This window comes from Streptomyces sp. NPDC058284 (genome assembly GCF_042881135.1).
Taxonomy (GTDB): domain Bacteria; phylum Actinomycetota; class Actinomycetes; order Streptomycetales; family Streptomycetaceae; genus Streptomyces.
The window spans coordinates 57,672-173,014 of record NZ_JBHVYE010000013.1 but is presented as its reverse complement, the minus strand read 5'-3'; the positions used below and the strand labels follow the sequence as shown (position 1 = coordinate 173,014).

General features: G+C 71.1%; 83 protein-coding genes and 1 riboswitch (2 of these 84 cut by a window edge). Of the genes, 27 read left to right on the top strand and 56 right to left on the bottom strand.

The features are described 5' to 3' along the window. Positions 1 to 9, bottom strand: the 5' end (the start) of a protein-coding gene (locus ACFVYR_RS19905) for a sensor histidine kinase (RefSeq protein WP_384260104.1). It extends 1,239 nt beyond the left edge of the window; 9 of the gene's 1,248 nt are visible here — the first part of the coding sequence; its start codon is at positions 7 to 9; its stop codon lies beyond the left edge, outside the window. 6 nt (positions 10 to 15) lie between these two features. Next, positions 16 to 669, bottom strand: a complete 654-nt coding sequence (locus ACFVYR_RS19900; protein WP_055544891.1) for a response regulator transcription factor — start codon at positions 667 to 669, stop codon at positions 16 to 18. Positions 670 to 981: 312 nt separating this feature from the next. Here ACFVYR_RS19900 and ACFVYR_RS19895 point away from each other — a divergent pair, with 312 nt between their 5' ends. Next, positions 982 to 1,155, top strand: a complete 174-nt coding sequence (locus ACFVYR_RS19895) for a hypothetical protein (RefSeq protein WP_384260106.1) — start codon at positions 982 to 984, stop codon at positions 1,153 to 1,155. Positions 1,156 to 1,264: 109 nt separating this feature from the next. Here ACFVYR_RS19895 and ACFVYR_RS19890 read toward each other — a convergent pair whose 3' ends face one another. Further along, positions 1,265 to 2,071 carry an inositol monophosphatase family protein gene (locus ACFVYR_RS19890; protein WP_384260135.1) on the bottom strand — a complete coding sequence of 269 codons (807 nt, stop codon included), beginning with the start codon at positions 2,069 to 2,071 and terminating at the stop codon, positions 1,265 to 1,267. A 19-nt stretch (positions 2,072 to 2,090) separates the two neighbouring features. Then, positions 2,091 to 3,218, bottom strand: coding sequence for a ferrochelatase (locus ACFVYR_RS19885; protein ID WP_384260108.1), 1,128 nt, complete (start codon positions 3,216 to 3,218; stop codon positions 2,091 to 2,093). Positions 3,219 to 3,384: 166 nt separating this feature from the next. Here ACFVYR_RS19885 and ACFVYR_RS19880 point away from each other — a divergent pair, with 166 nt between their 5' ends. Then, complete coding sequence (locus ACFVYR_RS19880) at positions 3,385 to 4,629, top strand: MFS transporter (protein WP_384260111.1); 1,245 nt, start codon at positions 3,385 to 3,387, stop codon at positions 4,627 to 4,629. Further along, positions 4,583 to 5,908, top strand: coding sequence for a D-arabinono-1,4-lactone oxidase (locus ACFVYR_RS19875; protein WP_384260113.1), 1,326 nt, complete (start codon positions 4,583 to 4,585; stop codon positions 5,906 to 5,908). Before ACFVYR_RS19880 ends, ACFVYR_RS19875 begins: the two co-directional genes overlap by 47 nt. An 8-nt stretch (positions 5,909 to 5,916) precedes the next feature. Here ACFVYR_RS19875 and ACFVYR_RS19870 read toward each other — a convergent pair whose 3' ends face one another. Then, complete coding sequence (locus ACFVYR_RS19870; RefSeq protein ID WP_384260116.1) at positions 5,917 to 7,203, bottom strand: hypothetical protein; 1,287 nt, start codon at positions 7,201 to 7,203, stop codon at positions 5,917 to 5,919. A 473-nt stretch (positions 7,204 to 7,676) separates the two neighbouring features. On the opposite strand from ACFVYR_RS19870, the gene sepH reads away from it, so the two are divergent. Further along, a complete protein-coding gene (sepH, locus tag ACFVYR_RS19865) occupies positions 7,677 to 8,777 on the top strand; it encodes a septation protein SepH (protein WP_384260118.1) in 1,101 nt (366 codons plus the stop codon). 116 nt (positions 8,778 to 8,893) lie between these two features. Here the strand turns inward: sepH and ACFVYR_RS19860 are convergent, their stop codons facing one another. Continuing rightward, on the bottom strand, positions 8,894 to 9,721 hold the full coding sequence (locus tag ACFVYR_RS19860) for a sulfurtransferase (RefSeq protein WP_384260120.1): 828 nt from the start codon (positions 9,719 to 9,721) through the stop codon (positions 8,894 to 8,896). A gap of 443 nt (positions 9,722 to 10,164) precedes the next feature. Between ACFVYR_RS19860 and ACFVYR_RS19855 the strand changes: the two genes are divergently transcribed. After that, positions 10,165 to 10,890, top strand: a complete 726-nt coding sequence (locus tag ACFVYR_RS19855) for a VOC family protein (RefSeq protein ID WP_384260122.1) — start codon at positions 10,165 to 10,167, stop codon at positions 10,888 to 10,890. A gap of 80 nt (positions 10,891 to 10,970) precedes the next feature. Here the strand turns inward: ACFVYR_RS19855 and ACFVYR_RS19850 are convergent, their stop codons facing one another. The 4 genes from ACFVYR_RS19850 to ACFVYR_RS19835 all read right to left on the bottom strand — a co-directional run bounded on the left by ACFVYR_RS19850 (position 10,971) and on the right by ACFVYR_RS19835 (position 16,490). Further along, the gene (locus ACFVYR_RS19850) at positions 10,971 to 11,621 is read right to left on the bottom strand and encodes a thymidine kinase (RefSeq protein WP_384260124.1); all 651 of its coding nucleotides are present in this window, start codon (positions 11,619 to 11,621) and stop codon (positions 10,971 to 10,973) included. Positions 11,622 to 11,667: 46 nt separating this feature from the next. Further along, on the bottom strand, positions 11,668 to 12,855 hold the full coding sequence (locus ACFVYR_RS19845) for an alkaline phosphatase family protein (RefSeq protein WP_384260126.1): 1,188 nt from the start codon (positions 12,853 to 12,855) through the stop codon (positions 11,668 to 11,670). Then, a complete protein-coding gene (locus ACFVYR_RS19840; protein ID WP_362375845.1) occupies positions 12,855 to 13,442 on the bottom strand; it encodes a DUF5998 family protein in 588 nt (195 codons plus the stop codon). The genes ACFVYR_RS19845 and ACFVYR_RS19840 overlap by 1 nt, the downstream gene beginning before the upstream one ends. A gap of 117 nt (positions 13,443 to 13,559) precedes the next feature. Next, positions 13,560 to 16,490 carry a GNAT family N-acetyltransferase gene (locus ACFVYR_RS19835; protein WP_384260128.1) on the bottom strand — a complete coding sequence of 977 codons (2,931 nt, stop codon included), beginning with the start codon at positions 16,488 to 16,490 and terminating at the stop codon, positions 13,560 to 13,562. Between the two features lie 155 nt (positions 16,491 to 16,645). Between ACFVYR_RS19835 and ACFVYR_RS19830 the strand changes: the two genes are divergently transcribed. Continuing rightward, complete coding sequence (locus ACFVYR_RS19830) at positions 16,646 to 16,927, top strand: HPr family phosphocarrier protein (protein WP_138962230.1); 282 nt, start codon at positions 16,646 to 16,648, stop codon at positions 16,925 to 16,927. Positions 16,928 to 17,033: 106 nt separating this feature from the next. Here the strand turns inward: ACFVYR_RS19830 and ACFVYR_RS19825 are convergent, their stop codons facing one another. The 4 genes from ACFVYR_RS19825 to ACFVYR_RS19810 form a co-directional block, all read right to left on the bottom strand. Further along, the gene (locus ACFVYR_RS19825) at positions 17,034 to 17,726 is read right to left on the bottom strand and encodes a GntR family transcriptional regulator (protein WP_384257233.1); all 693 of its coding nucleotides are present in this window, start codon (positions 17,724 to 17,726) and stop codon (positions 17,034 to 17,036) included. Between the two features lie 239 nt (positions 17,727 to 17,965). Next, complete coding sequence (locus ACFVYR_RS19820) at positions 17,966 to 18,769, bottom strand: M23 family metallopeptidase (RefSeq protein WP_384257235.1); 804 nt, start codon at positions 18,767 to 18,769, stop codon at positions 17,966 to 17,968. 12 nt (positions 18,770 to 18,781) lie between these two features. After that, a riboswitch (cyclic di-AMP (ydaO/yuaA leader) is annotated at positions 18,782 to 18,944 on the bottom strand. Between the two features lie 250 nt (positions 18,945 to 19,194). Continuing rightward, positions 19,195 to 20,583, bottom strand: a complete 1,389-nt coding sequence (locus ACFVYR_RS19815; RefSeq protein WP_384257238.1) for a M16 family metallopeptidase — start codon at positions 20,581 to 20,583, stop codon at positions 19,195 to 19,197. Further along, positions 20,580 to 21,959, bottom strand: a complete 1,380-nt coding sequence (locus ACFVYR_RS19810; protein ID WP_384257240.1) for a M16 family metallopeptidase — start codon at positions 21,957 to 21,959, stop codon at positions 20,580 to 20,582. Before ACFVYR_RS19810 ends, ACFVYR_RS19815 begins: the two co-directional genes overlap by 4 nt. 223 nt (positions 21,960 to 22,182) lie before the next feature. Here ACFVYR_RS19810 and ACFVYR_RS19805 point away from each other — a divergent pair, with 223 nt between their 5' ends. Beyond that, the gene (locus ACFVYR_RS19805) at positions 22,183 to 24,636 is read left to right on the top strand and encodes a DNA topoisomerase (ATP-hydrolyzing) subunit A (protein ID WP_384257243.1); all 2,454 of its coding nucleotides are present in this window, start codon (positions 22,183 to 22,185) and stop codon (positions 24,634 to 24,636) included. A 16-nt stretch (positions 24,637 to 24,652) separates the two neighbouring features. On the opposite strand, the gene ACFVYR_RS19800 is transcribed toward ACFVYR_RS19805, so the two are convergent. Beyond that, positions 24,653 to 25,717 (bottom strand): CobW family GTP-binding protein, encoded by a 1,065-nt coding sequence (locus tag ACFVYR_RS19800; RefSeq protein ID WP_384257245.1) that lies wholly within the window; start codon positions 25,715 to 25,717, stop codon positions 24,653 to 24,655. 313 nt (positions 25,718 to 26,030) lie between these two features. On the opposite strand from ACFVYR_RS19800, the gene ACFVYR_RS19795 reads away from it, so the two are divergent. Then, complete coding sequence (locus ACFVYR_RS19795; protein WP_384257248.1) at positions 26,031 to 26,606, top strand: DUF6082 family protein; 576 nt, start codon at positions 26,031 to 26,033, stop codon at positions 26,604 to 26,606. Positions 26,607 to 26,698: 92 nt separating this feature from the next. Then, on the top strand, positions 26,699 to 26,935 hold the full coding sequence (locus tag ACFVYR_RS19790) for a hypothetical protein (RefSeq protein ID WP_384257250.1): 237 nt from the start codon (positions 26,699 to 26,701) through the stop codon (positions 26,933 to 26,935). Between the two features lie 82 nt (positions 26,936 to 27,017). On the opposite strand, the gene ACFVYR_RS19785 is transcribed toward ACFVYR_RS19790, so the two are convergent. Beyond that, the gene (locus ACFVYR_RS19785) at positions 27,018 to 28,202 is read right to left on the bottom strand and encodes a citrate synthase/methylcitrate synthase (protein WP_384257253.1); all 1,185 of its coding nucleotides are present in this window, start codon (positions 28,200 to 28,202) and stop codon (positions 27,018 to 27,020) included. A 120-nt stretch (positions 28,203 to 28,322) separates the two neighbouring features. Between ACFVYR_RS19785 and ACFVYR_RS19780 the strand changes: the two genes are divergently transcribed. From ACFVYR_RS19780 to ACFVYR_RS19765, 4 genes are all read left to right on the top strand, one after another. Then, entirely contained in the window at positions 28,323 to 29,579 is a 1,257-nt protein-coding gene (locus tag ACFVYR_RS19780) for a citrate synthase family protein (protein ID WP_384257255.1), read from the top strand. A gap of 71 nt (positions 29,580 to 29,650) precedes the next feature. Continuing rightward, on the top strand, positions 29,651 to 30,592 hold the full coding sequence (locus ACFVYR_RS19775) for a sucrase ferredoxin (protein ID WP_384257258.1): 942 nt from the start codon (positions 29,651 to 29,653) through the stop codon (positions 30,590 to 30,592). A gap of 206 nt (positions 30,593 to 30,798) precedes the next feature. Further along, on the top strand, positions 30,799 to 32,514 hold the full coding sequence (locus ACFVYR_RS19770) for an ATP-binding protein (RefSeq protein WP_384257261.1): 1,716 nt from the start codon (positions 30,799 to 30,801) through the stop codon (positions 32,512 to 32,514). Further along, complete coding sequence (locus ACFVYR_RS19765; protein ID WP_384257263.1) at positions 32,511 to 33,188, top strand: response regulator; 678 nt, start codon at positions 32,511 to 32,513, stop codon at positions 33,186 to 33,188. The genes ACFVYR_RS19770 and ACFVYR_RS19765 overlap by 4 nt, the downstream gene beginning before the upstream one ends. 93 nt (positions 33,189 to 33,281) lie before the next feature. Here the strand turns inward: ACFVYR_RS19765 and ACFVYR_RS19760 are convergent, their stop codons facing one another. The 6 genes from ACFVYR_RS19760 to ACFVYR_RS19735 form a co-directional block, all read right to left on the bottom strand. Then, positions 33,282 to 34,874, bottom strand: coding sequence for a cation acetate symporter (locus ACFVYR_RS19760; RefSeq protein ID WP_384257380.1), 1,593 nt, complete (start codon positions 34,872 to 34,874; stop codon positions 33,282 to 33,284). After that, positions 34,871 to 35,440 carry a DUF485 domain-containing protein gene (locus ACFVYR_RS19755; RefSeq protein ID WP_384257266.1) on the bottom strand — a complete coding sequence of 190 codons (570 nt, stop codon included), beginning with the start codon at positions 35,438 to 35,440 and terminating at the stop codon, positions 34,871 to 34,873. Before ACFVYR_RS19755 ends, ACFVYR_RS19760 begins: the two co-directional genes overlap by 4 nt. Positions 35,441 to 35,551: 111 nt before the next feature. Next, positions 35,552 to 36,289 (bottom strand): response regulator, encoded by a 738-nt coding sequence (locus ACFVYR_RS19750; RefSeq protein WP_384257269.1) that lies wholly within the window; start codon positions 36,287 to 36,289, stop codon positions 35,552 to 35,554. After that, positions 36,286 to 37,431, bottom strand: a complete 1,146-nt coding sequence (locus ACFVYR_RS19745) for a sensor histidine kinase (protein WP_384257272.1) — start codon at positions 37,429 to 37,431, stop codon at positions 36,286 to 36,288. The genes ACFVYR_RS19750 and ACFVYR_RS19745 overlap by 4 nt, the downstream gene beginning before the upstream one ends. Then, positions 37,428 to 37,937: a DUF1453 domain-containing protein gene (locus tag ACFVYR_RS19740; RefSeq protein WP_384257274.1), complete on the bottom strand. Its 510-nt coding sequence runs from the start codon at positions 37,935 to 37,937 to the stop codon at positions 37,428 to 37,430. The genes ACFVYR_RS19745 and ACFVYR_RS19740 overlap by 4 nt, the downstream gene beginning before the upstream one ends. Positions 37,938 to 38,173: 236 nt before the next feature. Continuing rightward, positions 38,174 to 40,297, bottom strand: a complete 2,124-nt coding sequence (locus tag ACFVYR_RS19735) for a type IIA DNA topoisomerase subunit B (RefSeq protein WP_384257276.1) — start codon at positions 40,295 to 40,297, stop codon at positions 38,174 to 38,176. A 440-nt stretch (positions 40,298 to 40,737) separates the two neighbouring features. Between ACFVYR_RS19735 and ACFVYR_RS19730 the strand changes: the two genes are divergently transcribed. Next, complete coding sequence (locus ACFVYR_RS19730; RefSeq protein WP_127911237.1) at positions 40,738 to 40,968, top strand: hypothetical protein; 231 nt, start codon at positions 40,738 to 40,740, stop codon at positions 40,966 to 40,968. A 182-nt stretch (positions 40,969 to 41,150) separates the two neighbouring features. Here the strand turns inward: ACFVYR_RS19730 and ACFVYR_RS19725 are convergent, their stop codons facing one another. From ACFVYR_RS19725 to ACFVYR_RS19695, 7 genes are all read right to left on the bottom strand, one after another. Continuing rightward, entirely contained in the window at positions 41,151 to 41,975 is an 825-nt protein-coding gene (locus tag ACFVYR_RS19725; protein ID WP_384257279.1) for a S1 family peptidase, read from the bottom strand. 142 nt (positions 41,976 to 42,117) lie between these two features. After that, the gene (locus ACFVYR_RS19720; protein WP_384257283.1) at positions 42,118 to 43,659 is read right to left on the bottom strand and encodes an RNA polymerase sigma factor; all 1,542 of its coding nucleotides are present in this window, start codon (positions 43,657 to 43,659) and stop codon (positions 42,118 to 42,120) included. A 467-nt stretch (positions 43,660 to 44,126) separates the two neighbouring features. Next, positions 44,127 to 45,014 (bottom strand): FadR/GntR family transcriptional regulator, encoded by an 888-nt coding sequence (locus ACFVYR_RS19715; protein ID WP_384257285.1) that lies wholly within the window; start codon positions 45,012 to 45,014, stop codon positions 44,127 to 44,129. Between the two features lie 162 nt (positions 45,015 to 45,176). Continuing rightward, positions 45,177 to 47,234 carry an ATP-binding cassette domain-containing protein gene (locus ACFVYR_RS19710; protein WP_384257287.1) on the bottom strand — a complete coding sequence of 686 codons (2,058 nt, stop codon included), beginning with the start codon at positions 47,232 to 47,234 and terminating at the stop codon, positions 45,177 to 45,179. Between the two features lie 232 nt (positions 47,235 to 47,466). Then, positions 47,467 to 48,228: an NUDIX domain-containing protein gene (locus ACFVYR_RS19705; RefSeq protein WP_384257290.1), complete on the bottom strand. Its 762-nt coding sequence runs from the start codon at positions 48,226 to 48,228 to the stop codon at positions 47,467 to 47,469. A 221-nt stretch (positions 48,229 to 48,449) separates the two neighbouring features. Further along, entirely contained in the window at positions 48,450 to 50,594 is a 2,145-nt protein-coding gene (locus tag ACFVYR_RS19700) for a glycogen debranching N-terminal domain-containing protein (protein WP_384257292.1), read from the bottom strand. Between the two features lie 459 nt (positions 50,595 to 51,053). Next, positions 51,054 to 52,505, bottom strand: a complete 1,452-nt coding sequence (locus tag ACFVYR_RS19695; protein WP_384257295.1) for a DUF4192 domain-containing protein — start codon at positions 52,503 to 52,505, stop codon at positions 51,054 to 51,056. 326 nt (positions 52,506 to 52,831) lie between these two features. Here ACFVYR_RS19695 and argC point away from each other — a divergent pair, with 326 nt between their 5' ends. The 3 genes from argC to argB are packed head-to-tail and all read left to right on the top strand — an operon-like array spanning position 52,832 to position 56,183. Next, positions 52,832 to 53,872, top strand: coding sequence for an N-acetyl-gamma-glutamyl-phosphate reductase (gene argC, locus ACFVYR_RS19690; protein ID WP_384257298.1), 1,041 nt, complete (start codon positions 52,832 to 52,834; stop codon positions 53,870 to 53,872). Then, positions 53,869 to 55,020 (top strand): bifunctional glutamate N-acetyltransferase/amino-acid acetyltransferase ArgJ, encoded by a 1,152-nt coding sequence (gene argJ / locus ACFVYR_RS19685; RefSeq protein ID WP_384257300.1) that lies wholly within the window; start codon positions 53,869 to 53,871, stop codon positions 55,018 to 55,020. Before argC ends, argJ begins: the two co-directional genes overlap by 4 nt. A gap of 17 nt (positions 55,021 to 55,037) precedes the next feature. After that, positions 55,038 to 56,183, top strand: coding sequence for an acetylglutamate kinase (gene argB / locus ACFVYR_RS19680; RefSeq protein ID WP_384257302.1), 1,146 nt, complete (start codon positions 55,038 to 55,040; stop codon positions 56,181 to 56,183). 477 nt (positions 56,184 to 56,660) lie between these two features. Here argB and ACFVYR_RS19675 read toward each other — a convergent pair whose 3' ends face one another. After that, positions 56,661 to 57,182 carry a GNAT family N-acetyltransferase gene (locus ACFVYR_RS19675; protein ID WP_384257305.1) on the bottom strand — a complete coding sequence of 174 codons (522 nt, stop codon included), beginning with the start codon at positions 57,180 to 57,182 and terminating at the stop codon, positions 56,661 to 56,663. A gap of 317 nt (positions 57,183 to 57,499) precedes the next feature. Between ACFVYR_RS19675 and helR the strand changes: the two genes are divergently transcribed. Next, positions 57,500 to 59,683 carry an RNA polymerase recycling motor ATPase HelR gene (gene helR, locus ACFVYR_RS19670; protein ID WP_384257307.1) on the top strand — a complete coding sequence of 728 codons (2,184 nt, stop codon included), beginning with the start codon at positions 57,500 to 57,502 and terminating at the stop codon, positions 59,681 to 59,683. 79 nt (positions 59,684 to 59,762) lie between these two features. Here helR and ACFVYR_RS19665 read toward each other — a convergent pair whose 3' ends face one another. Then, positions 59,763 to 59,975, bottom strand: coding sequence for an MbtH family protein (locus ACFVYR_RS19665; protein WP_384257309.1), 213 nt, complete (start codon positions 59,973 to 59,975; stop codon positions 59,763 to 59,765). A gap of 160 nt (positions 59,976 to 60,135) precedes the next feature. Here ACFVYR_RS19665 and ACFVYR_RS19660 point away from each other — a divergent pair, with 160 nt between their 5' ends. Further along, entirely contained in the window at positions 60,136 to 61,353 is a 1,218-nt protein-coding gene (locus tag ACFVYR_RS19660; protein WP_384257311.1) for an alpha/beta hydrolase-fold protein, read from the top strand. Between the two features lie 261 nt (positions 61,354 to 61,614). On the opposite strand, the gene ACFVYR_RS19655 is transcribed toward ACFVYR_RS19660, so the two are convergent. The 8 genes from ACFVYR_RS19655 to ACFVYR_RS19620 form a co-directional block, all read right to left on the bottom strand. Further along, positions 61,615 to 63,240 carry an ABC transporter ATP-binding protein gene (locus ACFVYR_RS19655; RefSeq protein ID WP_384257383.1) on the bottom strand — a complete coding sequence of 542 codons (1,626 nt, stop codon included), beginning with the start codon at positions 63,238 to 63,240 and terminating at the stop codon, positions 61,615 to 61,617. A 148-nt stretch (positions 63,241 to 63,388) separates the two neighbouring features. Then, the gene (locus ACFVYR_RS19650) at positions 63,389 to 74,341 is read right to left on the bottom strand and encodes an amino acid adenylation domain-containing protein (RefSeq protein WP_384257314.1); all 10,953 of its coding nucleotides are present in this window, start codon (positions 74,339 to 74,341) and stop codon (positions 63,389 to 63,391) included. Between the two features lie 56 nt (positions 74,342 to 74,397). Then, positions 74,398 to 76,200, bottom strand: a complete 1,803-nt coding sequence (locus ACFVYR_RS19645) for an ABC transporter ATP-binding protein (protein ID WP_384257316.1) — start codon at positions 76,198 to 76,200, stop codon at positions 74,398 to 74,400. Positions 76,201 to 76,276: 76 nt separating this feature from the next. Next, positions 76,277 to 77,326 carry an iron-siderophore ABC transporter substrate-binding protein gene (locus ACFVYR_RS19640; RefSeq protein WP_384257318.1) on the bottom strand — a complete coding sequence of 350 codons (1,050 nt, stop codon included), beginning with the start codon at positions 77,324 to 77,326 and terminating at the stop codon, positions 76,277 to 76,279. 159 nt (positions 77,327 to 77,485) lie between these two features. Beyond that, positions 77,486 to 78,325 carry an ABC transporter ATP-binding protein gene (locus ACFVYR_RS19635; protein WP_384257321.1) on the bottom strand — a complete coding sequence of 280 codons (840 nt, stop codon included), beginning with the start codon at positions 78,323 to 78,325 and terminating at the stop codon, positions 77,486 to 77,488. Positions 78,326 to 78,401: 76 nt separating this feature from the next. Next, a complete protein-coding gene (locus ACFVYR_RS19630) occupies positions 78,402 to 79,472 on the bottom strand; it encodes a FecCD family ABC transporter permease (RefSeq protein WP_384257323.1) in 1,071 nt (356 codons plus the stop codon). Continuing rightward, complete coding sequence (locus tag ACFVYR_RS19625; protein WP_384257326.1) at positions 79,469 to 80,527, bottom strand: FecCD family ABC transporter permease; 1,059 nt, start codon at positions 80,525 to 80,527, stop codon at positions 79,469 to 79,471. The genes ACFVYR_RS19630 and ACFVYR_RS19625 overlap by 4 nt, the downstream gene beginning before the upstream one ends. 72 nt (positions 80,528 to 80,599) lie before the next feature. Next, positions 80,600 to 81,955 (bottom strand): lysine N(6)-hydroxylase/L-ornithine N(5)-oxygenase family protein, encoded by a 1,356-nt coding sequence (locus ACFVYR_RS19620; protein ID WP_384257328.1) that lies wholly within the window; start codon positions 81,953 to 81,955, stop codon positions 80,600 to 80,602. A gap of 292 nt (positions 81,956 to 82,247) precedes the next feature. On the opposite strand from ACFVYR_RS19620, the gene ACFVYR_RS19615 reads away from it, so the two are divergent. Beyond that, positions 82,248 to 83,195 carry a methionyl-tRNA formyltransferase gene (locus tag ACFVYR_RS19615; protein WP_384257330.1) on the top strand — a complete coding sequence of 316 codons (948 nt, stop codon included), beginning with the start codon at positions 82,248 to 82,250 and terminating at the stop codon, positions 83,193 to 83,195. 57 nt (positions 83,196 to 83,252) lie between these two features. Here the strand turns inward: ACFVYR_RS19615 and ACFVYR_RS19610 are convergent, their stop codons facing one another. Further along, complete coding sequence (locus ACFVYR_RS19610) at positions 83,253 to 85,412, bottom strand: RecQ family ATP-dependent DNA helicase (protein WP_384257333.1); 2,160 nt, start codon at positions 85,410 to 85,412, stop codon at positions 83,253 to 83,255. A 284-nt stretch (positions 85,413 to 85,696) separates the two neighbouring features. On the opposite strand from ACFVYR_RS19610, the gene ACFVYR_RS19605 reads away from it, so the two are divergent. Then, complete coding sequence (locus ACFVYR_RS19605) at positions 85,697 to 86,335, top strand: hypothetical protein (RefSeq protein ID WP_384257335.1); 639 nt, start codon at positions 85,697 to 85,699, stop codon at positions 86,333 to 86,335. 364 nt (positions 86,336 to 86,699) lie between these two features. Here the strand turns inward: ACFVYR_RS19605 and ACFVYR_RS19600 are convergent, their stop codons facing one another. The 3 genes from ACFVYR_RS19600 to ACFVYR_RS19590 all read right to left on the bottom strand — a co-directional run bounded on the left by ACFVYR_RS19600 (position 86,700) and on the right by ACFVYR_RS19590 (position 89,069). Further along, positions 86,700 to 87,452, bottom strand: coding sequence for a hypothetical protein (locus tag ACFVYR_RS19600; protein WP_384257337.1), 753 nt, complete (start codon positions 87,450 to 87,452; stop codon positions 86,700 to 86,702). Positions 87,453 to 87,531: 79 nt separating this feature from the next. Then, positions 87,532 to 88,233, bottom strand: coding sequence for a ribonuclease HII (locus ACFVYR_RS19595; protein ID WP_384257339.1), 702 nt, complete (start codon positions 88,231 to 88,233; stop codon positions 87,532 to 87,534). A gap of 221 nt (positions 88,234 to 88,454) precedes the next feature. Then, positions 88,455 to 89,069 carry a TetR/AcrR family transcriptional regulator gene (locus tag ACFVYR_RS19590; protein WP_384257342.1) on the bottom strand — a complete coding sequence of 205 codons (615 nt, stop codon included), beginning with the start codon at positions 89,067 to 89,069 and terminating at the stop codon, positions 88,455 to 88,457. A 143-nt stretch (positions 89,070 to 89,212) separates the two neighbouring features. Here ACFVYR_RS19590 and ACFVYR_RS19585 point away from each other — a divergent pair, with 143 nt between their 5' ends. After that, the gene (locus ACFVYR_RS19585) at positions 89,213 to 90,772 is read left to right on the top strand and encodes an MFS transporter (RefSeq protein WP_384257345.1); all 1,560 of its coding nucleotides are present in this window, start codon (positions 89,213 to 89,215) and stop codon (positions 90,770 to 90,772) included. A 627-nt stretch (positions 90,773 to 91,399) separates the two neighbouring features. On the opposite strand, the gene ACFVYR_RS19580 is transcribed toward ACFVYR_RS19585, so the two are convergent. From ACFVYR_RS19580 to ACFVYR_RS19570, 3 genes are all read right to left on the bottom strand, one after another. Further along, entirely contained in the window at positions 91,400 to 92,437 is a 1,038-nt protein-coding gene (locus ACFVYR_RS19580; RefSeq protein ID WP_384257348.1) for an ADP-ribosylglycohydrolase family protein, read from the bottom strand. 125 nt (positions 92,438 to 92,562) lie between these two features. After that, on the bottom strand, positions 92,563 to 93,222 hold the full coding sequence (locus ACFVYR_RS19575; protein ID WP_384257351.1) for a histidine phosphatase family protein: 660 nt from the start codon (positions 93,220 to 93,222) through the stop codon (positions 92,563 to 92,565). Positions 93,223 to 93,256: 34 nt separating this feature from the next. Then, on the bottom strand, positions 93,257 to 94,816 hold the full coding sequence (locus tag ACFVYR_RS19570) for an ABC-F family ATP-binding cassette domain-containing protein (protein WP_384257385.1): 1,560 nt from the start codon (positions 94,814 to 94,816) through the stop codon (positions 93,257 to 93,259). 186 nt (positions 94,817 to 95,002) lie between these two features. Here ACFVYR_RS19570 and ACFVYR_RS19565 point away from each other — a divergent pair, with 186 nt between their 5' ends. Then, a complete protein-coding gene (locus ACFVYR_RS19565) occupies positions 95,003 to 95,782 on the top strand; it encodes a TetR-like C-terminal domain-containing protein (protein ID WP_384257353.1) in 780 nt (259 codons plus the stop codon). Between the two features lie 105 nt (positions 95,783 to 95,887). Here the strand turns inward: ACFVYR_RS19565 and ACFVYR_RS19560 are convergent, their stop codons facing one another. Together ACFVYR_RS19560 and ACFVYR_RS19555 are read right to left on the bottom strand one after the other, a co-directional pair. Then, on the bottom strand, positions 95,888 to 96,493 hold the full coding sequence (locus tag ACFVYR_RS19560) for a YdbC family protein (RefSeq protein WP_384257355.1): 606 nt from the start codon (positions 96,491 to 96,493) through the stop codon (positions 95,888 to 95,890). Between the two features lie 33 nt (positions 96,494 to 96,526). Beyond that, complete coding sequence (locus ACFVYR_RS19555; RefSeq protein WP_384257358.1) at positions 96,527 to 97,348, bottom strand: arylamine N-acetyltransferase; 822 nt, start codon at positions 97,346 to 97,348, stop codon at positions 96,527 to 96,529. A 120-nt stretch (positions 97,349 to 97,468) separates the two neighbouring features. Here ACFVYR_RS19555 and ACFVYR_RS19550 point away from each other — a divergent pair, with 120 nt between their 5' ends. Further along, on the top strand, positions 97,469 to 98,044 hold the full coding sequence (locus tag ACFVYR_RS19550) for a TerD family protein (RefSeq protein ID WP_384257360.1): 576 nt from the start codon (positions 97,469 to 97,471) through the stop codon (positions 98,042 to 98,044). 150 nt (positions 98,045 to 98,194) lie between these two features. Here ACFVYR_RS19550 and ACFVYR_RS19545 read toward each other — a convergent pair whose 3' ends face one another. Both ACFVYR_RS19545 and nrdR read right to left on the bottom strand, forming a co-directional pair. Beyond that, positions 98,195 to 101,092, bottom strand: coding sequence for a vitamin B12-dependent ribonucleotide reductase (locus ACFVYR_RS19545; RefSeq protein ID WP_384257363.1), 2,898 nt, complete (start codon positions 101,090 to 101,092; stop codon positions 98,195 to 98,197). A 134-nt stretch (positions 101,093 to 101,226) separates the two neighbouring features. Further along, positions 101,227 to 101,772, bottom strand: a complete 546-nt coding sequence (nrdR, locus tag ACFVYR_RS19540) for a transcriptional regulator NrdR (RefSeq protein ID WP_219689514.1) — start codon at positions 101,770 to 101,772, stop codon at positions 101,227 to 101,229. A gap of 482 nt (positions 101,773 to 102,254) precedes the next feature. Between nrdR and lexA the strand changes: the two genes are divergently transcribed. Beyond that, entirely contained in the window at positions 102,255 to 103,040 is a 786-nt protein-coding gene (gene lexA, locus ACFVYR_RS19535; protein WP_355804345.1) for a transcriptional repressor LexA, read from the top strand. Positions 103,041 to 103,273: 233 nt separating this feature from the next. On the opposite strand, the gene ACFVYR_RS19530 is transcribed toward lexA, so the two are convergent. The 5 genes from ACFVYR_RS19530 to ACFVYR_RS19510 all read right to left on the bottom strand — a co-directional run bounded on the left by ACFVYR_RS19530 (position 103,274) and on the right by ACFVYR_RS19510 (position 111,646). Beyond that, positions 103,274 to 105,244, bottom strand: coding sequence for an ATP-dependent DNA helicase (locus ACFVYR_RS19530; protein WP_384257366.1), 1,971 nt, complete (start codon positions 105,242 to 105,244; stop codon positions 103,274 to 103,276). Between the two features lie 40 nt (positions 105,245 to 105,284). Further along, positions 105,285 to 107,153, bottom strand: coding sequence for an IucA/IucC family protein (locus ACFVYR_RS19525; protein WP_384257368.1), 1,869 nt, complete (start codon positions 107,151 to 107,153; stop codon positions 105,285 to 105,287). Positions 107,154 to 107,211: 58 nt separating this feature from the next. Then, entirely contained in the window at positions 107,212 to 107,925 is a 714-nt protein-coding gene (locus ACFVYR_RS19520; protein ID WP_384257371.1) for a GNAT family N-acetyltransferase, read from the bottom strand. A gap of 36 nt (positions 107,926 to 107,961) precedes the next feature. Further along, on the bottom strand, positions 107,962 to 110,010 hold the full coding sequence (locus ACFVYR_RS19515) for an IucA/IucC family protein (RefSeq protein WP_384257373.1): 2,049 nt from the start codon (positions 110,008 to 110,010) through the stop codon (positions 107,962 to 107,964). 100 nt (positions 110,011 to 110,110) lie between these two features. Next, positions 110,111 to 111,646: a diaminobutyrate--2-oxoglutarate transaminase family protein gene (locus ACFVYR_RS19510; RefSeq protein WP_384257387.1), complete on the bottom strand. Its 1,536-nt coding sequence runs from the start codon at positions 111,644 to 111,646 to the stop codon at positions 110,111 to 110,113. A gap of 573 nt (positions 111,647 to 112,219) precedes the next feature. Here ACFVYR_RS19510 and ACFVYR_RS19505 point away from each other — a divergent pair. Together ACFVYR_RS19505 and ACFVYR_RS19500 are read left to right on the top strand one after the other, a co-directional pair. Further along, a complete protein-coding gene (locus tag ACFVYR_RS19505) occupies positions 112,220 to 113,452 on the top strand; it encodes a trypsin-like serine peptidase (protein ID WP_384257376.1) in 1,233 nt (410 codons plus the stop codon). A gap of 193 nt (positions 113,453 to 113,645) precedes the next feature. Beyond that, positions 113,646 to 114,857, top strand: a complete 1,212-nt coding sequence (locus tag ACFVYR_RS19500) for a trypsin-like serine peptidase (RefSeq protein WP_389612133.1) — start codon at positions 113,646 to 113,648, stop codon at positions 114,855 to 114,857. A 95-nt stretch (positions 114,858 to 114,952) separates the two neighbouring features. On the opposite strand, the gene hflX is transcribed toward ACFVYR_RS19500, so the two are convergent. Continuing rightward, positions 114,953 to 115,343: the 3' end of a GTPase HflX gene (gene hflX / locus ACFVYR_RS19495; protein ID WP_384260845.1), read on the bottom strand. It continues 1,100 nt past the right edge of the window; 391 of the gene's 1,491 nt are visible here — the last part of the coding sequence; its start codon lies beyond the right edge, outside the window; it ends in the stop codon at positions 114,953 to 114,955.

Below are 115,343 nucleotides of genomic sequence, written 5' to 3'. Positions count from 1 at the left end.
CGCGGCCACCGGGGGTCAGATCCGGTAGCCGGAGCCCGGCACCGTCACGATGACGGCGGGCTCGCCGAGCTTGCGGCGCAGGGTCATGACGGTCACCCGGACGACGTTCGTGAACGGGTCCGTGTTCTCGTCCCAGGCCTTCTCCAGGAGCTGTTCCGCGGAGACCACGGCGCCCTCGCTGCGCAGCAGCACTTCGAGGACGGCGAACTCCTTGGGGGCCAGCTGGATCTCCTTGCCGTCGCGGAAGACCTCGCGGCGGTTGGGGTCGAGCTTGATGCCGGCGCGCTCGAGGACGGGCGGCAGCGGCACACTGGTGCGCCGCCCGAGGGCACGCACGCGTGCCGTGAGCTCGCTGAACGCGAAGGGCTTGGGGAGATAGTCGTCGGCGCCGATCTCCAGGCCCTCGACGCGGTCGCTGACGTCGCCCGACGCGGTGAGCATCAGGACGCGGGTCGGCATGCCGAGCTCGACGATCTTGCGGCAGACGTCGTCGCCGTGCACGAGCGGGAGGTCCCGGTCGAGCACCACGACGTCGTAGTCGTTGACACCGATGCGCTCCAGGGCCGCCGCTCCGTCGTACACGACGTCGACGGCCATGGCCTCCCGGCGCAGTCCGGTGGCCACCGCATCGGCGAGCAGCTGCTCGTCCTCGACGACGAGTACGCGCACGTCGCTGTCCTTCCTCTGTGCCCCTGCGGGCAGGTCTGTCTGGGGTAGGCCTCCATCCTGCCCCTTTCGGCCATAAACCGGCTGTAAGACGGCCTGTCATCGGGGTCGGGGACGGGGAATGCGGGATTTTCTCCGCCGGTTGAGGTTTCTGCGTAAGGGAGCGAGGGGAGGACGGCCTTACACCCGCGATCACGCTTTGTATGTGGCACGCCACAAACTGCTTTCCGCAGAGCGGCTTGAGACGTGATCGCCCCTTCCTTGCCGGCACACCCCCGTGCCATCGACCCACGACCCAGCCGAGGGGGCGCAACCATGGACGCATTCACCGCAGGTCTCCTGCAGCGCATAAAGGCCACGGAGTCCGACCTCACGAAGGCCCGTGAGACGGGCGACGACTTCCTTGCCGAGGTCGAGCTGGCGGAGCTGGAAGACCTCCACCGCCTGGCCGCCGAACACGGTGTGCAGGTGGGCGCTCTCCAGGCCTGACAGACACCGAGCACGTAGGCGAAGGGCCCCGGCACCTGTGGGACGAGGTGCCGGGGCCCTTTCGCGCGCTCGGGTGTCCGCCGGGGAGCGCTCCGACGTCTGCCCCGTCTCAGTCGTGCCAGGCGCCGTGGTCCTCCAGGAGGCCCTGGAGCGTCTCGAAGAGGGCGGGCGGGGCCGCGACGGCCAGCTCGCCCGAGAGGGGCTCTCCGGGGCGGCCACCGGTCAGCGCGCCCGCCTCCCGCGCGATGAGGTCACCGGCCGCGTAGTCCCAGGGGTTGAGCCCGCGCTCGTAGTACGCGTCGAGGCGGCCGGCCGCGACGTCGCACAGGTCGATCGCGGCCGAGCCGCCGCGCCGGATGTCCCGCACCTTCGGGATCAGGTGCCGGGCGACCTCGGCCTGCCGGACGCGCCGCTCGGCGATGTACCCGAAGCCGGTGCCGACCAGGGCCTGGTCGAGGGAGGGGGCGGGGCGCACCCGCGCGGGCACGTCACCGATGTGGGCGCCCTCCCCGAGGACCGCGCGGTACGTCTCCGCGCGCATCGGGGCGTGCACGACGCCGACGAGGGTCTCGCCGTCCTTGCGGGCGGCGACGGAGACGCACCAGTCGGGGCGTCCGTAGAGGTAGTTGACGGTGCCGTCGATGGGGTCGATCACCCACTGGACGCCGCTGCTGCCCTCGGAGCTCGCGCCCTCCTCGCCGAGCACGCCGTCGGCCGGCCTGCGCTCGGCGAGGAAGTCGGTGATCAGCTTCTCGGAGGCGATGTCCATCTCGGTGACGACGTCGACGGCGCTGGACTTGGTGGCGGCCACGCCGAGGTCGTCGGGGCGGCCGTCGCGCAGGAAGGCCCCGGCGCGGTGCGCGGCCTCCAGGGCGACTTCGAGGAGTTCTGCCTTGAGGTCGGGCACGTCGGTCACAGCGCTCACTTCGGGGTCCTTACGCGTACGGGCTGTCGGCGCCCGCGGCGGCGGGCTTGGGGGCGCGGGCCGGGCAGCAGCCCACCGGGCACAGGTGGTGGCTCGCGCCGAGGGAGCCCAGCGCGCAGGGAGTGACGGCCACGCCGCTCTCCACCGCGGCCCGCTCGACGATCAGTTCCCTGATCGCCGCCGCGAACCGCGGGTCGGCGCCGACGGTCGCCGAGCGGCGCACCGGAAGACCGAGCTCCGCCGCCTTGGCCTCCGCCTCGGTGTCGAGGTCGTACAGGACCTCCATGTGGTCCGAGACGAAGCCGATGGGGACCATGACGACGGCGGGGGCACCGGCCGCGTGCCGCTCCTCCAGGTGGTCGCAGATGTCCGGCTCCAGCCACGGGATGTGCGGGGCGCCGCTGCGCGACTGGTAGACGAGCTCCCAGGGGTGCTCGACACCGGTCTCCTCGCGCACCGCGTCGGCGATGACCCGGGCCACGTCCAGGTGCTCCCTGACGTACGCACCGCCGTCGCCGTGCTCCTCGACGGGTCCTGAGGTGTCTGCGGCGGCGGTCGGGATGGAGTGCGTGGTGAAGGCGAGGTGCGCGCCGTCGCGGACGTCCGCGGAGAGTTCGGAGAGGGACTTCAGAACGCCGTCGATCATGGGCCGGACGAAGCCGGGGTGGTTGAAGTAGTGCCGGAGCTTGTCGATCCTCGGCGGTTCGAGTCCCTCGGCCGCCAGGACGGCGAGGGATTCCGCGAGGTTCTCGCGGTACTGGCGGCAGCCCGAGTACGAGGCGTACGCGCTGGTCGCGAGGGTCAGGATGCGGCGGCGGCCGTCCTTGATCATCTCGCGCAGGGTGTCGGTCAGATAGGGCGACCAGTTGCGGTTGCCCCAGTAGACCGGCAGGTCGAGGCCGTGCTCGGCGAAGTCCTTGCGCAGGGCGTCGAGCAGGGCGCGGTTCTGGTCGTTGATCGGGCTGACCCCGCCGAAGAGGAAGTAGTGCTGGCCCACCTCCTTGAGCCGCTCCGTCGGGATGCCGCGCCCGCGCGTCACGTTCTCCAGGAACGGGACGACGTCGTCCGGGCCTTCTGGGCCGCCGAACGAGAGCAACAGCAGGGCGTCATAGGGAGTCGAATCCAGCGCGTCGGACATGTATCCGATCCTGCCACCCGCCACTGACAGCCGGAAAACGGCCTCCGCCGATCGGAAAATCACGGTGCGCCGGGCCACCCAGGAGCCGTAAGCTGTATCGGCCACCTACACGCCTTACCCGGAGCCTCCGTCCCGCGGAAGCCGCCGGAGCCCCAGCGGAGTCCACGTGCCAAGCCCCTACCGCGCCATCTTCGCCGCCCCCGGCACCAAGGCCTTCTCCAGTGCCGGGTTCCTCGGCCGCATGCCGCTGTCGATGATGGGCATCGGCATCGTGACCATGGTCTCGCAGCTCACCGGGCGCTACGGCCTCGCGGGCGCCCTCTCGGCGACGGTCGCGCTGTCCGCCGCCGCGATCGGCCCGCAGATCTCCCGGCTCGTGGACCGGCACGGCCAGCGCCGCGTTCTGCGGCCCGCGACGCTGGTCTCCCTGGCCGCGGTCACCGGACTGCTGCTCTGCGCGAAGTTCGAGGCGCCCGACTGGACGCTGTTCCTCTTCGCCGCCCTGGTCGGCTGCGTGCCGAGCGTGGGCTCGATGATCCGGTCGCGCTGGGCGGTCCTGTACCGCGACACCCCGCAGCTGCACACCGCGTACTCCTTCGAGTCGGTGGTGGACGAGGTCTGCTTCATCTTCGGGCCGATCATCTCGATCGGCCTCTCCACGGCGTGGTTCCCGGAGGCCGGGCCGCTGCTCGCCGGGGTCTTCCTCGCCGTGGGCGTCTTCTGGCTGACGGCGCAGCGGGCCACCGAGCCGGTGCCGCACGCACGCGAGCACCACACCGGGGGCTCGGCGCTGCGCTCCGTCGGACTCCAGGTCCTCGTCGGCACCTTCGTCGCGACCGGCGCGATCTTCGGCGCCATCGACGTGGTCACCGTGGCGTACGCGGAGGACCAGGGCCACAAGTCCGCGGCCAGCCTGGTGCTCGCCGTCTACGCGCTCGGCTCCTGCCTGGCCGGCGCGGCCTTCGGGCTGCTGCACTTCAAGGGCGCACCGGCCCTCCGGTGGTTGCTGGGTGTCTGTGCGATGGCCGTGAGTATGATCCCGCTTCAACTGGTCGGGAACCTTCCGTTGCTGGCCGTGGCGTTGTTCGTAGCGGGCCTCTCCATCGCACCGACAATGATCACGACGATGGCCCTCGTCGAGCAGCACGTACCACGCGCGAAACTGACCGAGGGCATGACGTGGGTGAGCACCGGACTCGCGGTCGGGGTCGCGCTCGGCTCCTCCGCGGCCGGCTGGGTCATCGACGCCGCGGGACCGGACGCCGGGTACGCGGTGCCGGGGATCTCCGGGGCCGTCGCGGTCGCCGTCGGGTTCCTTGGGTATCGCCGGCTGAAGAGGCCGGTTCCGCAACGGGGAGGGACCCATGAGCACGGGCACGGGCAGCGGACGGAAAACAGCGACGTGGCGTAACTGGGCGGGCAACGTGACCGCGCGGCCGGTCCGGGAGGCCACCCCCGCCTCGGTCGGCGAACTGGCCGCGGCGGTGCGCCGGGCCAGGGAGGACGGCCTGCGGGTGAAGGCCGTCGGCACGGGCCACTCCTTCACGGCGGCCGCCGCGACCGACGGCCTCCTCATACGTCCCGGCCTGCTCACCGGCATCCGCTCCATCGACCGCGCGGCCGGCACCGTCACCGTGGAGGCCGGCACTCCGCTCAGGCGCCTGAACACGGCGCTCGCCCGTGAGGGCCTCTCGCTCACGAACATGGGCGACATCATGGAGCAGACCGTCTCCGGGGCCGTCAGCACCGGCACGCACGGCACCGGCCGCGACTCCGCCTCGATCGCCGCCCAGATCACCGGCCTCGAACTGGTCACCGCGGACGGCGCGGTCATGACCTGCTCCGCCGACGAGAACCCCGAGGTCTTCGCCGCGGCCAGGACCGGACTCGGCGCGCTCGGCGTCATCACCGCGATCACCTTCGCCGTGGAGCCGGTCTTCTTCCTCACCGCCCGCGAGGAGCCGATGAGCTTCGAGCAGGTCACCGACGAATTCGACGCCCTCTTCACCGAGAACGAACACTTCGAGTTCTACTGGTTCCCGCACACCGGCAACTGCAACACCAAGCGCAACAACCGCAGCCCCGGCCCGGCCGCCCCGCCCGGCAGGATCAGTGCCTTCGTGGACGACGAGTTGCTCTCCAACGGCCTCTTCCAGGTGGCCAATCTGATCGGCCGAGCCGTCCCCGCGGCGATCCCCGGCATCGCCAGGATCTCCAGCAGGGCGCTCTCCGCGCGGACGTACACGGACATCCCCTACAAGGTCTTCACCAGCCCGCGCCGCGTGCGCTTCATGGAGATGGAGTACGCGGTTCCGCGCGAGGCCCTCGTGGAGACCCTGCGCGAACTGAAGGCGATGGTGGACCGCTCGCCGCTGCGGATCAGCTTCCCCGTGGAGGTCCGTACGGCGCCCGCCGACGACATCACGCTCTCCACGGCGTCGGGCCGGGAGAGCGCGTACATCGCCGTCCACATGTACCGGGGCACGCCGTACCAGGCGTACTTCACGGCCGCCGAGCGCATCCTCACCGCGCACGAGGGGCGCCCGCACTGGGGCAAGATGCACACGCGCGACGCGGAGTACTTCGCCAAGGTGTACCCCCGCTTCGGCGAGTTCACGGCCCTGCGCGACCGCCTCGACCCGGACCGCCTGTTCGGCAACGACTACCTGCGGCGGGTCCTCGGCGCCTGACCCGCCCGCTACGGGGTGGGCGTTCCGCCCGGCTTGGCGCCGTCTCCGGGGCCGCTTCCGGTGTCGCCGGACGGAGTGGGCGTCGGGGTCGGCGGGGGCGTGGGGGTCGGGTCCGTCTTGGAACCGTCGTCCCCGGAGGAGCCGTTGTCCTGGTCCTTGTCGGGGTCGTTGCCCGTGCCCTTGCCCGGGTCGTCCTGCGATCCCGAGCCGTCGCCGGTGCCGTTGCCCGTGCCGTTGCCAGGCGTACGGCCGGTGCCGTCCGGGTCCTGCGTGGCGTCGCCGTCGCCCTGCCCCGAACCGTCACCCGTCCCGGGCGTGCCGTGCTCCGACGGCTGTACGGACGGCTCGTCGGCGGGCTCCGACGGCTTGTTCCGGGACGAGTTGTGTCCCGAGACGCCATTGCCGATCGTGGTGCCGTCGCCGCCGCTCAGGTCCTTTCCGGAGACCAGCTCGTACGTGGTGATCCCCGCCATGGAGACTCCGAAGACGACGGCCGCGGCGATCAACGGCCGCTTCCAGCTCCGGATCTGCGCGCGGTGGGTGGTGCCCTCGGTGAACTCGTCCGACGGGTGCGGGGGCGGGTGCGGGGGTTCGAAGGCCGTCGTCGGGGCCGGGTCCGGGCCCGGGGCCGGGTTCGCCGCGCGGAGCACGCGCGTGGCGTCGTCGCGCGCCTGCGCCCGCGTGGCGTCGACGGTCCCCAGCAGCTGGGTCTGCTCGGCGTCGGCGCCGGGTGCCGCGGAAGGCAGCACGGTCGTGGCGCCCTCGTCCCCCGCCGGGGGCGGCACCGTGGTGGGGTCCGTTCCGGCGGCGGGGAGCACCGTGGTGGGGTCGGCGTCCTCGGTGGTCGGCAGCGGCGGGGCCGGCAGCAGCCTGGTCTCCGCCGCGTCGGCGCCCGGGTCCGCAGGCTGCGGTCTGCCCCACGTCGTGGTCACGGGCCCGGTGGCACCTGTGGCCCCCGTGTAGGCATGCGCCCTGAACGTCTCGGGCACCTGCGTCGCGGCCCGCACGGGGACCTGCCGCGCCTTCGGCTTGGCCTGCACCGTGACGTCGCGGATCTGCTCGCCCGTACGCTTGAAGAAATGCTGGAAGACGGTGCCGCCGCAGGTCGCGATCGCGCTCACGACGCCGGCGCCGAGGATCGTCCCGTAGACGCCGAGGTTCGAGGCGAGCTTCGCCGCCACGACCGCGGCCATGGCGCTTCCGGCCACCTGCGGCAGGCTCAGATCGAGGCGTCGCTTCTCGCTCGACTCCTCCTGGTCCTTGGACTCCTTGCCGTAATCCGGCTTTTCACGCATCTCCGACCCTTGCCTACCTTTCTCGACCGACTACACGAGACAGGGACGTATGGGGGAAGTGTTTAGTTCCGCTTCGGGACATTCCGTGAAGTGCGCCACCCGCGCGCGGGTGGCGTGGGACGGGGGCGAGGAGGGGCGGGCACCAACTCCCGTCCTCCATGAGAACTTCGGCGGCGCGGCGGTCCACCCGCGTGGCCCGAATGGAGTACTGTTGCGAGCCCTGGGTCCGGTCTCCCGCCAGGGTGCCCGGGGCCTTCCAGAACCGCCGGGTGGGGGGCTCGCTGCACAGGGTGACGAACGTCGTCACTTAGCGTTGCGAAACGGTAACCGTGCCATAACGGCGATCCGGGGCCCATGCCCGACACGCCGGGCAACTCGGCAAGGTTGTGGCAGGCTGCACCCGGGCAGGCCACACTCGACTAGCGGAAGCAGCGACGCACGTGACGTCGGCAGGCACCACCCGGGAGGTCCCCATGCCCGAACTGCGTGTCGTGGCCGTCAGCAACGACGGCACACGGCTGGTGCTGAAAGCTGCGGACAGCACGGAGTACACGCTTCCGATCGATGAACGGCTGCGTGCGGCCGTCCGCGGTGACAGGCCCCGACTCGGACAGATCGAGATCGAGGTGGAGAGCCACCTCCGACCGCGCGACATCCAGGCGCGGATACGCGCAGGCGCCAGCGCGGAAGAAGTGGCGCAGTTCGCCGGGATCCCCGTCGACCGCGTCCGCCGCTTCGAGGGCCCCGTGCTCGCGGAGCGCGCCTTCATGGCCGAGCGCGCCAGGAAGACCCCCGTGCGCCGCCCCGGTGAGAACACCGGACCCCAGCTCGGCGAGGCCGTGCAGGAACGGCTGATGATGCGGGGCGTCGACAAGGACACCGTCCAGTGGGACTCCTGGCGCCGTGACGACGGCACGTGGGAGGTCCTGCTCGTCTACCGCGTCGCGACCGAACCGCACTCCGCGAGCTGGACGTACGACCCGCCCCGGCGGCTCGTCCAGGCCGTGGACGACGAGGCGCGTTCGCTGATCGGCGAGACGGACGACATCTCCGCGCCCGAGCCCAGCTTCCCGTTCGTGCCGCGCATCGCCCGGCTGCCCCGGGACCGTCCCGCGGACCGGCCGCTCGACCGTGCCCTGGAGCGTCAGCTGGACCGCCCGGGCATCCCCGCCCCCCCGGCCGATCCGCCGGAGGAGGGCGTCGGCGCGGGTGCCGCGGTCGCCGAGCAGGAGCGCGACTCGCTGACCAGCCTCCTGGAGGCGGTGCCCAGCTTCCGCGGTGACATGGTCGTACCCGAGCGCCCCTCGGCCGCGACCACCACGGAACTGCCGCCGCCCGCCCAGGAGGAGCCCGAGCAGGAGCCGGACGCCGAAGAGCCCCCCGCGGCGTCGGCGGGCGCCGGCGCGGCCTACGCGGACGTGCTCATGCCCCGCTCGGTGGCAAGCCACCGCGACCGCCTCGTCGGCACCACGGACCGTCAGGCCGAGGCCGACGGCGTGCGTCCGGGCCGCCGCGCGGCGGTGCCCAGTTGGGACGAGATCGTCTTCGGCACACGGCGCAAGAAGCAGGAATAGTTCTAGGGAATCGTCCTTCTACGGAGAGGGGGCCCACACCTTGGCCGGTGTGGGCCCCCTCTCCGTAGCAGACGGATAACGCCTCCCGCACTCCGGCGGCGGAGAACGCGGCGCCGCTACTGCGGGTCCGGTCCCGTCGCCACGGGCCGCGACGGGTCGGCCGACCACTGCGACCACGAACCGACGTACAGCGCGGCCGGAATCCCCGCCACCGCCAACGCGAGTACCTCGTGGGCGCCGGAGACCCCCGAGCCGCAGTAGACGCCGATCTCCGAAGTCCCGGACGCCCCCAGCGCCTTGAAGCGGTCGGCGAGCTCGGCGGCGGGCTTGAAGCGGCCGTCCTCCGCGACGTTCTCCGTGGTCGGCGCCGACACCGCGCCCGGGATGTGACCGGCCACGCTGTCGATCGGCTCCACCTCGCCGCGGTAGCGCTCGGCCGCGCGGGCGTCCAGGAGCAGGCCGGAGCGGGCGAGGGCCGCGGCGGAGTCCGCGTCCAGCAGATCCGTGCTGTTCGGGGCCGGTACGAAGGAGCCCTCGGCCGGTGCCAGGCCCGGGCCCTCCTCCAACGGCCCGGTCCACAGGCCGATGCCGCCGTCCAGGACGCGGACGGACGCGTGTCCCGTCCAGCGCAGCATCCACCACAGGCGCGCCGCCGCCCAGTTCTGGCCACCGTCGTACACGACGACTTCCCGGTCCTCCGAGACCCCCGCCGCCCGCATCACGGCGCCGAAACGATCGACATCGGGCAGAGGATGCCGACCCCCGGCGCCCGCGGTGCCCGCCAGGTCGGCGTCCAGATCGACGAAGACAGCCGACGGAATGTGCGCTTCCTCGTACGCGGAACGCATCGAGCCCTGGTGCTGCCAGCGGACGTCGAGCAGGACCGGCGGGTTCTGGCCCGCCAGCTCGCCCGCGAGTTGGGATGCGGAGATGATGGGATTCATGGGTCCATCCTTGCGTACGGGGTGGCCGCGGGGCCAAAGTGCGGTTACCCTGCCGCCGGATCTCGCCCGAACACGGGCTGTACGGAACCAAGCACGCCCTGTACGAAGGACGGGCACCGCACGGCGACCGCGCGCCCGCGGATGAGCACCCGGAATCGGGCATCTTCCGCGGGAAGCCGGACAGCGCGGCGCGGTCGAACCGCGCGGCGGGGCGGGCGGTGCGAGCATCTGCACGGGCGCGAGTTGCGCGGCGCACGTGCGCGCATTCGAGAGTGTTAGCTGACCGGCCGTCATGGACGGCCGAGGAGAGGGTGACGATGACCGAGGCGCGGGCGAATGGGGTCCTACCTGGCGAGGACTCGGCGCAGTCCTTGGGGAAGGCGCGGCGCAACAGCGCGGGGACCGGCCGACGAGGGCCCGGCACGCCCTGCTGGGTGAGTCTGATGACGCATGACCTGACCGCGACCCAGGAGTTCTACGGAGCGCTCTTCGGCTGGGAGTTCCGGCCGGGCCCCCAGCAGCTGGGGCCGTACGTGCGGGCGATGCTGGACGGCCGCGAGGTGGCGGGCATCGGGCGGCTGCCGACCGACCGTCACCTGCCCATCGCCTGGACGACCTACCTGGCGACGGACGACGCGGACGCGACGGCGGACGCGGTACGGCAATGCGGCGGCACGCTCGGGGTCGGCCCGATCGACGCGGGCGAGGCCGGGCGGCTGGCCATCGCGTCCGACCCGGCGGGCGCGGTGTTCGGCATCTGGCAGGCCGCGGCCCACCTGGGTACGGCGGTGCTCGGCAGGCCCGGCACACCGGTCTGGAACGAGTTGGTGACCCGGGAGACCGCCGGCGTCCTCAAGTTCTACCAGTCCGTCTTCGGCTGCACCGAAGAGGCCGTCGTCTCGGCCGACTCCGACCATGTGACACTGCGCGTCGACGGCCGCCCGGTGGCCTCCGTACACGGTCTCGGCCAGGCCCTGCCGCGCGATCGCGGCCCGCACTGGATGACGTACTTCGAGGTCGCCGACGTCGACGAGGCGGTCGACCGGGTGGGCGAGCTCGGCGGCCATGTCATCGAGCCGGCCAAGACCGGTGATCATGGCCGGACGGCAACGGTCGCGGACCCCGAGGGCGCGGTCTTCGCGCTGGTGCACTCGCCCGACGCGGACTGATCCCGAGGGCATCGGGTAGTTCCCGCCGGGGGCTTCGGCGGGAACTACCGCAGGAAATCCGGGGATATGACACAGGCTCTTTACGCGGAAGCGACTGGCAGCACGTCGGGAGACAGCGCCGCCGCACGCGCCGTCGCGCTCGTCAGCTGGTTGCGGTGGTGGCGGCGGCACAGGACCTCGTAGCCGACTTCCTCGGGTGACCGGTCGACGTCGCCCACTACGACCTGCTCGCCCTCGACCACCATCTGCCCGTCCACCGTCCTGGCGTTGTGCGTGGCCCGTGCTCCGCACCAGCACATCGCCTCGACCTGCAACGTCTCCAGGCGGTCCGCCAGTTCGATCAACCGCTGCGAACCGGGGAACAGCTTGGTGCGGAAGTCCGTGGTGATGCCGAACGCGAAGACGTCGAGGTCCAGATCGTCCACGACCCGCGCCAGCTGGTCGATCTGGTCCGGGGCCAGGAACTGTGCCTCGTCCGCGATCACGTAGTCGACCCGGCCGCCCCGCGACAGCTCTCCCACAACACGGCCGTACAGATCGAGACCGGGACGTGCCTCCACCGCGTCCGTCACCAGGCCGAGCCGCGAGGAGAGCTTGCCCTCCCCCGCACGGTCGTCACGGGCGAAGATCAGCCCCTGCAGCCCACGAGCGGAACGGTTGTGGACGATCTGCAAGGCCAAGGTCGACTTCCCGCAGTCCATCGTCCCGGAAAAGAACACCAGCTCGGACATGGGGAGTTGCGGACCTTTCAGGGGCGTACGGGGTGAGGAGAGTGGGTCAGGAGCGTACTTCGAGGAGCGGGACGAGCTGCTCGACGGGGGTCATGGAGCCGTGCATGCCCACGAGGGCGGACTCGTTGGGCTCGCGCTCCGAAGCGATGATCGCCGCGTCGTCGTGGGCGGCGGCGATCACGTCACCGAGGCGGTCGTACACACGTTGATCAATGTGTGGACCGAACCACCCCGCGGCGATCGCCTCGTCGCGGGAGGCCACCCAGAACTGCTCGCCGAGCACCTCGCGCCACACCGTCAGGACGTCGTTCTCGGCCCCCGGCACCGCGTAGACGTGCCGGGCACGGCCCTCTCCACCGAGGAGGGCGACTCCGGCGCGCAGCTCCCAGTCCTCGTCGAAGTCGATGCGGGACGCCTCGTCGAACGGGATGTCGATCATGCCGTGGTCCGCGGTGACGTACAGGGCGCTGCGCGGCGGCAGCTGTTCGGCGAGGCGCTGGGCCAGCCGGTCGACGTACATCAGCTGACCGCGCCAGGCGTCGGAGTCGACCCCGAAGCGGTGGCCCTTGCCGTCGACTTCCGCGTAGTACGTGTACACCAAGGAGCGGTCCCCGGCGGCCAGTTGCTGCGCGGCGAGGTCCATGCGGTCCTCTCCGGAGAGCCTGCCGCGGAAGGAGCCGCCGCTGAGGGCGACCTTGGTCAGCGGCGTGTGCTCGAACGTCGGGGACGAGACCTGCGCGGTGTGCACACCGGCGGCGTGCGCCTGCTGGAAGACGGTGGGGTACGGCTGCCAGGCGTGCGGATCGGTCCACGGGTTCCAGCGGAGCTGGTTCATCAGCGCGCCGGTGGCCGGGTCCCGGACGGTGTAGCCGGGCAGGCCGTGGGCGCCGGGGGGCAGTCCCGTGCCGACCGAGGCGAGCGAGCTCGCCGTGGTGGCGGGGAAGCCCGCGGTGAGAGGCCGGCCCGTGCCGCCCCGCGAGCTCTGCAGCAACGACGCCAGGAAGGGCGCCTCGTCCGGGTGGGCCCTGAGCTGCTCCCAGCCGAGGCCGTCAATCAGGAAGACGCAGTTCCGGTCGGCCGGCGCGAGCTCGGCGATGGTGGGCGTGAAGCCGTCGACGCCCTGGTGGGCGACGAGCGTGGGCAGCAGGTCGGCCAGCGATCCGGAGCCGTAGGCGGGCACAGGTGCGGTGTCGAGGGAGAGCGGTTGTACGTCGTCCCAGGAGGGCAGGGACATCAGCGAGCGGTGTCCGCGGTCGCCTCGGACAGCGCCTGGGCGAAGGCGAGGGTCTGCCGTACGGCGTCGGGGCCGTCGCCCGCCTCGCTGACGCGGAGGCTGAGGTCGTCGGCGGTGGAGCTGCCCGTGTACCCGTGATCGGCCTCGCAGTTGGGGTCGCCGCAGGCGGCGGGCTCCAGGTCGATGCGGGACACGGCGCCCCAGCCGATGGTCAGGACGACCTCGCGCGGCGGCGTCCCTGGCACGTACTTCTCGGGGTTGGCGACGACGCGGCTCACCACGACCGAGGAGATGCGGCCGATCTTGACCGACTCGGTGGAGGTCGTCGCGTACGGCGTCGGGGAGGTGCTGTCCGCCGCCTGCTCGTCGGTGTGGCTGACGATGAAGCGCGTGCCGGTCAGGACGAGGACGGTGACGTGCCTGCGCACTTCGTTGGCGTCGAACGTCGTCTCCTGGTGGACCAGGTACGACCCGATGGCCTCGCCGCCGATCGCGGCCTCCACCGCCTCGGCCACGAGGGCCGGGTAGTAGCCGCTGCGCTCGATCGCCGCGCGCAGCCCCTGGGTCGTCGTACCGGTCTTTGCCATGCCGTCCATCCTACGGCCCGGTGCGGGGCGCACGGTGCCCCGCGGGCGCCTCAGAGCCTGTCTTTGAACCCCTGCGCCCGCGCTTCGCGCGGACGACGGGGGTTCAAAGACAGGCTCTCAGTAGCCGGGAAGGGTGCGTGGGCCCAGGTCGTCGCGGGCCGGCGGGGGCGCGAGCCGGACGGAGGCGCCGAGCACGGAGAGGCCGCGCTGGGCGACGACGACGGGCTCCAGGGAGACGGCGACCACTTCGGGGTGGTCGTCGACGAGCCGGGAGACCCGCTGGAGCAGCTCTTCGAGGGCCGGGGTGTCGACGGGGGCCGAGCCGCGCCAGCCGAAGAGGAGCGGCGCGGTCCGGATGGATCTGACCAGGGAGACCGCCTCCCGGTCGGTGACCGGGATGAGCCGGTGCGCGGTGTCGCCGAGCAGCTCGGACGCGGCGCCCGCGAGGCCGAAGGAGAGCACCGCTCCGGCCGCCGGGTCGATGACCGCGCGTACGACCGTGTCGACACCGCGCGGCACCATGCCCTGCACCACGAGCCGCAGCTCGGCGGGCTTGCCGAAGAGGTCGGTCAGTTCCTGGTAGGCCCGGCGCAGTTGCTCCTCGTCGGCGAGGTCGAGGCGGACCCCGCCGAGGTCGGCGCGGTGGCGCAGGTGCGGGGCCGTGGTCTTCAGGGCCACCGGGTAGCCGATGGCCCGCGCGGCTTCGGCCGCCGCGTCGGGGCCGGGCGCGGGCAGCGCCTGCCGTACGCGGATGCCGTACCGCCCGAGCAGCTCGTGGGCGTCGTCGGGGGCGAGCGTGACACCGCGCGGGTCGCCGTCCTTGGCGAGCAGCTCCTCGATGCGCCCGGCGGCCCCGCTCTCGTCGATGTCGTCGTACTCGTGCACCCGGCCCGGCTCGGCCGCCTCGCGCCGCCACTGGGCGTACTTGACGGCCTCGGAGAGGGCGCGCACGGCGCGCTCGGCGGCGGGGTAGGCGGGGATGCGGTACTGGTCCGTGGGGTCGGCCGTGGCACCGGCGGGCGGAGCGGTGGGCGGCCCGGCCGTTCTGCCGCTTCCCGCCGAGCCCGACGCGCCCGCTGTGCCGCCCGCGGCGCCCCCTGTCCCGGCCGCGCCCGGCACGGGGACGGTCGCGTCGGGCCGGGTGCTGGTGGCGGCCGCCAGCGCCTCGGCGAGCCCGCCGAGCTCCACGTGGACCACGGCCACGGGTTTCGCGGGGCATCCCGCGGCCGCCGCCCGCAACTCCGTGGCCAGCGTCCCGGGGTCGGTGGCCGCCCCGTCCTCGCCCACCCAGGGGATCGCGTTGACGATCACCGCGTCGCAGCCGTCGTCCGACAGCGCCTCGGCGAGCGCGGCCCGGAAGTCGGCGGGGACGGCGCCGGTCGTGAGGTCGCGGGGCGGCAGTGGCCGCAGGCCGTCGGCGACACACGCGTCGTACGTGAGGAGGCCGAGCGACTCGGAGTTCCCGAGGATGCCCACGCGGGGCCCGGACGGCAGTGGCTGGTCCGCGAGGAGCAGCCCCGCGTCGACCATCTCGGTGACGGTGTCGACGCGGATGACGCCCGCCTGGCGCAGCAGCGCCGAGACCGTGGCGTGCGGCAGGCGGGTGGCCTGCACGGCGTGGCCGGTCGGCGCGATGCCGCTGTGCCGGGCGCCCTGGACGACGACGAGTGGCTTGGCGGTCGCCGAACGCCGTGCGAGGCGGGTGAACTTGCGCGGGTTGCCGATGGTCTCCAGGTACATCAGCGTGACGTCGGTGTCGGGGTCCTCGTACCAGTACTGGAGGAGGTCGTTGCCGGACACGTCCGCGCGGTTGCCGGAGCCGACGAACGTGGAGAGACCGGCGCCCCGCCGGTGCAGTCCGGAGAGCAGGGCGATGCCGATCGCGCCGGACTGGGTGAACAGACCGATGCGCCCGCGCGCGGGGGACTGCGGAGCGAGCGAGGCGTTGAGCCGTGTCTGCGGGGAGGTGTTGATCACGCCGAAGGCGTTCGGGCCGATGATCCGCATGCCGTACGACCGGGCCTGGCGGACCAGCTCGCGCTGGCGCTCGCGCCCCTCGGGGCCGCTCTCCCCGTACCCCGCCGAGAGCACCACGAGGCCCTGCACCCCGCGCTCACCGCACTCGGCGACGACCTGGGGGACCCGGTCGGCGGGCACGGCGATCACCGCCAGGTCCACCTGCTCCCCGATGTCGGCGACGGAGCGGTGCGCGGGCACTGCGTCGACAGCGGCGCCGGAGGTGCCATCAGCACCGGTCCCCTCCCCGACAGCACCGGTCCCCTCTCCGAACGCGCTGTTCACCGCGTACAGGCGCCCGGTGAAGCCGGATTCCTTGAGGTTGTGCAGGACGCTGCGGCCCACGCCGCCGGGGGCCCGGCCCACGCCGATCACCGCGACCGAGCCAGGCGTCAGGAGGCGCTGCACGGAGCGTCCCTCGGCGCGCTGTTCGCGGGCGCGCTGCACGGCGAGCGAGCGGTCCGTCGGCTCCAGGCCGAATTCCAGGCGGACGACGCCGTCCTCGAAGCTGCGCTTCTGCTGGTAGCCCGCGTCCGTGAACACCTTGATCATCTTGGTGTTGGCGGGCAGCACCTCGGCCGCGAACCGGCGGATGCCGCGCTCCCTGGCGACAGCCGCGATGTGTTCGAGGAGCGTGGAGGCGACGCCCCGGCCCTGGTGGGCGTCCTGCACGAGGAAGGCGACCTCGGCCTCGTCGGCGGGCGCGCTGGCGGCCATGCCGCGCTCGTCGATGCGGTCGTAGCGCACGGTGGCGATGAACTCGCCGCCCACCGTGGCCGCGAGCCCGACCCGGTCCACCTGGTCGTGGTGGGTGAAGCGGTGCACGTCCTTGGCGGAGAGGCGGGGGTAGGGCGCGAAGAAGCGGTAGTACTTCGACTCGTCGGACACCTGCTCGTAGAAGCTGATCAGACGGTCCGCGTCCTCGGCCGTGATGGGCCTGATCCGGGCGGTCCCCCCGTCGCGCAGCACCACATCGGCTTCCCAGTGGGAGGGGTAGTCGTGCCGATCCTGCTGATCCGACGCGGTCTGCATGGGGCCCAGGGTACGGGTCGCGCCGCCGTCGGGGCCGGGGCAGGCTAGGACGGGTCGAAGGCGGCCGGGAGCAGGACTTACGTCCGACAGAGCACCCGCGACGGCATGAGACACTGGTCTAGACAAGTGTGAGACACCTGGAAGGGCAGCAACACATGGCTGAGCGCCGCGTCAACGTCGGCTGGGCCGAGGGCCTTCACGCCCGACCCGCCTCCATCTTCGTCCGTGCGGCCACGGCCTCCGGCGTCCCCGTGACGATCGCCAAGGCCGACGGCAACCCGGTCAACGCCGCCTCGATGCTCGCGGTGCTCGGCCTGGGTGCCCAGGGTGGCGAGGAGATCGTGCTCGCCTCCGACGCCGAAGGCGCGGACGCCGCCCTCGACCGGCTGGCGAAGCTGGTCTCGGAGGGGCTCGAGGAGCTTCCGGAGACGGTCTAGGACACATTCCTGGAAAATGCGCCGATGGGGTCGCCCGGAATTCCGGGCGACCCCATCGGCGTTTACGCGTGATGGATTGACTCTTTCTTTATATACGGCGTCTCCGTTAATTCCGGAGGCTCACCGTGTTTACGGCATGTTGCGAATTCCTCACGCGCTCGGGTCCTGGCCGTCCCCCGTGACGCAGGCGGTGGGTGGCCGCCACCCGCGCGGCGTGCGCGGCGGTGAGCGCCCTGGCGCGCTCGGCGTCCCCGCGGGCGACCGCGTCCAGGATCTCGGCATGCTCGGACCAGGACTCGGCCGGCGCCGCCGGACGGTCGACGACGTACATCCAGGCGGTCTTCTGCCGGAGCTGGGTCAGCAGCGCGCTGAGGCCGGGGCTGCCGGACGCCTGGGCGAGCGTCTCGTGGAACCAGCCGCCCAGGGACCGCAGATCCTCCCCCTGACCACTCCCGGCGCGCTCGCGGCCCATCCTGACGAGACCGCGCAGGACCTTGAGGTGGGCGTCCGTGCGGCGCTGCGCGGCGCGTGCCGCGGCGAGCGGTTCGAGCAGCGTCCGGACCTCGAGGAGGTCCGCCGCCTCCTGCTCCGTGGGCTCCGCGACACAGGCGCCCGCATGTCTGCGGGTGACGACGAACCCCTCGGCCTCCAGGGTGCGCAGGGCCTCGCGGACCGGGACGCGCGAGACGCCGTAGCGGCGCGCGAGGAGGTCCTCGGTGAGCCGGCCGCCTCTTTCGTGGACACCGGCGACAATGTCGTTCCGAATGGCCGTGCATACCGAATGCGCGGGAACACGCATGACCGGACCTCCGCCTTCATCCCCGCGAAACGCGGTCGACCGACGCTCATTCAGTGACTCTATTGCAGAGCGTCGGAATTTCCGACGGCGGTCCGGAATTCGTGGATATCTTTTGGCCAAGGGCCCTGCGAGGAGAGTTCCGGGGGTCCGGGGATGCGGAGGGGCGCAAGGACGAAAGCCCCGGCTCGGGAGGAGCCGGGGCTTTCGTGGAGTGCTGCGGGAGCCGTGCAGTCCGTCGCTCAGACGTTGACGCCGTGCGAGCGGAGGTAGGCGATCGGGTCGATGTCCGAGCCGTACTCCGGGCCGGTGCGGGCCTCGAAGTGGAGGTGCGGGCCACTGGAGTTGCCGGTGGAGCCGGAGAGGCCGATCTGCTGGCCCGGGGTGACCGTCTGGCCGACGGTGACACCGAGGGACGACATGTGGCCGTACTGGGTGTACGTACCGTCGTTCATCTTGATGACCACGTTGTTGCCGTAGGCGCCGCCCCAGCCCGCCTCGACCACGGTGCCGGAGCCGACCGCGTGGACGGCGGTGCCGGACGCGGCATGGAAGTCGATGCCGGTGTGGCTGCCGGAGGACCACATGGCGCCGCCGGTCTGGTAACCCGTGGAGACGTACGAGCCCGCGATCGGGGCGACGTAGGTGTTCAGGCGCTTGCGCTCGGCCTCGCGGGCGGCGCGCTCCTTGGCCTTGCGCTCCTTCTCGGCCTTCGCCTTCGCCTCGGCCTCGGCCTTGCGCTTCTCCTCCGCGGCCTTCTTCTTGGCGGCCTCTTCGGCCTTCTGGGCGGCAGCGGCGTCGTCGGCGGCCTGGCGCTGCGCGGCGGCCTGCGCGTCGATGCTCTCGGCGAGCGAGTCGCCGACGGATATCGCCTGGGTGAGGCCGGTGTGCTCGACGGCCGCTTCGTCGGCGGCGGCCAGCGCGGGGGCGGCGAGGCCTCCGATGACACCGGTGGTGGTGAGCGCCGCGACACCGGCGACGTTCGCGGTGGTCCGCGTGAGGCGGCTCGGACGACGGTGCTTCCCGGTGGCACGGGTGAACGCCATGTGGCGGGTGATCCTTTCCTTCCCTCTCGCCTACCGGGTTAGCTGACGGGTTCGGAGCAGGAAGGTCTCCTACGGGTCCCTCACCTCGCGGCAAGGTGCCCGATTCACCCCAGGGGACATGTGGGTCCCCGGCTCCCCTGGCTCGCGCCGTACGGGGACTCGGCGATGACTGTCCGGTGCCGCGGATGCGGCGTGGTGCGCGACGAACAGCCGGACCGACGCTAAACGGGGCCTCTTTCAATCCACAAACAGAACGCGACTTTTGTAGCGCACGCCACACGGCAGACAGGCAACCACCATATGAATCCGGACATATGAGGACCCCGGCGGCCGAAACGGTCGCCGGGGTCCCGAAATGTCCTGACTGTCACTCAGTCCACGCGGGCCTCACTCGGCCCGGGACCTCGCTCGGCCTGGAACCACACTCAGCCCGTGACCACGCTCACGTCGCCGATCCCGAGGGCCCTGACGGGCTCCTCGATCATCGCGGCGTCCCCGACGAGGATCGTCACCAGGCGGTCCTCGGGGAAGGCGTTCACGACGGCCGCGGTGGCCTCCACGGTGCCGGTGTCGGCCAGCCGCCGGTACAGCTGCGCCTGGAAGTCGTCCGGCAGGTTCTGCTCGACCTGGTCGGCGAGCGTGGCCGCGACCGAGGCGGCCATCTCGTACTTGAGCGGGGCGACGCCCACCAGATTCTGCACGGCCACGTCGCGCTCGGCGTCGGTAAGGCCCTCGGCGGCGAGGGTGCGCAGCACCTTCCAGAGGTCCCCGAGCGCCGGCCCGGTGTTCGGGGTGTCCACGGAGCCGCTGATGGCGAGCATCGCGGCGCCCGTCCCGTCCGGCGCCGAACGCAGCACCTGGCTGAACGCCCGCACCCCGTAGGTGTACCCCTTCTCCTCGCGCAGCACCCGGTCGAGGCGGGAGGTGAGGGTGCCGCCGAGGCAGTACGTGCCGAGGACCTGGGCCGGCCAGACGCGGTCGTGCCGGTCGGCGCCGACGCGGCCGATCAGCAGCTGCGTCTGGACCGCTCCGGGGCGGTCCACGATGACGACGCGGCCGTGGTCGTCGGCGGTCACCTGCGGTACAGGGCGCGGCTCGCCCGCGGAGCCGGTCCAGGCGCCGACGGTGTCCTTGAGGACGGCGTCCAGGTCGATTCCGGTCAGGTCGCCGACCACGACGAGGGTGGCCGTGGCGGGCCTGACGTGCTTCTCGTAGAAGGCGCGCACCGCCGCCGAGTCGATGGCCGCGACCGTCTCCTCGCTGCCCTGGCGCGGCCGGGACATGCGCGAGGTCGGCGGGAACAGCTGCTTGGAGAGCTCCTTGGCGGCGCGGCGCGCCGGATTGGCGGCCTCGTGCGGGATCTCGTCCAGGCGGTTGCGTACGAGCCGTTCGATCTCGCCGTCCGCGAAGGCGGGGGCCCGCAGGGCGTCGGCGAGCAGGCCGAGCGCCTTGGGGAGCCTGGAGACCGGGACCTCGAGGGAGACCCGCACGCCCGGGTGGTCGGCGTGCGCGTCGAGCGTGGCGCCGCAGCGGTCGAGCTCGGCGGCGAACTCCTCGGCGGAGTGCTTGTCGGTGCCCTCGTTGAAGGCCCTCGCCATGATCGTGGCGACGCCGTCGAGGCCTTCGGGCTCGGCGTCGAGCGGCGCTTCGAGGTGGATCTCGACGGCGACGACCTGCTGGCCGGGGCGGTGGCACCGCAGCACGGTGAGGCCGTTGGGCAGCGTGCCGCGCCGGGGTGCCGGAAAGGCCCAGGGCTTGGCCGCGCCCGCCTTGGGCTGTGGGTGGAACTGCATCGTCGTCGCGGCCTCGGTCACTTCGCCGCCTCCTCTTCCTCGGCGTACTCCATGCCCTTTTCGCCCTCTTCGCCTTCTTCGCCGTCGTCGGCGACGGTCACGGGTTCGTAGACGAGCACCGCGCGGTTGTCCGGTCGCAGGCGCGCCGCGGCGACCTCCTGGACCTCTTCCGCGGTGACGTCGAGGACGCGCTGCACGGCGGTCAGGGCGAGCTGCGGGTCGCCGAACAGGACGGCGTACCGGCAGAGTTCGTCGGCGCGGCCCGCGACCGTACCGAGCCGGTCCAGCCACTCGCGCTCCAACTGCGCCTGGGCGCGCTCCATCTCCTCCGGAGTGGGGCCTTCCGCGGCGAGGCGGGCCAGCTCCTCGTCGACGGCGGCCTCGATGACGGGGACCTCCACGTCACCGGAGGTCTTCACGTCCAGCCAGCCGAGCGAGGGCGCCCCCGCGAGGCGCAGCAGACCGAATCCGGCGGCGACGGCGGTGCGGTCACGGCGCACGAGGCGGTTGTACAGCCGGGAGGACTCGCCGCTGCCGAGGACGGTGAGGGCGATGTCGGCCGCGTCGCACGCGCGCGTGCCGTCCTCGGGGAGGCGGTAGGCGGCCATCAGGGCGCGGGCCGGCACATCCTCCTCGACGACCTCACGCAGCTCCTTGCCGATGCGCTCGGGCAGGGCGCCGTCGCGCGGCGGCTGCTTGCCGTCGTGGCCCGGGATTGAGCCGAAGTACTTCTCGATCCAGGCGAGCGTCCGCTCCGGATCGATGTCGCCGACGACCGAGAGGACGGCGTTGTTCGGCGCGTAGTACGTGCGGAAGAACGCGCGCGCGTCCTCCAGGGTCGCCGCGTCGAGGTCGGCCATGGAGCCGATCGGCGTGTGGTGGTAGGGGTGGCCCTCCGGGTACGAGAGGGCGGTCAGCTTCTCGAAGGCCGTGCCGTACGGGACGTTGTCGTAGCGCTGGCGGCGCTCGTTCTTGACGACGTCGCGCTGGTTGTCCATCGACTCCTCATCGAGTGCCGAGAGCAGCGAGCCCATCCGGTCGGCCTCGAGCCACAGGGCCAGCTCCAGCTGGTGGGCGGGCATGGTCTCGAAGTAGTTGGTGCGCTCGAAGCTCGTCGTGCCGTTGAGCGACCCGCCCGCGCCCTGGACCAGCTCGAAGTGGCCGTTGTTGTGCACCTGCTTCGAGCCCTGGAACATCAGGTGCTCGAAGAGGTGGGCGAGGCCGGTAAGCCCCTTGACCTCGTGGCGGGAGCCGACGTCGTACCAGAGGCAGACCGCGGCGACCGGGGTCAGGTGGTCCTCGGAGAGCACCACGCGCAGGCCGTTGGCCAGCCGGTGCTCGGTCGCTGTCAGGCCGCCGGAGCCGGCCTCGGCTGTGGCCGTGTGACCCATGGGCATGTACGTCCCTTCGATCGCTGGATCATCGCTGGATCAGAACAATTGCTGCCAGTCCTGCCACTGTATGCAAGCGTGTCAGCACCTGACGAAGTTCCCGCTCCGCCCTCGGCGTAGTCACGTGTGACGCCCCCGGTGCACGGGTCGTGGTCTGCGATGTCAGTGGGACAGTCCACAATGGTCGGCGTCAGAACCCGCACATGTTGGTGAAGGAGCCGCAGCAGCGATGGCCCGCCGCAGCACGAAGACCCCGCCGCCCGACGACTCGTACGAGGAGAAGATCCTCGACATCGACGTCGTCGACGAGATGCAGGGCTCCTTCCTCGAGTACGCGTATTCGGTCATCTATTCCCGCGCCCTGCCGGACGCCCGCGACGGCATGAAGCCGGTGCACCGCAGGATCGTCTACCAGATGAACGAGATGGGCCTGCGCCCCGACCGCGGCTATGTGAAGTGCGCCCGCGTCGTCGGCGAGGTCATGGGTAAGTTGCACCCGCACGGCGACGCGTCGATCTACGACGCCCTGGTGCGCATGGCCCAGCCCTTCTCGATGCGCCTCCCCCTGGTGGACGGCCACGGCAACTTCGGCTCGCTCGGCAACGACGACCCGCCGGCCGCCATGCGGTACACCGAGTGCCGGATGGCCGACGCCACCTCCCTGATGACGGAGTCGATCGACGAGAACACCGTCGACTTCGAGCCGAACTACGACGGGCAGGAGAGGGAGCCGACCGCTCTCCCCGCGGCCTACCCGAACCTCCTGGTCAACGGCGCGTCCGGCATCGCGGTCGGCATGGCGACGAACATGCCGCCGCACAACCTCGGCGAGGTCATCGCCGCCGCCCGCCACCTGATCAAGCACCCCGGGGCCGACCTCGAGACCCTGATGAAGTACGTGCCGGGCCCCGACCTGCCCACGGGCGGCCGGATCGTCGGCCTGACCGGCATCAAGGACGCGTACGAATCGGGCCGCGGCTCCTTCAAGATCCGCGCCACGGTCTCCGTGGAGAACGTGACGGCGCGCCGCAAGGGCCTGGTCGTCACCGAACTGCCGTTCTCCGTAGGACCCGAAAAGGTCATCTCCAAGATCAAGGACCTGGTCGGCTCGAAGAAGCTCCAGGGCATCGCCGACGTCAAGGACCTCACCGACCGCGCGCACGGACTGCGCCTGGTCATCGAGGTCAAGAACGGCTTCGTCCCGGAGGCCGTCCTTGAGCAGCTCTACAAGCTGACGCCGATGGAGGAGTCCTTCGGCATCAACAACGTGGCGCTGGTCGACGGCCAGCCCCTCACCCTCGGCCTCAAGGAGCTCCTTGAGGTCTACCTCGACCACCGGTTCAACGTGGTGCGCCGCCGCAGCGAGTTCCGCCGCGGCAAGAAGCGCGACCGCCTGCACCTGGTCGAGGGCCTCCTGGTCGCCCTCCTGGACATCGACGAGGTCATCCGCCTCATCCGCTCCAGCGACAACTCCGCCCAGGCCAAGGAGCGCCTGATCGGGCGCTTCTCGCTGAGCGACATCCAGACGCAGTACATCCTGGACACCCCGCTTCGCCGCCTGACCAAGTTCGACCGCATCGAGCTGGAGACCGAGCGCGACAAGCTCAACGGCGAGATCGACGAGCTGACCGGCATCCTCGACTCCGACGCGGAGCTTCGCAAGCTGGTCTCCGCCGAACTGGCCGCCGTGGCCAAGAAGTTCGGCACCGACCGGCGCACGGTGCTCCTGGAGTCGACGGGTTCCCCGGCCGCCACGGTCTCGCTGCAGGTGGCGGACGACCCGTGCCGGGTGCTCCTGTCGTCGACGGGCCTGCTGGCCCGTACGGCCAACGGCGAGCCCCTCGCCGACGGCGACACCAAGCGCGTCAAGCACGACGTGATCGTCTCCGCGGTGCCCGCGACGGCGCGCGGCGAGGTGGGCGCGGTCACTTCCGGGGGGCGGTTGCTGCGCCTCTCCGTGGTGGACCTTCCCCAGCTGCCGGAGACGGCCGCCGCGCCCAACCTCTCGGGAGGGGCGCCCGTCTCCGAGCTGCTCTCCCTGGAGAAGGACGAGAAGCTGATCTGCCTGATGACGCTCGACGAGTCCTCGCCGGGTCTCGCGCTCGGCACCGAGCAGGGCGTCGTCAAGCGGGTGGTCCCCGACTATCCGTCGAACAAGGAGGAGTTGGAGGTCATCACCCTCAGGGAAGGTGACCGGATCGTCGGCGCGGCCGAGCTGCGCACCGGCGAGGAGGACCTGGTCTTCATCACGGACGACGCCCAGCTCCTGCGCTACCAGGCCTCGGTGGTGCGTCCCCAGGGGCGTCCCGCCGGAGGCATGACGGGCATCAAGCTCGCCGACGGTGTGAAGGTCATCTCCTTCTCGGCGGTGGATCCGGCGGTGGAGGCGGTCGTCTTCACGGTGGCTGGTTCGCGCGGCACCCTCGACGACTCGGTGCAGACGACGGCCAAGCTCACGCCGTTCGACCAGTACCCGCGCAAGGGGCGCGCCACCGGCGGTGTCCGCGTCCAGCGCTTCCTGAAGGGCGAGGACTGCCTGAGCTTCGCCTGGGCGGGCCCGACACCGCCGCACGCGGCCCAGCGGAACGGGGCCCCGGCCGAGCTGCCGGAGATCGACCCGCGCCGCGACGGTTCGGGCGTCTCGCTCGCGAAGCCGGTGGCCGCGGTGGCCGGGCCGGTGTGAGACGGGCCCTGGATCCCTAGGGTTCCTCGTCCGGCTCCTGGACGTAGCGCAGTACGCCCCACATGCCCCGCTCGTCGGCGTGTGGGGCGTACTCGCGACAGGCCTCGAGCTCCTTCTCCAGAGCCGGTACGTCGATGCCGGAGCCGATGAGCACCAGCTGGGTCAGGCGCGGCTCGTCCGGAGCCCACGGCTGCGGGTAGAAGCGCAGGAACCGCCCCACGGCGTGCACCTCGTACCGGTTCAGCGGGTCGGCGGCGCCGAAGTCGACGTACCCCTTGATGCGGTAGAGCCCTTCGGGCCTGCTGTCGAGCAGGGCCATCAGGGGGCGCGGCCCCAGGGGCGCCTCTGAGGTGAAGGAGAGGCTCTCGTAGCCGGAGTGCAGGTGGCCGTGGTGGGCTCGGTCGTCGGCGCCAGTGCCGCTGTCGGTGCCGGCGCCGTCCCGCAGGTCGTCGAAGGAGAGCTGCCCGACCCGCTCCCCCGCCGGCGCACGGTCGAAGAGCAGCTCCACGTCGACGCGGCCGTACGAGGCGGCGACGACGGCCGCACGCCCCGCGAGCCCGCGGACGGCGTCGAGGACGCGCTCACGCTCCGCGTCGGGCACCCGGTCGGCCTTGTTGACCACGACGAGGTCGGCGATGCCCAGATGCCGGTCCACCTCGGGATGGCGCTCCCTGGTGGCGTCGAACTCCGCGGCGTCGACGACCTCGACGAGCCCCCCGTACACGATGTGCGGGTTCTCGCTGGCGAGGACCATCTTCACCAGCTCCTGCGGCTCCGCGAGGCCGCTCGCCTCGATGACGATGACGTCGATCCGCGCGGCGGGTCCTGCGAGCCGCTCCAGGTACTCGTCGAGTTCACTCGCGTCCACGGCGCAGCACAGGCATCCGTTGCCCAGCGAGACGGTCGAGTCGCCGAGCTGCCCGGCGACCGCCATGGCGTCGATCTCGATCGAACCGAAGTCGTTGACGATCGCACCGATCCGGCTGCCGCCGCTGCGGTGCAGCAGATGGTTGAGCAGGGTCGTCTTGCCCGAACCCAGAAAACCGGCCAGGACGACGACCGGGATCTGCTGCTTGTTCAACGCTGACCTCTCGTGTCGACGCTGGTACGGGCGGCGGCGGAGCCCGTACGACGAAGGGACCGCCCCAGGATAGGCGGGCGTGGCCGGGCCGCGAAGTGAACGATTGTTAGCGGCGCTCGCGGGGCACACGTCAGGCACGGCGCCGGGATGTGCGACCCCTGCTTCCTTCCGTGCGCCTCCTCTCCGCCTCCCCGCCGATCAGAGCCGCTCGGCACCCTGGGAGACGGCAAGCGCACCGCCCACCGCTCGCCGGTCCGCTCCCCGTCGACCCGCATCCGACGACCGGCGGACGGTCGCCGATTCGGGGGTTGACATGGCCACACAGAAGATGTCGATACGGGGGGTGGGTCCGGCCGCGGTGGCGGGGCTCTCATTCGCCACAGGAACGTTCATGCTGCTCTGGTCCAAGGGGCGGCGTCATTCGGCCCACCTCGCGCGACGCGAGCGCCAGGCCGCCGAGCGTGAACGCGCGGCCCTGGCCCTCCAGCGGCGCAACGCGGCGCTCGCCGAACAGCACCGGCTCCACTTCGACCTGCTCTGCAAGGCGATGGGGGACACCGCGCTGGCCGCGGTCCTGGACACGTACGACGAGAGCGTGCCACCCGAGCGGCAGCGGCAGTTCCTCTTCGCCAACACGCTCTACATCAACGCGCTGCACGCCCATCGCATCGGCGCGACGACCCTTCAGGAGTTGTATGGACACCTTCGGGTGATGTGCCAGAACCCGATCTTCCGCGAATTCTGGGAGGCCACCCGGCACCATCGCGCGAGCCTGGATTACGCGTCCGACGAGGCCAAGGTGGGGCGCGTGGTGGACCGGCTGGCCGAGGAGCTGGACAACGCCGAGACGGAGCGGTGGTGGGTGGTGGGCGAACCTCCCACCGAGTAGGGCCAGTTGGATTACTTCAAGCCAACATCACCAGCATCGCCCGGTACGCTGGCCCCGTTTTCACCTCTCTGACCCCAAGGACCGGGATCGCATTGAAGATCGTGCGCCGCATCGGTGTGCCTCCGCGCGAGCGGGGCAGCCAGACGGGGCAGACCTGCCCCGACATTTTCGAACTCACCGACGGCAACTTCGCAGTGATCGGGACGGACAGGACCGACACGCTCGACAGCGAGCTGCCCGCCGATGCGGCACGAGCCGACTACGAACGCATCGTCGTGATCAGCAGGGAGACCCTGGTCCGCGCCAGGGTGGACATCCCGGAGGCGTGAGCCGGACGCAGGCGTCCGGCTCCTCCGTGGCGTGGAGGTTGCATGACCTCCACGCCGAAGGGTGCTGAAGAGCCGCGGTCGCCTAGCGCGCGACACCTGCCGTCGGCACCGGAGCCGGTGCGGGCGCCCCCACGTACCGCGCCGCCGGCCGAATGATCTTCGAATCCCTCGCCTGTTCCAGGATGTTGGCGCTCCAGCCGACCACGCGCGCGGACGCGAACGTCGGCGTGAACATCTCACGTGGCAGCCCGCAGAGCTCCATGACGACACCGGCGTAGAACTCCACGTTCGTGTGCAGCTCCCGTCCCGGCTTCAGCTCCGCCAGGATCGCCTCGACGCGCCGCTCGACCTCGACCGCGAACTCCACCATGCCGCCGCCGAATTCCTCGGCGATGCCTCGCAGCATGCGCGAGCGCGGGTCCTCGGTGCGGTAGACGGGGTGCCCGAAGCCCATGATGCGGTCGCCTGCGAGGACCCTCTCGCGGATCCAGCCGTCGATGCGGTCGGGGGTGCCGATCGCGTCGAGGGTGTCCAGGGCGCGGCTCGGCGCGCCGCCGTGCAGCGGGCCGGAGAGCGCACCGACCGCGCCGACCAGGCAGGCCGCCACGTCCGCGCCGGTCGATGCGATGACCCGGGCGGTGAACGTTGACGCGTTGAACCCGTGGTCAATGGTCGAGATCAAGTATTGCTCGATCGCCCGGGCGCGCGCGGGTTCGGGCTCCGAACCGGTGAGCATGTAGAGGTAGTTGGCGGCGTACGACAGGTCGTCGCGCGGTTCCACGGGATTGAGCCCCTGCCCGAGCCGGTACAGCGCGGTGAGCAGCGTCGGTACCACGGCGGACGCGGCCAGTGCGTCCGTGCGGCGCCGGTCGTCGTCGATGTCGTACACCGGTCGGAAGCCCTTCGACGCCCCGAACAGCGACAGTGCGGTGCGGAGCCCGGAGAGTGGACCCGACAGCACACCGGCGCGGGCGACGGCGGGCAGCGCCTCACGCACCTCGTCGGGCAGGTGACGCAGCGACGCGGTGTGCGCGGCGAACGCGGCGCCCTGCACGGCGTCCGGCAGCTCGCCGTGGAACATCAGGTGCCATACGTCCTCGAAGCTGCGCTTCTGCGCGAGCTCGACGGCGGAGTACTGGCGGTAGTGGTAGAAGCCCTCGTGTCCCCGGACGTCCCCGAGTGCGGTCTCGGTGACGACGACGCCCGCGAGTCCTCGTGGGACCTCTACGGGTTCGGCGGGGGTGGCAGTGGAGCCATTGATCGGCATGTTCTTCCTCGACTTCCTCCCTGGACTTGATTGGACTGTCCATGCTTGACTCAACTTCTGTCAATATTGATTGGATCAATATACTCATACAGTTGTCGCGATGGGGATACGGTGACGCCCATGACGGATCAAGGAACCACGCACGGAGACCGGCGACTGAGCACCAAGGAGGCCGCCGAGGCCCTCGGCGTGAAGCCCGAGACCGTGTACGCGTACGTGAGCCGGGGCCTGCTCAGCAGCCGTCGCGGCCCGGGAGCGCGGGGAAGCACGTTCGACGCCAAGGAGGTCGAGGCGCTGGCCCGCAGGAACAGGCGGGAGCCGGCCGCGCCGACCAGCGGCAACGAACTCTCCGTACGCACCCGCATCACGCTCATCGACAAGGACCGCTACTACTACCGCGGTGTCGACGCGACGGAGCTCGCCCTCAACCATTCCTACGAAGAGGTCGCCGAGTGGCTCTGGACCGGCGTCCTGCACCGCGGCACCGCTTTCACCGCCCCCAAGGAAACCGTCGCCGCGGCCCGTCGTGCGGTCAACGCACTGCCCCAGCACAGCGGTCCGACCGACCGGCTGCGCGTCGCGGCCGTCTCCGCCGCCGCCGCCGACCCGCTCCGGTTCGACCTCTCCGAAGAGGCGGTGATCGGCACCGGACGCACCTTGATCCCCACCCTCGTGGCCGCTCTCCCGCCGGTCCTGTCCGGTCACCGTGACGAAGGCCCCCTGGCCCGCCGCCTCTGGGCACGCCTGACCGGCACGAAGCCCGGCGAGGCCGCGTTGCACGCGCTGGACACGGCCCTCGCGCTGCTCGTCGACCATGATCTCGCCGCGTCGACGCTCGCCGTCCGGGTCGCCGCCTCGGCGCGCGCCCACCCCTACGCCGCGGTGTCGGCCGGGCTCGGCGTCCTGGAAGGCCCTCTGCACGGCGCGGCGAGCGGCCTGGCCCACCGCATGCTGCTCGACGTGCTCGATCGCGGCAGCGCGGCCCCCGTCGTCGCCGACGAGCTCCGCGCCGGGCGCCGCATTCCCGGGCTCGGCCACCGCCTCTACCCGGGCGAGGACCCGCGCGCGCAGGCGCTGTTCGCCCTCCTGGAGGCGCTGCCGAAGGCCCGGCCCGCCCTCGCCGCGGCCCGTGACGTGGTGGCCACCACCGCCCGCCACACCGATCTGCGGGCCAACGTCGACCTCGCGCTGGCCGTCCTCACGGTCTCCACGGGGATGCCGGCGGAGGCGGGCGAGACCGTCTTCGCGGTGGCGCGCACGGCGGGCTGGATCGCGCACGCCCTGGAGGAGTACGGCGAGCGCCCGCTGCGCATGCGCCCCAGCGGCCAGTACGTCGGCCTGCGTCCGCCCCAGCCGATGCCGTCCCCGGCATCCTGACTCGGGCCCAGGCTCTTCCGTCCCCGCCGAGGCGTGAATCAGCGGGGAGGCCGCGGGTTAGGCTCACCTGCGTGAGTACGTGCGCGACCGCCTCGCGGGACCTGGACGAGCCTCTCGCGGGCACCGCGGCCACCGCAAGGACATGGCTTCTGCTGGAGCAACCGGGCCCTTGGGGCGCCAAGGCGCTCAGGTCCAGCCATCTCGACCCGGAGGTCGGCCGCGCCCTGGAGTCGGCCGCCGAGGGAACCGGCGTACGCGTCGCCCTCATCCGCCGCCCCGGCCGCCACGCGGACCGGCACACGCCGACGAGGCAGCAGGTGTACGTCGGGCACACCGCCCCCGGTCGCACCTGGCTGCGCGGTGCGGCGACCGAGGACCCGCGCCGGCTCCTCGAACTCGACTTCGCGGCCCTGGGCGCCGGAGACCACGGCGACTTCGGCACCCCGCACACCGGCGCCCCGCTCGCGCTCGTCTGCACCAACGGCAAACGCGACCGCTGCTGCGCCCTGCTCGGCAGGCCCCTCGCCGCCCAGCTGGCCGCCTCGGGTGAGGAAGAGGTCTGGGAAATCACTCATCTGGGTGGCCATCGCTTCTCCCCCACGCTGCTCGTGCTGCCCCACGGATATGCGTACGGCCGGGCGCACGCGTCCGGCGTCAAGGAGATCCTCGCCGCGGCCCGCACAGGCCGCGTCGTCATCGAGGGCTGCCGGGGGAACTCCGCCTGGGAGCGCCCCGGACAGGCCGCCGAACTCGCGGTGCGCCGAGCGATCGGCGAGTACGCGACGGGAGCCCTGGACGTCGTCCGTACGGACGGCACGGGCCCGCACTGGGAGGTGACCGTCGCGCACACCGACGGCCGCCGGTGGCGGGTCGCCGTCACGCGGGGGGTCTCACTGCCGCCGCGCCCGGAGAGCTGCGGCGCGGCCATCGGGTCACCCGCGCGGATGGACGTCACGGCGGTGCGGGCGGTCCAGGAGGGGGCGGACGGGAGCCCGTCGCCGGACGCGCTCTAGGGCAGCCCCGCGCGCTGTACGGACATCCATAGCTGGGCGCTGCTTGGGCACGGGCCTCCGGTAGAGCCGGCTCCGGATGCGGGCACCGGCTCCGGCCGTTGCTCCGGAACCGTCCCCGGCCCCGCGCCGCGCCGCCCCGCCCTCCTACGAGATCCCCGCCACAGTGACTTCGAAGAAGCCCGTCGGCGGCCGTACCGTTCGTACCCATGAGCCCGACCTCCCCCGCGCGACGCCTCCGCCTCGGCCTGCCGCGGCGCGTGTTCTCGCAGGTGCTGCTGATGCAGCTGGCGATCGCCGCCGGGGTCGCGGTGCTCGCCACCGGCCTCTTCCTCGCGCCGCTCGGCGACCAGCTCGACGACCAGGCCATGCGCCGTGCGCTCGCCATCGCCCAGACGACGGCCGCTCAGCCGCGGATCGCCGAGGACCTGTCGGCCTCGCGACCCACGGCCGACGGGCCGGTCCAGGCGGCGGCCGAGCGGATCCGGCGGGCCAGCGGAGCCGAGTACGTCGTGATCATGAACAAGGAGGGTGTGCGCTGGTCCCACACGGACCCCGGCCAGATCGGCAAGGTCGTCTCGACTGACCCCAGCGATGCCATCGCGGGCCATGACGTCATGGAGATCGACAACGGCACCCTGGGCCGCTCGGCCCGCGGCAAGGTGGCGCTGCGGGGCGCGCATGGGGACATCGTCGGCGCGGTCTCCGTGGGCATCGAGTACGACAGTGTGCGGGCCCGGCTGGTGCACTCGATCCCCGGGCTGCTCGCCTACGCGGGCGGGGCTCTCGCCGTCGGCGCGCTCGCCGCGTACCTGATCTCCCGCAGGGTGCAGCGACAGACCCGCGACCTCGCCTTCTCGGACATCTCCGCCCTGCTCGCGGAGCGCGAGGCCATGCTGCACGGCATCCGTGAGGGGGTCGTCGCCCTCGACCGCGCGGGCCGCGTCCGGCTGCTCAACGACGAGGCGCAGCGGCTCCTCGGCCTCGGCACGGAGGTGATCGGCCGGCCGCTCGACGAGGCGCTCGGCCCGGGGCGTACGACCGACGTGCTCGCGGGGCGGGTGACCGGCACCGACCTGCTGACCGTGCGCGGGCAGCGCGTCCTGGTCGCCAACCGCATGCCGACCGACGACGGAGGCGCGGTCGCGACCCTGCGCGACCGCACGGAGCTCGAACAGCTCGGCCGCGAACTCGACTCCACCCGCGGCCTCATCGACGCCCTCCGCGCCCAGGACCACGAACACGCCAACCGCATGCACACGCTCCTCGGCCTGCTCGAACTGGAGATGTACGAGGAGGCGGCGGAGTTCGTCGGCGAGGTGGCGGGCGCCCACCGGGTGACCGCCGAGCAGATCACCGAGAAGATCCGTGATCCGCTGCTCGCCGCCCTGCTCGTCGGCAAGGCCACGGTCGCCGCGGAGCGGGGCGTCGCGCTCTCCGTGCCGCGCCACAGCGTGCTGCCCGACCGCCTCGTCGACCCGGGCGGCCTCGTCACGATCGTCGGCAACCTCGTGGACAACGCCCTCGACGCCGCCGCCGGCACCCGCCACGCGCGCGTGGAGGTCGATGTACGCGCCGACGGGCGAACCGTGGTCCTTCAGGTGCGCGATTCCGGTCCGGGAGTGCCCGCCGACCGGCGCGAGACGATCTTCACCGAGGGGTGGACCACCAAGGAGCCCCCGGCCCACGGCAAGCGCGGCATCGGCCTCGCCCTGGTCCGCAGGCTCGCCGAACGGCAGGGCGGCAGCGCGCGGGCCGGCGGAACGCCGGACGGGGGCGCGGAGTTCACCGTCGTCCTGCCGGAGGCACTCACAGAGCCCGGGCTCGCCCCCAAGGAGGATCCCGAACCCGTCACCCCGCAGGAGCACGACGGGCGGAGCCCCGAAGGAGCCACGATGACCAGCGCCCCGAAGGAACCGCGATGATCGACGTCCTCGTCGTGGACGACGACACCCGGGTCGCGGACGTCAACGCCGCCTATGTGGCGAAGGTCCCCGGCTTCCGCGTGGTGGCCAAGGCGCACGACGCCGCCGAGGCCCTGCGCCTCGTCGAGAACGTGCCCGTCGACCTGGTGCTGCTGGACCACTACCTCCCCGACGAGACCGGCCTCTCGGTCGTCCGCAGCTTGCGCGAGCGGGGCCACCAGGCCGACGTGATCATGGTGACCGCGGCGCGCGACGTCGCCACGGTGCAGGCGGCGATGCGGCACGGCGCGCTCCAGTACCTGGTCAAGCCGTTCTCCTACGCCGGCCTTCGCGCCAAGCTCGACGCGTACGCGACACTGCGCCGCACGCTGGACGGCGGGGGCGAGGCCGAGCAGGCCGAGGTCGACCGCATTTTCGGCGCACTCTCGGCGACTCCGGCCCCCGAACTGCCCAAAGGCCACTCCCCCACCACGGCGGAGCTGGTGCGCCGGGCGCTCATGGCCGCGGAAGGCCCGCTCTCGGCCCAGGAGTTGGCGGACCGCACCCGGCTGAGCCGGCAGACGGCACAGCGCTATCTGAAGCTCCTGGAACGCACGGGCCGGGTCAGGCTGAGCCTCAAGTACGGCGACACGGGCCGCCCCGAACACCGCTACGAGTGGGCGGCCAGTATCTGAGGGCCTGCGTCTCCCCGGTCGGCTCGGTGGGCGTCGTCCGGCCGGGAACACGACACAGGCGCCGAGCGTCCCGAGGTGCCCGACGGGCCGTCGTCACGCCGCCCCGGCGCCCGTGAGCGACCGCACCTCGGCCTCCGCGTGCTTGGCCTCGTCCGCTTCCTCGCACGAGGTCACCGTGCCGAGCCAGCCCGCGAGGAAGCCCAGCGGGATGGAGACGAGACCGGGGTTCTCCAGCGGGAAGTACTGGAAGTCCACCGTGGGGAACAGTGAGTGGGGACCGCCGGAGACGACGGGCGACAGCACCACCAGCGCGAGCGCGGGCAACAGCCCTCCGTACACCGACCACACCGCGCCCCGGGTGGTGAAGTTCCGCCAGAACAGGGAGTAGAGGAGCACCGGCAGATTGGCGGACGCGGCCACCGCGAAGGCGAGGCCGACCAGGAACGCGACGTTCAGATCGCGTGCCAGCAGGCCGAGGCCGATCGCGACCACGCCGATGCCGGCCGCGGAGATCCGGGCCACCGCCACCTCGCTGCGCGGCTCGGCGTTCCTGCGCCGCAAGGAGGCGTACAGGTCGTGGGCCACGGACGCCGAGGAGGCCAGCGTGATGCCGGCGACCACGGCGAGGATCGTGGCGAAGGCGATGGCGGCGACGATCGCGAAGAGAACCGTTCCGCCTGTGGAGTCCGCGCCGCCTCCCAGATCGAGCGCGAGAAGCGGAACCGCCGTGTTCCCCGCGGCGTTCGAACCGCGCACCGCATCGGGGCCGACAAGCGCGGCCGCACCGAAGCCGAGCACGATCGTCATCAGGTAGAAGCCGCCGATGAGCCCGATGGACCAGACGACCGAGCGACGGGCGGCCCGCGCGGTCGGTACGGTGTAGAAGCGGGACAGGATGTGCGGCAGCCCAGCGGTGCCGAGCACGAGCGCGAGACCGAGACTCATGAAGTCGAGCCGGGCGGTCCAGTCGCCTCCGTACTTCAGGCCGGGCGCGAGGAATCGGTCGCCGTGGCCACTGCGGTCCGCCGCGGTCCGCAGCAGTTGGTTGAAGTCGCCGTGGAAGTGCACCAGGACGAGCACGGTCAGCGCGACGGCCCCGCCCATCAGGAGGACCGCCTTGACGATCTGGATCCAGGTGGTGGCGCGCATGCCGCCCAGCGACACATAGATCACCATGAGCGCACCGACGCCGATCACTGTCCAGGACTGCGCCGCCCCGCTCGCCTTGCCCAGCAGCAGTGCCACCAGTGAGCCCGCCCCCACCATCTGCGCCACCAGGTAGAGAACTGAGACGGTCACCGAGGAGATGCCCGCCGCGATCCGCACCGGACGCTCCCTCATCCGCGCGGCGACGACATCACCCAGCGTGAACTTGCCGCAGTTGCGCACCAGTTCGGCCACCAGGAAGAGCACCACCAGCCACGCGACGAGAAACCCCACCGAGTAGAGCAGCCCGTCATAACCGAAGAGCGCGATCAGTCCGGAGATGCCGAGGAAGGAGGCAGCCGACATGTAGTCCCCGGCGATGGCGAAACCGTTCTCCATGGGGGAGAAGAGCCGTCCGCCCGCGTAGAACTCCTCCGCCGAACCATGCCGGTGGCGGCTCGCCCACGTGGTGATCGCCAGCGTGACGGCCACGAACACGCCGAACAGCAGCAGCGCGAGATCCTGGTGGTCACCCATCAGAGGTCCACCCCCCGCTCATGAGCCGAGCCCGGCTCCCGCGCCGCGTCCCGCTCCCGCTGCTCCCGCTCTCTCTTCTGCTCGTACACGACCCAGCGCAGATCGAGCGCCGCACGGTCCCGCCGCAACCGGGCATGCCGTGCGTACGCCCAGGTCAGCAGGAACGTCGTGAGGAACTGCCCGAGCCCCGCCAGCATCGCCACGTTCACGGCCCCCGTGACGGGGCGCGCCATCAGTCCCGGCGCCGTCGTCGCCGTCACCACATACGCGACGTACCAGGTGAAGAAGGCGGCCACGGCCGGGACGACGAACCTCCGGTACCGCCTGCGCACTTCCTGGAAAGCGTCGCTGCGCTGCACTTCCAGGTAGATGTCGGCCGCACTCCCGCTCGTACTCCGCTGCGGGACCGCGGCCCGGGGCGACACCACGGCGGCCGGCGCCCCGGTGCCGTCCAGTTCTCCCCACCCGGAGGCGAGCGCGTCGTACCAGGGGTCCCTCAGCTCGCCGGACCGGCCCCGGCCGGTATCGGCCCGGTCCGGCACCACATCGGGCCCGTCGTGCTTCTCCACCGAACTCTCCTTAGTCCGCAGCCCTGTCCGGCCGCGTGCCCAAGGATGGACAGAATGGGAAGATCTCCGGCTCCCCTCTCCGCGCTCTTCACCCCATTAGGTGAAGCCACGTCAGGTACCCGCTCTCCCTTCCGGCTTGGTGAGCCCGTGTCTGTAGGCGTAACGGACCGCCTGCGCACGGCCCTTGATGCCCGCCTTCGCGAAGAGATTGTTGATGTGGGTCTTCACCGTCGCGGTGGAGACGTGCAATGACCGGGCGATCTCGTGGTTCGTCATTCCCTCGGCGATCAGGACGAGAACTTCGGTCTCCCGCGTGGTGAGGCCGTCGGGCGGCTCAAGGACCGCAGCGGCCTCCGGCTCCGAAAGCCGTTCCAGAAGACGGCGTTGGATCTGCGGGGACAGCCCGGCGTCCCCCGAGAGGACGTCCTCCACGGCCCGGACGATCTGCTCCCCACCGGCGTCCTTGGTCAGATAGCCGCGCGCGCCCGCCTTGAGGGCCGGGAACAGCGAATCGTCGTCGGCGTAGGTGGTGAGCACGACGACCTGCGTGCCCGGATACTCGGCGCGGATACGCCGCGTGGCCTCCGCGCCGTCGCAGCGAGGCATGCGCAGGTCCATCAGGACCACGTCGGGAGAGAGTTCGGCGACGAGGCGGACAGCCTCCTCCCCGTCGGCGCCTGAGCCCACGACCTCGATGCCCGGCAGCAGCCCGAGCAGCATCACGATCCCCTCCCTCACCACCGTCTGGTCGTCGACCACGACCACCCGTGCGGGCGGCTTGCCTCCGTCCGCGGCAGGCCCGGTCGGGCTCTCGCCCGCGACCCCGGCAACACCTTCGTTCCCCGTCATCCCGGCACCCTCAGCGTCACCACGAAGCCCTCCTCACCCGGTCCAGCCTCAAGGGACCCGCCCAACAGCTCGGCCCGCTCACGCATCCCGAGCAGACCGTACCCGGCGCCGGAGGTGGCGAGTTCCCCCGGCGACTGCCCACCCGAGTCCCTCACCTGCAGGCTCACTTCACCCTCCGCGTACTGCAGGCAGACGTGGATCTTCGAGCCCGGCGCATGCTTGCGAATGTTCGTCAGGGCCTCCTGCGCCACTCTGCGTACCGCCTGGGACGCCTCGGCGGGCAGTGGGCGGCGCTCGCCCGTCACGGTGACCGACGCGTGGTCCGCGGTGACCAGCTCACGCAGGAAGTCCTCGACCGGAGTCAGCTCTCCGCGCAGCGCGGACAGCGACTGTCTGGTCTCGGCGAGTCCTTCCCTGGCCATGGACCGCGCCGCCACCACCCGGTCCAGGATCTGCTCCTTCGTCGCGTCCCGTTCGATCAGCAGCCGAGCCGCCTCCAGGTGGACGAGCTGCGCGGAGAGGCTGTGCGCCAGCACGTCGTGGATCTCGCGGGCGATGCGGGCCCTCTCGGCGAGCGCCGCCGACTCCGCCTCGGCGGTGCGCGCGGCCCGCTCCTGGGCGAGCAGCCGGTGGGCGCTGCCTCGCGCCTCGGCGTCCAGACGCAGGGTGTACCCGGCAAGGGAGAGGCCGACGACGGTGAGTGCCGTGATGAGCCAGCCGTCGCCGTTGTACGCGGCGTACCCGGTCATCGCCACGAACACGCAGGGCGCCGCCGCGGCCAGCGGCAGCCGCTCCAGGGCGGAGACGGCCGAAGCGCACCAGAGAACGAGGGAGAGCAACTGCCAGTCGGCGATCTCCGCCGCAAACGCGACGCCCATGAGGAGTGCCATGAGCGCCAGGGACGGCCACAGCCGATGGGCGTACGAGACGCGGAAGAACGCCCACCCAGCCCCGGTGACGGCCAGGACCAGGGCCACCCCGCCCACCAGACTCCAGCCGCGGTCCTCATGGAACGTGTTCCACAGCAGGCTGCCGATGATCACCACGCGCAGGAGCCTGACGAACCACAGTCGGGCCAGGCTCAGTCCTGCCCAGGCGAGCGCCTCCCGGGACGGCCATCTCGTCCAGCGGTCCGCACTCATACGGGTTCCTTCCGCATCGGCCGGTGTGCCGCGGCCGCTCCGTACATCGTGTGTCCAAAACCGGCGCGCAGCAGGAGCAGACCGCTGCGGACCAGCAGCGTGGCCGCGAGGGCCAGCATGAGGGTGGCACTCCCCTGGCGTACATGCAGCATCGAGCCGACGCCGAACAGCCCCGCCCGCAGTCCTATCCCCACGGCCCAGACCACGGCCGTGGCCTTGGTGCCCTTGCTCCACGGCGTCCCGTCCCGCTCGGTCCACACGTGCGAGGTCCGCGCCCAGCCGGCTCCCATGGCCAGCCCGACGAACAGCTCGGCGGCGAGCAGAGCCACGGACGCGGTGCGGTGCTGGGGATCGATCAGATCGGGCTCGCGCACGGCCATGAAGACCAGCACCGCCGGTATCAGCCACCAGCGCCGGTCGGTACCGATCTGCTGGGCCTTGAACTGGCGGACCACCACCAGCACGACGACGACGCAGATCACCAGCGCGTTGGTGAGCCCGGACATGTCTGCCTCCGTACGACGAACGGAACGAGGCCGATCCGAGAGGGATCGACGCCTTCGACGCTACGGACATCGCATGGTCGCGGGATCGGCGCAGGGGTTGAACGCGGGTGGAGCCGGGTGCTCCACCCGCGGGTGGAGCACCCGGCTCCCGCACTGCTCAACGTCCTCGCGACACGCTCTCGGCTGGCTCTCGGTGCGCTCGCGACGCGCTCTCGGCACCGACCGGCATGTTCGCGCTACGCGTCGATGCGTGAGCGGTCGAGTGTCGCGGCAGAGCTGGTGATGAACTCCTTGCGCGGGGCGACGTCATTACCCATCAGCAGATCGAAGACCTGTTCGGCGGAGTCCAGGTCGGAGATGTTGATGCGCCGCAGGGTCCGGTGGCGCGGGTCCATCGTCGTCTCGGCCAGCTGATCGGCGTCCATCTCGCCCAGACCCTTGTACCTCTGGATGGAGTCCTTGTACCGCACGTTCTTGCGCTGGAGCTCCAGGAGCGTCTCGCGCAGTTCCCGGTCGGAGTAGGTGTAGACGTACTTGTCCTGGCCCTTCTTGGGCTGGCTGAGCTCGATCCGGTGGAGCGGCGGGACGGCCGCGAACACCCGGCCCGCCTCCACCATCGGCCGCATGTACCGCTGGAACAGCGTCAGCAGCAGAATCCGGATGTGCGCCCCGTCCACGTCCGCGTCGACCAGCAGAATGATCTTCCCGTAGCGGGCGGCGTCGATGTCGAAGGTCCGGCCCGACCCCGCCCCTATGACCTGGATGATCGCCCCGCACTCGGCGTTCTTCAGCATGTCCGTCACGGACGCCTTCTGAACGTTGAGGATCTTTCCGCGGATCGGCAGCAGCGCCTGGAACTCGGAGTTCCGCGCCAGCTTCGCGGTACCGAGCGCGGAGTCGCCCTCGACGATGAAGAGCTCGCTGCGGTCCACGTCGTCGCTGCGGCAGTCCGCCAGCTTCGCCGGCAGCGACGAGGACTCCAGCGCCGTCTTACGGCGCTGGGCGTCCTTGTGCTGCCGGGCCGCGATGCGGGTGCGGGCCGCGGCGACGGCCTTGTCCATCACCGCGCGAGCCTGCGCCTTGGCGTCCCGCTTGGTGGACGTCAGGAACGCCTTGAGCTCCTTGGCGATGACGTTGGCGACGATGCGGTTGGCCGCCGAGGTGCCGAGGACCTCCTTGGTCTGGCCCTCGAACTGCGGCTCCGCGAGGCGGACCGTGACGACCGCCGTCAGGCCCTCCAGGGCGTCGTCCTTGACGATGTCGTCCTCGGCGACGCGCAGCACCTTCTGGGCGCGCATGACCTCGTTCATCGTCTTGGTGAGCGAGCGCTCGAAACCGCTCACATGGGTGCCGCCCTTGGGGGTGGCGATGATGTTGACGAAGGACCTGACCGTCGAGTCGTACCCGGTGCCCCAGCGCAGCGCCACATCGACCCCGAGCTCACGGGTGACCTCGGTGGGCGTCATCTGACCGTGCTCGTCAAGGACCGGCACCGTCTCCTTGAAGGAGCCCTGGCCGGAGAAGCGCAGCACGTCGCAGACCGCCTTGTCCCGCGCCAGGTACTCGCAGAACTCACTGATGCCGCCGTCGAAGCGGAAGGATTCCTCGCCCTTCGTGCCGCCCTCGCCCAGACCGAACTCGTCCCGCACCACGATCGTGAGACCGGGCACCAGGAACGCGGTCTGGCGCGCCCGCTGGTGGAGGTTCTCCAGCGAAAGTTTGGCGTCCTTCAGGAAGATCTGGCGGTCCGCCCAGTACCGCACGCGGGTACCGGAACGGGCCTTCGGGACCTTCTTGACCTTCCTCAGCTTGGCCGAGGGGTCGAAGGCGGCGTCGGGGCCCGGCTTGGCGAAGGCGCCTGGGACGCCCCGCCGGAAACTGATCGCATGAGTGTGCCCGCCACGGTCCACCTCGACGTCGAGGCGTGCGGAGAGCGCGTTCACCACGGAGGCGCCCACACCGTGCAGACCTCCGGAGGCCGCGTACGAGCCGCCGCCGAACTTGCCGCCAGCGTGCAGCTTGGTCATGACGACCTCGACCCCGGAGAGGCCGGTCTTGGGCTCGACGTCGACCGGGATGCCGCGGCCGTTGTCCCGGACCTCCACGGAGGCGTCGTCGTGAAGGATGACCTCGATGTGGTCGCAGTACCCACCCAGAGCTTCGTCGACGGCGTTGTCGATGATCTCCCAGAGGCAGTGCATGAGGCCGCGACTGTCCGTCGACCCGATGTACATGCCCGGACGCTTGCGGACGGCCTCGAGCCCCTCCAGGACGAGCAGGTGCCGCGCGGTGTAGTTGGAACCGTCCCGATCTGCTCCTGTCAGCAATGCTGTCGACGGCACGGACGTATCGGCGGTCACGCGGTTCGCTCCTCGCTGAATTTCAAGGGGGGTCCTTTGGGGTAAGGACGCGGCTTCGGTTACCGGTCAGAGGGTACCGAGGCCTGGTAGAGCCGTTGTCACGCCACCCTCGTCTCAACTCAGACTAGTCCACGCTCGCATGCATGTTCGATCCCTCGATGGAGTGAAGCGCACGTCACGTTCCCTTCCAGGCATGAACCATTTAGGCTCCGGGCACGTCCTCTTGAACAACCGGCAAGCCAGCCGGAGAGGATCCGACCTGACAGACAGCGCGAAACCGTAAGACACGTAAGAGACGCAATACGGCACATTCGCCGCCAACCGGCAACGGACAGCCTCCTCGGAAGAAATTTCGAGGAAAAGCCACGAGCGGGAACGTTTTCGGCCTGGTTGGATGTTGACCCTGGTACGACAGCTCGTCGAGCTAGAGAAGAGGCGACGTGACTACTGTTCTGACCCCCGCGAGCCCCCTGACGGCCGCTGATCGCTGCGACCGCTGCGGCGCCCAGGCATACCTGCGCGTCGTCCTGTTGAGCGGCGGTGAACTGCTCTTCTGCGCCCACCACGGTCGCAAGTTCGAGCCGGAACTCAAGAAGATCGCCGCTGAGATACAGGACGAGACGGAGCGTCTGACCGCCGTTCCCGAGAGCACCACCGAAGAGGAACGCTGACACCTCGCATCCACGACGAGCCAGCTCCGGCACACCAGGCCGGTGAACGGGCGGCCGCCCCAGCCGACAGGCAGGGACGGCCGCCCGCTCTCGTTGCGGCGTCACAGAGGCACTGACAGCCCCTCTGGGGCGCCCTGAGCCGCCCGGTGCGGCCCGGGCAGGGGGGCAGGGCGAGCGGCCCCTCAGCGGCCACGCATCACCTTGGCGGCTTCTGAGGCCCGCGTATAGACACCGGGGTCACCGGGGCGCCCGCAGCCGCTCCCCCAGGACACGAGCCCGATGAGCCGCCCGCGGGCGACCAGCGGCCCGCCGCTGTCCCCCTGGCAGGCGTCTCGCCCGCCTTCCATCACGCCGGCGCACACCATGGTCCGCGCGATGTACTTCCCCTCGGCACTGCCCGGATACGCCTTCTCACACACGGCATCGGCCAGGACCCCCACGTCCGCCGCGTGCAGCGTGCGGGCGTAGTCACCCGATCCCGTCGTGTCCCCCCAGCCGTACACGGCAGCGTCCGTGCCCGGCTGGTAGGCGGGGTCCCCCGCAGCCGCCACGGGGATCGTGTACTTCTCGGGCAGCGGCTCGGCCAGCGTCAGTACCGCCACGTCGCCTGAGTTCGTGTAGCTGTCGTACTCCGGGTCGACCCGGACGCTACGCACCGCGATCTCCGACCCCTCTTTCGTTCCGAGATCGCCACGGCCGGCGATCACCTTGAGGTCCGCCACCTTGTCGACGGCCACCCCGAGCACCGTCTCGCTCACGCAGTGGGCCGCCGTCAGGACCGTCGAGCGCCCTACGGCCGCGCCGCCGCAGTACTGCCCCGCACGCGCGTCGCCGAATCGGGCACGACTGGACAGCGCCACCGCCCATGGACTGTCGGACACGTTGACCGGGTGGCCGCCGACGACCACGCTGTCGGCCGCGACGGGCACCGGGGAAGCCAGCGGCAGGACGGCGCCGGCCGCCAGGGCCATCACCGCGGTCCACGCTCGGGCGAAGGGACGACGCATGCGAGCTCCTCACTCTGGGGTTGCGATCGCGTACCCAGAGTGATCCAGTATGGCTCACCGCGCACCCGCGCACGCGAAAGGCCCGAAGCCGCGTACTGCGGACTTCGGGCCTTTCGTGGAGTGCTCCCCCGACCGGCGGCGCCTAGTCGAGGTAGTCGCGCAGGACCTGCGAGCGCGACGGGTGGCGCAGCTTCGACATCGTCTTCGACTCGATCTGGCGGATGCGCTCACGCGTCACTCCGTAGACCTTGCCGATCTCGTCGAGGGTCTTGGGCTGGCCGTCCGTGAGGCCGAAGCGCATGGAGACCACGCCCGCCTCGCGCTCGGACAGGGTGTCAAGGACGGAGTGCAGCTGCTCCTGGAGGAGCGTGAAGCTGACCGCGTCGGCCGGCACGACCGCTTCGGAGTCCTCGATGAGGTCACCGAACTCGCTGTCGCCGTCCTCACCCAGAGGGGTGTGGAGGGAGATCGGCTCGCGGCCGTACTTCTGGACCTCGATGACCTTCTCCGGGGTCATGTCGAGTTCCTTGGCCAGCTCCTCCGGGGTGGGCTCACGGCCCAGGTCCTGGAGCATCTGGCGCTGGACACGGGCCAGCTTGTTGATGACCTCGACCATGTGCACCGGGATACGGATGGTGCGGGCCTGGTCGGCCATGGCGCGGGTGATCGCCTGCCGGATCCACCAGGTGGCGTACGTGGAGAACTTGTAGCCCTTGGTGTAGTCGAACTTCTCGACCGCGCGGATCAGACCGAGGTTGCCCTCCTGGATGAGGTCCAGGAAGAGCATGCCGCGGCCGGTGTAGCGCTTGGCCAGGGAGACCACGAGGCGGAGGTTGGCCTCCAGGAGGTGGTTCTTGGCGCGGCGGCCATCCTCGGCGATGATCTCCAGCTCGCGCTTGAGCTTCGGTGCGAGCTTGTCGGCGTTGGCCAGCTTGTCCTCGGCGAACAGGCCGGCCTCGATACGCTTGGCGAGCTCGACCTCCTGCTCCGCGTTGAGGAGCGGGACCTTGCCGATCTGCTTCAGGTAGTCCTTGACGGGGTCGGCGGTGGCGCCGGCCGCGGCGACCTGCTGGGCCGGTGCGTCGTCCTCGTCCTCGTCGGACAGCACGAAGCCCTGAGCGCCCTCCTCGGCCGGCTCGCCCTCACCGGGCTTGGCGGCGGGCGTCTCCTCGGTGGCCTCTTCGTCCAGGAGCTCGTCGGCGTCCTTCTTGGCGGCGGTCTTCTTGGCCGCCGTCTTCTTGACAGCGGTCTTCTTGGCGACGGCCTTCTTGGCCGTCGTCTTCTTGGCGGCGACCTTCTTCGCGGGTCCGTCCTCGGCGAGGCCGTCCGCGGTCGGCGCCTCAGTGGCGGCGGTGGCGGTGGGCTTCACCGTGGCGGCCTTGGCCGCGACCGTCCTGGTCGCGGTGCGCTTGGCCGGACTCTTCGCTGCGACGCTCTTGCGGGGGCGCTTGGGCTCCGCGGCACTGACCATCAGCGTCACACCCTCTTCCTCGAGGATCTGGTTGAGGCTGCGCAGAACGTTCTTCCACTGAGTGGCCGGAATCTGGTCAGCTTCGAAGGCACGACGCACGTCATCGCCGGCGATCTGCCCATCAGCCTTTCCCCGCTCGATGAGCGCCATGACAGAGACGGATTCGGCGATCTCCGGCGGGAGCGTACGGGATGTGCTGGCCGACACGAACAACCTCTCGGAACGTTGGAAAACGGCTTCCGGCCCCGTCCATTGTGGACCGGAGCCGACGACCGGCGGCAGGGGATTGGGCCGACGGCGCGGGCGGGGCCGGGGAGCTGCACAGCGCCGCGAACGACGTCTGTATTCCTTCCTCGGCTATCACCTCTTAGGTCATCGCGCTGTTCCTTGGAGCGTTACGCCCAATCTACGTGGCCCGAGTCACACCCCGTAAGTACTCAAAAGCTTCCATACACGGTCATACGCGACCTATAGACATGCACGAATGATCCCCCGATGCCCGGTGCGGAAACCCCCCACGAGCGTGTCGCCGGACCCCGCGGGCCCTGGAGAGCCCGTGGAGGTCCGGCGACACGAGGAGCGGCGACGGAGGCCGTCGACGGCGTAGGGATCGACGTACGCGATGACTCAGCACCGCCGCGAGGCGCGCGCACGACCGCGGCGTCGGCGTGGCCGCGCGGTCAGTGCTCGCGCGGGGCGGGCACGACGCGCTCCACCTCGGGGTGGACGGTGAGCAGCTGCCGCATGGCGGCCTCGGCGCCGGCTCCGTCGCCCGCCGCGAGGGCGTCGACGACCCGGGAGTGGTGCACCAGGGAGGCCTCGGTGGGGCGGTCACAGCCGGTGACCGGCCCGCCCGAAACCTGGAGGGCGGCCGAGACGATGCCGGAGAGGTGTTCAAGCATGCGGTTGCCCGCGATCTGGATGAGCAGCGAGTGGAACTCCGCGTCGGCGCGGGAGAAGGTGATCACGTCGCCCTGGGCCAGCGCGTGCCCCATGATCTCCACCATGTCGGCGAGCCGCTGCTGCACCTCCTCGCGGCCGTGCCCGGCGGCGAGGCGGGCGGCCAGCGGCTCGATCATCCAGCGCAGCTCACCGAGCTCGCGCCGCTGGTCATCGCGCTGTGGCCCGAAGGCCCGCCACTCGATGATGTCCGGATCGAGCAGATTCCAGTCACTGACGGGCCGCACGCGCGTGCCGACGTTGGGCCGGGCGCTGACCAGGCCCTTGGCCTCGAGCACGCGCAGGGACTCACGGACGACGGTGCGGGAGACCTCGAAGCGCTGGCCGATCTCCTCGGGAACGAGTGGGCGGTCGGCGCCGAGGTCACCGGAGACGATCATCTGGCCCAGCTGCTGGACGAGTTGGCCGTGCAGGCCGCGGCCGCGGTTCCCGGCGGAGCGCCGGCCCACCCGTCCCAGGTCCTGGTCGGGGCCGTCCCATACGGGCGCGCCGACGCGATCGCCGCCGGGCGTCTCGGCGTAGGGGTATCGGTCGAGGTCACCCGGGCCGGCGAGACCGGAGTCGGCGGAGCGGGCGGTGGTCATCATGGTGTGCGCAAGGGTACTCACGGATCAGTTGTCGGCTCTGCATCCAACTCCCTTGAGGTCTTTGGTGAAAAGCACACGAAAGGGTGATCGCCTACCTCGCCGCAATTGACGCCTTATCAGCAAGAAACGGACGCTGTCCGGGGAATTGCCTACAACCCAGTTCCGGAGGGCGGCGGGCGGTCGTCACCGGACCCTCGTACGCATCGCCGTGAGCAGATATGCGCAGAGCAGAGCGGCCAGGGACAACGTCAGCGCACCGCCCACAGGTTGAGCGATCATGCGTACTCCCGCCGCCAGATACCGCTCGGCACCGAACGGCCACTGCACCAGAGCGATGTCCCGCAGCCGCCCCGGGAGCCCCGCCGCCGATCGAACGGACGGCCCCTCAACGGCCTTCTGTACGAGCGGTACGACGACGATCGGCACCGCGAGCACGGCGGCGAGCCCGGCGGCGGTGGACCGGAAGACGCCTGCGGCCAGCACTCCGGCCCAGGCGCACCCCGTGACCAGGGCCGTCCAACTGGCGCCCAGCGACGGCCAGTCCACGGGAACTTTCGTGAGTTCTTCTCCGTATACAAGGTGGAGCAGCATGGCGTCGGAGACCACCGCGAGGGCGCCGAGGAGCAGCGCCGTGGCGGCCGCGACGAGCAGTTTGGCGCCGAGCAGCCCGAGGCGACGCGGCACTGTGCCCCGGTCCGCGGCGAGTGCGGGATGGCGGAACTCGTCACCGAAGGCGAGGGCTCCGAGGAGACCCGCCCCGAGAGCCGCGGGCGGTAGGGGGAGCTGGCCTGGCCAGGCGGCGAGGAGGCGCGACTGCGACGTATGGCCGGAGCGTGCCAGGAAGACGCAGATGACGGCGGAGGCGGCGAGGACGAGGGCCAGGGTGAGGTAGCCGGTGCCGACACCTGTCAGGCGGCGCAGTTCGTAGCGCAGGGGACGCAAGGGGCTTCGGCTGGGGCACACAGTGATGGGCGGCGGCAGGCCGGGCAGCGCACCCCGGGTTGCGGGTGGGCCCGAAGAGAGGGCGGCCGGGCGCGCGGCGGCGCCTTCGAGCGGCACGGTGTCGTGGGTTTCGAGCGGGGCCAGGGGGACGAGGTCGGCCATGGAGGCCGTCAGCTCCGGCTCTTCCGCCTCCTCTTCACCGAGGGCTTCGGCCGAGAGCGGGGCGGAGTCCCCGGCCGAGGCGGGGGCCGGGATCGAGGTCGGCGCAGAGTTCGGAGCCGCATTCGGAGTGGAAGCCGACGTCGAAGTCGGGGCCACGATGGCGAGGGGGGCGGAGGTGGAAGCACCGTCCGGTCGAGGTTTGGCCGACGCCTCGGACAAGGTCGCCGGAACCGGTGGCGCCACGGGCGCGGACTGGTTCAGCGGCCCCGCATCGCCGAGCTCGTCGGCGAGTTGGTGGACGAGGATGCCGTGCCGGTACGCGGTCTCGCCCACGTCGGCGCAGTTGCTGCCGTACACGGAGAGCCTGGTGCCGTCCTCCTTGACCACCTCGATGGAGTGGTGCCGCGCACGTGCCTCTTTGACGAGGAGAGCGGCGAGGCGTGCGGCGTGCGGGCTCCGGACGGCGACGCGGGGGCGGAGCCTGGTCCGCGCGAAGTCCGTGGCCTCCTGGTCGGCGACGAGTCGCCCCGCCTCCAGTGTGACGACGCGGTCGGCGGCGCGGGCGGCCTCCTTGGGGTCGTCGGTGGTGAACAGGACCGTGCCGCCCTGACTGGCGTGGGCGCGCATGATTCCGTGCAGCCAGGCGCCTTCCCGGGCCGAGAGGCCGTCCCCCGGCCCGTCGAGGAGGAGGGTGTGCGGGTCGGCGAGCAGCGCGCAGGCCAGTCCCAGGCGGCGGTCCATGCCGCGCGAGAGAGTGCCGAGGCGCTGGTCCCGCAGGCTGACGAGTCCGACGACCTCCAGGACGTCGTCGGCACGTTGGACGGGCACTCCTGCGGCCGCGCACAGCATGCGCAGATGGCCGCGGACCGAACGTGCCGGGTGCCCGGGAACATCGCCCAGGAGAGCGCCCACCTCACGGGCCGGGTGGGCGATGCGGTGCAGGGGGCGGCCTCTGAAGTACGTGATGCCGCGGCCCTGTTGAAGTTCGAGCATCAGCCGCAGCACCGTGGTCGTCTCGGTGGTGTCGGCGCCGAGCAGCGCCGTGACACGGCCGTTTCGCGCCTCGAAGGAGACGTCGTCCACGGCGGGCGGGAGCTCCTGGCGGGGGTTGCTGGTCAGTCCGATGGCCTGGATCATCGCTTCTCTCGCAGGATGTGCGACCGCGCGGCGGCCGGGACCCGTCCGCCGGATCGGGGACGGACGAGCCCCGTGGGTACTGCAGCAACATAACGCGACATTTACGGCTTTTCGGTCATGGCATGGCCGCGGCGGCCCGGCCCGGCCCGCCGATGTCCACCGAACACCACGGCCGGGCTGGCGCGGCAGGTGGCAGGGGGCAGTCGGCAGGGGGCGCGGCCGTGACAGGTCCTCAGACTTCGGGGCGCAGCATCGGCGGGTTGAGAAGCGTCGCGCCGCCCGCGCGGAAGAGCTGGGCGGGGCGACCGCCCTGCCGGGTGGTCGTCCCGCCGGTGGGCACGAGGAAGCCGGGGGTGCCCGTGACCTTGCGATGGAAGTTGCGTGGGTCGAGGACGACACCCCAGACGGCCTCGTAGACCCGTCGCAGCTCGCCGACGGTGAACTCCGGCGGGCAGAAGGCCGTCGCCAGCGAGGAGTACTCGATCTTGGAGCGGGCGCGCTCCACACCGTCCGCGAGGATCTGCGCGTGATCGAAGGCCAGCGGAGCCGCCTGCTCGCCCTCGCGGCCGTAGCCCCCTTGTTTGAGCAGGGCCTCGACCGGTGCCCAGCGCGCGCTGCGGGCGTCGCCGCCGGGCCGGGGCGCGGGCAGGTCGGGGGCGAGCGCGAGGTGGGCGACGCTGACGACGCGCATGCGCGGATCGCGCTTGGGGCCGCCGTACGTGGCGAGCTGTTCGAGGTGCGCTCCGTTGACCTGGGCCGGCGCGTCTGGCTCGTGGGCGCACAGGCCCGTTTCCTCGATCAGCTCACGCGCCGCCGCCGCCGAGAGGTCCTCGTCGACACGTACGAAACCTCCGGGAAGCGCCCAACGCCCCTGAAACGGCTGCTCACCACGCCGCACGGCCAGCGCGCAGAGCGCGTGACGGCGCACGGTCAGCACGACCAGGTCGACGGTGACTGCGAAAGGCGGGAAGGCCGACGGGTCGTAGGGCGACATGCCGCGATCATAGTCGTCTGCCTGACGATAAACACCTCCTTCGCCTATTGCTTCCGGTTCTCGGCTCAGCGGATTCCTGCCCGACACCGCACCAAAGCGATACCGCACCCAGAGGAGGGGCATGCCGGAGCCGACGTGAGCTGGCGGTGTCGGCTGTGGTCCGTGCGTGATGCGGCTGTGGCCGAGCGCCCTGTCCGCCCGTCCGTTGCTCGGGGCAGCCGTCACACACCCAGTTGCAGTCCGTCGGCCGCCTCCTCGACCATCGCGAGGCCTAGCCGACTCACGCGTACGGAGAACGGGGCCCCCGCGACGCTCAGCGCGCTCAGCCCCAGCTCTCCCAGCGGGGCGCTGCGGACCGGACTCAACTTCACCGTTCCGCTCGGCGCGTCGGGCCGGATTCCGGCGAGCGCCACGAGGACGTGCACCCCGGCGGCCGCGGCGGTGGCCGCGGGCCGGCAGGCGGCCGGATGCGGCAGCGGCGCTCCGCCCACCGTGCGCTGCTCCCCCGCGTACATCTCGGGCAGCCGGTGGTCGAAGAACTCGGCCGCGGACAACATGCCGCGCAGCAGCGAGCTCGCCTCCTTCTCATATCCCGCCGCCGCCAGTCCCGCGACGGCGACCGCCGTCTCCTGTACACGGACCGAACCGCCCCGGTGCCCGAAGGCGTTGTACGCGGTCTCCTTGGCGCCCAGGCTGCGCAGTCCCCAGCCCGAGTCCATGGCGGGCCCTCCGAGCAACCGGGCCAGCTGCTCGGTCCTGACCTTGTCGAGCAGGCCCGGGGCGAGCGTGCCCGACCCGAGCAGGCCGGTGTCCAAGAGGTGGGCCGCTCCACCGGTGAGGTGCGGAACGAGCCGTCCGTCCGGCAGGCGGGCGGCGGCAGGTCTGCCGCCCGCCCGGTCCTCCACCCAGAACTCCTCCCGGAACGCCGACCGCAGCCGTGCCGCCCACTGCCGAAGACCGGTGGCGTCCGCGCGGCCGTGTGCGTCGAGCAGGTCGGCCCCGAGCAGCGCGGCCCGGTGCGCATGGGCCTGGACCTCGCCGCGCGCGAGTCCTCCCGGGCGGGCGCCCCGGGGTGCGGAGCCGGTCTGGTGCGAGGGGCCGACCTGGCGCGCGGGGCCGGTCTGAGGTGCGCCCGGGTAGGTGTCGGGCAGGAACACTCCGTCGCCGACTGCGGCTCGCAGCCACCTCAGGCATCGCTCCGCCGCGGGCAGCAGTTCCTCGACTTCCTGTGCGGGGAGCCCCCAACGCCACGCTTCCGCGAGGAGCACCGGGAAGAGCAGGGTCGCTTCGGTCCCCGTACAGCCGGGCGGCAGGTGGGGGCCCGCGTCCCGCAACGGTCCCGGGATCATGCCCGAACGGTGTCCGGGGCCGGTGAGCTGGCTGCGGGCCAGGGTACGCAGCGTTCCCGCGGCGAGCCGCGTGCCCAAAGGCAGTGCCATCCGGGCGGCGGCCAGCGCCTCGGCCGGTGCGAGTCCGCAACGCCACGGGGCCCCCGCCGCCGGGTACACGTCGGTCGGGTGCTCGCTGTCGCGCAGCAGCAACGCCTGCAGATCCTCGACGGATCGGTCGAGGAGCGGCTGGACCCCGGGGTCGTCGCCGACCGCCCGGGCCCCGGCGAGGGACCGCGTCCCGCCGTACCCCGCCGCCCGGACCGGACCGGCACCGTCGGCTCGCACCCGCAGCTCCAGGCTCCGGGAGCCGCCCGGCGGCAGGTCCACCTCCCAGCGCAGCAGTCCCGCCGAGGCCATGGCGTCGTCGGGCGCGGGGTCGGCCGTGACCACGCAATGAGCCGTGGCCGAGGACCACCGCAGGCCGGAGTCGTACACGCTGGCGGCCAGTTCGGGGCCGACCCGGCCCGAAGCGACCGCGCCCACCTCGGCGAGGTCCGTGCCGAGCGAGACCTCGACGGGCAGCCGGAGAGGGCGCCCGGCCGCGCTGTGCAGGGTGATCCGCTCCGTACCGTCCGCGTGGCGGAGCCGTTCGACGGTGACCTCCGGGTCGGGGCCGCGGTCCGTCGGCAGGCGCAGCGTCGCGACGAACCGGGCGCTGTCCGAGGACAGCATGCGGGCCTGCACGGCGACCGGTTCGCGCCCCGCCACGCGCAGCTGACAGCGGGAGAGGGTCCGGCGTCCCGCACGGAAGAACCCCTCCAGCCCTCGGCCGGTCAACTGCCCCTGGTCCGTTGAGATCGCCAGGGCCGGCAGGGCGACGCAGATCAGCAGGGCGTGCGCGGGCGGGAGTTCGGCGGGGCGGCGCGGTACCGGAGCGGGGGCCCGGGCCGGGCCGCCGGGCAGGGGCGAGCGGGCCTGCACGGTCCGCTGGGGCCCCTCTCTGTCGGAGACGGAAGACGGAGCGGGAAGAGACATGAGGCAGCTTCTTCTGCGTTGTCTGCGCTACGGGAGGTCGGAGGAGGTACGGCGGCGCGACCCGGCTGCAGGTACCGCCACTCAGGTGAACGGGCCGACCCCGCTCCGGGTCACGCCCGCACGCCGGGAAGCCGCCCATGTGGCCCCTGTCGTGGCTCCAGATGGGGCCATGGGGGTGGGTGTGGGGGTGGTTATGGGTGTGGGGGTGGTTATGGGTGTGGGGGTGGCCGGGGCTACTTAAGACTTGATCGTGGCCTTGGTCGTGGGATCGGCCGTGGGCTTGGTCGTGCGTTTCGTCGTGGGATCGGTCATCGGCGTGATCGTGGACTTGGGCTTGGGCGTGGGCTTGGGCGTGGGCTTGGGCCGGGGTTCGACTCCGGCGGCGGCTGCGGTCTCTCAGGCGTGCCGCGCCCGCCCGCAGCCGCGGTGTCCATGCGCTCCACCACCGGGGCCGAGGACTCATCGGTCGTCCCGCGCACTGCGCCGGATGGTGCGGCGGCGGTTCCGCGGTCCCGTGCCCGGGCCGCCGGAGGTCCGCCCGCCTCCGAAGGTCTGGGGGCCTGCGGAAGCCCGGGGCCGACGAGCCTCGTCACCCGCCGTGCGCGACGACCGACGCCGGCGGCGCCGGGTGGCTCCGCCTTCCGACGCCTCGAGGGAGTCACACGCACCGGCATCTGGCGCCCCGGCGCCCTCGCGGGCGTCGCGCTCCCTTCGCAGGCAGCGGCGGATCGCCTCCGGATCCACCTCTTCGTTGCAGGCCTGGTGGAGGAGCAGGGCGAAGGCGTATCCGGAGTCGGCGCGCAGCGCCATGTCCAGGGCCTCCTGCCCTTCCGTGGGATCGCCGAGGGACCAGGCGACCCAGCCGGCCAGGGACAGCGGCGCCGCCGCGTGCTCCGCGTACGCGCCGACGCAGCGCCGGGCCAGGGACCTCCAGAGCCGCAGCGCGGGCGGTGCCTCGGCGCCCTCCATCCATTCGGCCGCGCGGTCGCGGGTCGTCCGGACCTGCAGCCCGAGGATCAGTGCGGCCGCTTCGTCGTGCGCGATCAACTCGTCGTCCCTGTTGTCCGCGTCGAGTGTGTCGGCTGCCGGGGGTGCGGCGGCCAGGCGGGCGATGATCCGACGGGCCAGATCCAGCGTCTCGGCCGCCACACCCTCCTGCCCCTGATCCTCATGGCCTTGCTCGGCGTCGCCCAGGGACTCGTCGCCCTGGACCACCTCGTCCAGCATCCTGGGGATGAGCGTGAGACCGGCCGCGTCGAGCGCGCGCTCCTGGTCGGCGGCCGCAGCGGTCTCCCAGGGAGTGAGGCGTCCCCTGATCTCGCCTTGCGTGAGATCCGCCCGTACCCCCATATAGGTCGCCGCGGCGGCCAGGACAGAAGTGCCGGGCCTGAGGAGGGGCATGCCTCCCGGCGGACAGCACCGGGTGTCCGGGCAGCAGTAGGTCCAGAGACGGTTTCCCGAGATGCACACGACTTCGAGCACCGGGACCTCCAGCCGGCCGCACGCGGTGCGCAGTACCTGGGCCAGTGGCCTCAGGCGCTCCCTCACCTGCTGCCCGGACTCCGCGCCAACGGGCTCCTGGCACAGGAACGCCACGACGCCGTCCGGCCGCTCCCCCCTCCTCTCACAGCCACCCACCAGGCATTGGGCCAGCTGCTCCGCGACGCACGGCCAGTCCTCCGCGCGCTCGGGAACTCCGAGGCGCACACGGCCGCCGAACCGTCCCTGGTCGCCGTGGAGAGCGATGAGCACGATGCTCTTCTCGGGCTTGAAGCCGAGCAAATACGGCAGGGCGTCGGCCAGTTCGGCCGGAGTGCGCAGAGTGACCACCGGCTCGTCGAACGAACTCCTTGGCCGGGTCGAGCCGTTGGGGTCGATCGGGTCGGCTGCTTCGCTGTGGTTCTTCGTCATGCGCCGACTCTCCCGCGGATCGCCGCACTCCGGTTGACCCTGTGGATAACCCCGGTCAGGGGCACGCCAAGGGTTATCCACAGCTGGAGGGCGGGGGTCGCCTTCCCGCCCCGCCGGGGCGCACAGTTGGGGTCTCGGCCACCCTCGCCGCGTCCAGCAGCCCTCACCCAGCTCCGTCAGCACCCAGCTCCGTCAGCCTCCACCGGCAATCGCCGCTTCCCACCGGTCTCCACCGGCCTCACACCGGATCGGCGACCCTCGATTAGGTTAGGCTAAGCTAAGTACAACTTCGCAGGTCGGAACCTCCACCACGAGAGACGGAGACCATGACAGTACGGGCCGCGGTGGCCGGAGCGAGTGGCTATGCCGGTGGGGAGATTCTCCGCCTGCTGCTTTCGCATCCGGAGGTCGAGATCGGCGCGGTGACCGCGCACAGCAGCGTGGGGCAGAGGCTCGGGGAGGTACAGCCGCACCTGACCGCCCTCGCGGACCGGACGCTGACAGAGACGTCGGTGGCGAGCCTGCGCGGCCATGACGTGGTGTTCCTCGCGCTGCCGCACGGCCAGTCCGCGCAACTGGCACGGCAGTTGGAGGACGACACGCTCGTCGTGGACTGCGGGGCGGATTTCCGGTTGCGTGGGGCGGCCGACTGGGAGCGTTTCTACGGCACTGCGCACGCCGGGACGTGGCCCTATGGGCTGCCCGAACTCCCGGGCGCGCGGGAAGAGTTGCGGGACGCGCGCCGCATCGCCGTACCGGGCTGTTACCCGACAGCCGTCACCCTGGCGCTGTACCCGGCCTTCCTGGCGCGGCTGGTGGAGCCGGAGGCCGTCGTCGTCGCGGCCAGCGGTGCGTCGGGAGCGGGCCGGGTGGCCAAGCCCCATCTGGTCGGCTCCGAGGTGATGGGGTCGATGGCACCGTACGGGGTCGGCGGCGGCCATCGGCACACACCGGAGCTGACGCAGAATCTCTCCCAGGTCGCCGGTGAGCGCGTGACCGTGTCGTTCACGCCGACCCTGGCCCCCATGCCCCGGGGCATCCTCGCCACCTGTTCGGCGCGCCTGCGCCCCGGTCCGACGGCCCGCACCGTGGAGGACGACGTACGCGCCGTGTACGAGACCGCCTACGCCGACGAACCGTTCGTACACCTGTTGCCGCCGGGTACGTGGCCGTCCACGGCCGCCGTGGTCGGGTCCAACGCCGTCCGTGTACAGGTGGCCGTGGACGCGGCCGCTCGCCGGCTCGTCTGCGTCAGTGCGATCGACAACCTGACCAAGGGCACCGCCGGTGGCGCGGTACAGAGCATGAACATCGCCCTCGGTCTGCCCGAGACGATGGGTCTGCCCATGAATGGAGTGGCTCCGTGAGTGTGACCGCGGCCCGGGGATTCCTCGCGAGCGGAGTGTCCGCGGGGATCAAGGAGTCCGGTGATCCCGACCTGGCGCTTGTGGTGAACCAGGGGCCTTCGAACGCGGCGGCCGCCGTGTTCACCTCGAACCGCGTACAGGCCGCGCCCGTGCGCTGGTCCCGGCGAACGGTGGCCGACGGCACGCTGTCCGCGGTCGTCCTCAACTCCGGCGGGGCCAACGCCTGTACCGGCCCCAAGGGCGAGGCCGACACCCGGACGACAGCCGAGTGCGCGGCGCGGGCGCTCGGCACCGAGACCGGCCGGGTCGCCGTGTGCTCCACCGGACTCATCGGCGTCCCGCTGCCCATGGACCGGGTGACGGCGGGCATCCACGCCGCCGCTGCACGGCTGTCGGACGACGGCGGCGAGGATGCGGCCGTGGCCATCAAGACCACCGACTCGGTGCACAAGACGGCTGTGTCGTCCGGGCCCGGCTGGACCGTGGGCGGGATGGCGAAGGGGGCGGGCATGCTCGCCCCCGGTCTCGCGACCATGCTGGTGGTGCTCACCACGGACGCCGACGTGAGCGCGCCCGAGCTCGACGCCACCCTGAGAGAAGCGGTGCGCACCACCTTCGACCGGGTCGACTCGGACGGTTGCATGTCCACCAACGACACCGTGCTGCTGCTCGCGTCGGGTGCTTCGGGGGTACGGCCGGACCCGGCCGCGTTCACGGAGGCCGTGCACGGAGTGTGCCTCGACCTGGCGCACCGGCTCATCGCGGACGCGGAGGGCGCTTCGAAGGAGATCGAGGTGCGGGTGATCGGTGCGGCATCGGAGCGGGATGCCGTGGAGGTGGGCCGGTCGGTGGCCCGGAACAACCTCCTCAAGTGCGCCCTGCACGGCGAGGATCCGAACTGGGGGCGAGTCCTGTCGGCGGTCGGCACGACCTCCGCCGCCTTCGACCCGGACCGCTTGGACGTGGCGATCAACGGCGTCCTGGTGTGCCGTGACGGGGCGGCCGGTGAGGACCGGGACAAGGTTGACCTGTCGAGGCGTCAGGTGGCGGTCATCGTGGATCTGCGCTCCGGAGAGGCCGCGGCGACGATCTGGACGAACGATCTCACCGCGGCGTACGTCCACGAGAACAGCGCCTACAGCTCGTGAACGGGGGGAGGGCAGAGATGCGAACGGTGGTCGGGGAGCTTGGAGACGGGCACGCGCGCGTGGACCTGGATACGGGAGCCGGGACGGGAGCCAGGGCCGGGGTGAAAGCGGACGAGGGCGGTGGCGCGGTCGCGGACCCGTCCACCGGGGCGTTCCTGCGCTCGGAGGAGGTGCCTGAGGGGCTCCGGGGAAGCGTGGTCGTCGTCAAGTTCGGTGGCCATGCCATGGTGGACGCGGGCCTGCAACGGACGTTTGCCCGGGACGTGGTGGAGCTGTGGCGAGCGGGCCTGCGCCCCGTCGTCGTACACGGAGGCGGCCCGCAGATCAGCGCGATGCTCGACCGCCTCGCCCTGGAGACCCGTTTCGAGGCGGGCCTGCGCGTGACCACTCCGGAGACCATGGAAGTGGTCCGCATGGTGCTGTCCGGCCGGGTCCAGCGGGAGTTGGTGGGCCACATCAACGCGCACGGGCCCTTCGCCGTCGGGATGACGGGCGAGGACGCGCACACGATGACGGCCGTGCGGCGGTCGGCCTGGGTGGACGGCAGGCCGGTGGACATCGGTCTCGTCGGCGAGGTCGTGGACGTGAACCCCACCATGGTGCGCACGCTTCTGGAGCAGGGGCACATACCGGTGGTCTCCCCCGTGGCCCGCGGCGAGGAAGGCGAGGTCTACAACGTCAACGCCGATCTCGCGGCGTCCGCCTTGGCCGTGGCCCTCGGCGCCGAACGCCTGGTGATGCTCACCGATGTGGCGGGCCTGTACGCGGACTGGCCGCACAGCACCGAGGTGATCGAGCACCTGACCGCCGACGCGCTGGACGCGATGCTGCCGGGTCTGGCGAGCGGGATGCTGCCGAAGATGGAGGGCTGTCTGCGGGCCGTACGCGGTGGGGTGGGCAAGGCACACGTGGTCGACGGACGCGTGCCGCATGCGGTGCTGCGAGGGCTCCTGGACGAGGTCGGTCCCGGCACGACGGTGGTCCCTTCCGAGAGCGAGCCCGGCGTCGCCGACAGTGTCGAGGGCCCGGCTACCCCCACGGCCGACCCGGACACCGACCCCGGCCCTGGTCCCGACCCCGACCCCGACCCCGAGGGCGCCGGACGCGACGCCACTCCTCTGGTTCCGGGCAGCCGCTCGGAGCACGACGCGTGCCCCGTCTGACGGGCACCCAAGGAACCGGAATCGCCGCCGCGCCTCCCGGCGTCTCGGTTTCGGAACATGGCTGATCGTTCATGACATGTTCTGGAAGCGGCAGCGCCTCCCCGGCGGGGGGAGGGGTGAGCAGCACTCGGGTGCCGGTTCGGTGCGGCAGGCGCCGACTCTGACCAGGACCCGACCCTGGGCCTGCCCCCGGCCCCGCCGTCGCCGTGGCAGCGGTCCTCGTCATCAGCACCGTCGTTCTCGCAGTGAACGCCAGCGGTGACGGTTCCAAGGACGAAGACAAAGACAAGGACAAGCACCGCTAGAGCGCCGGGCCCGTTCCGTCCTCGGCCCCGAACATCCCGTCGTCCGACCGGCCCGGTGAGAACGGTGGCAAGCCCAGTGGTCAGGGCGAACCCCATGGCAAGGAGACGCTCAACACAACGGAGACGCCGGGCGGGGGCAGCGGGAACGACCCCCGTTCCCCTCCCCCGCTCTTCACAGACCCAACGTCAGAATCCTCGCGTTGCGTCGCGGATCGAGTGAGGCCGCCCAGGAAGCGGGCGCCAGCCGCGTGGTCGTGGGCGCGAATCCGTACCGGAGGAACAGGTCGCCGCCTCCCGTAGTCGCCGTGAACAGCGCTTCGAGCGACTGGGCGTGTGCGACAGCCAGTACGGCGCGCAGGAGCCCGCCTCCCACGCCGCGGCCCTGCCGGTGCCCTGCCACGCAGAAGTTGTACAGAACGCCCACGGGCCCGCGGCCCTCCCCCGGCGCGGCCGGGTACACACGCAGACCGACGCAGCCGTCGAGCGGCGCACCGGGTGTGTCCGCCACGAGGAAGTCGGCGGCCTGGGCGGCGTACAGCGAGGCCGGGCGTTCCCGTAGCGCCCCCGAGCGTACGAACGGCCGGGAGAGGGCGGCGAGTGCGGCGGCGTCCTCCTTGCGTGCGGCGCGTACGTGGGGCGTACGCGTGGGGAGCGCGTGCGGCAGCGGGGCAGGGCGCGGCGTAGCCGTGATCAAGGCTTACCTTCCTCGGTTCCACGTCGAAGGACGGCTCGTCACGTCGCCGCGTCACTTCCCGACGACCAAGCAAAGTAAGGCTAGCCTTACCTAAATAGAGGCGTCCAGTCGGGGTCGACCCACGGGCAGCGAAGCGCCCCGACGCTGCTCGTTTTGGGAAGGGCGAGGAAAACGCCACGCACTCATCACGCGGCAACAAGAAAGGCAAGAGGGAAGTACTCACCTCTTGCCACTCTCAACTTATAGCGCACCGGGGGGCTTGCGGCAAGGCCCCGGTCCTGGCGCACAATCGCTGGCCTCGGATCGGAGATGATGACGTGAACCCCTTGGCCACCAGCGCTTTCCACCTTGCCGACAACCTCTCGCACAAGGCCGACCCGGCGCTGATCGCCGCGGACGACCGGCACTTCGCGGCCATCGCGGAGAGCCTCGACCAGACCATCGCCGAACTCTCCGGCCGTCTCGACGACTTGCGCAAGGCGCCGGGTGGCATCGGCCGGGAGGCGATGGACCGGGACTCGGAGATCCACCGGCTGAGCGGGCGCCTGCGCGCACTGCGCCGCTTCGGCCTCGACCTGTGTCTGGGGCGCGTGGTCGCCGCGGACGACACCGAGCCCCTGTACATCGGGCGGCTCGGCCTCACCGACAGCGAGGGCCGCCGGCTCCTCGTCGACTGGCGCTCACCCGCCGCCGAACCGTTCTTCGCGGCGACCCACGCCAACCCGATGGGACTTGTGAGCCGCCGCAGATACCGCTGGGGCGGCGGTCGGATCAGCGACTACTGGGACGAGGTGTTCACCGCCGAGGGCCTCGAACACCACGCCGCGCTGGACGACCAGTCCGCCTTCATCGCCAGCCTCGGCGGCAACCGGTCGGCCCGGATGCGCGACGTGCTCGGCACCATCCAGGCCGACCAGGACGCCATCATCCGCGCGGGCTCGCGCGGCGCGCTCGTCGTGGACGGCGGCCCGGGCACGGGCAAGACCGTCGTCGCCCTGCACCGTTCCGCCTACCTCCTCTACTCCGACCCGCGCCTCGGCCACCGTCGCGGCGGCGTGCTCTTCGTCGGGCCGCACGAGCCCTACCTCGGTTACGTCGCCGACGTCCTGCCCAGCCTCGGCGAGGAGGGTGTGCAGACCTGCACGCTGCGGGACCTCGTCACCGAGGGCGCAGAGGCGGCCACCGAGGCCGACCCGGACGTGGCCCGGCTGAAATCGTCGGCGCGGATGGTGGGGGCGATCGAGAAGGCCGTCAGGTTCTACGAGGAGCCGCCCACCGACGCTCTGTCGGTCACGACGGCCTGGTCCGAGGTCCGGGTGAGCGCCGACGACTGGGCCGAGGCCTTCCGGGCGCCGGGTCCTGGCACCCCGCACAACGAGGCGCGCGAGCAGATCTGGGAGGAGCTGGCGACGATCCTGATGGACAAGCAGGGCATGGACGAGGAGGAGGACGGCATCTCGGCGGACGCCTACCTGCGGTCGCTGCGCCAGGACCGGGAACTGGTCACCACCCTCAACCGGGCCTGGCCGCTCATCGAGGCCGTCGACCTGGTCTCCGACCTGTGGACGGTCCCCGCGTATCTGCGGATGTGCGCACCCTGGCTGGACCGCGACGACGTGGCGAAGTTGCAGCGCAAGGAGGCACCGCAGGCCTGGACCGTGTCCGACCTGCCGCTGCTCGACGCGGCGCGGCAGCGGCTCGGCGACCCGGAGGCGGCGCGGCTGGAGCGCCGCCGGGCCGCCGCGGTCGCCGCCGAGCGCGAGCGCATGGCTCTCGTGATCGACGACATCGTCTCGGCCGCCGACTTCAACTCGGCGGGTGACGACAGCGAGGGCGCGGTGCGGATGCTGCGCGGGAAGGACCTCCAGGACAGCCTGATCGACGAGAGCGCCCTGCCCACCGCCGATCCGGACCGGCTCGCGGGGCCGTTCGCGCACATCGTCGTGGACGAGGCGCAGGAACTGACCGACGCGGAGTGGCAGATGCTGCTGCTGCGCTGCCCGTCGCGGAGCTTCACCATCGTCGGGGACCGCGCCCAGGCGCGGCACGGGTTCGCCGAATCGTGGGAGGAACGCCTGCGGCGGGCCGGGCTGGACCGGGTCGAGCTGGCATCCCTGAGCATCAACTACCGTACGCCGGAAGAGGTGATGGCGGAGGCGGAGCCGGTGATCCGGGCCGCGCTGCCGGACGCCAACGTGCCGACGTCGATCCGCAGCAGCGGCATCCCCGTCGTCCACGGGACGGTGGCGGAGCTGGACTCGGTCGTCGGCGGCTGGCTCGACGAGCACGCCGAGGGGGTGGCCTGCGTCATCGGCGATCCGACGTTCCGGGCGACGTCCCGGGTCCGGTCGCTGACGCCGGAGCTGGCCAAGGGGATGGAGTTCGACCTGGTCGTCCTCGTCGACCCGGAGGCGTTCGGCGAGGGCATCGAGGGAGCGGTCGACCGCTATGTCGCGATGACCCGGGCGACTCAGCGGCTCATCATTCTCACGAGCCGCTGATGATTGCGTACGGGGTGGTGAGCGGTCCCGGGTACGCGGGGGGTCCCGGGTACGCGGACGGTCCCGGGTACGCGGGCAGTCAGCTGTCCATGGACTCCGCGAGGGACCTGGGGCGCAGGTCGGTCCAGTTGGTCTCGACGTACTCCAGGCAGGCGTCCCGGGTGTTCTCGGCGAAGGCGATCGTCCACCCTCCGGGGACCTCGGCGAAGGACGGCCAGAGCGAGTGCTGCCCCTCGTCGTTCACCAGGACCACGAAACGGCCTTCGGGGTCGTCGAAGGGGTTGGTGCTCATGGGTCAGTGCCTCCTGCGGCGCGACGAGCGCTGAACGCGGGCCGGAACAGGGCCTGTTCAGACGGCGGTACGGGATGGAAGGGGAAGCCTTGATTAGGTTAGGCTCCCCTAATTATTGGGAGCTTAGCCTGTCCCCCTTCCCTCTCACAAGGAGACGTTCATGCACACGGAGAACGCCTCGGGCGCCTTCGCCGGGTACGGCCTGTCCGGCGAGCCCGGCACCGAAGCGTTCTGGGCGGGGGTGGTCCGGGGGCCGGTGTCGGTGCCGGTGTCGGTACGTGCTGATGGCGGCGGTGACGGCTGGGTCACCCTTTTCCTGTGGCGCCGACGCGGCGAGGCGGCGGGTGACGGGTCGTCGGTGAGCGTCGGCTTCGAGAGCTGGTCCCCGCCGGTGCCGTTGCGCCGGTGGGGCGACACGGACTGCTGGTACGCCGAGGTGCGCATGCCCGCGCGGTTGCGGGTGACCTACCAGTTCCTCGTGGACGACGCGGCGTACGCCGATCCGCTCAACCCCGTGGGCGCGGGCGGCGACCGGTCCATCGCCGCCACGCCGGACGCGCCGGCCCAGCCGCACTGGCCGCTCGTCGGCGCGGACGACATCCTGCCTCTTCCGCGTACGCGGATCCGCTGGGCCAGTGAGCGGCTCGGCGGGCGGCGCACGGTGCGGGTGCATCCGGTGGGCGGGGGCGGGCCGGTGGTGCTGCTGCTCGACGGGGACGACTGGCTGTATCTGCACCCGGCCATGGACGCGTTCGACGCGGCGTTCGCCGCCGGTGAGATGCCTGCGGTCACGCTCGTCTTCCTCCCGGCCAAGGACCGGGAGGCCGAGTTCACGTGCGAGCGTGCGCTGTGGGAGGCGGTGCGCGATGAGTTGCTGCCGTTGGTCGCGGAGTGCGGTGTGCCTGCCGATCTCGACCGGCTGGTGGTCGCGGGGCAGAGCCTCGGTGGGCTGAGCGCGGTGTACGCGGCGCTGGAGTTCCCGGAGCTGGTGTCCCGCGTCGCCTGCCAGTCGCCGTCGTTCTGGTGGTCGCGGGATGCGGTGGGCTCGGCGGACCCGATGGGCGGGGCGGTCGGGGGGGCGGTTGCGGCGCGTCTTCGGGAGCGGGGGTCTGCCGACCTGTCCGGCACGTCCGACCTGTCCGGCACGTCCGCCCCGTCGGCCCCGTCCGGTCCAGCCGGGGTGCCCGACCTGTCCGGGCTGCGGATCGCGTTCGATGTCGGGGAGCACGAGGGGGCGATGCTGCCGCATTGCGAGGTGGTCGAGGGGTTGATTGAGGGGGCGGGAGCGGTCGTGCGGGTTTCTCGGGCGGCGGCTGGGCATGATCGGGCTGGGTGGCGGGAGGGGCTGCTGAGGGATGTGGCGTGGGTTCTGCGTTAGCGCGTTGGCGGGGCGGGGCGGGGCTGTGGGCGGGTGCTCGGTTCCTGGGCATGTAAGTCGGCCACCGGCCCGGTGGGGGCCGTTCGCGCAGTTCCCGGCGCCCCTGGCGGGACCTTCGCCCGCCCCGACCCGACCCGCGACCCTCACCTCAGACATGTAGGTCCCCCACCGGCCCGGTGGGGGCCGATCGCGCAGTTCCCCGCGCCCCTGGCGGGACCTTCGCCCGCCTCAACCGGACGTGCCACTTGCGCAGGCCTCACCTCAGCGCGCCACCGCCAAGCAATAGGCCTCGTCATGGGCGAGGAGATTCCGGTGGGTGTCTTCTGCGGTGATCCTGCCGTCGTTCAGGACCAGGACTCGGTCCGCGGCGTCCAGGAGGGCGGGGCTGGTGGTGAGTACTACCGTGGTGCGGCCCCGGCGGAGTTTGGCCACGTTGCGGGCGATGAGTTGTTCGGTGACCGCGTCGACGGCCGTCGTCGGGTTGTGCAGGACGAGGATGTCCGTGTCGGCGGCCAGCGCGCGGGCCAGGGAGAGGCGTTGGCGCTGGCCTCCGGAGAGGTTGGCGCCCCGGTCACGGACGGGGTAGTCGAGTCCTTCGCGGTGCAGGGCCACGACATCGGTCAGCATGGACGCCTCGACCGCCTCGGGGAGCGAGCGGCTGGTGCCCGACGGGTCGATGTTGGTGCGCAGGGTGCCCGCGAAGATCTCCCCGTCGTAGGGGTTCACCAGCATGTGCTCGCGGACCGCCTCGACCGACAGGCCGGCCAGATCCTGGCCGCTGAGCCGCACCACTCCCTCGTACGCCTCGGGCGGCACCTGCGCGGCCAGGACCGACGCGAGGTCGGCCACCGGGCGCGGCTGGTAACCGGCGATCGCCACGAACTCGCCGGCCGCCACCGTGAAGGTGAGGTCCTGCAGAGAGCCGTACCGGACGCCGTCGACCGCCAGGTCGCCGCCCGCTGCGGGGCGGCCCGGGCCCGGGTTCGTGACCGGCGGCGCCGAGAGGACCAGCGCCATCCGCTCGGCCGATGCCCGCGCGATCATCACGTACTTGGGCATCTCGGAGAACATCTTGAGCGGCTCCATGATGAACTGCGCGAGGCCCACGGCCATGACGAGTTCACCGATGGTGATCCGGCCCTCGAAGGCCAGCCAGCCCGCCGTCAGGGTCACCGCGGCCGCGAGGACCGCGTTGAGGGCCTGGGCCGTGCCCGCGTAGACGCCGTTCACCTTGGCGACGGTGACCGACTGGTGCTTCGCCTCCGCACTGACCGTCCGGTAGGAGCGGAACGCCGCGTGGTTGCCGCCGAACCCGTGCAGCGGGCGCAGGCCGGTGATCAGGTCGGCGACCTTCGCGCCGGCCCGCGCCACCCGGGCCTGCTGTTCGCGGGTGCTTGAGCCGATCCGCTTGGACATGACGCTGAGGACCGACAGGATCGCGACCGTTCCGACGATCACGAGGAGGCCGAGCCGGAGGTCGGCCATGCCGAGGGCGACCGCGGCGACCACCACCGCGACCAGTGAGCTGATGAGGAGCGGCACCACCTCGATGATGTCCGCGGTCTGGTCGGCGTCCTCCGTGGCGATGGTCAGCACCTCGCCGGATTTCAGGTCGACCTTCCTGGCCACCGGCTGGAGCCCGCAGGCCGCGACCCGCACCCGCCAGCGGTGCGCCTCCGTCGTGTTGGCCTTCTGCAGGACGCGCATGCCGAACCGCCACGACAGCGAGACGGTCGTGATGATCACGGCGAGCGCGCCGATCGACAGGCCGAGCGCGCCGAGGGTCCGGTCGTCCTTCATCGTGTGCTCGACGATCAGGCCGAGCGCGATGGGGAAGGCCGTCTCGCCCGCCTGGTACAGGCCCATGAGCAGGGTGCCCAGGGCCATGGCGCCGACGTTGCGGCGCAGCGCGGCCTTGAGGATGTCGGCCCCTCGGCGGGGCTCCTGCGGGTCAGGAGCCCCGTGCGGCGGGGTGGCAGAAGTCCCCTCGGGAGTTGTCTCGGGAGTCGCCTCGGGAGTTGTCTCGGGTGTCGTGTCAGGAGTTGTCATCGAGGTGGCGGGCAATCGCTTCCGGGGTTCGGAGGGTGAACAGGTCACGGATGGTGACCACGGGGCCGTACTCCCGGCGGAGCAGCCCGATGAGGCGCACCGCCAGCATGGAGTGTCCGCCGAGGGACACGAAATCGCTCACCGCGCTCACCTCGTCGTCGTCGAGGTCCAGGGCTTCCGCGAAGAACTCGCAGACCACGCTCTCCGTCTCGGTCTCAGGGCCGCGCTCCCCCGCCGTGGTCAGCGCGCCGAGCGGCTTGGCCTCCGGCAGGGCCTTGGTGTCGGCCTTGCCGTTCACGGTCAGCGGGATGCTGTCGACCTCGGCGTAGTGCGTCGGACGCAGGAAGTCCGGAAGCCCGGCGCCCACTTCTGCGGCGACGGCGGCCAGGTCGGCGCCGTCGAGCACCAGGTAGGCGGCGAGGCGGTAGGCGCCGTCGACCTGCGGGTCGGGCTGGGCGACCGCCGCGGTGAACCGCACCGCCGGGTGCGCCGCGAACGCCGCCTCGACCTCGCCCAATTCGACCCGGTGGCCGCGGATCTTGACCTGCTGGTCGGTGCGGCCCAGGTACGTCAGGTTCCCGTCGGGCCTGCGCACGACGAGGTCACCGGTGCGGTACATGCGCTCGCCGGGCGCGCCGAACGGGCAGGCGACGAAGCGGTGCGCGCTCTGTCCCGGCTGCCCGAGGTAGCCGCGGGCGATGCCGATGCCCGCCACGTACAGCTCGCCCGGAACACCGTCCGGCAGGGGCCGCAGCCAGGGGTCGAGGACGTAGACCTCGGTGTTGTCGATGGCGACGCCCACCACCGGATCCTGGCATTCGAAGGTGCCGACGCCGAGGGTGTTGATGGTGTATTCGGTGGGTCCGTAGAGGTTGTAGCCGACCGTGCCCTCGGTCTCGGCGAGCCGCTGCCAGAGCGCCGGGGTGACGGCCTCGCCGCCGAGCAGCACGAGCGCGGGCCGCCGTTCCGGCTGGTCGAGCAGGCCCTCGGCCACCAGCTGCTGGGCGTACGTCGGGGTCACGTTGATGACGTCGATGGCGTGTTCGGCGCAGTACGCGACCAGGCCGGGCGCGTCGCGGCGCAGCTCCTCGTCGCAGATGTGCACCTCATGGCCGTCGGCGAGCCACAGCAGCTCCTCCCACGACATGTCGAACGCGAACGACACGGTGTGGGCGATGCGGAAGGTGCGGTGGCCGTGGTCCGCGAGGACGGGCTCGAAGATCCGGCGCTGATGGTTGATCAGCATGTTGGTGAGCCCGGCGTACTCGGTCACCACGCCCTTGGGCCGCCCCGTCGAACCCGAGGTGTAGATCGTGTACGCGGGGTGGCGCAGGCGGTCCGGGTCGTCCGGCGCGAACGTCGTGTACGGCTCGGCCGCGGGCAGCGGGCGGTCCAGTTCGATCAGCTCGCCGGAGCCGGCCGGGCCGCCGGTGAGCCGGGGCGAGACCGTGCTCACGGTGAGGATCACGGCGGGGCGGGCGTCCGCGACGATCGCCGCGATCCGCTCGTCGGGGTGGTCCAGTTCCAGCGGTACGTAGGCGGCGCCGACGCGCAGTACGGCGAAGAGCGCCACGATGGAGTCGAGCGAGCGCGGAATCGCGAGGCCCACGGTGGTCTCGGGGCCGATGCCGCGCGCGGCGAGCACGCCCGCCACCGCGCGGCTGCGGTCCCGCAGGCCGGCGAAGGTCATGGTCGCGCCGTGCGCGACGAGGGCGATCCGGTCCGGGTCGCGGTCGGCCGCCCGGTCGAACCGGTCGACGACGGTGTCCGTGCCGACGTCGGTGCGTTCGGCGGGCGCGGGCTCCCGGCCGAGGCCCGGCAGCGTGCCGAGGGGGCCGGTCGCGCGGGCCAGGTCGTCGAGGACCCGTACGTAGTCGTCGAGGAGACGGCGGGCCTCACCGGTGTCGCCGTGGCGGTGCTCCAGCTTGACCGTGAGCCGGTCGCCGGGCGTGACGACCCAGGTGTACGGGTAGTGCGTGGAGTCGTCGGCCTTCACCGAGGTGATGCCGTGGCGGGCGTTCATCTCGGCGAACGCGTCCATGTCCAGGAAGTTCTGGAGGACGAAGAGGTTGTCGAAGAGGGTGTCGTGGCCGCTGGCCCGCTGGATCTCGCCGAGCCCGAGGTGCTCGTGCTCCATCGCCTCGACCCGGGACGCCTGCACGGCCGACAGGTAGCCGCCGACCGTGTCGTCGGGCCTGGCCCGCGTCCACATGGGCACGGTGTTGAGCAGCACGCCGACGATGTCGGACAGGCCCTCGCCGTCACGCCCGGAGACGGTCACGCCGAACACCGCGTCACTGCGCCCCGTGTGCGCGCCGAGCAGCAGCCCGAACGCGCCGGTGAGCACGGAGTTGAGCGTGACGCCGTGCGCCTTGGCCGCGTCGCGCAGCGCCTCCGACTGGTCGGCGGTGAGGGTGTGCACGAGGGCGGGCGGCAGCTCCTGGGAGAGGACCGGCGTCGGCCCGGCGAGCAGGGTCGGGCCCGGCAGCCCGGCCAGGTGCTCCGCCCAGAAGCGTTCGGATACGGCGGGGTCCTTGGCGGCGAGCGTCCGGGCGTACTCCTCGAAGCCCGGCGTGGCCGGGGCCGCGTCGAGGGGCTCGCCCGCGAGGACGGCCTCGTAGGCGTCGAACAGGTCCCGCAGCACGATCTCGCGTGACCAGCCGTCCCACAGCAGCAGGTGGTAGCTGAGCAGCAGGCCGTCGCGGCCCTCGGGCAGGCGGACCACGGTCAGCCGGATCAGCGGCGGTTCGGCCGGGTCGAAGCCGGTGTCGCGGTCGCGGGTGCGCAGCGCCTCGACCTCGGCTTCATCGGTCAGTTCGACGGTACGGACGTCGACGCGGCGGCCCGCCTTGAGGACCTGGACCGGGTTGCCGTCGTCGTCGGTGGTGAAGCCCGCGCCGACGGCCGGGTGGCGCGCGATGACGTGCGCCATCGCCTCGGCCAGCGCGTCGGTGTCAAGACGCTGGTCGAAGGCGAACCAGCTCTGGGCGACGTAGTGCCCGGCCGAACCGGCCAGCTGGGCCTGGAAGTACAGGCCGCGCTGGAGCGGGGTGACGGGCGCCGTGCGCTCGGCGGTCGCGGACGCGTCCGCGACACGCTCCAGTGCGCGCGTCCAGTGCTCGGTGATGTCGTCGGGGACGCCCTCGGCGAGGGTGAAGGCGGCGTGCAGGCTGCCGGTGGCGTCGTCGGTCCACGCGTTGACCTCGACGGCGTACGGGCTGGGCTGCTCGCCGCCGGTGATCTGCGGCGCCTGCGATTCGCGGCCCCGGCCGAGGTAATTGAACAGGACCTGCGGGCGGGCGGTCAGCAGGGGCGCGGTCTGCGGGTTGAGGTAGCGGAGCCTGCCGTACGCGGTGTGCCCGTCCTCGTCCGGCTGGCGTGCGGCGACCTCGCGCGCGGCGGCGACGGGGTCGGTGTGCGCGGTGAGGCGCACGGGCGCGATGGAGGTGAACCAGCCCACCGTGCGCGTGTAGTCGTGGTGTTCGAGCGCCGGGACCCGGCCGTGCCGCTCCAGATCGACCGCGAGGTCGGTGGGCGACGGCTGGACGCGGGTCAGCGCGGTGCGCAGCGCGCCGCAGAGCAGCTCGGTGAGGCCGACGCCGAGCGCGGCGGGCGCGGTGCGGGTCACGCGGTCGCTCACGTCGGGCGGGAGTACGACGGTGCTCTCGCGCAGAGCCCCCACGGACGAGAGGAGTCCAGGCGCCCCGAGCGTGTCGATCCAGTGCCCGAGGGTGTCGCTCGCCTCGGTGGACCGGAGCGTCAGCGCCTCGGCGTACTCCGCGTAGGACGTCGTCGGCGGCACGAGCCCGGCGCCGCCGAGCGCGGTGGTGAGGTCGTCGAGGATGACCAGCCAGGACACCGCGTCGACGGCGAGGTGGTGCACGGTGACGACCAGGGTGCGGCTCGCGTCGAGCCAGGAGAACGCGATGACGTCCCCGGATTCGGGGTCGAGCCGTCCGGCGGCCTCGTTCGCCGCCGCGGTGGCGTCCGCCGCGTCCGTGCGGACGACGGCGACCTCGCGGGCGGGTTCGGTGCCGAGTGCCCACACGCCGTGCTCGACGCGCAGCCGCAGCCGCAGCGCCGGGTGCGCGGCCACGACGGCGTTCGCGGCGCGCCCGATGTCGGCGAAGCCGACTCCCTCGGGGACCGGCACCGTCCTGGCCTGGGCGAACCGGTCCAGTGAGCCGCCGAGTTCGCGCTGGCGCAGCATGATCGGCGTCGGCGGCAGCGGGCCGTCCGCGCTGCGGGCCGGTGCGGGCGCGGCGGCCTGCGGCGTACTCGCTGCCAGGTGCTCGGCGAGCGCGCGCGGCGTACGGAGCAGGAACACGTCCCGGGGCGCGATCGGCAGGCCGAGCGCCCTGGCCCGGTTGATGACGGTGATGGCGACGATGCTGTCGCCACCGGCGGTGAAGAAGTCGGTGTCGGCGTCCACGGCGGCGCCGGGCAGCGTCTCCGTGAAGATGCCGATCAGCTGGGTGAGCGCAGACCCGGCTTCACCTGTGGGCGCTTCGTGGCTGGTCGGGCAGGTCTCCGGCGTGGCCGCCCGCTCCGTGAGCGCCTTGCGGTCCAGCTTGCCGTTGACGGTGAGCGGCAGGGCGTCGACCGGCAGGACCCGGCTCGGCACCATGTGCACCGGGAGCTTCGTCGACAGCAGTGCCGCGAGGTCGCCCGGGACCCGGCCCACGACGTGCGCGATCAGGTGGTCGCCGGTGTCCGCGACGGTGACGGCCGCGTCGACCACCCCGTCGAGTCCGCGGACCGCCGACTCCACCTCGCCGAGCTCGATGCGGAACCCCTTGAGCTGCACCTGGTCGTCGGCGCGGCCCGCGAACTCCAGCTCGCCGTCGAGCGTGCGGCGGGCCAGGTCACCCGTGTGGTACATCCGGGAGCCGTCGTCCGCGAACGGGTTCGCCACGAACCGGCCCGCGGTCAGGCCCGGCCTGCCGAGGTAGCCGAGCGCCACCTGGTCACCCGCGACGTAGATGGCGCCCACCCGGCCCGGCGGCACCGGCCGGAGCCGGTCGTCGAGCAGGTAGGTGACCAGGCCGGGCAGCGGGCCGCCGATCGGGCTGACGTCGTCGCCGGGACCGAAATCCGCGTCGCTGAGCACCCGGTGCGTGACGTGCACGGTGGTCTCGGTGATGCCGTACATGTTGACCAGCTCGGGCGACGCCGTGCCGTGCCGCTCGACCCAGCCGCGCAAGCGCCCGAGGTCCAGCGCCTCACCACCGAAGATGATCTTCCGCAGCGCGCGGGCCGGTTCACCGGCATGCCGGTCGGCCTCGATGAACTGGTAGAACGCCGACGGCGTCTGGTTGAGGACGGTCACCCCGCGCTCGCGGACGAGCCGGTGGAAGTCGACCGGCGAGCGGGTCAGACCGTACTCCGGCACCAGCAGCTCACCGCCGTGCGCCAGCGCGCCCCACAGCTCCCAGACCGCGAAGTCGAAGGAGAAGGAGTGGAACTGGACCCACACGTCGTCGGGCCCGAAGCCCATGTCCGCCCGGGTGTTGGCGAGCAGCGTCACCACGCTGGAGTGCGGCACGACGACGCCCTTGGGGCGGCCGGTCGAGCCGGACGTGTAGATCACGTACGCGGGGTCGTGCCAGTCGGCGCCTGCGGCCGGGTTCCCGTCGGTGTCCGCCGGCGGCTCCTCCCCCTGGACCAGGACACGAGCCGGCAGTCCTGCCCGGTCGATGAGGCCGGTGAAGCGGTCCCGGTGCTCGCGGTCGACGAGGACGACCTCCGGAGCGGCGTCGGTGATGACGTACTCCAGGCGCTCGTCCGGGTACGCCAGGTCCAGCGGTACGTAGGCGCCGCCCGCCGTGACGATCGCGACCAGGGCGACGACCTGCTCGACGGAGCGCGGGACGGCGACGGCGACCCGCTTGCCGGGGCCTACCCCGGCCGCACGCAGCGTGCGGGCCAACTCGTCCTTCGCGGCGGCCAGTTCGCCGTACGTGAGGGACCTGGTGCCGCCGTCAAGGGCGCACTGGGTGACGGCTGTGGCCGTCGGATTCCGGTGCGCGGCGGCGTCGAACAGGCCGGCCAGGGTCGTCTTCTCGACGCGGGCGGGCAGCCGGCCACCGGCGGGTGCCAGGCCTTCGACCAGGGCGTCGACCGGTGCGTCGGGCCGGGTGAGCAGGCCGGTGAGGGCGTGGCCGAAGGTCCGCAGGACGGCCTGGGCGCTCTCCTCGCGGAGCAGTTCACCGTCGTAGATGAGGTTGAAGCGCGGGCGGCCGTCGGGCGTCCGCTCCACCACGAGGGTCAGCGGGTAGTGCGGGGCGCCCTCGTTCACGATGTCGGTGATGACGAGTTCGGCGTCGGGGGTCCGCAGGCTGTCGACGTCGGTCGCGACGTCGAACACCACGAGGGTGTCGAACAGCGGTCCCGCGCCCGCCTGGCGGCCGATCCGCGCCAGTGAGACGTGCTGGTGCGGCAGGACGGCGCTCTGGTGCTCCCGCACCGAGGCGAGCAGGTCGCGCGCCGTGGTCGTGCCCGTCCAACGGGCGCGCACGGGAATGGTGTTGATGAAGAGGCCGACCATGTCCCCGATGCCGGGCACATCGGCGTCGCGCCCGGAGACGGTGGAGCCGAAGACGACGTCGCTGCCGTGCAGGAGAGTGCCCAGCGTCACCGCCCAGGCGCTGTGCACGGCCGCGCTCAGCGGCACACCGGCCGTGCGGACGGCCGCGTCGATGTCGTCGCCCGGCGCCACGGCGGTGTCCGCGAACCGGTCGGAAGGCGTGTGCCCCTCGGCGACGAGCGAGGGACCGGGCAGCCCGGCGAGCTCCTCGCGCCACACCCGGTCGCTCTCGTCGTCGTCGCGTCCGGCGAGCCAGCCCACGTAGTCGGTGAAGCCGCCGAGCGGGTGCACGGTGCCCGGCGCGTGGTACTCGGTGAGCAGCGCGCGCAGCATCGGCGGCACCGACCAGCCGTCGGCGATGATGTGGTGCACGGTCTGCACCAGGACATCGCGACCGCCGCCCGCGCGGATGAGCGTGTACCGCATCAGCGGCCCGGTCGCCAGGTCGAACCCGGCGCGGCGGTCCCGCTCGGCGAGTTCGCGTATCTCGGCGTCGGTGATGCCGGGGCGGTCCAGCGTGGTGAACGGCGCCTCGACGCCGCTCTGCAGGACGGAGACCACCCGACCGTCGGCGAGGGCCGTGAAGCGCGCGGCCAGGTTCGGGTAGAGCGTGAGGAGGCGGGTGGCCGCAGCCGCGAGGCGGTCGGCGTCCACCTCGCCGTCCGGCGCCTGAAGGGTGAGGAGCTGCTGCTCGACGTACGCGCCCGCCGAGTCGTCGTCGAAGACGGAGTGGAAGTAGAGGCCTTCCTGCAGCGGGGTCAGCGGCAGGATGTCGCGCAGCCCGGGGCCTTCGAGGTCGTCGACGTCCCTCTGCGCGAGCTGGACCAGCGGGAAGTCGCTGGGCGAGTGGCCGCCCCCGTCGAGCGCGGCGAGGCCGGCGAGGGCCGTACGGAAGTAGCCGCCGAGGGTGTCGACGTCCTGGTCGGTGAAGACTCCGTCGGGCCAGGAGATGGTGGTGACCAGCTCGTACTCGTGGCCGTTCGCGGCGGGTTCGGCGATCGCGTTGAACTCCAGGGCGCGCGGCAGGCGCATGTCCGGGTCGCGCTTCTCACCCAACTGGCCGGTGGCGCCCGCGAGTTGCCAGTCGCCGGAGGCTCCCGCGTCGAAGCGGCCCAGGTAGTTGAAGAGCACCTGCGGTGCGGGGGCGTCGAACGCGGTGTCGGTCAGGTAGCGCAGGGCGCCGTAGGAGACGCCGTTGCTCGGCACCCGGGCGAGGTCTTCCTTGACCGCCTTGAGCGCGGCGGCGAGGTAGTCGGGGGCCGTGAGGTCGGGCGCGGTGCCGGGGTCGACGGTCACCGGGAACAGCGTGGTGAACCAGCCGACGGTGCGCGACAGTTCGGGTTCGAAGCCCGCGGCGCCCGCCACGAACCGCCCCTCGCGTCCGTGGCCCTCCAGCTCGATGTGGGCGAACGTCTGGTCCTGGCCGAGGTCGCGGCGCCACCGGGCGAGGGAGACGGCGAGCGCGGTCAGCAGGACGTCGTTGACCCCGGCGTGGAACTTCGCGGGTATCTCGCCGAGCAGCGCGGCGGTGACCTCGGGGCCTACCGACACGGTCCGCAGCCGCTCCCGCGCGACGGTGTCGGCCGCGGACAGCGCGCGCCGGCCCACCGGATGGTCCGCCGCGGGCAGGGGGCGCCGGAAGTAGTCGCGGTCGGCCGTGAAGTCCGCCTGCCCGAGGAGCTGGGTCCAGCGGCGGAACGACGTGCCGACCGGGGGGAGTTCGACCGGCGCGCCCGAGGCGACCTGGCGCCAGGCCGTGGCCAGGTCCTCCATCAGGACCCGCCAGGAGACCCCGTCGACCACCACATGGTGGGCGACGACGACCAGTTGGCGTGCCTCGCGCCGCCAGACGGCCCGCAGCATGACGCCGGCGTCCGGATCGAGGCCGGCGGTGGCGAGGGCGACGCACGCGTCGAGCGGCAGGTCGCTCTCCTGCCACACCGGGGCGTCCTGTGCCGCCTCCGGGATGTCGAAGCTCCAGCGGTCGCCGCGCACCAGCCTGGCGCGCAGCATGTCGTGGTGCCCGAGCACGGCGGCGAGGACCTCCTCCAGCGCGTCGGGGGTCAGCTCCGCGGGGGTGTTGAGGACCACGGACTGTACGAAGCCGTCGATCGCGTCCGTGGTCTCACCGAGCCACTGCACGATGGGCGACCCGGCGACGGGTCCGGTCGCGGTGTCGGCGTGGTCCACGGCGGAGACGTCCTCACGGCTCGCCACCGCGGCCAGCGCTCCCACGACGGTGTGGGTGAAGATCTGGCGCGCCGTGACGTAGAGGCCCGCGTCGCGCAACGCGCTCAGCAGCGAGATCGTCAGGATGCTGTCGCCGCCGAGCTGGAAGAAGTCCTGGTCGACGCCGACTTCGTCGAGCTGGAGCACCGCGGCGACGGCCGCGCAGACCACCCGCTCGTTCTCGGTGGTGGGCGGGGCGACGGCGCCGGTGCCCGTGGTGGGCTCGGGCAGGGCCTTGCGGTCGAGCTTGCCGTTGGCGGTGAGCGGGAACTCCGTCATCACGACGATGTGGGTGGGCACCATGTACTCGACCATGTGCTCGGCCGCCCACGCCTTGACGTCGTCGGCCCGCAGGTCCGCGTGGCCGGCGGCCGGGATGACGTATCCCACCAGGTAGGTGCCGCCCGCCGTGTTCTTCTTCGCGACGACGCAGGTGTACCGGACCCCGGGGTGCTCCGCGAGACCGACCTCGACGTCCTCGATCTCCAGGCGCATGCCGCGGATCTTGATCTGGTTGTCGGCGCGGCCGAGGAAGTCCAGGGAGCCGTCCGGGGCGAACCGGGCGAGGTCACCGGTCCGGTAGAGCCGGGAGCCGTCCGAGGCGAAGGGGTTGGCCACGAAGCGGGAGGCCGTCAGGCCGGGCGCGTTGACGTAGCCGCGGCCCAGCAGGAAGCCGCCCGCGTACAGTTCGCCGCCGACCCCGACCGGGACCGGGCGCAGCTCGTCGTCGAGGACGTACAGCTGGGTGTTGGGGTTGGCCTTGCCGATCGATGTCGACAGGCGTTCGGCGGCGCCCCGGTAGATGACGTGCGAGACGCCGATCGTCGTCTCGGCGGGTCCGTAGCCGTGGTACAGCGGGATGCCGAGCCGGGTGCGGAACCGCTCGTAGAGCTCGGGAGTCAGCACCTCGCCGCCGCACCAGACGTGCCGCAGGCTGTCCAGGCGCCCGGAGTCGCCCGCCATCTCCAGGAGGACGTCCAGCATGGACGAGACGAGATACGTGAAGGTGACGCGCTGTTCGGCGATCACGCCGAGCAGGTGGTGCGGGTCGCGTTCGCCGCCGGGCCGCAGGACCACGAGGCGGCCGCCACGGACCAGTGGCAGGAAGATCTCGTTGATGGAGATGTCGAAGGACAGCGGCGCCTTGAAGAGGGAGGCGTCGTCGTGGCCGAAGCCCAGGATCTCGCAGGACTGCCAGAGCAGGCGCTCGCTGATCGCCTCGTGCCGGATCATCGCGCCCTTGGGCCGCCCGGTCGAGCCGGACGTGAAGATCACGTACGCGAGGGCGTCACCGGGGACGGTCAGCTCGGGGGCCTCGGTGGGGCAGGCGCCGAACCGCCAGTCGCCGAGGTCGACTGCGACGGCTTCCGGTTCGTCGGGGGCGTGTTCGCCGGTGGCGTTGAGCTGCACGACGGCGCGGGCGTCCTCGATGACGACGGCGCGGCGCGCGGCGGGCCACTGGGGGTCGAGCGGCACGAAGGCGCAGCCCGCCTGGAGGACGCCGAGCAGGCCGATCACCATGTCGGCGGAGCGGCCGAGCGAGATGCCGACGACCTGTTCGGCGGTGAGCCCGCGTCCGATGAGGTGATGGGCCAGCTGGGCGGAGCGCTCGGTCGCCTCACGGTAGGTCAGGGACCGGTGCTCGTCGACGATCGCGACGGCGTCCGGCCTCGTCCGCGCCTGTTCGCGGAACATCTCGACGATGGTGGGTCGGACCCGGTCGGCGTCGGTGGCGTTCCACTCGGCCAGGGTCTTGAGCCGCTCCGCGGCGCCGGTCGGGCTGATGGTGCCGAGCGGCCGGTCAGGGAAGTCGGCCAGGTCGTCGAGGGCCAGCTGGGCGTCGGCCCGCGCGACGCCCTCGGGGACGGCGATGCTCCAGCCGTCCGCTCCCGCATCCCGACTGCCGGGGCCGGTCCCGCCGTTGTCCACCCAGCCGAGGACGTCGGCGAAGAGGGTGGCGGGGGTCAGCTCGATGCCTTCGGGGCTTCGGCCCGTCGCCCAGTACTCCAGAGCGATGGCGCACGCGTCGGCGACGGTCCGGTCGCAGTGGTCGCCGGTCCTTCGGCGTACCCCGGCCAGGCGGGTGGGTGAAAGCAGTACGAGGCGAGCGCTCGGTTCCATCATCGAAGACAGCGTCCCTTCCAGGTCAACGCAGTTAGGCTAGCCTAAATAAGGCTTGCCTAACTACCCTCTCGCCAGGCCTGCCACAGACGCGCGTACCTGCCGCCCAGAGCCACCAGCTCGTCGTGGGTGCCCTGCTCCACCACCCGCCCCGCGTCCAGCACGGCGATCCGGTCCGCCGCCATCGCCTGCGTGAGGCGGTGCGCCACGAAGAGCGTGGTCCGGCCCGCGCACGCGGCGAGCACCGCGCGCTCCAGCTCGGCCGCGCCCTCGCTGCCCGCCTCCGCCGTCGACTCGTCGAGCACCACCACCGGTGCCCGGCCCAACACGAGCCGGGCCAGGGCGATATGGGCGATCTTGGTGACGTCGAGGCGTTCGCCGCCCTCCCCGACCATGGTGTTCAGCCCCTCGGGCAGCGCCTCGACCCAGGCGTGGGCGCCGACCGTGCGAAGCGCGTCCATCAGTTCGGCGTCGCTCGCCCGCGGCGCGGCGAGCCGCAGGTCATCGGCGAGCGACCCGGAGAACACATGCGTCTCCTGCGTCAGGATGCTCACCACGGCGCGCGCGCCCGCCTCGTCCAGCTCACCGAGGTCCTGCGCCCCGACGCGCACCGTCCCGGCCTGCGGAGTCCCGATGCCCGCGATCAGCGCGGCCAGCGTGGACTTGCCCGCGCCCGTCGCGCCCACCAGGGCGAGCGAACCACCGGCCGGAATCGTCAGATCGACGTCCCTGAGCACCGGTTCATCGGCACCCGGATAGGTGAACGTCAGCCCTTCCACCGTCACCGGGTGCGGCCCGGCGCCCGCCGCCTCCACTGAGGCGTCGCCCACGAGCCGTTCCTGCGCGGACTCCCCGAGCACCCCGACGAGACGGGTCAGGCTCGCGCCCGACTTCTGCGCCTCGTCGAAGGTGAACATGATGGCGCCGAGCGGGGTGAACAGCCGGTGGAACATCAGCGGGGCCGCCGACACCTCGCCCAGAGTGGCCGCGTCGGCCTCCAACAGCGCGTATCCCACGACGAGGATCAGGACGAGCCCGATGAACTCGGCGCGGTTCTCCCGGCCCACGAAGCGGCCGAAGAACCGGAACACCTCGACACCGAGGTCGCGCACCCGCCACGACTCCTGGGTGACCTTCTCGCGGACACCGTCCTCCAGGCGGTACGCCCGGACCGTGTCGATCCCGTCGAGGCCGCTGATCAGCGCCTGCGCGCGGTCGGCCTGGGCCACCCGCTGCTTGCGGTAGAGCGGCGCGGACCTCGGGAGGTACCAGCGCAGGGCCAGCGCGTACGCGGGCAGCGCGCCGGCGCCCGCAAGGCCCAGCCGCCAGTCGAGGCCGAACATGCCGACCGTGGCGATGAAGACCAGCACACCCGCCGAGAACACCGTGGGGATGGCTGTCCGGATGCCCTTGGACAGCACGGCCACGTCGTCACCGACCCGGGAGAGCACGTCCCCCCGGCCGACCTGTTCGATCCGCGCGCTCGGCATCCCGAGCACCGCCCGTACGGCGCCTTCCCGCAGCCGCGCGAGCAGATCCGCGCCGAGGCGGCCGATCAGATAGGTCGACAGCGCGGTGGCCGCCGCGCCGAGCAGCGCGGCGACCCCCATGAGCACCCCGATCGTGGTGAGCACCGAGCGCGAGTCGCCCTCGACCACCCCGTCGACCACCCGGCCGAGCAGGAGCACGGGCAGCACCTGGAGCGCCGCCCCCGCCACCGTGGTGAGCACGGTGGCACTCGTCAGCCAGGGCACTTCGCGGCAGTGCGACGAGACCCACCGGGTGGCCTCACGTCCCGTCGCCGTGCGCAGAGTCGCCGGGGCGGCGGGGGTTTCGGTGGTGCGGGTCTCGGTGGTGCTCACACGTAGGCCAAGTCGAAGCGGGGACGGGACGGGTCGAGCGGCATCCCTGGGTGACGGGACGGGTTGAGCGGCATCTCTATTCGACCGACTTGACGAGCTCGTCGATCGCGTACGGAAGGGAGAGCGCGGTGCCCTGGGACATCGCCGCGCCGACCGCCGGGCCCTCGCTGTCGAGCAGGTAGGAGACGTGGCCCTTCTTCACGGCCTTCAGATTCTTGAACAGCTCGAACTTCTTCAACGACTCCGTGTCGGCCTTGTCGTTGATGACGACGACGCGGTCCACGTCGACCAGGTCCGTGCGCTCGGGGCTGAGTTCGGTGGAGAACTTTCCGCCCGCGATCTTGTCGATCTTCGTCTGGTACTTGTAGCCGATGCCCGTGAGGAGCCGTCCGCGCACGTCCTTGGAGGTGAACGGGTTGATGGAGTCCTTGTACCAGGAGAGCGCGACGGAGGTCTGGTCCGCGAACTTCGGGTGCGCCTTCTTGGCCGCGGCGAGCTTGCCCTCGATGCCCTTGACGAGCTTCTTGCCCTCGTCCTCCTTGCCCAGCGCCTTGGCGATGTGCACCGTGTTGTCCTGCCACGGGGCGCTGAACAGCTCCTTCTCGCCCTTGGTGCGGCCCACGGTCGGGGCGATCTGGGAGAGCTTGTCGTAGCCCGCCTTGTCGATCTCCGAGTAGACCGCGATGATCAGATCCGGGCGCAGGGCGGCGATCTTCTCGTAGTTGGGGCCGGAGTCGCCGTTCTTCATGACGACCTCGGGCTTGGTGTCGCCCCACTTGTCCTTCACCCAGGGCCACTGGGTGTTGATGTCGGGGGACTTGCCCGAGGGGTTGGGGTACTGGTCGACCATGCCGACCGGCTTGGTGCCGAGCGCCAGGACGGCCTGGTCGTCGGTGTAGCCGACGGTGACGACCCGCTTGGGGGCCTTCTCGACCTTGGTGGATCCGAACGCGTGCTCCACGGTGACCGGGAACGTGCCACCGGCGGCCGCCTGCGTGTCGTCGCCCGCCTTGTCCTCCGAGCCGGAACCGCATCCCGTGAGGAGGCCGACGCCGAGGGCCGCGGCGGTCGCTGCCGTCGCGAGGCGCCGCCAGGGCTTCGTGAGCGTCGTTCGATGGAGGAGCATCCGGATTCCCTTGCCTTCGCGCTGTTCTGCGCTTTCGCGCTGTCCGCTGCGCCCCTGATTCAGGGCAGCCAAACCTTAACCTGTAGAGGTGAGGTTAGCCTAGCCTTACTGGTACATCGCTCCGGGGTGCCCACTCCGGCGGGTCAGCCGCGTTGCCGGTCAACCGAGTTGTACGTGCGTACGGCCGATCGGCACGATCAACGGACGGTCGCCCACCGGATCGTCGACCACCTTGGCCCGCAGCCCGAACGCCTCGTACAGCAGATCCGCCGTGATCACGTCCCGCGGATGACCCTGCGCGAGGATCGAACCCGCCTTCATCACGATGAGGTTGTCGCTGTAGCGCGTGGCCAGATTGAGGTCGTGCAACACCATGACGACGGTGTTCCCCGACTCGTGCAGATCGTCCACCAGGTCGAGCACGTCGATCGCGTGCGCCAGGTCGAGGTAGGTGGTCGGCTCGTCGAGGAGCAGCAGGTCGGTGCCCTGGGCCAGGGTCATGGAGATCCAGACCCGCTGACGCTGCCCGCCGGACAGCGAGTCGACGGCGCGGTCGGCCAGGTCGGAGACCCCGGTCATGGCCAGCGCGCGCTCCACCACACCGGCGTCGTCCGAAGACCACTGCCGCAGCCAACTCTGGTGCGGGTGGCGCCCCCTGGCGACCAGGTCGGCCACCGTGAGCCCCTCCGGCGCGACCGGCGCCTGCGGCAGCAGCCCGAGCTTCTTCGCGACGTCCCGGGTCTTGAGCTTGTCGATGTCCTCGCCGTCCAGCACGACCGAGCCCTTGGCCGGCTTGAGCAGCCGCGTCAGGGTGCGCAACAGGGTCGATTTGCCGCAGCCGTTGGGACCGATGATCGTCGTGATCACCCCGGGCGGAATGGCCACGTCGAGGTCGTCGATGACCGTACGGCCGCCATAGCCGACGGAGACGCCCCTGGCGGCGAGCCGTACGGCGTCCTCGACCCCGGACTCGATCTCGGTGATGAACTGAGCGACCACAAGCCCCCCTAATATTAGGTTTGCCTCACCTTTGTACCAGCTATTCGCACTGGACCGGTCATCCGGGCCGCGCCGGTTACTTGAGGTTCGCCCGCACCAACAGGTAGACGAGGAAGGGCCCGCCGATCGCGGCGGTGACCACGCCGACCGGGAGGCTGGTCGGCAGCGCCGCGCGCGCGACGAGGTCCGAGCCGATGAGGAGCAGCGCCCCGAACAGCCCGGAGGCCGCGATCGGCGGCGTCGGATGCCTGGTCAGACGCATCGCCACCTGCGGCGCCACCAGGGCGACGAACGGGACGGGACCCGACGCGCTCACCGCCACCGCGGCCAGCAGCACCGCGCAGAGGAGCAGGACCGCCCGCACGCGCGAGTACCGGACGCCGAGGCCCGCGGCGACGTCGTCGCCGAGGTGCAGCGGCTTGAACTGGAAGGAGACGGCGGCCACGACGACGAGCAGGGCGAGCGAGCCCCAGAGCGCTGGCCAGACCTCGTTCCACGACCGGTTCTCCAGCGAACCGACCAGCCACGCCTGGGCCCTGGCCACGTCCCTGATGTCGGCCGAGACCAGCAGCCAGGTCGTGATCGCCTCCATCACGGCGCTCACGGAGATGCCGATGAGGATGAGGCGGAAGCCGTCGACGCCGCGCCGCCAGGCCAGGAAGTACACGAGGAGGCCCGTTCCGAGTCCGCCCGCGAGCGCCGCGGCGGAGAGCCCCACGGAGTCGGCGATCGCCGCCGCGGTGCCGCCCGTCACCGTCACCAGGAACACGGCGACCGCGCTCGCTCCCCCGGTGATGCCCAGGATGTCCGGGCTGGCCAGCGGGTTCCGCGCGATCGACTGCGTGATCGCCCCCGACACCCCCAGCGCGATCCCCACGACGAGCCCGGCCAGGGCCCGCGGCATCCGCAGGTCCATGATGATGAACTCGTCGACCCGCTCGCCGTGGCCGACGAGCGTGGCCATCACCCGGGACATGCCGATGGGGAAGTCGCCGATGCTGATGGAGAGGCAGAAGACCAGGAAGGTCGCCGCCGCGAGGAGCAGCGTGACGAGGACGAGCCAGGGCCGCCACACGAACGACACGGGGCCGAACCGCACGCCCGGCGTCACCGAGGCCTTCACATCTGTTGCGTCCGTCGCGCTCATGCGTTCTTGAACTTTCCCCGCCACACCAGAACGGCGAAGAACGGGGCCCCGAGCAGCGCCACGACCACACCCGCCTCCAGCTCGCCGGGCCGCACCACCAGGCGCCCCACGATGTCGGCGACCAGCAGGACGACGCCGCCGAGCAGCCCCGCGTACGGCACGAGCCAGCGGTAGTCGGGGCCTGTCTGATATCTCGCCACGTGGGCCACCATGAGTCCGAGGAAGGCGATGGGGCCGCACGCCGCCGTCGCCGCGCCCGCGAGGAGAGTGATCGCGAGGATGCCGATGGTCCGGTTCAGCGCGATGTTCACCCCGAGCCCGCGCGCCACGTCCTCGCCCAGGTTGAGCAGGTTGAGGGCGGGCAGCCGGGTCAGCGCGAGGAGCAGCCCGGCCCCGATGAAGAGGGTCACCGGCCAGATGACGCCGAAGCCGACACCGGCCACGGAGCCCGCGTTCCAGAACCGGAGCGCGTTCAGCGACTTCTGGTCGGAGAGCGAGACCGCCGTGGTCATCGCGGCGAGGAAGACGGTGATCCCCTGCCCGGCGAGCGCGAGCGTCAGCGGATTGCCCGCCCCGCGCCCGATGCTCGCGAGGCCGAACACCACGACACCGGCGACCGCCGCGCCGAGGAAGGCGAACCAGACGTACTGGAACGGGTCGGAGAGCCCGAACACGGCGATGACCGAGACCACGGCGAACGACGCGCCCGCGTTCACCCCCAACAGGCCGGTGTCCGCGACCGGGTTGCGCGTGTACCCCTGGATCAGCGCCCCGCCGACGCCCAGGGCGATGCCCGCGACCACCGCGAGCACCGTCCTGGGCAGGCGGACCGTCTGCACGATGAGCCGGATCTCGGTCAGCCGCTGGTCGGACTCCGGCGCCGCGAACAGCCCGTGCCACACCTCGGCGGGGCTCAGCGAGCGCGCCCCGACGGCGAGGGAGACCGCGCCCGCGATCACCAGGGCCGCGGCAAGCACACCCAGACCGACAACCCTCCGTCGGCGGGCCTTTGTTGTGCCCCTCGACACGGGGCGCTCAACTGCAGTCGTGCTCATTCGACGTACGTTATCCCTTTGATCGGACCGGGACGCACGGCCGGTGGGGGGAGGCCGGTCCGCGTAGGTCGGCTAGCGGGCGGCGCTGCCGGTCTCGTCCGCCACCGGGCGGGCGCCGGCGGACGCGGACTCGGCGTTGCGGGCGCGCAGCGAGTCGAGGATCTCGCCGACGCGGATGGCGATGTTGGAGAGCAGCGACGACGTGATGCCGTGCGTGTGCTCCGTGCCGCCTTGCAGGTATATGCCGCAGCGCAGGTCGGGGTCGGTCGCGATGCGGTAGTCGCGCTCGACGCGGACACGGCCCTCGTCGTCGCGCAGGCAGCGGTCGGCGACCTCGCCGAGGATGCCGATGGGGTCGGCGGGGCTGTAGCCGGTGGCGAACACCACGACGTCGGCGTCCAGCGCCGTCTCCTCCTCCGTGACCAAGGACTTCACGGTGGCCCTGACGCCGTCGGCCGTCTCCTTGACGCCGGTGAGCCGGGAGATGTTGAGGAAGCGCAGCCGCTCAGTGCCGAGGACCTTCTCCCGGTACATCTCGCTGTACAGGTCGTCGATCAAGTCGATGTCGACGACGGAGTAGTTGGTGTTGCCGTGGTAGCCCATCAGTCGCTGCTTGACGCCCTCGGGAGCGTCGAAGTACTCGTCGACCGCCTCGGGGTCGAAGATCCGGTTGGCGAAGCTGCTGTCGTCGGCGGGGCTGTAGCCGTAGCGGGAGAAGACCGCGCAGATCTCGGCCTCGGGGAAGCGGCGGTGCAGGTAGGCGACGTTCTCGGCGGCGCTCTGCCCGGCGCCCACGACGACGAACCGGGAGGGCGACGTGCCCTCGAGGCCGTCGACCTTCGCCAGCAGGTCGGAGTTGTGCCACACCCGGTCGCCGCGCTCCACGCCCTCGGGCATGAGGGGGCGCAGACCGGTGCCGACGACGAGGTTGCGGGCCCGGTGGACCGCGAGGCCCTCCGGCGAACGGACCGTCACGTCCAGGTACTCCACGACGCCGTCGCGGACGTACGGCGTGACGCCGACGACCTCATGGCCGTAGGAGACCTGGTCGTCGACCTTGGCCGCGGCCCACTCCAGGTAGTCGTGGAACTCCACCCGCAGCGGGAAGAGGTTCTTGTGGTTGATGAAGTCGGTGAGGCGGCCCTTGCTCTTCAGATAGCAGAGGAAGCTGAACTCACTGGTGGGGTTCCGCTGCGTCACGAGGTCCTTGAGGAAGGACACCTGCATGGTCGCGTCGTCGATCAGCATGCCGCGGTGCCAGCCGAAGCGCGGCTGCTGCTCGAAGAAGTGAGCGGTGACCGTCTCCTCCCTGCCGACGCTTGCGTTGTGCTCGCTGAGCGCGATCGCCATGGCCACATTGGACGGGCCGAAGCCGATGCCAATGAGGTCGTGGACCAGTGGTGCGTCGCCAGGAAGAACCTGTGACATGTCACTCCCATCGTGCGGGGAAGCCGCCTGTCAGGCGTGGGGAAAGTACAGAAGTGGGCACGTCGACACAGCAACCCACCCGAACTTAGGTGAGCCTAAGCTAAACCGGTGCCGCTGTCGACCACACGAATCGGACAGCGGGACGTTCCCGGACGAAGATCACCCAGGAGATCCCCCTGGCCGCCGGGGACGGCGAGCCTTTCAACTGGGGCGTCAAGTGGCCGCATTGCCTAATAAGGTAAGGCTTGCTTTACTTGCCGTTCGGCCATTCCCTGCTCTGAGGAGGAACCCCATGCGGGTCGTCATGTTCGGTTACCAGACCTGGGGGCACCGCACCCTGCAAGCCCTCCTGGACTCCGAGCACGACGTGGTGATGGTCGTGACCCACCCCAAGAGCGAGCACGCGTACGAAAAGATCTGGAGCGACTCCGTCGCCGACCTCGCCGAGGAGCACGGCGTCCCGGTCCTGATCCGCAACCGCCCCGACGACGAGGAGCTGTTCGAGCGCCTCAAGGAGGCCGACGCGGACATCATCGTGGCCAACAACTGGCGTACGTGGATTCCGCCGCGCATCTTCGACCTGCCGCGCCACGGCACGCTGAACGTCCACGACTCACTGCTGCCGAAGTACGCCGGCTTCTCCCCGATCATCTGGGCGATGATCAACGGCGAGTCCGAAGTGGGCGTCACCGCGCACATGATGGACGGCGAGCTCGACGCTGGTGACATCGTCCGGCAGGAGGCGGTCGCCGTCGGTCCGACGGACACCGCCACCGACCTCTTCCACAAGACCGTCGACCTCATCGCCCCGGTCACCATCGGAGCGCTCGACCTCATCGCCGGCGGGCAGACGGAGTTCACGAAGCAGGACCGCTCGCAGGCGAGCTTCTTCCACAAGCGCTCCGTGGAAGACATCCGCATCGACTGGACCTGGCCGGCCCAGGACCTCGAACGCCTGGTCCGCGCCCAGTCCGCGCCGTACCCCAGCGCCTTCTGCTTCCACAAGGGCAAGCGCCTCGAGGTCGTCACCGCGGTCGTGTCCGAGGGCCGTTACGGCGGTACGCCCGGCCGCATCTTCTACCGCGAGGGCGACGGCGTGGTGATCGTCGCCGGCGCCGACGCCCGCACCGGCCGCAACCACGGCCTGGCCATCACCCGCGTACGCACCGAGGACGGCCGGGAGTTGCCCGCGACGGAGTACTTCACCTCCATGGGCGGCTACCTGACCAGCCGCCCCTGACCAGCCGCCCCTGTCACACCGGCACCCGGCTTGCGACGCCCCCTCGCCGCGGTCGGCTCAGCCCGCCGCGGCGAGGACCAGGGGCAGCACCTCCTCGGCGCCCGCCCTGCGCAGCAGACGCGCGGCGACCGCGAGGGTCCAGCCGGAGTCGGTGCAGTCGTCCACAAGGAGGACGGGCCCCGGGGAGGCTGCGAGGGCGCTCGCCAGCGCCTCGGGGACGGTGAAGGTGTCGGACAACGCCCGCAGCCGCTGGGCCGAGTTGCTGCGGCGCGCCGCGTACGCACCGTCCGCTCCGGTGTACGCGAGGGTGCCGAGGAAGGGCAGCCTGCCGACGGTCGCGATCCCCTCGGCGAGGGAGCCCACGAGTTGCGGACGCGTACGGGAGGGCACGGCGACAACGCCCACGGGACGCGCCGAGGCGTCCGGGACGCTCGGCGCCCAGCCCCCGGGCGAGCGCGCCCAGTCGGCGAGGACCGCGACCGCGGCGCGCAGGACGTCGTCGGGCACCGGGCCGTCGGGCGCGTTCTCTGCCAGCAGCGGGCGGAGCCGGTTGCCCCAGCCGATGTCCGAAAGGCGGCCGAGGGCACGGCCGGTCGAGCACTGCTCATTGGCCGGAATCCGGCCCTTGAGGTCCACGCCGAGCGCGGGCATGCCGGTCGGCCACATGCGGCGCGGCTCGACCTCCACGCCGGGCCTGTCCAGTTCCTTCGCGGCGCCCGTGAGCGCCTCCGTCGAGACGGAGGAGTCGGTCCAGGCGCCCGCGCAGTTGTCGCAACGCCCGCACGCGACCGCCCCCTCGTCGTCCAGCTGCCGGCGCAGGAACTCCATCCGGCACTGCGCCGTGCTCACGTAGTCGCGCATGGCCTGCTGTTCGGCCTGCCGCTGCCTGGCCACCCAGGCGTACCGCTCGGCGTCGTACACCCAGGGCTGACCGGTCGAGATCCAGCCACCCTTGACCCGCTTGACCGCCCCGTCCACATCGAGCACCTTGAGCATGGTCTCCAGTCGGGTGCGGCGGAGCTCGACCAGCGCCTCGAGAGCCGGTACGGACAGCGGCCGTTCCGCGTCGGCGAGCGCCGAGAGGGTCTGGCGGACCTGCGCCTCGGGCGGGAAGGCGGTGTCGGCGAAGTAGCGCCAGATCGCCTCGTCCTCCTTGCCGGGCAGCAGCAGCACATCGGCGTGCTCGACGCCACGGCCCGCCCGGCCCACCTGCTGGTAGTACGCGATCGGCGAGGACGGCGAGCCGAGGTGGACCACGAAGCCGAGGTCGGGCTTGTCGAAGCCCATGCCGAGCGCCGACGTGGCGACCAGCGCCTTGACGCGGTTCTCCTGGAGGTCGGTCTCGGCCTGCAGCCGGTCGGCGTTCTCGGTGCGCCCGGTGTAGGACGCCACCGTGAAGCCGCGCTGGCGCAGGAAGGCGGTGGCCTCCTCGGCCGCGGCGACGGTCAGGGCGTAGATGATGCCGGAGCCCTGCAGCTCGCCCAGGTGCTCGGCGAGCCAGGCCAGCCGGTGGGCGGCGTCCGGCAGCCGGACGACGCCGAGCCGCAGGCTCTCCCTGTCCAGCGGGCCGCGCAGCACCAGGGCCTCACCGGCGCCGGTGCCCAGCTGCTCGGCGACGTCCGCCGTCACGCGCGCGTTCGCGGTCGCGGTGGTGGCGAGGACGGGGACGCCGGCCGGGAGCTCGGTCAGCATCGACCTGAGCCGACGGTAGTCCGGCCTGAAATCGTGCCCCCAGTCGGAGATGCAGTGCGCCTCGTCCACCACGAGGAGGCCGGTGGTGGCGGCCAGCTTGGGCAGCACCTGGTCGCGGAAGTCCACCGAGTTCAGCCGCTCGGGGCTGACGAGGAGGACGTCGGTCTCGCCCCGCTCGACCTCGCCGTAGATGGCGTCCCATTCCTCCGGGTTGGCCGAGTTGATGGTGCGCGCCTGGATGCCGGCGCGGGCCGCCGACTCGACCTGGTTGCGCATCAGCGCGAGGAGCGGCGAGATGATCACCGTGGGCCCCGCGCCGCGCCGCCGCAGCAGGGCGGTGGCCACGAAGTAGACCGCCGACTTGCCCCAGCCGGTGCGCTGCACGACCAGAGCGCGCCGCCGCTCCTGGACCAGGGCGGCCACCGCCTGCCACTGATCCTCGCGCAGCCGCGCGGAACCGCCCGGGTCGCCGACGAGCTCGGCGAGGATGGCATCGGCTTCGGTGCGCAGCTCCAGGTTGTCCATGCCCCCATGCAACCCGATGCCACTGACAATCGCCCAATCCGCCGCGGCCGGAAGCACCGGAAGCAAGCGTCGAAGGTCAACGATCTGGGCAGAAGTATGGACAGTGCATCGTTCGATCCTGGCCCGCGGTGCGCGCCGCCCCCAGCTCATTGCCGCGAACGACGGCGACGGGAAGAATTGGATCCGCTCCCGTGTGCTCCCCGCGATCCGGCAAAGGCGCTGCCGCGGTGCGCTCCCCCAGTCCGACCCGCCCCCCCCCGGGGCGCGTAGCCGAAGGGAGGACCGTGACCATCGGATTCGCTTCGTCCGCCGCGACGCCGGTGCCGGAGCCTCCGGCGTCGGTCGAGATGTCCGCCGACTCCGCCCACCGACTGGCCCGGATGCTGGAACCCGCCGAGTGGTCGGCGGCCGGAATTCCCTTGCTGCGCAACCCTCGTGAGATCGTCAGCGGTCTGCACACACGCCATCGTCCGGCCCGCGCGACGGCGGTCGTGGCCGTCCTCGACCCGGACGAACGGCTGTGCGCGAGCGCCTCGTTCAGCAGACAGTCGACCCCGACCGACGGCTGGGTCTTCCGCAACGCGCTGCTCGCGCAGCTGCGCCGGATCATCCCGCACGACCTGCGGCGCCGCACTCCGGTGCGCACCGCCGTACTGCTCTACTGCCGTGCCGGGGACGCCCGTTGGACCCAGGAGGACGGGGCCTGGATGTGGGGCCTGCGGGACGCCTGCACCTTGCACGGGCTGCGCTGCGGGGCGTACATCACGCTGACGGACGACGGCTGGCAGGTGCTCGGCGAGGGACGCGGCGGCCGTCGGCCGAGCGCCGGTTCACCGCCCGAGGCCTTCGCCGGGACCGATCCGCCGGGACCGCGCACCGGAGGCGCCGCCTCCGATGTGCTGCTCCGCGCGGCGGCACGGTGAGCGGGCGGACTGCACGGGCGGACTTCACGGGCGTACGTACGGGACGCGCCGCACGCGCGCCGCACCCGGGGATGCGCCGACGCACACTGAGGTGCGCCGGTACGCACCGATGGCGCGACCCAGACCGATGCGGTCGCGCCGGGCACGGCGGGGCGTGGCATGACACGGCATGACGCACGTCAACCACCGCTCTGTGCTGCCTGCTTCCGCGCGGCCGACGGGCCGACGGGCCGACGCCTTACGGGACGGCCCCACCGCGCGGACCGGGCTTCGCGGTACGAACGGCGCCGGACGCCGACTGTCGTACGCCGGTGTCAGACGCACGTCGGGCGCACGAGGGCCGTACAGCGGACGTACGGCGGTGTCAGACGCCCGCGCCCAGCATCGAGTTGATCCGCTGCGGGTCACCGCAGACGATCAGCAGGGTGCTCGCGCGGGTGAGCGCCGTCGGCAGTGCCGCGACCGCGGTCTCTTCGCTGCCGCCGTTGAGGGCGACGACGACCACGGGCCGGGGCGCGGCACGGGTGAGTGCGGCGGCGTCGGCGTAGAAGACGTCGTCGCCCGCGTCGTGCTGGGCCCAGTAGGCGCTCTCACCGAAGGTCAGCTCGTGGGTGGCCCACGGGTGGGGGTCGCCGGTGGTGATCACCAGGACGTCCCCGGGGGCGCGCCCGGAGTCGAGAAGGAGGTCGACGGCTTCCTCGGCCGCGTCCAGCGCACCCTCGGCCGAAGCCGGGATCAGCTGGATCTGCGGAACCGGGGGCGCCGCGGTGGCGGTACCACCGGCGGTCACTTCGGAAGCGGCCACTCCGGAAGCGGTCGCTCCGGCAGCCGTCGCCCCCGAAGGAGCGGAACCGGCGGCACCGGAAGCGGAGGTACCGGTACCGGAAGGACCGGAGGCAGCCGGGGCGGACGGCCCGGGCTTGACTGCCGCATCGCGCGGCGTTCGCTGCGCGGGCGGCATCGGCCGGGCAGGACCCGGACGGCCGGGGCGCGGCGGAGCCGCGGGACGCGGGCCGGGTACGGGGCGGGGGGTCGGCGCGGTGCGGCCACTGGCCTGCGTGGCGCGGGGACCCTGGGCACTCTCGTGAATCTGAGGCTCCTCGGGAATGAGAGGCATGAAGTGTTGTCTATCAAACGCCGACGCGATGCGCGTCGGCGGGTGGCACATGAGTGCGATCGGAAGTGCCGGAAAAGCGTCAGAACTCAAAGCCGAGCTGACCCTCGATTTCCGGAACATTTCCGTCCGCCCAGCTGCGGGCCCTCTTGAGGTGCCGCCACTGGGGCAACGCATCAAGATACGCCCACGTGAGCCGGTGGTACGGGGTGGGCCCCCGCTCCTCCAGCGCGGCCTTGTGCACCGGCGACGGATAGCCGGCGTTGGCCGCAAAACCGAAGTCTGCATGTTCGATGCCCAGTTCGGCCATCATTTTGTCGCGCCGGACTTTCGCGATCACGGAAGCCGCGGCGACGGCCACACAGGACCGGTCCCCCTTGATCACCGTACGAACCTGCCAGGGAGCGCCGAGGTAGTCATGCTTCCCGTCGAGGATGACCGCGTCCGGACGGACCGGCAGCCCCTCCAGGGCGCGCACGGCGGCGAGCCGCAGAGCGGCCGTCATCCCCATGTCGTCGATCTCCTCGTGCGAGGCGTGACCGAGGGCGTGCGCCGTGACCCAGCTCTCCAGCTCCTGCGCGAGCGCGGTGCGCCGCTTGGGAGCGATCAGCTTGGAGTCGGTGAGTCCCTCGGGCGGGCGACGCAGTCCCGTGATCGCCGCGCATACGGTGACCGGGCCCGCCCACGCGCCGCGCCCGACCTCGTCGACACCGGCGACGATCTTCGCTCCGGTGGTGGCGCGCAGGGAGCGCTCGACGGTGTGGGTGGGTGCTTCGTACGGCATGGCGTCATCAGCCTACGCCGCCGGAGACCGCCCGCGACACCCACCCTGCCCAGTCGCCCCACGCACCCGCCCAGGCCGCCTTGCCACCCACCGGGAGCGGCCCCTCGCGGGCGCGGCAGTGGAACCCTCAGGGATGCGGCAGTGGCCCCTCAAGGGCGCGGTGGTGGCCCCTCAGGGGCGCAGCAGTGGAGGACCCTCAGGGGCGCAGCAGTGGAGGACCCTCAGGGGCGCAGCAGCGGCACCATCACCTCGTCGATGAGCGCTTCGAATTCCTCGTCCCGCCATTCACTCCCGCACACCTTCGAGCGGTACATGAACATCGCCGGAATCACATCGCACACATAGCCGTCCAGCCCCCCGGAACGGACCTCTCCGCGCTCGATTCCACGGCGCAGAACCTCTTTAATCAACTTCACGCTGGGCTCGATGACGCCTTCGAAGATCACGTCATGGAAGCGTTCGGCCGTTACCGCGTCGCACTCGTGAAGCACCGCGCGCAGGGCGAACCCGGGGCGCGAGAACATCGTCACCCGCATCTGCTTGCACAGCTGCAACAGATCCTCCCGGACGCTGCCGAGATCCGGGGCGCTGTCCAGCCGCGGCAGCCCGGCCCGCAGCGCATGCACGACGAGGTCCTCCTTGGACGGCCAGCGGCGGTAGACGGCGGCCTTGCCGGTCTGCGCGCCCGCGGCCACGCCCTCCATCGTCAGCCCGCCCCAGCCGACCGTGCCGAGCTGCTCCAGGGCGGCATCGAGGATCGCCCGTTCCAGCACGGGCCCCCGGCGACGCGGGGAAACCGCCCGGGCGGGAACGGCCGCCCATCGCGAAGTAGCCATCTTTTTCTCTCCGTTGAGCGAGCAGGCACGTCAGAAAACCGTCAGAACAAAGGTGAGTGAACGCTTGCGTTCACTCAAGTGGAGTCACTACCGTCGTAGTGAACAGTGAACGCATCCGTTCACTAAGGAACTTGCGGGGGATCATGACAACGACCTCTCAGCTGACACCCAATCAAAAACCCGGGGCCGCCCGCCGGGAGGGGCACCCCGGCCTGGCTCTCACCGTCATCGCGGCCTGCCAACTCATGGTGGTCCTGGACGCGACGATTGTGAATATCGCGCTCCCCCACATCCAGGGAGCCCTCAACTTCTCGACGACCGACCTCACTTGGGTCGTCAGTGCGTACACCCTCACCTTCGGCGGACTGCTGCTGCTCGGCGGTCGCGCCGGAGACATCCTGGGACGCCGTCGCGTCTTCATGACCGGCATCCTCCTCTTCACCCTCGCCTCGCTCCTCGGCGGTTTCGCCCAGGAACCCTGGCAGTTGCTGGCCGCGCGCGCCCTGCAGGGCGTCGGAGGCGCGATAGCCTCGCCCACCTCGCTGGCGCTCATCACGACGACCTTCCCCGAGGGCCCCGAGCGGAACCGCGCCTTCGGTGTCTTCGCCGCCGTCTCCGCCGGTGGCGGCGCGATCGGCCTGCTGGCAGGCGGCATGCTCACCGAGTGGCTCGACTGGCGCTGGGTCCTCTTCGTGAACGTGCCCATCGGCATCCTGATCGCCGTCCTGACCCCGCTCTACATCAACGAGTCCGAACGCCACCCCGGCCGCTTCGACCTCCTGGGCGCGCTCACGTCCACACTCGGCATGGCCTCCCTGGTCTACGGCTTCATCCGCTCCGCCGAGGAGGGCTGGCGCGACAGCGTCACGCTGGGTTCGTTCGGCGCGGCCGTGGTTTTGCTCGTGGCCTTCGTGTTCGTCGAGCGGCGGGCGAAGGAACCGATCACGCCCCTGCGGATGTTCGCCGACCGCAACCGCTCGGGCACGTACGTGATCATGCTCAGCCTGGCCGCCGCGATGTTCGGCATCTTCTTCTTCATCGTTCTCTTCGTGCAGAACATCCTGGGCTACACCCCGATCGAGGCAGGCCTTGCGTTCCTGCCGGTCACGCTCGTCATCGCGATCGGAGCGGGCCTTTCGCAGAAGTTCCTCCCCGTGCTCGGTCCCAAGCCGTTCATGGTCTCGGGATCGGTCATCGTCGCCCTGGGCCTCGGCTGGCTGACACTGCTCGGCCCGGACAGCTCGTACCTCGGCGGGGTGCTCGGCCCGATGCTCCTGTTCGGCTTCGGCATGGGCCTGAACTTCGTGACCCTGACCCTGACAGCGGTCTCCGGAGTGGCCCTCCACGAAGCGGGCGCGGCATCCGGCCTGCTCAACACCACCCAGCAGGTGGGTGGCTCGCTCGGCCTCTCCATCCTCACCACGGTCTTCGGCACGGCCAGCCGCGACGAGGGCAAGGAGCAGATGGCGGACTTCATGACCCACGCCACACCGGAGCAGAAGGCCGCGTTCGCCAAGACCCACGAGCTCCCCGCACCCTGGGGCCACGAGGTGCTCTCCCAGGGCATCTCGACCGCCTTCATACCGGCGGTGGCCATGGCCGTGCTCGCCCTGGCCACCGCCGCGCTGGTGATCCGGGTACGCAAGAGCGACCTGGACGCCCTCGCCGGCACGGCAAGCGCCGCGGGCCCCGCGGGCGCCTGACCGGCCCGACGGCTCCGACCGCTCGCGACGGCGAGCGGGTCCGTCGCCGAGCCACGGATGCCGGGCCGACCATGACGACGAGGTCGGCCCGACATCCGTTGCCGCGTACCGCGTCATCTGTACGAGGGGTACGTGCTGCCCGACCTGCCGCCGCAGGTGCACGGATGAAGGCAGATCTGATCCGCCGTGCCCGACTGACGTGCCGCACTCGCTTGATGTGCCGTGCCTGCCCGATGTGCGGTGCCTGCCCGATGTGCCGTGACTGCCTGATGTGCGGTGCCTGCCCGATGTGCCGTGACTGCCTGATGTGCGGTGCCTGCCCGATGTGCCGTGACTGCCTGATGTGCGGTGCCTGCCTGATGTGCCGGACACGGACCCCTCCCCCGGCCGGTTTCCGCGCGCAGCACGCGGCACGCGCAGGTGACCACCGAGCTGCCGGAACCGGCACCGCGTTCAACGCACGCACATCAAGATCAACTGCGGCCGAAGCAGCGTAACCGGACGCCGCACCCTCAGCCCTCCGCCCGCATCCCGCCTGTGTCATGACCGTGACAGGAGGCCATGACCGTGACAGGAGGCCATGGTCGTGACAGAAGACGCCGACGCTACGAGACCAACGAGGCCCTCCTACGGACGTCGACCCGCGTTGTCGCCGTCACTGCCACTGCCACTGCCACTGCCACTGCCACTGCCACTGCCACTGCCACTGCCACTGCCACCGGCCCCATCACCGCCAGAGCCGCTGCCATCGCCCTTGCCACCGCTAGCCCAAGGGGCCCAACCGGGCAGCGCCTCCGTCCGCTCCAGCCACTCAGCGGGCGGAGCCCCGCCCTCGCCGGAGGCCACCACACCTCCGACGATGGCGCAGGTCGTGTCCATGTCCCCGCCCACCTGCGCGGTGTCCCATATGGCCCGCTCGTACGCCCCGAGACCACGCGCGGCGGACCACAGCGCGAACGGCACCGTGTCGTGCGCGCTCGTCCGACGGCCACATCCCAGGACCGCTGCCACCGTCCCCGCATCGCCGTAGTCGAGCATGTCCCGCGCCCTGCGCAGCCCTGCTCCCACGGCGCTGCGCGGCACCAGCGCGATGACGCCGTCGAGGAGCTCCTGCGGTGTGGGCAGTCCGGTCGGGGCGGCCGTCAGCGCCGCGGCCGCCGCCACCGCCATGGCTCCGACCACCGCCTCACGGTGCTGATGCGTGGGATACGCCGAGATCTCCGCCTGGTGCGTCGCCTGCTCCGGGTCGTCCGCGTACCAGGCGCCGAGAGGTGCGATCCGCATGGCCGCGCCGTTTCCCCAGGACCCCTGCCCCTTGAAGAGCGCGGAGGCCCGCTCCCGCCAGTCGTCACCTTCGCGGACCTGCCTGAGCAGCCGGTTCACGGCGGGGCCGTAGCCACGGTCGAAGTCATGGTGCTCGGCGAACGACTGGACGAGGGCGTCCTGATCGATCCGCCGATGTCTGACGAGGATGGCCAGCACGGAGCAGGCCATCTCCGTGTCGTCGGTCCACTGCCATGGGGCTTCGGGCAGCTGTCGGCGCTTGAGCAGTGGGTAGTGCGCGGGCACGAAGAACTGTGAACCCAGCGCATCCCCCACCGCCAGCCCGTGCAAGCTGGCCAGAGCGCGCTCGAGGCGCCGGTCGGGAGAGGAATCAGCGATCATCGCCCTGCCACTCTAATTCGTTGCTCACGGGTACAGCACCACCAACTGGTCGACCATCCGTCCCACCCCGAGCCTTCGCCCGGGTCACCGTCGCCACCTCGACGACCACGGCAATCGTGCGGCGCCTAACCGGTGATCCCGTACGACTCCGGCTCACGCCACCGTTCGAACGGCCGGTCCAGCGTGTACTTGCCGTCCTCGCCGAGCACCAGCATCCTCATCTCTCCGTTGCCCGGATTGGACAGCGACTCGAACTCGGCCACCGACCAGTGGAACCACCGCATACAGAACAGCCGCATGGTCAGTCCGTGGGTGACCAGCAGGACGTTCGGCGGATGGTCCGGGGCCTCGAAGCTCCGGTAGAGGCTCTCCAGGAAGGCCCCCACCCGGTCGTAGACATCGGCCCCCGACTCTCCCTGCGCGAAACGGTAGAAGAAGTGCCCGTACGCGTCCCGGTACGCCTTCTGCAGGCGCACGTCGTCCCTGTCCTGCCAGTTGCCCCAGTCCTGCTCCCGCAGCCTCGGCTCCTCGCGCACGCGGACCAGTTCGGGATCGAGTCGGAGCGCCTGGAAGGTCTCATGGGTCCGGCGGTACGGCGAGACATACACGCTCACCCGCTCACGGCCGAGCAGTTCCCGCACGTGTTTGCCCATGTCAGCCGCTTGGGCCCACCCCGTTTCGGTGAGTGCGAGCGCGTGGTCGGGTTCGCGCTCGTACACGGTGTCGTCGGCGTTTCCAGCCGACTCGCCGTGCCGGACCAGGAAGATGCGCCGCGGGCGTGCCATAAGGAAACCCTAGATCGGGTCCCTGGCGGGCCGCTCAGTCGGGTAGCCGTCCAGCCTCCATCCGGCGTATTCGGCCGGTGAAGCGCCGGCGCAGCAACCGGTCGTGCGAGACGACCACCAAGGCTCCCGTCCACTGGTCCAGGGCCGCCTCCAGCTCCTCGACCAGGCCGAGCGCCAAGTGGTTGGCCGGCTCGTCGAGCAACAGCAGGTCTGCGGGTCTGGCGAGCAGCCGCGCGAGAGCCAGCCTCCGGCGCTGCCCGGCGGACAGGGCCCCGACCGGAACGTGCAGGTCGCGGGGCCGGAACAGGCCGTACGAAAGGAGCAGTTCCCGCTGTTCCTCCTCGGTGAGCCCGAGGCCCCTGCCGAATACCTGAAGGACCCGCTCGGTGGGGCGTCGCGCCGGTATCTCCTGGGCGAGATAGCCGATGCGGCCTCTGCGGTCGACGGTGCCCGCGTCGGGTTCGAGCACGCCCGCCATGGTGCGCAGCAGCGTGGATTTTCCCGCGCCATTGCCTCCATGGATCAGCAGTCGTTCACCGGCCGAGACGGTGAGCGACTCCACGGCGAGCCGCTCACCCACCCGGACGTCCCGCAGGGTCACCAGCGGTCCTTCGGCCGCACCGGCCACGGGGCGCGCCATGAAGCGGAGCGGCTCCGGAGGCTTGGGCACCGGCTGTTCGCGCAGTCGGCGCAGTCGTTCCTGTGCGTTCCGCACGCGTCCCGAAATCGAGGCCTGGACCCGGCCGCCGGCCCGGTCGTAGGCCATCTTGTTGTTGTCCTTCATGCCCCGCCCACCGGCGACGGAGTGGGCGGTGGTCCCCATGAACTCCTGGAGGCGGCTCGTCTCCTCGCACCACTGCGCGTACTCCTGCTCCCAGCGCTGCCGGGCGGCCGCCCGTTCCGCCACGAGCCCCTGGTATCCGCCGCCGTGCCGCACCACCGAACGACGGTCGGCGTCCACTTCGAGGATCGCGGTGGTCACGCGTTCCAGGAACGTGCGGTCATGTGAGACCGCGACCACCGTTCCGCGATGCGCCGACAGGGCACTCTCCAGCCAGTCCAGCGCGCCCTCGTCCAAGTGGTTGGTCGGCTCGTCCAACAGCATCACCTCGGGTGCTGCCGCGATGAGGCAGGCAAGCCCGAGCCGTGCCTGCTCACCACCGGACAGGCTGCCCAGAGTTCTGTCCCGGTCGATGTGCCCGAGGCCCAGGCCGTGCATCGCCTTGTCCACGCGCGCGTCGGCCTCGTAACCACCACGCAGTTCGAAGGCCGTCAGCAGGTCGCCGTACACACTCAACTCGCGCTCGGTCGCGGAACCGAGCCCCGCCTCAAGGCTGCGCAACCGTCCTTCCATTGAGCGCAGTTCGGCCAGCGCCTCGTCGATCGTGTCAGCGACGCGACTGTTCGCCGGAAGCTGCGGAGTCTGAGCGAGCAGCCCGGCTCCCCGCTCGGCGACGGTCACCACCTCACCCTCGTCGGGCATCTCGTCGCCGGACATCAGGTGCAGCAGCGTGGACTTTCCCGCGCCGTTCTCCCCCACGACACCTATGCGCTCACCCGGCCGGATCGCGAGGGACACCCCGTCGAACAGCATCCGGTCACCACGAGTCTTGATCACGCCATGCAGAGAGATCTGAGTAGGCAAAGGAACCCCCGTTTTCGCATCCACCCAACTAAACACAACGGATGTCGCATTACGATGAGTGTGACAGACTGCCCGAGCTAATGCAACACGAGTTGCACTTATTTTTGTCCCGGGCGCCGAGGAGGGAACGCGAAGATGGCGGACAAGCACGTCGCGGCTGGTCGTAGCAGTGCGGGACTGAGCGACGGAGAGCCCGGGTCCAGCGTGACCGAAGAGCGGAGTGGGACCGGAACCGGCAGATCGGACGGAACCGGCAGATCGGACGCCGGTGGACGGGAGGCCGACAGATCGGACCTCGCCGGGCCGGAGGCGGCTCCCGCCCCCGGCACCCGCCGCCCCGGCGGCCGCACCGCCCGCACCCGCGCAGCCGTCCGGGACGCGGTGCTGAGCGGCCTGGCCGACCACGGCTACCCCGGCCTCACCGTCGAATACGTGGCCGACCACTCGGGTGTGCACAAGACGACGTTGTACCGCCGCTGGGGCGGCCTCGAAGGAATGGTCGCCGACGCGCTGGAGATGGCGGGCGAGGACGCGTGGACTCCGCCGGACACCGGCAGCCTGGAAGGCGACCTGAGGGAACTCGCCCGCGAGGTGGTCGAATCCTTCTCCGACGACGCCGCGTCCGCCGCCCCTACCGCTTTCGTCGCGGCGTCCTTCCAGTCACAGCGGGCCGCAGATGCCCTGCACGCCTTCTACGCCGAGCGGTTCACCCGCTGCGAGACGGTCGTGGAGCGCGCCGTGGCGCGTGGCGAGGCATCGCCGGACACCGACGCGGCTGCGCTCGTCCGTGCCGTTTCCGCCCCGCTGCTGCTCCGCGTGTTCATCACCCGCGAACCGATCGACCTGGCGCTCGCCGACCAGTCGGCGGCGGCAGCCGTTGCGGCCACTCGCGAGGGCGCGTTCGCCCGGCGCTGACCGCCCCCTCGACAGAAATGCCGTCCGCGGCGCGGAAGGAGAAGGAACCACCAAGAGAAGGAAGAGGCCAGACCGTCACGGCCCAAGATCAGAACCGGCCACGGGTCAGACCGTCCACGACGGTTCCAACTGCACGATGTCCCCCGCGAGCGCGGAGACGTCGGCGTCCGTCTGCGCCCGCAGCGACAGGCGCTCGACCCGTTCGGCCCGGTACTTGCCGTGCTCGGCCGCCGACTGCCACATCGAGAGCACCAGGAATTCGTGTCCGGGCGCCTCGCCGAAGAGACCGCGCACCATTCCCGGTGAACCGGCCATAGCGGGGTTCCACACCTTCTCCTGCATCAGCGCGAAGTGCTCGACCCGCGCCTCCCGGACCCGGCAGTGCGCGACACGCACCACGTCCGCGTCCGTGAAGCGCGGCTCGAACCCCGTCTTCACATCGAAGCGGTGGTCGAAGAGTTTGGCTTGCCGCTTCTTGAAGGTGCCGGACTGCGCGGTCGCGAGCCGGTCGTGCGAGCGGGCCATGAAGGAGTCGTAGAAGGCACGGCTCTCCCAGAAGGCGAAGACGTGAGCGACACCCTGCCGTCCCCGGCTCCACCCCCCGCCCTGTCCCCGGAACCCCGGCTCCCCCAAAAGCCCCGCCCACTTTCGCTGCCCGCGTTCGAACCCCCGACGGTCCACCACGGTGCAGCGAGTCCACTTGACCAGCACCGCGCCATCGTACGGTGCGGAGTGCGGCCCGGGTCACGCTCCGGCGTAGTGCACCCGGATCAGCTCGGCCGAGTCGTCGGCATCGAGTTCGATACCGAACTCCCGGTCGAGAACAGCTCTCAATTCGCCCACAGGAACGCTTCGTTGCTCCACCACTCCGTCCGGACGCACCACCGCCAACTGATCGGCCACGAGTCGGCGGCGTACCTCCGGATCGGCCTTCTGCACCACCGGGCGTCGGATGAACGACGACCTGGGGTGGGTCGACGTGTAGTGGTTCATTACTACGTAGTCGACGGGAAGCCGCCGCTCCAGGGTGTACGCGTAGAGGTCGAACCATCCGTCATAGCCCCATGTCTGCAGCGCCAGGACACCGTCGTCCTCCTGCCGGAGCCGGAAACGCCACTCCCCTTGTTGCCGCTCCACGCCGGCGCGCAGCGGCATGGGTTCGAGCAGCCCGTCGGCACCGAAGCCGACGTCGCAGTGGAAGGCCTCGCCGTCCACCTCGACCTTGAGGAGCATGTGGGTCACCGCGCGCGTGGAGGAAGCCCCGGACCTGACGCGGGCCCCGAGACCGGTGACGGTGAAGCCGAGGTGTTCCAAGGCGGCGGCGAAGAGCAGATTCTGCTCGTAGCAGTAACCGCCCCGCCGCTTGTGCAGCAGCTTGGCCTGCAGTGCCGAGAGGTCCAGCGGGACCGAACGGCCGAGCATCATCTCGAGGTTCTCGAAGGGGATCGCCGCCACGTGCGCACTGTGGAGCGCGTACAGGGTGTCGAGATCCGGCTTGGTCCCGCCGGTGTGCCCGAGCCTCGCCAGGTAGGCCTCGATGTCGAGCTCTTCGCCGTTCCATGTCATAGGTCCATGATCCCTCGACCGCCCCGCGCACCGACCCGCGACGCCCACGCCCGGCCCCCACCACCGTGAGCAGGGATGCCACGGCGTTGTCAGGGGTACGCCGTAGCGTGTGTGTGGGACATGCCTGGTGAATTCTCAGCGGCCAGGTCACGAGGAGGGGGAAGACCGATGAGCAGTGTCAGCAAGGGAATCAAGAAGGTGGAAGTCGGCCTCAAGTGGGATCCGAGCCCGGCCGGCCGGCCGCCCAACGACCTCGACATCATCGCCGCGACGTACGCGGCGGACGCTCCGTACGGCACCCCCGTCTACCTCGTGCACTTCGACAGCCGCTCCCCCGACGGCACGATCACGCTCAACCGGGACAGCAGGACGGGCCAGGGGTTCGGCTTCGACGAGGTCATGACCCTGGAATTGGACCGGCTCGCCTCCACGGTCGTACGGGTGGTGGTGGGGGTGGCCATACAGCAGCACACGGAGCCGAAGGTCCTGGGCGACATCGCGAACACCGCGGTCCGCATTCGCGAGGGATACACGGACCTGGCGCAGAACGATCTGGGCAGTGTCTCCGGCTCCACCGCCGCGACCGTCGCCGAGTTCACCCGGGACGAGTCAGGGGCCTGGTCGTTCCGCGAATCCGTCCGGGGCTTCGACGCCGACCCGACCTCGTTCGCCTCGCTCATGGGCGGCGCGCACTGAGCCCTCTGCGCGGCCGTCTCCGATCCCGTCACGGGTACGCGAAAGGGGACCGGCCTGAGGCCGGTCCCCTTCGTGACCTTCGTGAGCTGCTGGTCAGCTATCGGTGCGAGCTACGTAGGACGGGTGTGCCCCACGCGGATTCGCCCGGTATCAGCTGCAGCCGCTCGTGGATCCGCAGCCCTCGCAGATGTAGCAGGAGCCCGCGCGCTGCATCTTCGTGCCGCAGGAGAAGCACAGCGGCGCGTCGGCCTGGATGCCCAGCTGCATCTCCACGAGCTCGGCGCTGGTGTGCGCCTGCTGCGGGACCTCCTTGACCGCATCGGACTCGGCCTTCGGCGTGGCGACCGCCTTCAGGGCCTCGGTCTGCCGCGGGGCGGACTGAGCCAGCCCCTCGACGTCGACCTCGTCCTCGGCGGCCTCGTACGAGCCGGTCTCCAGGTGACGCTGACGCTCCTCGGCGGAGTGGATGCCGAGCGCGGAGCGCGTCTCGAAGGGCAGGAAGTCCAGCGCCAGGCGGCGGAAGATGTAGTCGACGATCGACTGCGCCATCCGCACGTCCGGGTCGTCCGTCATGCCGGCCGGCTCGAAGCGCATGTTCGTGAACTTGGAGACGTACGTCTCCAGGGGCACGCCGTACTGCAGGCCGACCGAGACGGCGATGGAGAAGGCGTCCATCATGCCCGCGAGGGTCGAACCCTGCTTGGACATCTTCAGGAAGACCTCGCCGAGACCGTCGTCCGGGTAGGAGTTGGCGGTCATGTAGCCCTCGGCGCCGCCCACCGTGAAGGAGGTGGTGATGCCGGGACGGCCCTTCGGGAGACGCTTGCGGACCGGGCGGTACTCGACCACCTTCTCGACCGCGGAACGGATCGTGTCCTCGGTCTTCTCGGTGATCTCGGCCTTCTCCTGCTCCTTCTTCTTGGCGGAGAGCGGCTGACCGACCTTGCAGTTGTCGCGGTAGATGGCGAGCGCCTTGACGCCCATCTTCCACGCCTCGAAGTAGACCTCTTCGACGTCCTCGACGGTGGCGGTCTCCGGGAGGTTGACCGTCTTGGAGAGGGCGCCCGAGATCCACGGCTGGATCGCGGCCATCATGCGGACGTGGCCCATCGCGGAGATGGAGCGCTCGCCCATGGCGCAGTCGAAGACCTCGTAGTGCTCGGTCTTCAGGCCCGGGGCGTCGATCACATTGCCGTTCTCGGCGATGTGGGCGACGATCGCCTCGATCTGCTCCTCCTGGTAGCCCAGGCGGCGCAGAGCCTGCGGCACGGTGCCGTTGACGATCTGCATCGAGCCGCCGCCGACGAGCTTCTTGAACTTCACCAGGGCGAGGTCGGGCTCCAGGCCCGTGGTGTCGCAGGACATCGCGAGACCGATGGTGCCGGTCGGGGCGATGACGGACGCCTGCGAGTTACGGAACCCGTTCTTCTCGCCGAGGCGGATCACGTCCTGCCAGGCCTCCGTGGCGGCGGCCCAGATCGGCGAGTCCAGGTCGTCCATGCGGACGGCCGTGGCGTTGGCGTCGGCGTGCTGCTTCATGACGCGCTTGTGCGGCGTGGCGTTCTTGGCGTAGCCGTCGTAAGGGCCGACGACCGCGGCCAGCTCGGCGGAACGCTTGTACGACGTACCGGTCATCAGCGAGGTGATGGCGCCGGCGAGGGCGCGGCCGCCGTCGGAGTCGTAGGCGTGACCGGTGGCCATCAGGAGGGCGCCGAGGTTGGCGTAGCCGATGCCCAGCTGGCGGAAGGCGCGGGTGTTCTCACCGATCTTCTGCGTCGGGAAGTCCGCGAAGCAGATGGAGATGTCCATCGCGGTGATGACCAGCTCGACGACCTTGGAGAAGCGCTCGGAGTCGAAGGACTGGTTGCCCTTGCCGTCGTCCTTGAGGAACTTCATCAGGTTCAGCGAGGCGAGGTTGCAGGACGTGTTGTCCAGGTGCATGTACTCGCTGCACGGGTTCGAGCCGTTGATGCGGCCGGACTCCGGGCAGGTGTGCCAGGCGTTGATGGTGTCGTCGTACTGGATGCCGGGGTCGGCGCAGGCCCAGGCGGCCTCGGCCATCTTGCGGAAGAGCGACTTGGCGTCGACCTCCTCGATGACGTCGCCCGTCATGCGGGAGGTGAGGCCGAACTTGCCGCCCTCCTCGACCGCCTTCATGAACGTGTCGTTCACGCGGACCGAGTTGTTGGCGTTCTGGTACTGGACGGACGTGATGTCGTCGCCGCCCAGGTCCATGTCGAAGCCCGCGTCACGCAGGGCGCGGATCTTCTCCTCTTCCTTCACCTTGGTCTCGATGAAGCCCTCGATGTCGGGGTGGTCGACGTCGAGGATGACCATCTTGGCCGCGCGACGCGTGGCGCCACCGGACTTGATCGTTCCTGCGGAGGCGTCGGCACCGCGCATGAAGGAGACGGGACCCGAGGCATTGCCTCCGGAGGAGAGCAGTTCCTTGGAGGAACGGATGCGGGAGAGGTTCAGGCCGGCACCGGAGCCGCCCTTGAAGATCATGCCCTCTTCCTTGTACCAGTCGAGGATCGACTCCATGGAGTCGTCGACGGCGAGGATGAAGCAGGCGGAGACCTGCTGCGGCTGGGGCGTGCCGACGTTGAACCAGACCGGCGAGTTGAAGCTGAAGACCTGGTGCAGGAGGGCGTAGGCCAGCTCGTGCTCGAAGATCTCGGCGTCGGCGGGCGAGGCGAAGTAGCTGTACTCCTCACCGGCCTTGCGGTAGGTCTTCACGATGCGGTCGATCAGCTGCTTGAGGCCGGTCTCGCGCTGCGGGGTACCAACAGCCCCGCGGAAGTACTTACTGGTGACGATGTTGACCGCGTTCACCGACCAGAAGTCGGGGAACTCGACGCCACGCTGCTCGAAATTGACCGAGCCGTCGCGCCAGTTGGTCATGACGACGTCTCGGCGCTCCCAGACCACCTCGTCGTACGGATGCACGCCGGGGGTCGTGTGGATGCGCTCGATACGCAGACCCTTGTTGGCCTTGGACCCCTTGGCGCGGGAACCTCGTGCCGGGCCGCTCGTCGTCTCGGTCATGCCGCCTCCCTGTATCAGGCTAAAACGCCCTGAAGTGCCACGTTCTTCCCTGTGGCACGGATGTGTGTCTGGTGTCGAGGGCATCACAGAGGACGCCCTCAACAGGTCTGGTCAGCCGCCGGCCGGTCAGCCGGTCAGTCGGCGGCAGTGGCGGGCACCGGGACTTCGACAGTCCCTCCGGGCCCGCGGTCATTCACGACGCGCTCTCCGCCCGCGTCGCGCGGCTCCGCGTCCAGCCGCTGTTCCCTCAGCTCCCCGATGGCAGCCTCGAAGTCCTCGAGCGAGTCGAAGGCCCGGTACACGGACGCGAAGCGCAGGTAGGCGACGAGGTCGAGCTCCTGCAGCGGACCCAGTATGGCAAGGCCCACGTCGTGCGTGGTCAGCTCGGCGCTACCGGTGGCGCGCACCGCCTCTTCGACCCGCTGGCCGAGCAGTGCGAGCGCGTCCTCGGTCACCGGACGTCCCTGGCACGCCTTACGGACGCCATTGATGACCTTCGTGCGACTGAAGGGCTCCGTCACACCGCTGCGCTTGATCACCATCAGTGAACACGTCTCCACCGTCGTGAAACGACGGGAGCAGTCGGGGCACTGACGGCGACGGCGAATCGACGTGCCGTCGTCGGTGGTCCGGCTGTCTACTACGCGGCTGTCGGGGTGCCTGCAGAAGGGGCAGTGCATGGAACTCCCAACCCTCCTTCACGGCACGACTCGTAAGCCTCAACGGGCCCGTGGGGCCCTCGAAGCAGCCCCAAGCATAGGCGATGGCCGAGGCCCCGGAAGACCAGGGACCACAACTTCTGGGCCACTGATGCAATCCAACCACTAGATCTGGGGTCTGGCCGCCTTTTCGCACCTCGCGTGTCGTCCGGAGGGTGCTCGCGCCCGCCGCGCGCACGCCGCTCGGAGCGGGGCCGGTGCCGGGTTCGCGAGACGACGAGTGGCAGTATGAGAGGCCCGCGAAGGGACTCAAGACTTCAGCGGTGAAGCGTACCGTAATGAACCGAATTGCCCTTCCGCCCTGGCGGCAGCCATACACCCGCACACATGATCACGGCAGGTAATCGTCGATTTTTCACTCGAACGTGTGTTTGGCGCAACCTTTCGAAAGCAACTACCGTTGGCTAGCTAGGGAGAGAACATCTCGAGAGGGGCCGACCGACGTGACCACCACCGCAGACAGCGCCACCATCACTGCCCAGGACCGTTCTCAGAGCCGACTCGAGCCGGTGCATGCCATGAATGACGCAGCCACGAACCAGGAGGGGCCCGCGCCCACCCGCTCCCTGCCGGGCCGACCTCCAGGCATCCGTGCCGACAGCTCGGGGCTGACCGATCGGCAACGCAGGGTGATCGAGGTCATCAGGGACTCCGTGCAGCGGCGCGGCTACCCGCCGTCGATGCGGGAGATCGGTCAGGCCGTCGGCCTCTCCAGCACCTCCTCCGTCGCACATCAGCTGATGGCCCTGGAGCGCAAGGGTTTCCTGCGCCGGGACCCGCACCGGCCGCGCGCCTACGAGGTCCGGGGCTCCGACCAGCCGAGCAGCCAGCCCACCGACACCACCGGCAAGCCTGCCGCCTCGTACGTCCCGCTCGTCGGCCGTATCGCGGCCGGTGGCCCAATCCTCGCCGAGGAGTCGGTGGAGGACGTCTTCCCGCTCCCCCGGCAGCTCGTCGGCGACGGTGAGCTCTTCGTCCTGAAGGTCGTCGGCGACTCGATGATCGAGGCCGCGATCTGCGACGGCGACTGGGTCACGGTCCGCCGCCAGCCCGTCGCGGAGAACGGCGACATCGTGGCCGCCATGCTGGACGGCGAAGCGACCGTCAAGCGCTTCAAGCGCGAGGACGGCCACGTCTGGCTGCTCCCGCACAACTCGGCGTACCAGCCGATCCCCGGCGACGAGGCGACGATCCTCGGCAAGGTCGTGGCGGTGCTGCGGCGGGTGTGAGACCGCCCCTGACCGGGCCCCGGAACCAACTGCGCCGGTTCCGGGGCCCTGCTATGTCCGGCGCACCCGGCGGCTACTGCTGGTCCAGGGTGCGGAGGGTCATGCAACCGTGCTCAGCCGCCCAGGAACGGGCTTACGCGGGGTCTGTGTGGCCCCGCGCTCTCCACCTGCCGCCCGGCTGCCGCCTCCTTGGCCAGCGCCCTGAGGCAGCGCCTGAGAGGCCTAGCCCTGACCTAACCCTCTTCGGCCTTCGCGGCGGCGTCGATCGCGGCCAGGGAACGGCGCGCCTGATTGCGGTCCGTCGTGTACCAGAAATCAGGCAGCGAGGCCCGCAGGTAGCTGCCGTAGCGCGCGGTCGCGAGGCGGGGGTCCAGGACGGCGACCACGCCACGGTCCCCGGACGCGCGGACGAGACGTCCCGCACCCTGCGCCATCAGGAGGGCCGCGTGCGTCGCAGCGACCGCCATGAAGCCATTGCCCCCGGCCTCGTCCACCGCCTTCTGGCGGGCGCTCATCAGCGGATCGTCGGGGCGCGGGAACGGGATCTTGTCCATGATCACCAGCTGGCAGCTGGCGCCCGGCACATCCACGCCCTGCCAGAGCGAGAGCGTCCCGAAGAGACACGTCTTCGGGTCCGCCGCGAAGCCCTTGATCAGCTCGCCCAGGGTCTCCTCGCCCTGCAGCAGGATGGGCACGTCCAGGCGCTCCCGCAGCTCCTCGGCCGCCCCCTGGGCAGCACGCATGGAGGAGAACAGGCCGAGCGTACGGCCACCGGCCGCCTCGATCAGCTCGGCCAGCTCATCGAGCATGTCACTGCGGGTGCCCTCGCGCCCCGGCCGCGCCAGATGCTTGGCGACGTACAGAATGCCCTGTTTGCCGTAATCGAAGGGCGAGCCGACGTCGAGGCCCTTCCAGACGGGCGCGTCCTCGGACACGGCGCCCTCCGGGGCCAGGCCGAGCGATGCGCCCACCCCGTTGAAGTCGCCGCCGAGCTTCAGCGTCGCGGAGGTGAGGACCACCGAACGGTCGGCGAAGAGCTTCTCCCTGAGGAGCCCCGACACGGACATGGGGGCCACGCGCAGGGAGGCGCCGAAGCGCTCGTGGCGCTCGTACCAGACGACGTCGTACTCGGAACCGTTCGTGATGCGCTCCGCCACGTCGTGGATCGACTCCACGGATGCGAGTGCCTGCTTGCGGACCGCGTCCTCGTCCTGCACCGACTTGTCACGGGTCGAGCCGAGCGCCGTGATGACCGTGCGGGCGGCGTCACGCAGGGCCATCAGCGCGTATCCGAGATCCTCGGGGATCTCCTCGAGGCGGCCAGGCAGAGCCAGCTCCATCAGCCGCTCGAACCCCTCCGACGCGGTCTGGAGCTGATCCGCGGCCTTTTCGTTGACGAGCTTGGCCACACGGCGCACCGCACGGTTCACCTGCCCCGGGGTGAGCTCACCCGTGGCCACGCCGGTGACACGGGAGACCAGCTCATGCGCCTCGTCCACGATCAGCACCTCGTGCTGGGGCAGGACGGGTGCGCCCTCGATGGCGTCGATGGCGAGCAGCGCGTGATTGGTGACGACGACGTCGGAGAGCTTGGCGCGCTCGCGGGCCGCCTCGGCGAAGCACTCCGCGCCGTAGGCACACTTTGAAGCGCCCAGGCACTCCCTGGAGGAGACGGACACCTGGGACCAGGCACGATCCGAGACACCCGGGGTGAGGTCGTCACGGTCGCCCGTCTCGGTCTCGTCCGCCCAGTCCCGCATCCGCAGGAGGTCCTGGCCCAGCTTGCTGGTGGGGGCCGCCGCCTCGAACTGGTCGAAGAGTCCCTCCTCCTCGTCCTGCGGCATGCCTTCGTGGAGCCGGTGCAGACACAGGTAGTTCGAGCGGCCCTTGAGCATGGCGAACTGGGGGCGGCGGCGCAGCAGCGGATGCAGAGCGTCCACCGTGCGCGGCAGGTCCCGCTCCACGAGCTGGCGCTGCAGGGCGAGGGTGGCCGTCGCGATCACCACACGCTCTCCGTGGGCGAGGGCCGGCACGAGATAGCCGAGGGATTTGCCCGTGCCGGTGCCGGCCTGGACCAGCAGGTGGGAGCCGTCGTCGATCGCCTCGGCGACGGTCTCGGCCATGGACACCTGGCCAGGGCGTTCCGTGCCGCCGACAGCGGTGACGGCGGCGTGCAGGAGCTCGGGGAGGGAGGGCTTCGTCATAGCGCGACCACCCTACGGTGCCCCACTGACATTCCGGAGATCACGGCTGGTGGAGGGGGTTCGCCACGGTCCCGTGCACGGCGGCGTGCGGCCGCTCGGAGCGGTCGCGGTAACCGTCGAGGTGGAGGCGGTTCCGGTTGAGACAGAGCCGCTCGATACGGGGTGTGAGCAGGTCGAACATCTCGTACCGCTCCTTCAGCTCCGGAGCGTGTGCCTGGTACCGCAGAATCTCGGCACGTGCCAGCGCCCAGAAATCGTCCTCCGCGACACCCAGTTGCGCCTCGCACAACGGCGCGAGGTAGCGGAAGACGCCCACGAAGAGACCCGAGTGGATGAACTGCGTGAGGAAACCGGGGGGCTCTGTGAGGAGTACGTCGCGTACGGCGTCCGGCATCGAGTCCTGCTCGGGCAGCGGCACGGCGCTCACATTGACGTCGTCCACGAAGTCCTTCACCGCGAGCCGGACAGGCACGTCCTTGTTGTCGAAGACCACGATCGTGTTCTCCCCGTGAGGGGAGAACACTGTGCCGTAGCGGTACAGGAAGTGCAGCAGGGGCGGCAGCAGGGCGCCGAAGAGCCGGCGCAGCCATACCGTGGGGGCCAGCCCCGAGCGTTCCACGAGTTCCGCGACGAAGGCCCGGCCCACGGGATCGGTGTGCGTGAGCGAGGCGAGGGTGCGGGCGCGTTCATCGGGCGCCAGATACTTGCTGACCGGCTCGCGCCAGATCGCGCCGAGCAACTCCCTGTACTGGTAGGGGACTTCCGGTAACTGATCGTAGACGGGGTGCTCGACGGTCACCGAGGCGACTTCGCCGAGCAGGATCACTCCGCATTCGTCCCGTAGGTAGGGGTCTGCGTCGCGCAGCGCGTGCATCCATGCCGTGACGGCGGGAGCGGCGACCGTGCGTTCTGTCGGCAGTCCGCGCCACACAAGGGTGTTGAGGACCGACAAGGGGAGCTTGACGGTGTGCCGGTCCGGGCGGGAGACGTTGAGGAACGTACGGATGGACTGCTGAGGGAGGCGAAGGTCGCCGTCGCTGCAGAGCGGAACGATGGCATCCGTGGCAACGGACGGAGCGAAGAGCGGCAGCACGATCTCGTCCCACTGCCAGGGGTGCACGGGGAGGTAGAGGTAGTCACGCGGATCAAGGCCGCGAGCGCGGAGTAAGTTCGCGAAGGATTCGCGGGTGGCGGCGGCGAGTTCGCGGGTGTAGAGCTGCTGGGCGGTGTCCAGGCCCGCGACGCCTCGGTATACGGCGAGGCTGGTGTGGACGGCGATCCAGGGCAGTGCCGTGGGGTGGCGGGCTTCGGGGGCCCACCGGTCGGTGTCGCCTGCGGAGAAGCCGATGCGTCCCTTGTTGAGGACGATCCAGGGGTGACCGGTCTGGTGCCCTTCGAGTTCCGCGTAGCCGAGGTCGGCGAGCTGGGCGGCGCTCAGCGCCGTGTGGTCGATCCGGGTGTCGGCGCTGAGCGTGACGGTGAGCTCGCGGATGAGGTGGCCGAGTGTGGCGCCGTCGAGACCGAGGGTCCGCCGGGCCAGGACGAGGAACCGCACGGGGTCGTCGAAGGGGGCGGTGGATCCGTCGCCCTCGGCGAGGGTCAGGCCGGCCGGGTCCACGTACCAGCTGCCGTACGAGCCTCGGCGGGCGCGGAAGGTGAGGCAGACGCCGTCTCCTGCGATCGGGGCGGCGGTTCCGTCCCGCTCGGCCGGTTCGAGTCGGAGCCGGTAGGTGCCCTCTGCCTCGTCCGCTGCCGGTATGGGCTGGATGATCTCCTCATACGCGAACTCTCCGATCATCTTGGCCAGCAGGCGGCGCCCGGCCTCGCGCCATCTCTCCCGGTTCAGCTCGGGTGGGCCGTGGAGCTCGGCGGCGGGGTGGGGCATCTGGCCTGCGGGCGGATTCGGCACGGGGACTCCTCAGTGAGGGAACCGGATCGGGTCGAGCGGTGTACTAGGAGTGATGGGGTCACAGCACGGCGCGCAGGGCCCGGTCACGGACCATGAGAGCCGCTCGCTTGCCGGGCAGATCCACTTCGGCGGAGAAGCGGAAGCCGGCGCTCAGGAATGCGGAGACGGAGGGGGTGTTGCGCAGATCGGGTTCTGCTACGACGCGTGCGCATGCGGGGCGGTGGTCGAGTACCAAGTCGGCGACGGCTCGCAGCAACGCGGTGCCCAGGCCGCGGCCGCGGCCGGTGACACTGCCGACCAAGAGGTGGATCCCGGTGTCGTGGGGGCGCGAGGGGTAGTGGCGGGCCAGGGGGTCCAGATCCGCACGGTAGATCTCCCAGTAGCTCATCGGCATGCCCTCCAGCACGCCCAGGCAAGGAACGCTGCGTCCGTCTCCGTCGAGCTGGGAGCGCAGATGGGCCTCTGTGACGCCTTCGGGTCCCGCCAGTTCCCAGAAGGCAGCTACGGCCGGGTCATTCATCCAGCGGGTAATGAGCGGGAGGTCGCGTTCGAGACGCACAGGTACGAGTTGGAAGACGCCGACGGTAGTGGTGACGGGCCCCCAGCCTCCGACGCCGTCCAGTAGATCGTCCGCCACAGCAGCTCGCCCGTCGCTGTCGGCCAGCAGGGCGACGAGCTCGTCGGTCAGGCGCAGGTCGAGGGTGTCTGCGCAGTCGGCGCCGGCAGCGGCGGGCTCGGTCCCGGCGTCGGTGCTCGCATCGGTGGGAGTCACGGCGTCACTCCTGTCAGAAGAGGCGGGTCATGTTCCTCAGGAATGGAGGGGGTTGGAGATGGTGACGTAGACGGATTGGGTGTCGACCGGTCCGACGAGCTCGTCGAGGCCGTGCAACCGGGTCAGCAGATTGGCCTTGCACCGCAGCAGCGGCGAGTCGAGCAGCATCGCGGGCAATGGGGTGCGGAGCCGGTCGGGTCCCGAAGCGACATCGCCGAGGAAGCGGCGGAAGGCGGCCAGCAGCAGCCGTTCGTCCGCGAGCCGTTCGGCGCCGAGGGCACCGATGAGTCCGAGGACGTTGTTGATGCCGAGGTAGTAGGCGAACCGCTCGTCCGTCACCTCGTCGGAGACGAAGGTGTCGCTGTCGTGGCCGATGCCGGGAAGCCGTCGTTCGAGTTCGGTGCGCCGGGATTCCCGGAAGTAGTAGCCCTGGTTGTCGCGGTATCGGCCGCCCACGGGCCAGCCCTCGGAGTCGAGCACGAGCAGAGTGTTCTGCTGGTGCGCTTCCAGGGCGACGCCCGCCTCGCTGTCCAGCCAGAGCACGGGTCGTACTACGGCTTCGAGGTAGCGCAGGAACCACTCGGCGGCGACAGCACCTCGGGGGCGCCCTGTTCGTCCGGCGAGTCGGGTGACCGTCTCGCCGAGCCGGGAATGCATGGCGCGGCGTTCCCGGCAGGCGGGCAGCGCTGAAGGCCGGGGTGAGACGAGGCCGGCGATGCAGGTGACGTCGTCGCCGGGCCCGAAGGGGTTGTGCCGGATCATGACGTCGAGCCCGGGGACGGGCACGCCGTCGGACCCGGTGACGGCGAGCCAGGCGGGGTCGCGGACCACGTCGAAGCAGGGGTGGACCGACTGCCACTCCTCGGCGAGGCCGCTGCGCAGCAGCCGGTGGACCTCGACGCCGCGGTGCAGTTCCTTACGGAGGTTTTCACGACGGGAGTTGGTGATGCGCAGGCCGAGCGAGAGCTTCAGCATGGCGGCCGCGCCGGAGCGGTAGACGGTCCGTACGGAGGAGGTGGGGTGCCAGGGGATGCCGTGAGGGCCGAGGTCCTGGAGGAGCCCGGCGTCCAGCAAGTCGGCAGCGGCGGGGCGGTGCCGGAGCTCGCGGATCTGCCATGGGTGCACGGGCAGGGCGGCACGACCGTCCGGAAGCGGCAGGTCCGGGCCCGCGAGGCGGGCGGTGAGCCGGTCGGCGGGGACAGTGCGGCCGCGCTCGGTCCAGGCCGAGTCGGAGGCGAGTACGGAGCGGTCGACGGCCAGCCAGTGCAGTGCGAACGCGCCGCGCAACTCCGGTGAGTAAAGGCGTGATTCGGTGTCGGATAGGCCTTCGCGGCTTTTGGGGGTGGGGTGGAGGGGATGCCCGAGGAGCAGGGACTGCTCGGCGGCGAGGAAGAGGTCGGGCTCGTCGTCGGGTCGGTCGCGGCGGTCGGCGATGAACTGGGCCGTGCGCCGGACCGAGTCGGCGACGCGGCCTACCAGGTCCGCGCCGTCCGCTGATTCAGCCTGCTCACCCGACTCAGCCGCCTCAGTCGACTCAGTCACATCAGCCGCATCAGCGGGCTCGCTCTGATCAACCGGATCAACCGCTTCAGCCGCGCCACCGGGGCCGCCGCCAAGGCCAGCGGGGTCGCTCGGCGACGGCCCCGTGGCTCGGCGGGCCGTCTCCCGGCTGAGCAGGGCGGCGACGGTGACGGCGTCCACGGGAGGGGCGCTCGCCGGGCCGTCCTCCAGGTAGGGGAGGCTGAAGCGGTGCCATCCGGTGGCCGACCAGTAGTGGACGGGGACGAGCAGGGCCGTTCCACTGGCCGGGAGAGGGATGCGCAGGACTCCGCGTTCCGGCGCGGGGAGGTTGTTCTCCCTGACCCAGCAGCGCAGGAGGTTCTCGACGGCCGCCACTTGGGCTGCGGTGTACGGGTCTGGGTGTTCGAGCAGGTCGGTGGAGGTGCCGTGCAGGCGCTCGGCTTCCTGGCCGCCACCCTTCTGCCGGGGGACCGTACCGGACTCCGCCACCAGTGAGGTGTGCGCGCCGCACGCGTCTGGGGCGTGAGGGTGGGGCCGGCCTTCGGATGCGGGGGTGGCGTTCAAGAGGGGCTTCCTTGCGAGATTGTCCGGGGCTCCGTGTGCGACAGGTCCGGTGCGCGCTCGGCGATGCGTGTCCGCAGGGAGCGGCCGGGGTCCGTCTTGGTCATCCGTGGTGGGTACGCGCTGCGGTCGTCAGAGCGTCGGCCAGGCGGTCGAGGATCGCGGCGGCCTGTTCGTCGGTGATGGTCAGTGGAGGGAGGAGCCGTACGACGCTGGAGTGGCGGCCGCCGAGTTCGACGATCAGACCCCGGTGCAGGCATTCGCGCTGGACTGCCGCGGCGAGTCCGGGTGCCGGTGGGTGGGGTGGGGTGGTGGCATGGAGTTCGGCCGAGGAGGTGCTGGGCCGGTCGGGCGCGGTTCCCGTGGAGGCGCCGGCAGGCAGGGCCTCCACGGACTCGCAAAGGGGGGAGGGCTGTGGTGGCGGGACCAGGCCCGACTTCGCCGAGGCCCGCTCCCCCCTCGCGATCTGCTCCCCCCTCGCGATCTGCTCCACCCCCGAGATCTGCTCCACCCCCGAGACCTGCTCCGTCTCCGAACCCGGATCCACCAGTTCCACTCCGATCATCAGGCCTCGGCCGCGGACCTCGCCGATGCAGGGGTGATCGGCGGCCAGGGAGCGCAGTTGGGCGAGCATGCGGGCGCCGAGGGTGGCGGCGCGTTCGGCGAGGCCGTTCTCACGGACGTAGGCGAGGGTCGCCGCGCCTGCGGCCATGGCGAGTTGGTTGCCGCGGAAGGTGCCCGCGTGCGCGCCGGGCGGCCAGACGTCGAGGTCGTCGCGGTAGACCACGACGGCCAGGGGGAGGCTGCCGCCGATCGCTTTCGAGAGCACCATCACGTCCGGGACGACGCCGCTGTGCTCGACAGCCCAGAAGGCGCCGGTGCGGCCGACGCCCGTCTGGACCTCGTCCGCGATGAGCGGGATGCCGCGCGCGGCGGTGATCTCCCGCATCCTGCGGAGCCAGGCGTCGGGTGCCGGGAGGACCCCGCCCTCGCCCTGCACCGGTTCGAGGATCATGCCGGCCGGTGTCGGTACGCCCGACTTGGTGTCATCGAGGAGGTTTTGGGCCCATCGGGCGGACAGTTCCGCGCCGCGCTCGCCGCCGACGCCGAAGGGGCAGCGGTAGTCCTGCGGGTAGGGCAGGCGCGCGACGCGTACGTCCCGTGCGCCGCCGGACACTTCGAGCGCCCCGGCCGTCATCCCGTGGTAGGCGCCGGTGAAGGCGAGCATGCCGTCGCGGCCGGTGGCCGCCCGGACCAGTTTCAGCGCTGCCTCCACCGCGTCCGTGCCCGCGGGGCCGCAGAACTGGATGCGTGCGCGGTCCGCCAGGCCGTGCGGCAAGGTCTGGAACAGCTCGGTGGTGAAGGCGTCCTTGACGGGCGTCGCCAGATCGAGGACGTGCAGCGGCGCCCCGGAGTCGAGGACCTTCCTGATCGCCTCAAGCACCACGGGGTGGTTGTGGCCGAGGGCCAGGGTTCCCGCTCCCGAGAGGCAGTCGAGGTAGCGACTCCCGTCGGCGCCTTCGATCGTCAGGCCGCGGGCCCGGACCGGCACGATCGGCAGGGCTCGCGCATAGGTGCGTGCCGCGGATTCACGTGCCGATTGGCGGCGCAGGATCCCCTCATGGGCGGTGGAGTACACCGCGGGATCCGCCGAGTGGTGCGTCGCACGGTTGGTCGCGGCCTCCCGCTCCGTCCCCGGCGGGGTCGTCGGTCCGGGCTCCGGTGCCGATTGTCCACGGGGCTGCGGGGCGGACTGCGGTGCGGGGTGAGGGGCGGGCTGCGTCACGGAACGTTCTGCGGACACTGCCGCGGGCGCAGGCTCGGTCACGGCCACGACTGTGGGTCCTCCCGCTGTGGACGAGCGCGTCCGTCCGGTGCGGCTCCGGAGAGCTCCATGTGGGCGGTAGCGCGGGCGAGTTGGGCAGGGGTATGAACGCAGGCGGCGACTCCCCCGTAGGTACCAACGACGAGGAACGCGCGGAATCACGGGTCAATGGAAGATCCTTGCCGTGACGGAACCGTTGCCCTTCCGTCGGCCGTCCCCAACGGCACCGGCATAGTGTGGGGGCCGTTCATCAGCGACAGGCGCACCGCTCCCCCGAGCAAATCGGAGCAAATCCAGCGAAGGGGTGCCGCACCGGTGGCAACGGGTGTTCCGCACCCGGATGTCCAGCACTTTGGAACGATTTCGAGGCCCAGGGGGATTCTCACCATGCGACCCATACGTCCGTCCTTCACCGTTCGCAGTAGGAGGAGCGCGCGCACCAGAACGTCCCCCGTGGCAGCCGTCGTCGCGCTCGGAGCCGTGCTGGCGCTGACCGCCACGGCCTGTGGGCCCAACGAGGACAACGCCGGCGGCGACTCGTCCTCGTCGCAGGCCGGCGACAGCAACGGCGACGACAACCTCAAGATCCCGGACGGCCTCAAGGACAAGCTCAAGGAGCACGGGTTCGACCTGGACAAGTGGAAGAACGGCGCCTGGAAGAACTGGAACAAGGACGACTGGCTGCGCGAGGCGGGCGACTTCGTCAACCCGATCATCGAGGACCTGTGGGACCCGGACCGGATGCGGGACGCGGACAAGAACCCCGACCGGAGCGTCGACGACAATGACATCTCCGGTGACCAGGGCATCACCGACCCGACCCCCGAGCCCGTCGAGGCCGCGGCCGTGAAGACGCCGTACCACGACCAGGCCCCGGCCTCCGGCAAGCTGTTCTTCGACAGCCCCAAGGGTTCGATGGTCTGCTCCGCGACCGTGGTGAAGGACCCGGCTCACCCCGGCAAGTCCAACATGGTGTGGACCGCCGGCCACTGCGTGCACGACGGCAAGAACGGCGGCTGGTACCGCAACATGGTCTTCGTCCCGTCGTACAACGACAGCGGTAAGTCGGCCGCGGAGCTGCGGAACGCCCCCAAGGAAGAGGTCGCTCCGTACGGCGTCTGGTGGGGCGACTGGGCACAGACCTCCGACCAGTGGATCGAGCAGGGCGGTCCGACGGGCGGCAAGGGCGCGCCGTACGACTTCGCGGTCATGCATGTGAAGCCCGAGAAGGGCAGCGAGGGCAAGTCGCTCGAGGAGACCGTCGGTTCGGCGCTTCCGGTGGACTTCAACGCCCCGGCCGTGCCGCAGCTCAGGAGCATGACGGCGACCGGCTACCCGGCCGCTCCGCCCTTCGACGGGCAGAAGCTGTTCCAGTGCGCGGACAAGCCGGGCCGGCTCTCGATGAGCAAGCCGGACCCGACGATGTACCGCATCGGCTGCACCATGACCGGCGGTTCGTCCGGTGGCGGCTGGGTCGCCCAGGGGCAGGACGGCAAGCCCGCCCTGGTCTCGAACACCTCCATCGGCCCCGTGACGGCCGGGTGGCTGGCCGGCCCGCGCTTCGGCAAGGAGGCCAAGGGCATCTACAACGCGGTCAGCAAGAAGTTCGCCGGGCAGTAAAGACGCCGGCTCGGTAGGCGCTACGGCGGCGGGGTGCGGGAAACCTTCACCACCCCGCCGCCGTTCGTCCCCGAGCGCACAGGCATAGTTGGGTGTCGCTTCGACGCGGGGGCCTGCACAGTTCTCCGCGTCCATGCATGACAAGTACATGGCAAATGTGGCACTTACACGTTCCAACGGGGGTAGCAGCACCATGCGTTCCACTCGTGCGCCGTTCGCGCGCAGCCGCGGTCGGCGGGTCGCACTCGCCGCCACCGGGCTCGCGGCGACCTTGGCGCTCACCGCCACGGCCTGTGGCCCGAGCGACGACAAGGCGAGCGACAAGCCGGACGGCACCACGTCCCAGGGTTCCGACGGCGCCGGCTCCGGTTCCGACTCCAAGCTGCCCGGCGCCCTCGCCGACAAGCTCAAGGAGCGGGGCATCGACCTGGACGACTGGAAGGACGGCGCCTGGAAGCGCTGGAAGAAGGAGGACTGGCTGCGCGAGGCCAAGGACTTCGCCAACCCGGTCATCGAGGGGCTCTGGAAGCCCGAGCGGATGAAGAAGGCCAAGGACCCGAACAAGACGATCGCCGCGAAGGACGCCGCCGCCGACCAGGGCGCGACCGACCCGGAGCCGGCGCCGGTCCAGGCCAAGCCCGAGAAGTCGCCGTACCACGAGAACGCCGCCCCCGTCGGCAAGATCTTCTTCGACGCCCCCAAGGGGTCGATGGTCTGCTCCGGCACCGTCGTGAAGGACCCGCGCAACCCGGGCAAGTCCAACCTCGTCTGGACCGCGGGCCACTGCGTGCACGCCGGCAAGGACGGCGGCTGGTACCGCAACATCGCGTTCGTGCCGTCCTACAACGACCTGGGCAAGTCCGAGGCCGCCCTGCGCAACGCGGCCCCGCAGGAGATCGCTCCCTACGGCCAGTACTGGGCGGACTGGGTCTCGACCTCCAACGAGTGGATCAACGGCGGCGGTCCGACGGGCGGCTCGGGGGCGACCTACGACTACGCCGTCCTGCACGTGAAGCCGGAGCAGGGCGGCAAGTCCCTGGAGGAGACCGTCGGCAACGCGCTCGACGTCGACTTCTCGGCCCCGTCCACGCGGAGCGTGAGCTCGATGGGCGCGTGGGGCTACCCCGCCGCCCCGCCGTACGACGGCCTGATCATGCACCGGTGCGTCGACAAGCCGGGTCGCCTCTCGCTGTCGCCGTCCCTGCCGACGATGTACCGCATCGGCTGCACCATGACCGGTGGCTCCTCCGGCGGTGGCTGGTTCCGCGTGGTGGGCGGCAAGACGAAGCTCGTGTCGAACACCTCGATCGGCCCGGCCGAGAACACCTGGCTGGCCGGACCCCAGCTGGGCCGGGGTGCCCAGCAGGTCTACGACATGATGAGCAAGAAGTACGGCTCGCAGTAGCCGCCGAGCCCCGGATGACACGGCGAAGGCCCGCCCCTGCAAGAGGGGCGGGCCTTCGCCGTGTGCTGAGTGAACTACGGGTGAGGCTTCCGGGCTCAGTGCCTGGCCGGCACGTACGGAGCGAGTTCCGCCGCGAGCTCCTCGTGCACCTGCGCCTTGAGCAGGGTGCCCTCGGCGGTGTGCTCCTCGGAGAGCACCTCGCCCTCGGCGTGTGCCCGCGAGACGAGCTGGCCGTGCGTGTACGGAACGAGGGCCTCGATCTCGACCTCGGGGCGCGGCAGTTCCGTGTCGATGAGCCTGAGCAGCTCGTCGATCCCGGCACCGCTTCGCGCGGAGACCGCGATCGCGTGCTTCTCGTTGCGCAGGAGGCGCTGGAGGACCAGCGGGTCCGCCGCGTCCGCCTTGTTGATCACCACGATCTCGGGCACATCGGTGGCGCCCACATCGCGGATCACCTCGCGCACGGCGGCGAGCTGCTCCTCCGGC

Excerpts from the sequence above, each read along its gene's own strand:
- ACFVYR_RS19895 (WP_384260106.1), top strand. The coding sequence starts at position 982 with ATGGACGCATTCACCGCAGGTCTCCTGCAGCGCATAAAGGCCACGGAG.
- ACFVYR_RS19885 (WP_384260108.1), bottom strand. The coding sequence starts at position 3,218 with ATGTCCGACGCGCTGGATTCGACTCCCTATGACGCCCTGCTGTTGCTC.
- ACFVYR_RS19875 (WP_384260113.1), top strand. The coding sequence starts at position 4,583 with ATGAGCACGGGCACGGGCAGCGGACGGAAAACAGCGACGTGGCGTAAC.
- ACFVYR_RS19870 (WP_384260116.1), bottom strand. The coding sequence starts at position 7,203 with ATGCGTGAAAAGCCGGATTACGGCAAGGAGTCCAAGGACCAGGAGGAG.
- sepH (WP_384260118.1), top strand. The coding sequence starts at position 7,677 with ATGCCCGAACTGCGTGTCGTGGCCGTCAGCAACGACGGCACACGGCTG.
- ACFVYR_RS19860 (WP_384260120.1), bottom strand. The coding sequence starts at position 9,721 with ATGAATCCCATCATCTCCGCATCCCAACTCGCGGGCGAGCTGGCGGGC.
- ACFVYR_RS19855 (WP_384260122.1), top strand. The coding sequence starts at position 10,165 with ATGACGCATGACCTGACCGCGACCCAGGAGTTCTACGGAGCGCTCTTC.
- ACFVYR_RS19850 (WP_384260124.1), bottom strand. The coding sequence starts at position 11,621 with ATGTCCGAGCTGGTGTTCTTTTCCGGGACGATGGACTGCGGGAAGTCG.
- ACFVYR_RS19845 (WP_384260126.1), bottom strand. The coding sequence starts at position 12,855 with ATGTCCCTGCCCTCCTGGGACGACGTACAACCGCTCTCCCTCGACACC.
- ACFVYR_RS19840 (WP_362375845.1), bottom strand. The coding sequence starts at position 13,442 with ATGGCAAAGACCGGTACGACGACCCAGGGGCTGCGCGCGGCGATCGAG.
- ACFVYR_RS19835 (WP_384260128.1), bottom strand. The coding sequence starts at position 16,490 with ATGCAGACCGCGTCGGATCAGCAGGATCGGCACGACTACCCCTCCCAC.
- ACFVYR_RS19830 (WP_138962230.1), top strand. The coding sequence starts at position 16,646 with ATGGCTGAGCGCCGCGTCAACGTCGGCTGGGCCGAGGGCCTTCACGCC.
- ACFVYR_RS19825 (WP_384257233.1), bottom strand. The coding sequence starts at position 17,726 with ATGCGTGTTCCCGCGCATTCGGTATGCACGGCCATTCGGAACGACATT.
- ACFVYR_RS19820 (WP_384257235.1), bottom strand. The coding sequence starts at position 18,769 with ATGGCGTTCACCCGTGCCACCGGGAAGCACCGTCGTCCGAGCCGCCTC.
- ACFVYR_RS19810 (WP_384257240.1), bottom strand. The coding sequence starts at position 21,959 with ATGCCCATGGGTCACACGGCCACAGCCGAGGCCGGCTCCGGCGGCCTG.
- ACFVYR_RS19805 (WP_384257243.1), top strand. The coding sequence starts at position 22,183 with ATGGCCCGCCGCAGCACGAAGACCCCGCCGCCCGACGACTCGTACGAG.
- ACFVYR_RS19795 (WP_384257248.1), top strand. The coding sequence starts at position 26,031 with ATGGCCACACAGAAGATGTCGATACGGGGGGTGGGTCCGGCCGCGGTG.
- ACFVYR_RS19785 (WP_384257253.1), bottom strand. The coding sequence starts at position 28,202 with ATGCCGATCAATGGCTCCACTGCCACCCCCGCCGAACCCGTAGAGGTC.
- ACFVYR_RS19780 (WP_384257255.1), top strand. The coding sequence starts at position 28,323 with ATGACGGATCAAGGAACCACGCACGGAGACCGGCGACTGAGCACCAAG.
- ACFVYR_RS19770 (WP_384257261.1), top strand. The coding sequence starts at position 30,799 with ATGAGCCCGACCTCCCCCGCGCGACGCCTCCGCCTCGGCCTGCCGCGG.
- ACFVYR_RS19765 (WP_384257263.1), top strand. The coding sequence starts at position 32,511 with ATGATCGACGTCCTCGTCGTGGACGACGACACCCGGGTCGCGGACGTC.
- ACFVYR_RS19750 (WP_384257269.1), bottom strand. The coding sequence starts at position 36,289 with ATGACGGGGAACGAAGGTGTTGCCGGGGTCGCGGGCGAGAGCCCGACC.
- ACFVYR_RS19745 (WP_384257272.1), bottom strand. The coding sequence starts at position 37,431 with ATGAGTGCGGACCGCTGGACGAGATGGCCGTCCCGGGAGGCGCTCGCC.
- ACFVYR_RS19740 (WP_384257274.1), bottom strand. The coding sequence starts at position 37,937 with ATGTCCGGGCTCACCAACGCGCTGGTGATCTGCGTCGTCGTCGTGCTG.
- ACFVYR_RS19725 (WP_384257279.1), bottom strand. The coding sequence starts at position 41,975 with ATGCGTCGTCCCTTCGCCCGAGCGTGGACCGCGGTGATGGCCCTGGCG.
- ACFVYR_RS19710 (WP_384257287.1), bottom strand. The coding sequence starts at position 47,234 with ATGATCCAGGCCATCGGACTGACCAGCAACCCCCGCCAGGAGCTCCCG.
- ACFVYR_RS19705 (WP_384257290.1), bottom strand. The coding sequence starts at position 48,228 with ATGTCGCCCTACGACCCGTCGGCCTTCCCGCCTTTCGCAGTCACCGTC.
- ACFVYR_RS19700 (WP_384257292.1), bottom strand. The coding sequence starts at position 50,594 with ATGTCTCTTCCCGCTCCGTCTTCCGTCTCCGACAGAGAGGGGCCCCAG.
- ACFVYR_RS19695 (WP_384257295.1), bottom strand. The coding sequence starts at position 52,505 with ATGACGAAGAACCACAGCGAAGCAGCCGACCCGATCGACCCCAACGGC.
- argC (WP_384257298.1), top strand. The coding sequence starts at position 52,832 with ATGACAGTACGGGCCGCGGTGGCCGGAGCGAGTGGCTATGCCGGTGGG.
- argB (WP_384257302.1), top strand. The coding sequence starts at position 55,038 with ATGCGAACGGTGGTCGGGGAGCTTGGAGACGGGCACGCGCGCGTGGAC.
- ACFVYR_RS19665 (WP_384257309.1), bottom strand. The coding sequence starts at position 59,975 with ATGAGCACCAACCCCTTCGACGACCCCGAAGGCCGTTTCGTGGTCCTG.
- ACFVYR_RS19660 (WP_384257311.1), top strand. The coding sequence starts at position 60,136 with ATGCACACGGAGAACGCCTCGGGCGCCTTCGCCGGGTACGGCCTGTCC.
- ACFVYR_RS19655 (WP_384257383.1), bottom strand. The coding sequence starts at position 63,240 with ATGGCCCTGGGCACCCTGCTCATGGGCCTGTACCAGGCGGGCGAGACG.
- ACFVYR_RS19650 (WP_384257314.1), bottom strand. The coding sequence starts at position 74,341 with ATGATGGAACCGAGCGCTCGCCTCGTACTGCTTTCACCCACCCGCCTG.
- ACFVYR_RS19640 (WP_384257318.1), bottom strand. The coding sequence starts at position 77,326 with ATGCTCCTCCATCGAACGACGCTCACGAAGCCCTGGCGGCGCCTCGCG.
- ACFVYR_RS19630 (WP_384257323.1), bottom strand. The coding sequence starts at position 79,472 with ATGAGCGCGACGGACGCAACAGATGTGAAGGCCTCGGTGACGCCGGGC.
- ACFVYR_RS19625 (WP_384257326.1), bottom strand. The coding sequence starts at position 80,527 with ATGAGCACGACTGCAGTTGAGCGCCCCGTGTCGAGGGGCACAACAAAG.
- ACFVYR_RS19620 (WP_384257328.1), bottom strand. The coding sequence starts at position 81,955 with ATGTCACAGGTTCTTCCTGGCGACGCACCACTGGTCCACGACCTCATT.
- ACFVYR_RS19615 (WP_384257330.1), top strand. The coding sequence starts at position 82,248 with ATGCGGGTCGTCATGTTCGGTTACCAGACCTGGGGGCACCGCACCCTG.
- ACFVYR_RS19610 (WP_384257333.1), bottom strand. The coding sequence starts at position 85,412 with ATGGACAACCTGGAGCTGCGCACCGAAGCCGATGCCATCCTCGCCGAG.
- ACFVYR_RS19600 (WP_384257337.1), bottom strand. The coding sequence starts at position 87,452 with ATGCCTCTCATTCCCGAGGAGCCTCAGATTCACGAGAGTGCCCAGGGT.
- ACFVYR_RS19595 (WP_384257339.1), bottom strand. The coding sequence starts at position 88,233 with ATGCCGTACGAAGCACCCACCCACACCGTCGAGCGCTCCCTGCGCGCC.
- ACFVYR_RS19590 (WP_384257342.1), bottom strand. The coding sequence starts at position 89,069 with ATGGCTACTTCGCGATGGGCGGCCGTTCCCGCCCGGGCGGTTTCCCCG.
- ACFVYR_RS19585 (WP_384257345.1), top strand. The coding sequence starts at position 89,213 with ATGACAACGACCTCTCAGCTGACACCCAATCAAAAACCCGGGGCCGCC.
- ACFVYR_RS19580 (WP_384257348.1), bottom strand. The coding sequence starts at position 92,437 with ATGATCGCTGATTCCTCTCCCGACCGGCGCCTCGAGCGCGCTCTGGCC.
- ACFVYR_RS19575 (WP_384257351.1), bottom strand. The coding sequence starts at position 93,222 with ATGGCACGCCCGCGGCGCATCTTCCTGGTCCGGCACGGCGAGTCGGCT.
- ACFVYR_RS19570 (WP_384257385.1), bottom strand. The coding sequence starts at position 94,816 with ATGCTGTTCGACGGGGTGTCCCTCGCGATCCGGCCGGGTGAGCGCATA.
- ACFVYR_RS19565 (WP_384257353.1), top strand. The coding sequence starts at position 95,003 with ATGGCGGACAAGCACGTCGCGGCTGGTCGTAGCAGTGCGGGACTGAGC.
- ACFVYR_RS19555 (WP_384257358.1), bottom strand. The coding sequence starts at position 97,348 with ATGACATGGAACGGCGAAGAGCTCGACATCGAGGCCTACCTGGCGAGG.
- ACFVYR_RS19550 (WP_384257360.1), top strand. The coding sequence starts at position 97,469 with ATGCCTGGTGAATTCTCAGCGGCCAGGTCACGAGGAGGGGGAAGACCG.
- ACFVYR_RS19545 (WP_384257363.1), bottom strand. The coding sequence starts at position 101,092 with ATGACCGAGACGACGAGCGGCCCGGCACGAGGTTCCCGCGCCAAGGGG.
- nrdR (WP_219689514.1), bottom strand. The coding sequence starts at position 101,772 with ATGCACTGCCCCTTCTGCAGGCACCCCGACAGCCGCGTAGTAGACAGC.
- ACFVYR_RS19530 (WP_384257366.1), bottom strand. The coding sequence starts at position 105,244 with ATGACGAAGCCCTCCCTCCCCGAGCTCCTGCACGCCGCCGTCACCGCT.
- ACFVYR_RS19505 (WP_384257376.1), top strand. The coding sequence starts at position 112,220 with ATGCGACCCATACGTCCGTCCTTCACCGTTCGCAGTAGGAGGAGCGCG.
- ACFVYR_RS19500 (WP_389612133.1), top strand. The coding sequence starts at position 113,646 with ATGCGTTCCACTCGTGCGCCGTTCGCGCGCAGCCGCGGTCGGCGGGTC.